The following is a 110400-nucleotide window of genomic DNA, read 5'->3' as shown; positions in this document are numbered from 1 at the left end:
TGAAATGGACGGTCATTGGTGGCCTTTCTTACCTCTCCCCCGAAGGGAGAGGTGAAGAAGAGCTCGGCGCTCATGGCTTCACCCAGACCCATTGCATGATCGGCCGTGCCGGCTTCCAGCCTGTCATGCTGCCGATGGCGTCGGCGCGGTCCACCGAGAGGCGGGTGAGGGTGCCGCCCAGTTCGGCGTGCTTGGTGATCAGGATGGCTTCGAGTTCCAGTGTCACCGCATTGGCGACGAGGCGTCCGTTGGGGCGCAGCGCGGCGATGGCGGCGTCGAGCATGCCGGGATCGGAGCCGCCGCCGCCGACGAAGATGGCATGAGGTGGTTCGAGCCCGGCCAGGGCGGCGGGGGCAGTGCCGATGGCGAGGGTCAGATCAGGCACCCCGAAGGCGGTGGCATTGCGGATGATACGGGCGGCGCGCGGGGGATCGGCTTCCACGGCGACGGCGCGCAGGCTCGGATCGGCCAGCATCCATTCGATGGCGATGGAGCCCGAACCGGCGCCGATATCCCACAGCGTTTCGCCCCGGCGGGGGGCGAGGGCGGAGAGGGTGAGGGCGCGGATTTCGCGCTTAGTGATCTGGCCGTCATGCTCGAACAGGCTGTCGTCGCGGCCGGGGGTGAGCGACAGGATGCGGGCGGTGGGCAGGGCGACAACGCTGATGGCGCAGAGATTGAGCGGGTTGACGCCGGTGAGGGCGAAATTCATGGCGACATTGGTGCGCACGGTTTCATCAGGGCCGCCGAGCGCTTCCAGAACCGTGACGATGGAAATGCCGAAACCGGCTTCGGTGAGCAGCTGGGCGAGGGCTGAAGGGCCGTGTTCATCGGAGGTCAGGGCGAGGATGCGCGCGCCGGGATGAAGATGGGGGCGGATCAGGTCGAGCGGGCGGCCATGCAGCGAGAGGGTGAGCACATCCTGCAGCGGCCAGCCGAGGCGGGCGGCCGCGAGGCTGAAGGACGAGGGATGCGGATGGACCTGCATCTGACTGGCGTCGATATGCCGGGCGAGGGTGACGCCCACGCCATGATGGAACGGATCGCCTGAGGCGAGGACGCAGACCTTGCTTCCGCGCAGGGCGATGACGGGCTCGATGGAAAAGGGCGTGGGCCAGGGACGGGCCGTGCCCACTATGGCGGGGGCGGCCAATTCGAGGTGGCGGGTGCCGCCGAAGACGAATTCGGCATTCGCGATGGCAGCGCGGGCCGCTTCGCCCAGACCGGGGAGACCATCTTCGCCGATCCCGACGATGCTGAGCCAGCTCATGGTTGAACCCTGCAGGACGTGGCGCTGAGCGTTGGCTCCCTCTCCCCTGAGGGGAGAGGTGACTCGTGCTCCACTCAGAGGCGTGCTCACGGTCCACCTCCGATGGAGCGCGGCGAATAGACCAGCGTCGGCAGGCCTTCGCGGGTGATGACGCGGGTTTCGGGCGAGCCGATGATGACGCAGGTGGCCATGTCGGCCCTGGCCGGATCGGCTTCGGCCAGGGTCATGATATCGATGGCTTCGTCGGGCCGGCCGGCGGCGCGGCCGAAGATGACCGGCGTGGTCCAGGGCAGGACTTCACGCAGGATGGTGAAGGCGGTGCCCAGCTGCCAGGGGCGGGCCCTGGAAATGGGATTGTAGAGCGCGATCACCAGCCCGGCTGTGGCGACGGCGCGCAGCCGGGCCTCGATGACGGTCCAGGGCTTGAGATTGTCGGACAGCGAAATGGCGCAGAAATCGTGGCCCAGGGGAGCGCCGGCGCGGGCGGCGACGGCCAGCATGGCAGTGACGCCGGGCACGATGACGAGATCGACGGCGCGCCAGGCGGGCGGGCCGGCTTCGATGGCTTCGCAAATGGCGGCGGCCATGGCGAAGACGCCGGGATCGCCACCCGAGACGACGCAGACCTGTTCGCCCGAGGCAGCAGTGTGCAACGCATCCCTGGCGCGGGCGAGTTCCTCGCGATTGTCCGAGGCGACGCGGCGCTGGTCGCCTCGCAGGGTGAGGCGGTCGAGATAGGGGCCGTAGCCGAAGAACACATGGGCAGCGGCGATGGCGGCCAGGGCTTCGGGCGTGGTCTGGTCGGGATTGCCGGGGCCGGTGCCGACCACTGTCAGTTTGCCCGTCATGGCCTGCCGCTCCAGCCGGGGACCAGTACGATGGCGAAATAGGGGGCGACATCGTCGGCCTTGTCGGCGAGGCGCATGGAATGGCCATTGGCCATGGTGCCACGCTCGACATAGACGGCGCTGTCGAGCCTGCCGGCGGCCTCGATGGCGCGGCGGATCTTGGGCAGGTTGCGGCCCACCTTCATGATGACGGCGCCATCGGTATTGTTGAGGCGGGTGCAGAGATCGACTTCGTCCAGCGTGCCGGGCAGGACCGACAGGATATCGTCGCCCTGCACCAAGGGCAGTCCGGCTTCGGACCAGCAGCCGGACATGGCCGTGATGCCGGGGATGACCGCGGTGTCGTAGCGGGGCGCGAGGCGCACATGGATATGCATGTAGCTGCCATAGAACAGCGGGTCGCCCTCGCTGAGCACGGCGACGTTGCGGCCAGCGTCGAGATGGGCGGCGACGCGCTGGGCGGCCTCTTCGTAGAAGGCGGCGGTCATCGCCTTGTAGTCGTCGTGGCGGCGATCGATCTCGGTGGTGACCGGGTAGCCGAGCTGTTCCTCGATCTGGTTGGTGATGCGGTCGGCCACGATGGCGCGGGCATTGCTGACATTGCCCTGCTTGGCGAACCAGGCGACGACATCGGCGCTTTCGATGGCGCGGACAGCCTTGAGTGTGAGCAGGTCCGGGTCGCCCGGGCCGGTGCCGACGCCTGTCAGTTTGCCCCTCATATGCCCGGCCTCGCCAGGGCATTGAGCGCGGCGGCGGTCATGGCCGAGCCGCCGAGACGGCCGCGGACTATGGCGTAGGGGACGCCGTAGGAATGTTCGGCGAGGGCGGCCTTGGATTCGGCGGCGCCGACGAAGCCGACAGGCATGCCGAGGATGGCGGCGGGCTTGGGCGCGCCGTCGCGCAGCAGTTCAAGCAGGAAGAACAAGGCGGTGGGCGCATTGCCGATGGCGACGACCGAGCCGGCGAGGCGGGGGAGCCAGAGGCGGAGCGCGGCGGCAGAGCGGGTATTGCCGATTTCGGCGGCGATGGTCGCGGTGGCTGGATCGCGCAGGGTGCAGATGACCTCGTTTTGAGCGGGCAGGCGGGCGGCGGTGACGCCGCGGGCAACCATTTCGGCATCGCAGAAGATGGGCGCGCCGGAAGCGAGGGCCGTGCGGGCGGCGGTGACGAAGTTGGGGCCGAACTGGAAATGCTGGGCGGCTTCCACTGAGCCGGCGGCATGGATCATGCGGATGGCGAGTTCGGCTTCATCGGGCGAGAAGGCCGAAAGATCGGCCTCTTCGCGGATGATGGCGAAGGACTGGCGGTAAATCGCGTCGCCGTCCTTGATGTAGTCGTAGTGGTGCATCGTCATCCCTGGCGGTGCGCGGCGGCGGACTCAAGCTGATCCGCGCGCAACAGCGCCTGAGGCGTATCGCCCGCCATGCCGGAGATGACAAGGCCGTAACCGTCCGGCTGGCCCACCAGCGTCACATCGGCGCGGCGTGGATGGGCGCAGCCCTTGGTGCAGCCGGAAACGTGGAGGCTGGTTTCGGGCGCGAGGTAGGGCGCGAGGCGGGCGGCGACAACGCGGGCGGGGATGTGGCCGGAGGCGCAGCCATCGCTGCCGATGCAGGCGCTGATGCGGATGCGGGGATCGTCGGATGCGGTGACGAAGCCGAGGGCGGCGGCTTCGGCGGCGAAGGCGGGGGGAGCGCCGATGGCGAGTAACCCGTGGTGCGGGGCGAGGCGGAACTCGGTGATGCCGTGATGGGTGGCGGCATCGGCCAGCGCGGTGAGCGCGGCATGGTCGCTGCTGCCGAAGGGCAGGGCGATGCCGGTGGCGGTGGTGTCGCGGAGGGGCAGGATGCCGATGGGCGAAATGGATCTGGTGCGATGGGGCGTCGCGGCTGAGCCGGCGAGGTCGGTGGCGCGGGCCGCGAGGCCCAGATCGGCAATCTGGCGCAGATGGCGCAGGGTGATCATCAGCGCATCATTGCGCAGGATCACGTCGCTGCGTCCGCCGACCGAGCAGGCCCACTGGCTGGAACCGATCGCGGTGAGACGAATATCGGCCTTGAGTGCCGTCAGGTTCAGCCGGCCATTGCCATCGACAATGACGGTGACCTTGGGGCCGAGCCGGGCGGATAGCAACGTGGCCGCCGCGCGGATGGAGGCGGCGAGGGGGCGCGGGTCGTCGATCTCGGTCGGATCGTCCCCGGCCAGTGGCGGGGTCTCGACCACGAGGCCGCGTTCGATCTTGACGAGGGCATCGGTGGCGCGGGCGAAGGGGGCAGCGGAAGCGGGGGTGAGGCCGCGGACCTGCAGATTGCCGCGGGCGGTGATTTCGATCAGGCCATTGCCGTGTTCGGCCGCAAGGGCGGCGATCCGCGCAAGCTGAGCGGGCGAGATTCGGCCGCCCTTGATGCGCAGGCGGGCGAGCAGGCCGTCGCCGGTCTGCATCGGCGCGTCGAGTGTCGGACACGCGCCGCGGCGACTTGCTGCGATAGGGAGGACGAGGGCCATGGGGAGGGTTTTAGCGGATTGGGGCGAGTGGGGAAATGGCCCGGATGTCTCATCGACACCTGCCCCTTGATTGGAAAATGCCAAACCTCTCTCACACCGGGAGAAGCGCCAAACCCGAGTGTCCAAAGTAGACCCTAGCCAATTGCAATGGCGAGGGGAGCGGCGATGATGCGGCAACTAATCCTGTAGGTGCAGTTCCCGCAAGATAACGGGCAGGGTCAAGCCGTAGTTGCCTGTCCAGTGGAACATGAAGCCGCTGACATCGCTATTGCCGCGCGATTGGGCAATTCTAGCAACAACAAGCAAGCACCAGAACAGAGCTTCATGACAAAAGCGATATTCCTCGAACTGCGCCTGCATATTCTCAACCAATCCATGGATGATGATTGGGCCACCCGTAACCAAGTTAACTGAGGAGGGTGCCCAACGCGGGTGCATCAGTTCATTCCTCAGACTGGAAAAAGAAAAAATGCGGACGAGCAGCGCTTCCTGTTCCCGCATTTGAGGATCATCTAGGAGCGCGATTAATTCACGGAACTTCTGTGCCAAGGTGCTGCGATTTTGCTCGACTTGGCGCTCAAGGTCCGGTCGTTCACGTTCTTGCGCGCGAAGGTGGAAATAGGTGTTGGCGAATGCTTCAAGCCCTGTCAGGCTCATTAGAAATGCCTGAACACCAAACCCGCGCTTGTCTTTCGCCGTTTCTGCAGTGCGCATCTGATTTAGGTTCGAGTTCGCGAGTTGGAAATAGATCGTGACGATGCTGAAAAGCTGCTCCAGCGTTGCACTGCCATCGTGTTGCACACCATCGCGCATAATACGTTTGACGGTATTGTCGTCATTCAACTCAATCGAAAATTCAGCCATCTTCTCCGTACGCCTCCATATATCAACTCTTGGAAGTCCTCCGGATACGGAGAAGAGAGGGGTACCTCTCGTGCGACTCCATCCCTAACCTCGCTTGCGCAGCAGGTATGTATCCATGATCCAGCCATGCTGTTCCCGTGCGGCCTTGCGGGTCGTCACGATCTCGTCGCGCACATCGCCCAGTCTACCCGCGATGGTGATCTGGTCCGGCGTGCCGAGATAGGCGCCCCAGAAGATGTCGAGGTCGGGATCGGCATGGAGGAAAGCGGCCTGGCCGTCGAGCATGACCACGGTGTCGTCCGTCACGGGGCCGAGCTTGCGGCCGGTGGTGATGTGGACGGGCTGGCCGATGCGGTTTAGCGCGATGCCATGGGCGGCGGTGAGGGCCTGGATGGCCGATATGCCGGGGATGATTTCGATCGTGTGATCGGCGCTCAGGCGCTCGACGATGCGGATGGTCGAATCGTAGAGGCCCGGATCGCCCCAGACGAGGAAGGCCCCGGCGCCATTGTCGGGCACCTGGTCGAGCAGGCCACGGAAGATGGCGGCGAGTGCCGCATGCCAGTCATCGACACCGGCGCTGTAATCGGGGTTGGCGGCATCGCGGCGGGGCACGCCGTAGGTGACCATGCGGCTGGCCGGATTGGTGACGTAGCGGGCGACGATGTCGCGGCGCAGGTCGGCTAGGTCGGCCTTGCCGGCGCCTTTGTCGGGAATGAACAGCCGGTCGGCGCGATTGAGCGCGTTGATGGCCTGCACCGTCAGGTGCTCGGGATTGCCGGTGCCGATGCCCACGATGAGGATGGTTTTCATGCCCGCTTCCTTGCCCTGATGCGGTTGTGTTGACAAGCGCCGCAATCGGCAGTATTCAACTAATTAGTATTATACAAAATGGTTGAATAAATGGCCGACACCTTGAGCACCACGCTCGCTGCCCTTGCCGACCCGACCCGCCGCGCCATCCTGGCCCGGCTGGCGCAGGGCGAGGCCAGCGTCAACGAACTGGCCGAACCCTTCGACATGACGCTGGCCGCCGTTTCCAAGCACATCAAGGTGCTGGAAGGGGCAGGCCTGGTCAGCCGCGGCAGGCAGGCGCAGTGGCGCCCCTGCAAACTGGAGGCCGCGCCGATGCGCGACGTGGCCGCCATGGTCGAGTTCTATCGCAGGTTCTGGGAGCAGAATCTCGATCAGCTCGACGCCTATCTCACCAGACTGCAGACCCCCGAAAACAAGACGAAGAACTGACAGGAGCCGACAGATGAACGCCCAGACATTCCCCAATCCCTTCAAGACCGAACTGCCCGCCGACGAACCCGTCATCATCATGTCGCGCAGCTTCGACGCGCCGCTGGACCTGGTGTGGACGGTGTGGACCCGGAAGGAGCATGTGGCCTATTGGTTCGGCCCGCGCGAAGAAAACGAGGTCGTCGAATATGACGTGCGCACCGGCGGCAAGTGGCGGGTGATCTCGACCATGAGCGACGGCTCGGAAATCGTGTTCTTTGGCACCTATCTCGCCGTGGAGCCCAAGACGATGATCCGCAACACATTCGTCGTCGAAGGCCAGTTCGAGGAAGACGCCCGGTTCTACGAGGAACACCATTTCGAGGAGCGCGACGGCAAGACCTGGTACCGCTCGGTGAGCCGGGTCGATTCCATCGAGTCCCGCGATGCCATTGTGGCGACCGGCATGGAATGGGGCGCCAATGCGAGCATGGTCAAGTTCGACGAGCTGCTGGAGCGGCTGAAGGCGGGGAAGTAGCTCCCCGTTCCGCTGTGTGACTGACCCTCACCCTCATTCCCTCCCCTTGATGGGGACGGAACGAGGGTGGATAGCGGGAGCGACGGCATGAGGGAATACCCTCAATTCATCCCTGTGCGCTCCAGGTAACGGCCCAGATTGTCGAGCAGTATGGCAGTGCCTTCGCGGCGGATTTCGTTGCCGTCGCCGGCAAAGCCATCGAGAAAAGCGCCGTGTTCGGTCATGACGAGGATGGTGTGGTCGCCATCCGGCTTGATCTCGAAGCTGGTGAGAGAGACCGAAATGCGTACGTCGTCCAGGTGCATGTCGTAGCTGTAGATGATGCGCTCGTTGGGCACGATGTCCTGATAGACCGCCCTGAAGCGGTGGACGGCGCCGCCAATGGGACCGCCGACGCTGGTCTCGATGCCGCCAACGCGAAAGTCCATGTGATGCTCGTCCCGGCCCCAGGTTTCGGGCGGGCCGAACCATTTCTGCTTGGCGGTCTCGTCGCTCAACGCCTTGTAGATGCGGGCCGGCGTGGTCTTCCAGCGGCGCTCCAGGGTGAAGCTGCCATGGGTGATGCTGCGATCGGTCACGTCCTGGTCTCCGGTTCGTCGGTTTCGGCGAGGAAATCGCCCAGGCGATCCAGCCGTTTCACCCACATGGTGCGGCGATCATTGATCCATTGTTCGGCAAGGCTGAGCGCATCGGGCTGGATCTGCACGGTGCGGACGCGGCCCACCTTCTGCGAGCTGACGAGGCCCGAATGTTCCAGCGCCTGCAGGTGCTGCACCACGGCGGGCAGCGACATGTCGAAGGGCTTGGCCAGCTCGCTGACCGAGGCGGGGCCACGGCTGAGGCGGTCGATCATGGCGCGGCGCGTCGGATCGGCCAGCGCCTGGAACATGAGGTCGAGATTGGTTGGTTGTTGGTTAAGCATAGAGTTAAGTAACAATATGGGCTGCGGCTGTCAATGCGCTTGACCTTCCCATTGGGGAATCCGGGACAAGGCTCGGGTCAGCAAACCAAGGAGCTTTCCGTCATGAAATCGCTGCTGCTCGCATCCGCGTTGATCATCGCCTTTGGCCTCCCCGCCTGGGCACAGGACCATTCGGGCCACGGCGCCGCCATGGCCGCCGACAGCGCCGCCACCACGGCCTACAAGGCGGCCAATACGCGCATGCATGCCGACATGGATATTGCCTATAGCGGCGACGCCGATGTTGATTTCATCCGCGGCATGATCCCGCATCACCAGGGCGCGGTGGACATGGCGCGCGTGGTGCTGGAACACGGCACCGACCCGGAGGTGAAGGCGCTGGCCGAGGGGGTTATTGCTGCGCAGGAGGAAGAGATTGCCTGGATGAAGGCCTGGTTGGCGAAGAAGGGGTATTGAGCTTCTGCCACGCCCTCGTGGTTCGAGGCTCGCGAAGAGCTCGCACCTCACCATGAGGGCTGCTGGAACACTGTATCATGATGAAATGCGCTTCTTCAGCGTCTCGAACCACGAGGGCGTGCCCCTAATCCCGCCCGAACCGGCTCACCGAATTGCGCACGATCAACTCGGCCCGCAGCAGCACTTCGTTGCGGCGGGGCGGCTTGCCTTCGAGCAAGGCCAGCAGCAGGTCCATGGCCTCTTCGCCGATCTTGAGGCGAGGCTGCTTCATGGTGGTCAGCGACGGGGTGACGAAGCTGGCAAAGGAAATGTCGTCAAAGCCCATCACCGAGAACTGGCGCGGCAGGTCATACTTGCGGGCATTGAGCGAGATGATGACGCCCAAAGCCGTGGCGTCGTTGACGCAGAAGAAGGCGGTGGGCAGCACATCGCGGACGAACATGTGCTCGGTGGCCTGGCGGCCGGATTCGGTGGTGCCGTCGCCGGGCAGGATCAGGCGCGACTCGATGGCAATGCCGGCGCCTTCGAGCGCGGCGCGGTAGCCCTGCTCGCGCAGCTGGTTGACGGCCTTGCCGGTGGAATGGCCGATAAAGGCGATGCGCTTGTGCCCTTGGGAGATGAGGTGTTCGGTGGCGACGCGGGCACCCTCGAAATTGTCGACGCCGACATAGGGCACGTCGCTGTTGCTGACCGGCTCGTTGACCGCCACCATCGGCGGCAGGCGGGACTCGCCGCTATCGCTGCCGAAGCCATAGGGCAGGTGGCCGGTGAAGAGGATCAAGCCATCGGCCTGGTTGGAACTGATGAAGCGCAGATAGTCGGTCTCGCGCGTGGCGTCGTTCTGGGTATTGCCGATCAGCACGCCATAGCCGCGCTTGCTGGCCTCGGTCTCGAGACCGACCAGGATATTGGAAAAGTTCGGGTCGCCCACATCGGGCGCCAGAATCAGGATCATGTTGGAGCGCCGCATACGCAGCGAGCGCGCCATGGCATTGGTGGTGTAGCCGGTGCGGGCGATGGCCTCGTTGACCCGGCGCCGGGTCTCGTCGGCGACCTTGGTCGGTTCATTGATGGCACGGCTGACCGTGGCGATGGATACGCCGGCAAGTGCCGCAACGTCCTCGATCGTGGCCAGTTTCTGGTGCTGCACCTTAGGTTGCGTCCATTTTGGCCATGGCGGCCTGCAAATGACAGTCTTCTGCGCTTCCGGTGCTCACGTGCAGAACGCACGCTGCGCGCCGGTTCTCGAAGACCGCCATTTTCGGCTCGTCCTGACCAAACTGTCTGCGCAACCTAAGCCCCACCCATCTTCTGGCGCCTGCGTTTGCTGCCTGTAGCAGATGCCGCGACGCGCACCAGACCCTCCTGATACGGTTATACCGTTTTCCGTTTGTGTAAACCTTTACATCATTGATGAAAACCTTTACATCCTGGGCCAGGACGAAGAGACGGATGGAAATCCGCTGCGTCCGCGGGAGGGGTATCAGCATGACCAGCGCCGAGGGCACGCCAGCGCCTTCTATCCTGTCAGCCAACAGGATATCCAAGTCGTTCGGCGAGATTCCGGTGCTGTTCAGCGTCGACTTCGACATTCGTCCCGGCGAGGTTCATGCCGTGATCGGCGAGAACGGCGCGGGCAAATCCACCCTCATCAAGATTCTCAGCGGTATCGAGCAGCCGACGTCCGGCTCCATCGGCTATGACGGGCAGACCGTGGTGCTGCCGCCCAACGGCGCTGCCGAAGCCAGGGGCATCGTGCTCATCCACCAGGAACTGAACCTGGCCGAAGACCTCACGGTTTCCCAGTCGATCTTCCTCGGCCGCGAGATCAAGCGCTTCGGCTTTCTCGACCTGCGCGAAATGCGCAAGCGGGCGCATGCCGTGATGGAAATGCTGCATGTGCATGTCGATCCCGATGCGCGCATCAATACGCTGTCGGTCGCCGACAAGCAGATGGTGGAAATTGCCAAGGCCATCAGCCGCGACGCGCGGGTGCTGATCATGGATGAACCGACCGCGGTGCTGTCGGTCGCCGAGACGCAGACGCTGTTCGAGCAGATCCGGCGACTCACGGCGCGCGGCGTGGCGGTGATCTTCATTTCCCACAAGCTCGACGAGATCATGGAACTGGCCGACCGGGTGACGGTGCTGCGCGACGGGCAGTTGATCGCCACCGTCGGCACCGAAGCGCTGACGCCCGATTCCATCGCCCAGATGATGGTGGGGCGCGAACTGTCCAACCTCTATCCGCCCAAGCATGAACCCGATGTCGATGCGCCGGTGGTGCTCGGCGTGCGCAACCTGGTTGCCGCGGGCGTGAAGAATATCTCATTCGACCTGCGCAAGGGCGAAATCCTGGGCTTTGCCGGGTTGATCGGCTCGGGCCGGACGGCGGTGGCCGAGGCGGTGGTGGGGCTGGGCCATCGCAGCAGCGGCGACATCACGCTCGACGGCAAGCCGGTCAATTTCGCCCGCGTCGCCCAGTCGGTCGATGCGGGCCTCGCCTACATGACCAAGGATCGCAAGGGCAAGGGGCTGCTGCTCAATATGGGCCTGCGGCCCAACCTGACGCTGCTCACGCTCAAGAAACATCTCAGGTTTGGCTTCCTCGACGGTTCGAGCGAGGAGCGGGCGCTGGAGCGCGCGACGCGGCGTTTCGACATTAGGGCGCGCGACGCCTCGGTGGCCGTGGGCCGACTTTCGGGCGGCAACCAGCAGAAACTGATGCTGGGCAAGACCATGGAAAGCGAGCCCGACATCATCATCATGGATGAACCGACGCGCGGCATCGATGTCGGCACCAAGCAGCAAATCTATCACATCATCGCGGCGCTGGCGGCCGAGGGGAAATCGATCATCCTCATCTCCTCGGAGATGCAGGAGGTGATCGGCCTCAGCCACCGCGTGGTGGTCATGCGCGAGGGACGCCTGGCGGGCGTGCTGGAAGGCGCCGAGATCACCGAGGCAGAAATCATGCGGTACGCCGCCGGCATCAAGCAGAGTGGACACGATGAGCGCATCAGCGCCTGACATTTCGGTAAAGCCCAAGCGCGCGTTTCGCCTCGATCTCAAGACGGTCGGGCCATTGCTGGCGCTGGCGCTGCTGGTGCTGCTCGGCATCTCGCTCAACGAGAATTTCCTGAGCTACAACAACCTGACCAACGTGCTGGCACGCTCGTCCTTCATCGGCATCATCGCCATCGGGGCCACCTTCGTCATCACGGCCGGCGGGCTCGACCTGTCGGTCGGCTCGATGGCCGCGGTGATTGCCGGCGTCATGATCATGGTGATGAACTGGCTGATCCCCAGCCTCGGCATCGGCTGGAGCGTGGTGATCGCCGGCATGCTGTCGGGCATCCTGCTCGGCGGGGTGGCGGGCGTGTTCAACGGATTGATGATCACGCGCGGCCGCATCGAGGCGTTCATCGTGACGCTGGGCACGATGGGCATTTTCCGTTCGCTGGTGACGTTCCTGGCCAATGGCGGCACGCTGTCGCTCAATTTCAGCGTCGCCGACGTCTACCGGCCGGTCTATTACGATGGGCTGCTGGGCGTGCCCTATCCGATCATCGTCTTCGCGCTGGTGGCCATCGGCGGCGAAATCACCATGCGCTACACCGCATTCGGCCGCTATTGCGCCGCTATCGGCTCCAACGAGCAGGTGGCCCGGTATTCGTCGATCAACGTCGATAACGTGCGGCTGCTGACCTACATCCTGCAGGGCGTGCTGGTCGGGGTGGCCGTGCTGCTCTATGTGCCGCGCCTCGGCTCGGCCTCGAGTACGACGGGCGTGCTGTGGGAACTCGAAGCCATTGCCGGCGTGATCATCGGCGGCACCACGCTCAAGGGCGGCTATGGCCGCATCTGGGGAACCGTGGTCGGCGTGGTGATCCTCGGGCTCATCGGCAACATCCTCAACCTGCAAAGCCTGATCAGCCCCTATCTCAACGGGGCGTTCCAGGGCGTCATCATCATTCTCGCCGTGTTGCTGCAGCGTGGCCGCCGCACATAGCGAACCAGCATTTACATCGCCCGAACACGGGCACTTACGGGAGGACTACAAATGAAACTGGCTAAATCCCTCTTGGCGGCGACGGTTCTCGTCGGCAGCCTGACCGGCGCGACCATCGCGCAGGACAAGGTGACCATCGGCGTCTCCGTGCCGGCGGCCGACCACGGCTGGACCGGCGGCGTGAATTACTTCGCCCAGCAGGCCATCGAACGCCTCAGCGCGACCTATCCGAATGTCGAATTCGTGTTCGCCTCGGCGCCCGACGCGCCCAAGCAGATCGGCGATATCGAAGACATGGTCGCAACGCGCGGCATCGATGCCCTGGTCATCCTGCCCGGCGATCCGGACGCGATGACCTCGGCCATCAAGCAGGTCAAGGATGCCGGCAAGTTCGTCACCGTGGTTGACCGCCAGCTGTCGATCGATGGCGTGGAAAACCTCTACGTGGCCGGCGACAATCCGGGCCTGGGCGCCAACGCCGCCGCCTATTTCAAGGAAGCGCTGCCCGAAGGCGGCAACATCGTCATCCTGCGCGGCCTGCCGATCCCGATCGACCAGCAGCGCTTCGACGGCTTCATGGGCGGCATCGAAGGCACCAACATCACCGTTCTCGATGACGAATTCGCCAACTGGAACCGCGATGACGGCTTCAAGGTGATGCAGGACTTCCTGACCCGCTTCCCCGATATCAAGGGCGTGTGGACGCAGGACGACGACATCTCCCTGGGCGCTATCGAGGCCATCAAGCAGGCCGGCCGCGAGGGCGACATGTTCGTCGTCGGCGGCGCCGGCATGCAGCAGATCCTGCAGGCCGTGAAGGCCGGCGATCCGCTGACCCCGATCGACGTCAGCTACAGCCCGGCCATGATTGCCACGGCCATCGAGCTGACCACGTCGCACTTCACCGGCGGCATCCAGGTTGCCGGCCGCTACATCCTCGACTCGACCGTCATCACGCCGGACAATGTCGATGAATTCCTCGACGCCGACAGCCCGTTCTGATCTCCCAACGACAGACGGAAATGCGAAGGGCGCCCATTGGGCGCCCTTTGTTTTGGGGTGAGGGAAGCCGGGGTGCCACGCCCTCGTGGTTCGAGGCTCGCGAAGGGCTCGCACCTCACCATGAGGGCTACTCTTAGTGAGGTATCCCAGTAGCCCTCATGGTGAGGTGCGCTTCTTCAGCGCCTCGAACCACGAGGGCGTGCCGGTGTCTACGCCGCTTCCGGCGTATACCCAGCCTCCCGGATCGCCGCTTCACCCTTGGCCCGATCCCCGGTGAATTCCACGCGATGCGTATCGAGGCTCACCGAGATATCGGCGCCGGGCAGCGCCTCCTCCAGCGCCTTGCGCACGGTGCCGACGCAGTGGTCGCAAGTCATGTCGTTGACGGTGAGGATGGTCTTGTCGCTCATGTTCAGTGTCCTTTGGTGGTGGGATGCTCGCCGGCCAGGTCGTCGAGTATGGGGCAATCGGGGCGGTTGTCGCCGCCGCAGCAATGGGCCAGGTGCTTGAGGGTTTTCACCATCCCCTGGAGTTCGGCGATCTTGGTCTCCAGCGCTTCGATATGGCTGGTGGCCACTTCTTTCACCTCGGCGCTGGCGCGGGTCTTGTCCTGCCAGAGGCCGAGCAGGGTCGCGGTTTCCTCGACCGAAAAGCCCAGCGTGCGGGCGCGCTTGACGAAGCGGAGGACATGCACCTCGTCCTCGCCATAGACGCGGTAATTGCTGCCGGTGCGCAAAGGCGCGCGGATCAGGCCGATGGATTCGTAATAGCGGATCATCTTGGCCGAGACGCCGGTGGCGTTGGAGGCCTCGCCGATATTCATGGATGGACTCCTTTCACCAGGCGCAGGCGCTGCGCGTTGCCGACCACGAAGACCGAGCTGAGCGCCATGGCGCCGGCACCGATCATCGGATTGAGCAGGATGCCGAAGGCGGGGAACAGCACGCCTGCCGCAACGGGGATCAGCAGCACGTTGTAGCCGAAGGCCCAGAACAGGTTTTCCCAGATGTTCTTCATCGTGGCCCTGGAGACCTTGAGCGCGTTGAGTACGCCCTTGAGGTCGCCGCCGAGCAGGACCACGTCGGCGCTTTCGATGGCCGCATCGGTGCCGGTGCCGACGGCGATGCCGATATCGGCTTCGGCGAGGGCAGGCGCATCGTTGATGCCGTCGCCGACATAGGCGACCGGGCCGAACTGGCGCAGGGCCTTGAGCGTGGCTACCTTGTCGGCGGGCAGCACTTCAGCACGGACTTCGTCGATGCCGAGCTGGCGGGCGATGGCCTGGGCCGTGCGCTGGTTGTCGCCCGAAATCATCGCCGTCTTGAGGCCCATGGTATGCAGGGCGTCGATCACCGCCTTGCTGGACGGCTTGATCGTGTCGGCGACGACGATGGCGGCGGCCAGCTTGCCGTCAATGGCGGCAAAGACCGGAGTCTTGCCCTCATTGGCCAGCCGGTCGATGTCAGCGGCAAAGCCGGAGAAATCGAACGGTCCGAGATGGCGCTGCGAGCCCACCGAGACCGAGTGCCCGTTGACGCTGGCGGAGACGCCATTGCCGGCATGGGACTGGAATTCAGTGACCGCGCCAAGGGCGAGGCCGGCCTTCTCCGCCGCCGTAACGATAGCCGCCGCAATGGGGTGTTCGGACCGGGCTTCGACGGCGGCGACCAGAGCCAGCACCTCGTCATGCGCGAAGCCGTCGGCGAGGACCAGGTCGGTGAGGGCCGGCTTGCCTTCGGTCAGCGTGCCGGTCTTGTCGAAGGCGACCACCCGGGAGTCGCGCAGCTGCTGCAGGGCTTCGCTCTTGCGGAACAGCACGCCCAATTCGGCGGCGCGGCCGGTGCCGACCATGATCGAGGTCGGCGTGGCCAGGCCCATGGCACAGGGGCAGGCGATGATCAGCACGGCCACGGCATTGACGAGGCCGAAGGTGGAGGCGGGTTCGGGACCCCAGATGAGCCAGACCGCGAAAGTGGCGATGGACAGCGCAATCACGGCGGGGACGAACCACAGGGTGATGCGGTCGACCACGCCCTGGATCGGCAGCTTGCCACCCTGGGCTTCCTCGACCATGCGGATGATCTGGGCCAGCATCGTATCGCCGCCGACCTTGGTGGCGCGGAAGCTGAAGCTGCCCGATGTATTGAGCGTGCCGCCGATGACGGTGGCGCCGACGCTCTTGGAGACGGGCAGGGGTTCGCCCGAGATCATGGATTCGTCGATATGGCTGGCGCCCTCGGTGATTTCGCCATCGACGGCGATCTTCTCGCCGGGACGGACCAGGATGATGTCGCCGGCCACGACCTGCTCGATGGGCAGTTCCACCGCCTTGCCGTCGCGCTGCACGCGGGCGGTCTTGGCCTGTTCGCGCACCAGCCGCTGGATGGCCTCGCCGGTGCGGCCCTTGGCCAGGGCCTCGAGCCAGCGCCCGACCAGGATCAGCGTGACGATGACGGCGGCGGCTTCATAATAGATATAGCGTGTGCCTTCGGGCAGCAGTTGCGGCGCGAAAGTTGCGGTGACCGAATAGAGATAGGCCGCGCCCGCGCCGAGGGCGACGAGCGAATTCATCTCCGGCGCGCCCCGCAAAAGGGCAGGAATGCCGATCTTGAAGAAGCGCCAGCCGGGCACGAACAGCACGATGCTGGTGGCGATGAAATAGGCGACCCACAGCACATCCATCGATACGACGGACATGATCCACATGTGGAAGGGCATGTAGAGATGGCCGCCCATTTCGAGCACGAACAGCGGCAGGGTCAGTATGCCGGCAACGAGCACGTCGCGGCGCAGCACGGCGGCGTCCTCGTCATGATGCTGGTGGCCGGAATGATCGTGATGGTGGGTGTGCGGCGTTTCGCTGCCTTGGTAGCCGGCCTTTTCGACGGCCTTGAGCAGGGCGGCGCTATCGCCGCCATGCACGGTGGCGCGCTCGGTGGCCAGGTTGACCGATGCCGATGTGACGCCGGGGACCTTGAGCAGGGACTTCTCCACCCGTGCCACGCAGGAGGCGCAGGTCATGCCGGTGATGTCGATGGAAAGCGGCTTGGAATGGACGTGTTCGTTCATGATGTTTCACCTCGTCCTCAGCCATATAAAGGTTCCAATGATGGGAAGGTCAAGGGGCGGTTGTAAAATGGTGCCACGCCCTCGTGGTTCGAGGCTCGTGAAGAACGCGCACCTCACCATGAGGGCTACTTTTAGCCCGGTGATCCAGTAGCCCTCATGGTGAGGCGGGAGCGCAGCGACCCTCGAACCACGAGGGCGTGGCACATGCGGCAGGATGGCGCTGCGACAGTTCTGCAGCTTAAAGGCTTGGCGGGGCAGGCCTATATCGGGGCTGTCAGGAGACGATATGCCATGCAGCCCGTCCGTAACGACATCCACAATTCCGAACTCCCCTTGCTCTGCCAGAGTTGCGAATCCCGTCACCAGGGGATTTGCGGCGCGCTGAATGAAGCGCAATTGCTGGCCTTGTCGCGGCACACGCGGCGTGTGCATCATGCTGCAGGCGATGAACTGCTGGCCGATGCCGAGCCGATCACCAGCTATGGCAATGTGCTGCGCGGCGTGGTGAAGCTTTCCAAGGTGCTTGAAGATGGCCGCCAGCAAGTGGTGGGACTGCAATTCGCGCCCGACCTGTTGGGACGGCTGTTTGCCAGCGAAAGCCGGGTGACGGCGGAGGCGGCGTCGGATGTCGACCTCTGCATGGTGCCCAAGGCGGCGATGGAAAGACTGGTGCAGGAGAACCCGGCGCTGGAGCATCGCATCATGCTGCAGACCTTGCGCGAACTCGACGAGGCCCGCGACTGGATGGTGACTCTGGGCCGCAAGACCGCCGCCGAGAAGGTGGCGAGTTTTCTTTATCTCATCGCCAGCCATATCGACCCGACGCAGGAAGAGGTGACCAGCTTCGACCTGCCGCTGGGCCGCGCCGATATCGGGGATTTCCTCGGCCTGACCATCGAGACGGTGAGCCGCCAGATGAGCAAGCTCAAGGCCGACGGGGTGATCGAGATCGAGAATTACCGGCACGTATCGGTGCCTGACGTGGCGCGGCTGCGGGTGCGGTGCGGGTAGGCAAGCCCGAGGGTGACGTTCTGTGGGTGTGGTGGCGCTGCTGAGGAGCTAAGCCAACGCCCCGTTCCGCAGCGTCAGCACGCGGTCCATCGTTCCTTCGGGGATTGCGGCGTGGGTGACGACGATCACCGTGCAGTCCTGCGCGGCCTGATGCAGGGTCTCGAAGAAGGCCACTTCCGCCGCGCGATCCAGCCCGGTGGTGGGTTCATCCAGCAGCAGGATCCGGGCCGGCGACAACAGCACGCGCGCGAGGCAGAGGCGGCGGGCCTGGCCGACTGAAACCGTGCGGCCGCCTTCGCCCACCATCGTATCGAGACCGGCGGGCAGGGCGCGGACGAAGTCGGCAATGCCGGCAGCGGTTAGGGCGCTCCAGAGAGCGTCGTCATCGGCGGCAGGACGGGCGATCAGCAGGTTGGCGCGGATGGTGTCGTTGAACAGCGGGCTGTCCTGGCTGAGCAGGGCCATGGCGGCATGCAGGTCGGCTTGCCGCAACAGGGGCAGGGGGACGCCGCCCAGCGTAATGCTGCCGAGCTGGGGATCGGCGAGGCGCAGCAGCAGGGTGAGCAGGGTCGACTTGCCGATGCCGCTGGGGCCGATAATGGCGATGTGTTCGCCTGGAGCCACCGCGAGATCGAGATTATCAAGCACCGGCGGGCCGCCATAGCCGAAGGTGATGTCGGCAAGGGTGATGGTGGTATCGGCGGGGAGATCGGCAGGCGTCGCCGGGTCCATGATTGCGGGCGGGGTGTCGGCAATAGCGATAAGGCGCTCGGCGGCGGCCATGGCGGTGGTGAGCTTGCCGACGCTGCGCACGATGAGGCTGGTGGCCTCGAAACTGCCCGCAATGGCCAGCAACAGGCCAGCCAGGACAGGGCCATCGACGGCGCCGGCGGCCAAGGCATCGAGCCCGAGCCAGAGGGCGCCGACCAGCGCCAATGCGGCGAGGGCCTGTACGGCGAAACCGGCAATTGCGGTGAGCGTCGACAGGTGAGCCCTGGCTTCGGCGAGACGCTGGGCGGTGGTGGCAAAGCCCGCTTGCGCGGTGTCGAGCACGCCAAAGACGGTGAGGTCGGCGTGGCCCTCGATGCCGTCCAGCACGGCGGCTCGGGCATCAGCGGCGCGGCTCACCACGGCGTGACCGGCGCGGCGGCTGGCGAGAACGAGGCCCGGGGGGACCACGAGGACTGCGAAAGCGAAGCAGAACCCATAGAGCCACGCGGCGCCGGGCAAGAACCAGGCGAGCACGCCGGTCAGCACCGCGCCGATAACGAGCGCGGCGGCAACGGGGCCAATGGCGACGAGAAAGGCGGTATCGAGTGCATCGACATCTGCTGTGAGCCGGCTGACCAGGTCGCCATGGCGCAGGCCGCGATCGGCAATCGGCAGGCGGGGAAACAGGCGGGCGAACAGCCAGCCGCGCAACTGCGCGAGCAGGCGCAGGGTGGCGTCGTGGCCGCTGAGGCGCTCGCCATAGCGCGCCAGGATGCGGATGAAGGAAAAGCCGCGCACCAGCGCCGAGGGGGCAAACAGGTTGAAGGCCAGACCGGCCGTGGTGAGCGCGGCCGCGGTGATGAACCAGCCGGACGTACCGAGCAGGGCAATGCCGGCGGCGAGAGCAACCAGCGACAGGACCAGCGCCAGGGCAAAGCCTCGGGCCTGGCTCAGGAACAGGCTGCGGAAGGCGAGGAGCGCTTTCATGCGACACCCTTTCCCTTGCTGGCGGGCAGGGGCGTCGGCAGCAATGTCTCACCGGCAATGCGCCAGGCCCTGTCCATGCGGGCGGCGACGGCAAGCGAATGGGTGGCGATGATGAGGGTGCGGCCGCGAGCATAGAGCTTCAGGTCGTCGAGGACGGCTTGCTCCAGTTCGGGGTCGAGATGGGCAGTGGGCTCATCGAGCAGGATCAGCCCGGCGTCGCGCAGGTAGATGCGGGCCAGGGCGATGCGCTGCACCTGCCCGCCGGAGAGGCCGAGCCCGCCTTCGCCGAGCAGCGTATCGAGGCCATTGGGCAGGGCATCGGCAAAGGCGTCGACATGGGCGCGCTCGGCCGCGCGGCGGATTTCCGCCGCCGTAGCGCCGGGGCGGGCGAGGGCGATATTGTGCGCCATCGAGCCGGCGAAGATACGCGGCTTCTGGCCCAGCATGGTGACGCGAGTGCGCAACCCGGGTTCTGGCCAATCGGCGAGGGGGCGGCGATCGAGGGCGATCATGCCCTCATGGAGGCGCAGCCGGGCCATGGCTTCGAGCAAGGTGGATTTGCCGATGCCGCTGGGGCCGAGCAGGGCGATGTGTTCGCCGGGGGCGACGGCAAGATCGGCATTGGCGAGGATGATGCGGGCGGCATCGGGGGTGCGCAGGGTGAGGCCTGTGACAGCAAGGCCGAGGGGGCCACGCTCTTCACCTCGCCCTTTGGGGGAGAGGTCGGCCCGCAGGGCCGGGTGAGGGGGCCTTTGCGGCGCATTGGGCGAAGGGAAGGCCCCCTCACCCGCCGGCTTCGCCGTCGACCTCTCCCCCGAAGGGAGAGGTGAAGAGAGTTGGGCTTCGATCTCGCCGATGGCGGATTTGGCGGCGGCGCGGTCGTGGTAATGCGCGGCGAGCAGGCGCAGGGGATTGTAGACCTCGGGAGCCATCAGCAGGAGGAAGAGGCCGAGTTCGAGGGTCAGCGGCGTGGTGCGCAGATGGAGGTAGTCGATGAAGGTCAGCCCGACATAGAGCGCGATGCCCGCGACGCCGAGGGCGGCGAAGAATTCAAGCACGGCCGAGGACAGGAAGGCGATGCGCAGCACAAGCATGATGCGGCCGCGCAGCTCGTCGCTGGCGGCGATGATGCCCGATGTTTCGGCCTCGGCCCGGCCGAACAGCTTGAGGGTGACGAGACCCCGCAGCCGGTCGGAAAAGCGTCCGGTGAGGAGGCTGAGGGCCCGCGCCTGCCGGTTGGTGGCGATCTGGGCGCCCCAGCCGGCCAGCGCCATGAAGACGGGGATCAGCGGCGCGGTGACGAGGAACAGCAGGCCGGCCAGCCAGTCGAGCGGCAGGATGATGGCGCCGAAGGCGACGGGCAGCACGGTGGCGCCGATCATGGCGGGCAGGTAGCGGGCAAAGAACCCATCGAGCGCTTCGACCTGGTCGACGATGGCGGCCGAGGCGGCGCCCGATTGCGGCTGTTCGGCGGCGCGGGGCGAGCGGGCCAGCAGGTGGGAGAACAAAGCGGTGCGGAGGTGGCGTTTGATGGCCTCGGCGGCCTCGGTTCCGGCGCGATCACCGATAGCGGCAAGGGCGGCTCGGACGAGGAGCAGGGCGAGGATGAGGGCAATGGCGGGGGTGAGGGTATCGAGGGAGGCGCCGGTTTCGATGGCGCCACCGAGCACGGCTGCGAGAGTCCATGCCTGCCAGACGAGGAGGGCCCCGGCGAGCAATGGAGCGCCGATGGCGAGCCACAACCATGTGCCGCCGTGATGGCGGAGGCCGGAGAGAGCGTTGTGGCGGTCGGTTTCGGTAGCGGCCAAAGTAGACCTCATGGTGAGCCTGCCGAGCCACTGACGCGGGACGATTGCGGCATGACCTCGTGGTTCGACGGGCTCACCGTGAGGTCTGTTGGCACATTGCACCATAGCGAAACATCGCGGCCCACCCTTGATCTGAATCAAGGCATGGGCAAGTCTCCGCAGGCATAGAGTGCGCAGTGACGGCGCCGACTCGGGCGCTGCCGGGCATAGAGGCAGTATCGCCATGATCGACATGACTGTTGTCGAACTTTCGCGGTGGCAATTCGCCGCCACCGCCATGTATCACTTCATCTTCGTGCCGCTGACCATCGGCCTTTCCGTGATGATGGCCATCATGGAAAGCGTCTATGTGATGACCGGGCGCGACGTGTGGCGCAAGGCGACCCTGTTCTGGGGCACCTTGTTCGGCGTCAATTTCGCCATGGGCGTGGCCACCGGCATCGTCATGGAATTCCAGTTCGGCATGAACTGGAGCTATTACAGCCACTATGTGGGCGACGTGTTCGGCGCGCCGCTGGCCATCGAGGGGCTGATGGCCTTTTTCCTCGAAGCCACCTTTATCGGGCTGTTCTTCTTCGGCTGGGACCGCTTGAGCAAGGTGGGCCACCTGGCCGTGACCTGGCTGGTGGCGCTGGGCGCCAATTTCTCGGCGCTGTGGATCCTGATCGCCAATGGCTGGATGCAGAATCCGGTGGGCGCCAAGTTCAACCCCGACACGATGCGCATGGAAGTCACCGACTTCGTGGCCGTGCTGTTCAATCCGGTGGCGCAGGCCAAGTTCGTGCATACGGTCAGCGCCGGCTATGTCTGCGGCGCGGTGTTCATCTTCGCCGTTTCCTGCTTCTTCCTGGTGCGTGGCAAGCATGTGGAACTGGCCAAGCGCTCCATGGTGGTCGCGGCCAGCTTCGGCCTAGCCTCGGCTCTGTCGGTCGTCGTGCTGGGCGACGAGAGCGGCTATATCGCGACCGAGCACCAGAAGATGAAGATCGCGGCCATGGAGGCCAGCTATCACACCGAGCCGGCGCCCGCGCCGTGGACGATCTTCGCGCTTCCCGGCGCCGATGGCGGCGCCCCGAGCTTTTCCATCCAGGTGCCCTGGGTGGGTGGCCTCATTACCACGCGCTCGCTCAACGAGGAACTGCCGGGCATCGACGAACTGGTCGAGCATGCGCAGACGCGCATCCGCTCGGGCATGATCGCCTATGATGCGCTGCAAGCCATCCGCGCCGACGGGAGTAATGCCGAGGCGCGCGCCGTGTTCGACGAACACTGGGCCGACCTGGGCTATGGCCTGCTGCTGAAGCGCTATCGCGAGGATGTGGGCAATGCGACGGACCAGGAAATCGCGCAGGCCGCGGCCGATACCGTGCCCGGCGTGTGGCCGCTGTTCTGGACCTTCCGCATCATGATGGGGCTGGGTTTCTTCTTCATCGGCTTTTTCGCGCTGTGGTTCTATCGCGCCTCGCGCGGCTGGCTCGAGACCAACAAGCCGCTGCTGTGGTTCAGCTTCTTCCTGTTGCCGCTGCCCTGGATCGCCATCGAAAGCGGCTGGTTCATCGCCGAATTCGGGCGGCAACCCTGGGTGGTGGAAGGCGTGCTGCCCACCTTCTATGCCGCATCGGGCCTCCATTTCTGGGACCTGGTCATCTCGCTGGGCTTCTTCGTGACGCTCTACTCGATCCTCTTCGTCGTCATGATCTTCCTCATGGTCAAGATCATCAAGGCGGGGCCGCAGGACAAGCTCTTCACCTCAGCCGACGATGACGAGGATTTCGTCGTTGCCGGGCTGCCAGCCACGCCAGCCAACAAGGAACTCGGATCATGAGCACCATTCCGCTCGACTACGAAACGCTGCGCCTCGTCTGGTGGCTGCTGCTGGGCGTGCTGCTGATCGGCTTCGCCGTCATGGGCGGGCGCGACCTGGGCGTGGGTGCGCTGCTGCCCTTTGCCGCCCGCACCGACGCCGAGCGCCGCGTACTGCTGAACCTGGTGGGGCCCACCTGGGAGGGCAACCAGGTGTGGCTGGTGCTGGGGGGCGGGGCCATCTTCGCGGCCTTTCCGCCGCTCTATGCGGTGAGCTTTTCCGGCTTCTACCTGGCGATGATCGTGATCCTGCTGGCGCTGATCCTGCGGCCGGTAGGCTTCAAGTTCCGTGGCAAGGTCAAGGATGCCAGGTGGCGCGCCGTCTGGGACTGGGCCTTGTTCGTCGGCGGTTTCGTGCCGTCGCTGATCCTGGGCGTGGCGGTGGGCAATGTGCTGCTCGGCGCGCCATTCCATCTCGATGACTCGATGCGCGCCTTCTACACCGGCAACTTCTTCATGCTGCTGATGCCCTTCGCGCTGCTGTGCGGGCTGGTGAGCCTGGGTATGATGGTGACGCAGGGGGCGGCGGTGATCGCCGGGCGCACCACCGGGCCGCTGGCCGCGCGGGCGCGGACCTATGGCACGATTGCCGGGCTGGCGACGATCGTCCTCTTCGCGCTGGGCGGGTTGTGGATCGCCTTCGGTATCGATGGCTACGCCATTACCAGCCCCGTCGACGGCAACGCCGCGATCAACCCGCTGGCCAAGAGCGTGGACCTGGTGCGGGGCGGCTGGCTCGCCAATTACGGGCTCTATCCGTGGATGATCGCCGCGCCGGTGCTGGGCTTTGCCGGGCTGGCGGGGGCCGTGATCGGACTGCAGGCGCGGCTGCGGCTGCCGACCTTGCTGGCATCGAGCCTTGCCATCTTTGGCATCGTCTCGACGGCGGGCCTGTCGCTGTTCCCGTTTCTGCTGCCGTCCTCGACCGTGCCCGAGGCCAGCCTGACGCTGTGGGACGCGTCATCGAGCCAGCTGACGCTGTTCGTCATGCTGCTGGTGACCTGCTTCTTCCTGCCGATCATCCTGGCCTACACCGCCTTCGTGTTCCGGGTGATGCGCGGCACGGTCTCGACGCAGTCACTCGAAAAGAACCCCAACGCCTACTAGGAGACATCTATGTGGTATTTCTCGTGGATCCTCGGCCTGGGGCTGGCCTGTTCCTTCGCCATTCTCAACGCCATGTGGTTTGAAATGCGCGAAGACCGGCGCATTGCACGCGAGGCGGGCCGGGAACCGATTCAGCGCTAGCCTAGATGGGCGCTTGGCGCATGGCTGTTTGCAGATGGTCAAAAATTGGTAAAAGCTGTCCTTGTGCCGGCTTTGCTGAAATTACGGTGCAGTTTCAGAGCGTTATGGCGAGATATTGAGCGCTTGTTCGCGTGCCGGCTGAAGCGGATATGAACGGGTTGCCGCTTTTGTTTGCACTGGGTGCATAACGGATGTGCAAAGAGTCCATCTTCTAATCACGACTGATCGACTATAGATATTGGTCATCAAAACGAAGGGGAACCGAAATGAACATCCGTCAGCGCCTTGCACAGTTTGCTCAGTATCAGCGCACCATGCGCGAACTCAGCGCCCTCGATCAGCGTCAGCTGAACGACCTCGGCATCACCAAGGGCGATATTAAGAACATCGCTCGCGGCGCCCTGGCCCGCTAATACCGGTCCAAGCCGACCAATCAGACTTAGATGAAGGCGTCCATCCGGGCGCCTTTTGTCTTTTCTGCGGGTGCATCGATCTTTGGGCGATGACGGCCTGCAAATGCCAGAGGTCTGCGCTTCCGGTGCTCACGTACTTGAACGTACGCTGCGCTCCGGTTCTCGCCCTCCGGCATTTTCGACTCGTCCTCGCCCGAAGCTCAATACACCCGTCGTGCTCATGTCCGGCCTGGCTGGGTCAATCCGTGATCGTGAACCGGGTTACGCTGCCCGGCGTGATGGTCATGCGTTCATAGGCCTCGCCCCCGCCGAATTCGCCGCCGCCGACATCCCAGCAGCCCGCCGAAAGGGTGAAGCTGCGGGCGTCGCCGGGCGCGATCGAGTCGCCGTCGGACAGGCGATTGAAGCCGTGGGTGAAATTGTTGCAGTCCGAAATCACGATGGCATCGAGATAGCCGTAGGAGCCGTTGGCGACGATCAACGTGCCCGTCGCTTCGCCCGGCCGGATCAGGTCGCCACCGGTCACGCTGCATCCGGCCAGTGCGGCGGCGGCGATTGCCGCGATGCCGGCTGCCAAAAACTTGTTCATGAAAATGTCCCTCCAAGGATGGAGCGGACCTTATGGCCTGTGGGGCACGGTGCTATCCCCGAACAGGGGTGGTCAGCGAATGAGATCGGCCGCCTTGCCGCCCAAAGCCGCGACCAGATCGTCCGGTTTCATGCGGATCTGCAGTCCGCGCTGGCCGCCATTGAGGAACACTTCGTCTTCCAGCGTCGCCAGTTCCTCGACCGCCGTCGGCACCGGTTTCTTCTGCCCGAACGGGCTGATGCCGCCCACCTTGTAGCCGGTCAGCCGCTCGGCATCCGATGGTTTCATCATATGGGCCGACTTGCCGCCAAAGGCCGCGGCGAGCTTTTTCATGTTCACTTCCTCGTCCGACGGGACGACGACGCAGACCGGCTTGCCGTCCACCTCTGCCATCAGCGTCTTGAGCACGATGGAGGGCGGAACCCCCATGGCCTCGGCGGCCTGCAACCCGACCCGGTCGGCATCAGGGTCGTAGTCATAGGTCGCGGTGGCGAAGGCGATGCCGGCTTTGGTGAGGGCCAGCGTGGCGGGCGTGGTCTTGGACATGACGTTTCTGAAGAATGAGGCGCACCTTGAACTCTACCACTGTGTCATTCCCGCGAAAGCGGGAATCCCCCTCACATCGCAAGGGAGATTCCCGCTTTCGCGGGAACGACGTGGTGAGGACTACCGCTGGCGCTTGCCATCATGCCCTTCGCTGACCCCGATATCGCGCAGCAGATGCGGCGAGGAATGGATCAGGTCGATCGTGGTCCGGCGGCGGCGATGGGCGGCGCCGAACGGGAGCGGCTTGCTCCAGCGGGGCAGGTGAAAGGTGGCAATTAACGGCCTGGCAATGGCATTCATGGCTACAAGCAGCCTTATGAGGCTGCCTCCTGCTTCATATCTCATGTCCCTAAAATGACTGGCAGGAGGCCGGAATTCCAACTAAAGCTCAATACCGGTGCATAAGGAGATTTGATCCATGGCCGCCTTGCCGCCATTGACGGCCGTGCGCGCCTTCGAGGCTGTGGCGCGGCATCTGAGCTTTACCAGGGCCGCCGAGGAACTCGGCATGACCCAGGCGGCGGTGAGCTACCAGATCAGGATTCTGGAGGAGCGTGTCGGCGCGCCGCTGTTCCTGCGCAAGCCCCGGCAGATTGCACTGAGCGAGACCGGCGCGCGGCTGGCGCCCGATGTGGGCAACGCCTTCGACATGCTGCGCGACGCCTTTGCCGACTCGCGCGGCCAGATCGACGGCATGCTGCGCATTAGCTCGGTGCCCACCTTCGCCAGCCATTGGCTGGCCGCCAATATCGGGCTGTTCCAGCTCGCCAATCCCGAAATAGCGGTGCGGGTCGAGAGTTCGGCGCATCTGGTGGATTTCGGCGCCGAGGAGTTCGACGTTGGCATCCGGGCGACCAGCAAGCCGCAGGAGGGCATGGTCTGGCATCTGCTGCTCAAGGCCGAATTTGCCCCGATGATGAGCCCGAAGCTGATCGAGGATTACGAGGTGCGCGAGCCGGCCGACCTGCTGCGGGTGCCGCAGATCACCCCGGACGATCCCTGGCTGTGCACCTGGCTCGAACTGGCTGGCCTGACCATGCCCGCTGCGGCGAACCGGCCATTCAGCCGGCTGGGCTCGCAGACCCTGGAGGTCGCCGCGGCCATTGCCGGGCGCGGCCTGGCCATGGTGACGCCGGCTTTCTACAGCGACGAAGTCGCCAGCGGCCGGCTGGTGCAGCCCTTCGACATTCTGGGCTGGGACGGGCATGGCTATTACCTGACCTATCCCGAAGCGCGGCGCAATTCGCCCAAGATCAAGGCCTTTCGCGACTGGATCGTGCCGGCGACGGCAGGGCTGCGGACGCGGCAGGGCTAGAATATCGCCCGATCCCGCGCCACGATCTCGGCGAGGAAATCGGCCACCAGCGCCACCCGGCTTATGGCGCGCAGGTCTTCATGAACAACGGTCCAATAGCTGCGGATCAGCGTATGGTCAGGCAGGACCGGCACAAGCCCGGTATCCCGTCCAGCCATGAAGGCGTGGAGAATGCCGATGCCGGCGCCGGCACGGACAGCTTCGGTCTGGCCCATGGCGGACGAGACGGCCAGCGAGGAATGCCAGCCCTTGAGGAATTCGGCCGTGTAGTCGAGCGAGGCCGTATAGAGCAGGTCTTCGACATAGCCGACGAGGCGGTGGGTCGCGAGATCGGCAAGGCTGGCGGGGGTGCCATTGCGGTCGAGATAGTTTTGCGCGGCGTAGAGGCCGAGGCGATAATCGGTGAGTTTACGGGCGACCAGCCGGCCTTCGCGCGGGCGCTCCAGCGTCACGGCGATATCGGCCTCGCGGCGCGAAAGCGAGAAGGCGCGGGGGACGGGGACAAGTTCGATGCGCAGGCCGGGATGGCGCTCGGTAAGTTCGCCCAGGCGCGGGGCGAGGAAGGCGACGCCGAAGCCATCAGGGGCGCCAACGCGAACGGTGCCGTCGATCAGACTATCGGCACCGGCGGATTCACTGGCGGCCAGCATGGCGCTTTCCATGGCTTCGGCATGGACCAGGAAACGCTCGCCGCTGGGGGATAGGTCGGAACCATTGGTGCGGCGGGTAAAGAGCGTGCTGCCGAGCGCGGTTTCGAGCGCGGTGAGGCGGCGGGCGACGGTGGCGTGATTGAGATTGAGACTGCGGGCGGCGCCGAGAATCTGGCCGGATCGGGCGACGGCGAGGAAGATGCGGATATCATCCCAGTTCATTGAAGTTGCTCCACATTTCCCTTGCGGAAGGCGCTTGTTACCGACGCAAGGCTTCCAGCCACGGTGTCATTCCGGCGCAGGCCGGAATCCATCTTGAGAAAGTACAGCTCCCTCTGAACGCGGATAGACCTCAGGATGGATCCCGGCCTGCGCCGGGATGACATCGCGCAAGCCGATGTTCAGGAGCAGACTATAATTTCTGCACAACAGATGCGAAATCTATCGTGTTGAACATCTGAATTTATAGCGCGATGAGGATATCCAAACAAGGAGAGCCTCATGCGCACCATTGGCCATTTCATCGACGGCGTCGAAACGACAGGTTCCAGCACGCAGTTCCAGGATGTGTTCAACCCCGCCACGGGCGAGGTGCAGGCGCGCGTGGCTCTGGCGACGGAGGCCGATCTCGATGCGGCCGTCGCTTCGGCCGCCGCGGCGCAGCCGGCCTGGGCCGCGACCAATCCCCAAAGACGCGCAAGAGTGTTCTTCAACTATGTGGCTTTGCTCAACCAGCATATGGACGAACTGGCCGAATTGCTGAGTGCCGAACATGGCAAGACCTTCGATGATGCCAAGGGTGACGTGCTGCGCGGGCTGGAAGTGGCGGAATTTGTCGCCGGCGCCCCTCATCTGCTCAAGGGAGCGTACACCGAGGGGGCAGGGCCGGGGATAGATATGTATTCCATGCGCCAGCCCGTGGGCATCGGCGCGGGGATAACCCCGTTCAACTTCCCAGCCATGATCCCGCTCTGGATGCTGTCGCCTGCCATTGCCTCGGGCAATGCCTTCATCCTCAAGCCCTCCGAGCGCGACCCCTCCGTGCCGGTACGGCTGGCACAGCTGGCCATCGAGGCCGGCCTGCCCAAGGGCGTGCTCAACGTGGTGCAGGGCGGCAAGGCGGTGGTCGACGGCATCCTGGAACACGAGGCGATTGCCGCCGTGTCCTTTGTCGGCTCGACCCCGATTGCCCGCTATGTCTACGCCACGGCGGCGGCAAGTGGTAAGCGCGTGCAAGCCTTTGGCGGGGCCAAGAACCACATGATCATCATGCCCGATGCCGACATGGAAAAGGCCGCCGATGCGCTGATGGGATCAGGTTACGGCGCCGCGGGCGAGCGCTGCATGGCGGTTTCGGTGGCGGTGCCGGTGGGCGATGCCACGGCCGACAAGATCATCGCTGCGCTCCGTCCGCGCATCGATGCGCTGAAGGTGGGACCGGCGACGGACCGCGCTTCGGAAATGGGGCCGCTGATCACCGCGGCGGCCAAGGAACGGGTGCTTGGGCTGGTGGACAAGGGCGTCGAGCAGGGCGCCAAGCTGGTGGTCGATGGGCGGGATTTCTCGCTGCAGGGCTATGAGGATGGCTTCTTTGTCGGGCCCTGCCTGTTCGATCATGTGACCACGGATATGGACATTTACACCGAAGAAATCTTCGGGCCGGTTCTGTCGGTGGTGCGCGCGAAGAACTATGAGGAAGCCCTTGAGCTGCCATCGAAAAATCCCTACGGCAACGGCGTGGCCATCTTCACCCGCGATGGCGATGCGGCGCGCGATTTCGCTTCGCGGGTCAATGTCGGCATGGTGGGGGTGAACGTGCCGGTGCCGGTGCCGGTGGCCTATCACAGCTTTGGCGGCTGGAAGGCCAGTTCGTTCGGGGATTTGAACCAGTATGGCACGGATTCCATGCAGTTCTGGACCAAGGTGAAGACGGTCACCACGCGCTGGCCGAGCGGCATCAAGGATGGGGCGGAGTTCCAGTTTCCGACGATGAAGTAGCGTTAGCGAAGGGGCGCTAATGTTAGCGGACTGTTGGCATTGAGCGGGTGGATGCGTGATTGAGCGGTTTCCTTCTCCCCTCGTGGGAGAAGGTGCCCGAAGGGCGGATGAGGGGGGTGCCTCCACAAGCATCGAACTCGCGGAGAGAACCCCTCACCCGGTTCTTCCGCTGAACGCGGAAGAACCACCCTCTCCCACAAGGGGCGAGGGTGACGACTGCAAGTGCTGTGATCAAACGTAAGGCCCGGTGATTGCTCACCGGGCCTCTTTATTTCCAGCGCGGGGAGGTGCGTCGGAAATTCCTTAGACGATACCGCTGGAGCCAGCCGCGACTTCGGGGCGGATTTCGGCGACCTTCTGGCGATAGCCGCTGGCGCGGTAGGTGGCCAGCAGATCGATGGCGCCGCCCTGTTCCATGCGGGCCATGGCCAGGATCGGTTCGACATCGGTGCGATAGGCCAGGCGCAGGGCTTGAGTGGCGGCGAGGGCGTCGTTGCCTTCCTGTGCCGCCTTGAGGGTGGCGCGGTCGACCACGAGGGCCTGGGCATAGGCGCGCTGCACATCGGCGGCCGACAGCATCAAGGACTCGATGGGGTCGGTGACATTGTGCGACTGATCGAGCATGTGGGCCGGGCGAAAAGCCGGGTCGCGGCTTTCGGCATCCACCAGCTCGTTGAAGACCAGGAACAGGCGGAACGGATCGATGGAGCCGGCGTCGAGATCGTCGTCGCCGTATTTGCTGTCGTTGAAATGGAAGCCGCCGAGTTTGCCGAACTGGGCGAGGCGGGCGACGATCATCTCGATATTGACGTTGGGCGCGTGGTGTCCGAGATCGACCAGGCAATAGGCCTTGTCGCCGAGTTCTTTCGCGATGAGGTAATTGGTGCCCCAATCCTGCACCACGGTCGAATAGAAGGCCGGCTCATACATCTTGTGTTCGGTATAGATGCGCCAGTCATCGGGCAGGGCGGCGTAGATGGCTTTCATCGAATCCAGGTAATGCTCGAACTGCCGGGTGAAATTGACCTGGCCGGGGAAGTTGGAGCCGTCGCCGATCCAGACAGTGAGAGCCTTGGAGCCGATGGTCTGGCCGATTTCGATACATTCCAGATTATGCTCGATGGCCTGGCTGCGCGTGGCGGCGTCGGCGGCCGAGAGCGAGCCGAACTTGTAGCTCTGGAGCTGGCCGGCGGCGTCGGCGAAGGTGTTGGAATTCATGGCGTCGAAGCCGAGATTGAAGCGGCTGGCGGCCTGCTTCAGCCGGTTCGGATCGGCCTTGTCCCACGGGATATGCAGCGAGACGGTGTTGGTCGCCTGCGTCAGCTGGGCGATGACGGCGCAATCCTCGATCTTGTCGAAGATGTCGCGCGGCTCGCCCTTGCCGGGGAAGCGGGCAAAACGCGTGCCGCCGGTGCCGACGCCCCAGGAGGGCACGGCGACGGAAAAGGCGGCGACCCTGGTCTTGATGGCGTCGATATCGACGCCGCGGCGATCGAGACGTTCGCCGAGCGTGTCATAGTCGACACGGAGATCGGCCATGCGCCTGGCGTTTTCGGCTTCGATGGTGGATTGGTCGATGATTGAATCGGTCATGCTTTCCTCCCGGAGAAAGAGACCCCTCATCCGCCCTTCGGGCACCTTCTCCCTCAAGGGGAGAAGGGAGGCTCCGTGGTCGGGCTGGGCTCTGAGCCAACCCTCTCCCCTTGAGGGAGAGGGTGGATCGGCCGCAGGCCGAGACGGGTGAGGGGTTCCTTCTTCCCTTTCTTACCGCGTAAAGCTCTGCGCGTTGCCCGCGTCGACGTTGATGATGTTGCCGGTGGATTTGGCCGAGGCGTCCGAGGCGAAGAAGTAGATGGCTTCGGCAATGTCCTCTGGGAAGACCGAGCGCTTGAGCATGGAGCGCTCGCGATACATGTCCTCGAGACCCTCCTTGTCGGTCTTGTAGGTCGAGGCGCGCTGCTCGAGCCATTCGCCGGCCCAGATCTTGGAGCCGCGCAACACGGCGTCGGGATTGACCACATTGACGCGGATTTGTTCACCCGCGCCTTCAAGGGCAAGGCACCGGGCAAGGTGGATTTCGGCGGCCTTGGCGGTGCAATAGGCCGAGGCATTGGGGGAAGCGGCGAGGCCGTTCTTACTGGCAACGAAGACGACATTGCCGCCGATCTTCTGCGCGCGGAACAGGCGGAAGGCTTCGCGGCTGACGAGGAAATAGCCGGTGCTGAGGATATCCATGTTCTTGTTCCACAGCTCGAGCGAGGTCTCCTCGATCGGGGCGGAGGAGGCGATGCCGGCATTGGAGACGAGAATATCGAGGCCGCCGAATTCGACCACGGCTTCGGCAAAGCCGGCGATGACCACGGCTTCCTGGGTGACGTTGAGTTTCACCGGGCGGACGAAATCCTTGCCGAACACGGCGCCAAGTTCGTCATTGGCGGCCGCCAGCGCATTCTCGTCGATATCGGCGAGGACGACGCAGGCGCCTTCGCGGAGCAGGCGGACGGCGGTGGCCTTGCCGATGCCACCGGCGCCGCCGGTGACCAGCGCGATCTTGCCGGCTAGCGATTTCGGCTTGGGCATGCGGGCCAGCTTGGCCTCTTCGAGCAGCCAATATTCGATGTCGAAGGCTTCCTGCTCGGGCAGGCCGACATAGGTGGAAACGGTCGAGGCGCCGCGCATCACATTGATGGCGTTGACGTAGAACTCGCCGGAAATGCGGGCCGTCGCCTTGTCCTTGGCGAAGGTGAACATGCCGACGCCGGGCATCAGGTAGACCACGGCATTGGGGTCGCGTACGGCGGGGGAATTATCGTGTTTGCAGCGGTCGTAATAGGCCTGGTAATCGACGCGATAGGCGGCGATCTGGTCGGCGAGACCGGATATGACGGCGTCGATATCGGGGTTGGCGGGATCGAAATCGATCACCAGCGGCCTGATCTTGGTGCGCAGGAAGTGGTCGGGGCAGGAGGTGCCCAAGGCTGCCAGCGGACGCAGGTTGTTGGAATTGACGAATTCGAGGACGGCGGCGGAGTCGTCGAAATGGCCGAGCTTGTGGCTGTCTTCGGAGATGAAGCCGCGGATGCGTGGCATCAGGCGCGCGGCGATGGCGCGGCGCTGATCTGACGGCAGGGACTTGACGGCCTCACCGCCGAAAATGGTCTTGCCCTCGGTCTCCTTCTCGAACCAGGCGATGGCCTGGTTGATGATGTGAATCGTGGTTTCGTAGCACTGTTTCGGGGTGTCGCCCCAGGTGAAGAGGCCGTGCGATTCCAGAACGACGCCCTTGGCCTCCGGGTTTTCCTCGCAGAACTTGCCCAGCCACAGGCCCAGCTCGAAGCCCGGCTTCTTCCACGGCAGCCAGCCGATGGCATCGCCGAAGATTTGCTGTGTCAGTTCCCTGGAATTCTTGCTGGCCGCGATGGCGATGATCGCATCCGGGTGCATGTGATCGACGAAAGGCCGGTTCACATAAGCATGCAGCGGGGTGTCGATGGAGGCGGCGCGCGGGTTGAGGTTGAAGGTGGCGTGGGGCAGGTAGCCCACCATTTCATCCTCGAATTCGACCCCGCGATAGAGACCCTTCAGCGCGCGCAGCTTGTCCATATAGAGGGTTGAAAAGCCGTCGAGCTTGATCGAGGCGCTGTCGCCGCCCGAGCCCTTGACCCAGAGCACTTCGACTTGCTCGCCGGTCAGCGGGTCCTGCTGCATGATCTTGGAGGAGGTGTTGCCGCCACCGTAATTGGTGACGCGCTTGTCCGAGCCGAGCAGGTTGGAGCGATAGACGAGGCGCTCGGGCTCGCTCATGGCGGCGGCCTTCGCATCGTCCCAGAGGTTCGCGAGGCGCTTGGGCGCTGATGTGGACATGAGGCTCCTCCAAAGAGCTTGGGCAAGTGACGGTGTTGGCCGGACATGGCCACAGAATCCGGAAGGCTGTCAATCAGAAACGATCATAAATGATCACGGATCGGTGCATATGATCGGACATGGCGTTTTGATGATTGACACTGACCGGAAATGATGGAAGCAAATGGAGCAGGGAGAAGTCATTTGCACGAAACCGAACGTCATCGCGTCATATTGGCCGCCGTGCAGTCGCGCCCCGTCGCGACCGTGGCGGACCTGTGCGAGGTCACCGGCTCGTCGGAAGCGACGATCCGCCGGGACATCGCGGCTTTGCATGTGCAGGGGCAGTTGCGCCGGGTGCGTGGCGGGGCCGAGGCATTGACGCCGCCGGCGCAGGGCGGGCTGATGGGGCGACCCTTCTCGGTCAACGAAACGCTCAATATCGCGCAGAAGCGCGCCATCGCCCGCATGGCCGCCGAGATGTGCAATGACGGCGAGCCCATCATCATCAACGGCGGCACGACAACCTACCAGATGGTGCATCACCTGACCGGCAAACGGCTCTCGGTGTTCACCAACAGCTTCGGCATTGCCGAATTCCTGATCCACAATTCGCGCAATTCGGTCGTCATTCCCGGCGGCACGATCTATCGCGAGCAGAATGTCATCCTCTCGCCCTTTGGCGGCGTGGTGGCATCGCATTTCTACGCCAAGCGCATGTTCATCGGCTGCCAGGGCATCGGCGCCCATGGCCTGATGGAGGCCGACCCGATGGTCGTGCAGTCCGAACTGGCCCTGATCGGGCAGGCCGATGAGCTGATCGTGCTGGCGGATTCATCGAAGTTTTCGGGGAGATCGAGCCTGATCCTGTGCGGGCTCGACCGAATTGCCGCCGTCATCACCGACAGCGGCATCCGCGACGAAGACCGACAAATGCTGGAAACGGCAGGCGTGCGGCTCCTCGTGGCGGAAACCAGCGCTCAAGGGGACCAGAAAACGGTCGCCTGAGACAAAGACTGCCAAAGACCAGAACATCCCAGGGAGGGATTCCGTATGAAACTCTTGAAGATTTTGGCTACCACCACGGCCGTCGCCGTGCTGCTCGCCGCCCCGGCCTATGCCCAGACCCGCATCGCACTGGTGGTGAAGTCGCTCGGCAACGGCTTCTTCGACGCCGCCAACAAGGGCGCCCAGGAAGCGGCCGCTGAACTGGGTGACGTCGAAGTCATCTATACCGGCCCGACCGCCGCCACGGCCGAAGCCCAGATCGAAGTCGTCAACTCGCTGATCGCCCAGCAGGTCGATGCCATCGCCATCTCGGCCAACGATCCCGACGCGCTGGTTCCGGCCCTGCAGAAGGCCATGGAGCGCGGCATCAAGGTGATTAGCTGGGACTCGGGCGTTGCCCCCGAAGGCCGCCAGCTGCACCTCAACCCGTCCGACATCGGCCTGATCGGCGAGACCATCATCAAGCTGGCCGCCGACTACCTGCCCGAAGGCGGCGACGTGGCGATCCTGTCGGCCGCATCGACCGCGACCAACCAGAATGCCTGGATCGAGGCCGCCAAGGCCGTGATCCCCGAGAAGTTCCCCAACATCAACCTCGTCTCGGTGGTCTATGGCGACGATGACTCGGTGAAGTCGACCGACGAAGCCAAGGGCCTGATCGCGTCCTATCCCGATCTCAAGGCCATCATCGCCCCGACCACGGTCGGCGTCGTGGCGGCTGCGCAGGTGGTGACCGACCAGGGCCTGATCGGCAAGATCAACGTGACCGGCCTGGCTTTGCCGAGCGAGTTCAAGCAGTTCATCGACAATGGCGCGAGCCAGGCCGTGGCACTGTGGAACCCGATCGACCTGGGCTATGCCGCCGTCATGCTGGCCAATGACCTGGTCGAAGGCGGGGAAGCCGCCCCCGGCGCAACCCTGTCGATGGGCCGCATGGGCGAATTGACGCTGGACGACACCAACTCGGGCGCCATGGCGCCTCCGTTCACCTTCGACAAGTCCAACATCGAAGAGTTTTCGAAGATCTACTGATCTTTCTCACCTCTCCCCTGAGGGGAGAGATCGACCCGAAGGGTCGGGTGAGTGGTTCGGTGGTGGGTGGCACTCGATGCCCTCACAACCTCTGAACCCCTCACCCTAACCCTAACCCTCTCCCCTCAGGGGAGAGGGGACCGATCGAGTTCCGGAGCTCGGCCTATGACAAGCGGAACACCTACATCTATGACCGACCCCATCCTTACCCTCAGAGGCATATCCAAGAGTTTTCCCGGCGTGCGGGCGCTCAATGATGTGTCGTTGGAGCTTTATGCCGGCGAGGTCACCGCGCTGATCGGGGAGAACGGGGCGGGCAAATCGACTTTGGTCAAGGTGATGACCGGGATTTACCAGCCCGATGCGGGAGAAATCCGCGTGGCGGGGCAGGTGGTGAGCCTGCCGACGGCCCATTCGGCTTCGGCGGCGGGGATTACGGCGATCCATCAGGAGACGGTGCTGTTCGACGAGCTGACCGTGGCCGAGAATATCTATCTGGGTCACGCGCCGACCAATCGGCTGGGGCTGATCGACTGGCGCAAGATGCGGACCGAGGCGCAGGCGACGCTCGATTCCATGGCGGCCGATATCGACGCAGGCATCAAGCTCAAGGAACTGGGCATTGCCAAGAAACACCTGGTGGCGGTGGCGCGGGCGCTCAGTATCGACGCGCAGGTCGTCATCATGGACGAGCCGACCGCCGCGCTGAGCCAGAAGGAAATCGAGGAGCTTTACGTGCTCATCGACCTGCTCAAGCAGGATGGCAAGGCGATCCTGTTCATCAGCCATAAGTTCGATGAGATTTATCGCATCGCCGACCGCTTCACCGTGTTCCGCGATGGCGAGCAGGTGGGCAAAGGCTTCATCAGGGACACCAGCCAGAGCCAGGTGGTGCAGATGATGGTCGGCCGCTCGGTCGATCACATTTTCCCCGCGCGCAATGCCGCGATCGGCGATGTGGTGCTGGAGGCAAAGGGGCTGAGCCACCCGACCGAATTCGATGATGTGTCCTTTGCCGTGCGCAAGGGCGAAATACTGGGCTTTTATGGGCTGGTCGGGGCCGGGCGCAGCGAGGTGATGCAGGCAGTGTTCGGCCTGACGCAGACCTCCGGCGGCACGCTGACACTGGAGGGCAGGGCCATTGCGCCGAAATCGCCCGCCGATGCGGTGGAAGCGGGGATCGTCTATGTGCCCGAGGAGCGCGGCAAGCAGGGGGTGATTACCGGCGAGCCGATTTTCAAGAATGTCTCGTTGCCTTCGCTGGGCAAGACCAGCAAATCGGGCTTTTTGCGCCTGGCGGAAGAGTTTGCGTTGGCGCGGACCTATACCGAACGGTTGGACCTGCGGGCGTCGTCGCTGAGCCAGGATGTCTCGACCCTGTCGGGCGGCAACCAGCAGAAGGTGGTGATCGCCAAATGGCTGGCGACCCTGCCGAAAGTGATCATTCTGGATGAACCGACCAAGGGCATCGATATCGGCTCCAAGGCGGCGGTGCATGAATTCATGGGGGAACTGGTGGCGCAGGGGCTGAGCGTGATCATGGTCTCTTCGGAACTGCCCGAAGTGCTCGGCATGAGCGACCGGATCGTGGTGATGCGCGAGGGGCGGGTGATCGATACGCTCGAGAATACCGACCTCAAGCCGGAAGTGCTGGTGCGGCTGGCGGCGGGTATTGCCGAGGAGCAGGCGGCATGAACCGGCTGTTGAAGCACCGTGAAATCTTCCTGGTTCTGGCGATCCTGCTCGTGCTTGTCCTGGTGACGGCACGCTTTCCGCGCTTTGCCCAGCCGGGCAACCTGCTGACCATCTTCAATGACACGTCGATTTTGATGATGTTGGCCTTGGGGCAGATGGCGGTCATCCTGACGCGGTCCATCGACCTGTCGATGGCGTCCAACCTGGCGCTGACCGGGATGGTCGTGGCCATGACCAATGCGGCCTTTCCGGGCGTGCCGATCCCGCTGCTGATGGCGGGATGCGTCGGAGTGGGCGCGGCTTTGGGCGCCTTCAACGGCGTGCTGGTGTGGAAGCTCAATATTCCGCCCATCGTGGTGACTTTGGGCACGCTGACCATTTTTCGCGGGCTGGTTTTCGTGATTTCCGCTGGCGCCTGGGTCAATGCGGCGCAGATGAGCCCCGATTTCATCGGGCTGCAGCGCGCTGCATTTCTCGGCCTGCCGCTGCTGAGCTGGTTCGCCATCGTGGTGGCCGCGCTGTTCTGGGTGCTGATGACGCGGACGCCGCTGGGGCGGGCGCTCTATGCCATCGGCGTCAACCCGACGGCGTCGGTCTATACCGGCATCGATGTCGGGCGCACCAAGTTCTATGCCTTCGTCATTTCGGGGGCGGTAGCGGGGCTGTGCGGGTATTTGTGGATTTCGCGCTATGTGATCGCCTCGGTGGAAGTGGCCGGCGGCTATGAGCTGACCATCATCGCCGCCTGCGTCATCGGGGGCGTGTCGATTGCCGGGGGCATCGGCAGCGTGGTGGGTGTGTTGCTGGGGGCGGTATTCCTCGGGGTGATAAATAACGCGCTGCCGGTGATCAATATTTCGCCCTTCTGGCAAATGGCCATTTCGGGCACGGCGATCCTGCTCGCCGTGGTGCTCAATGCGCGCGGCGAGCGGCGCAAGGGGCGGGTGATCCTGAAGACGGCGGAGAGTGTGTGATGGAGTGGCGATATGGTGGCACGCCCTCGTGGTTCGAGGCTCGCAAAGAGCTCGCGCCTCACCATGAGGGCTACTTTGAAACCGAGCTCCCAGTAGCCCTCATGGTGAGGCGGGAGCGCAGCGACCCTCGAACCACGAGGGCGTGGCACGACGCATGTCTTCCGGACTTCTGCTCATGACCGATACATCCCTCCACCGCTCTCTTCCCAACCGCCTCGACAATCCATTCCGCTCAGCCGTGCTGAGCTGGGAGAGCCTGCTGGTGCTCGTGGCCTTGGGGATTTTCATCCTCAATTCCTTTGCCTCGCCCTATTTCCTCAATGCCTGGAGCCTTTCCGACCTCACCTTCAATTTCACCGAAAAGGCGCTGATCGCGCTGGCCATGGCGCTGCTGATCATTTCGGGGGAGATCGACCTGTCGGTGGCGGCGATCATCGCGCTGGCCTCGACCATGATGGGGCTGGCGCTGCAATATGGCGCCGATACGCCGGTGCTGGTCATGGTCGGGATCGGGGTGGGCATTGCCTGCGGGGCGTTCAACGGGTTTCTGGTGACGGGGCTCAAGCTGCCGTCCATTGTCGTCACCATCGGCACGATGAGCCTGTTTCGCGGCATTGCCTTCATCGTTTTGGGTGACCAGAGCTTCAAGGGCTATCCCAAGAGTTTTGCCTGGCTCGGGCAGGGCTACGTGTATTGGGTGATCTCGTTCGAGCTGGTGCTGTTCCTGCTCTGCGCCGTCATTTACTGGGTGCTGCTGCACCGCACCAATTTCGGCCGGCGCATCTTCGCTATCGGCAATAATGACGTGGCGGCGCGGTTCTCCGGCGTGCGGGTGGACCGCATCAAGTTCATCCTGTTCTGCCTGACCGGGCTGATGAGCGGCCTCGCCGCCGTGCTGTTGACGGCGCGGCTAGGGTCGACGCGGCCGTCGATTGCCGAGGGGTTCGAGCTGGAGGCCATTACCATGGTGGTGCTGGGCGGGGTGTCGATCCTGGGCGGGGCCGGTTCCATCCTCGGCGTGGTGCTGGCGGCCGTCATCGTGGGGCTGGTGACCTTCGGGCTGGGGCTGCTCAACGTGCCGGGTATCGTCATGACCATTTTCACCGGCTCGCTGCTGATCGTGGTGATCGCGCTGCCCATCCTGTTCCGCATGTGGAGGCAGCGCGCATGATCAGGGATGGTGGCTACGAAAAACACGCCTTCAAGATGCAGCTCAACCCCGGCATGGCAGCGGAATACAAGAAGCGCCACGACGAGATTTTCCCCGAGCTGGTGGACCTGTTGCATGCGGCGGGGGTGAAGGATTATTCGATCCATCTCGATGAAGAGACGGGCATCCTGTTCGGGGTGCTGTGGCGGCGGGTTGACCATGGGATGGCGGACTTGCCGACTACCGGGGTGATGCAGCGCTGGTGGGCGCATATGGCCGATGTGATGGCCACGAATGAGAAGAACGAGCCGGTGTCCACCGATCTCGTTCCGATGTTCTGGATGAAGTGAGGCATGCCCTCGCGGTTCGAGGGTCGCTGCGCTTCTTCGGCGCCTCGAACCACGAGGGCGTGGCACTCTCAACTGGCCAAAATCTTTCCCAATCGGTCCAGCCGCGCGATCCATAGGCGTTTGCGGGTTTGGAGGATGGTCCAGAGCAGCTTGGCCATGGGTGGTCCCATTAGTTAGGTTTTTGCTTTAGTAATCCCGATCCGGTGGGACCTCAATACTTAAGTTATCACCTTACTGTGTGGCCATGGCCGTATTCGGGCGAACCGAGATTTTCGCCTCCAACAGCGCTATGATGTGGGATGGTCCAGGGTCGATGCAAACAAAACCGCATGGCCAGTTCATTATCTGGGATATAGCGTGGCCATCATGAATGAACTGGCGATGACAGTGCGAGGCGCGCCCATCACCCTTAGCGGTCAGCCGCTGAGCTTCTCCGACATGGCCCGGATCGGCGCTCGCAAGGTGCGGCTACTGGCTGACCCTGCCGCGCTGAAGCGCGTGGCCGAGGCGCGTGAAGTGGTCGAAGAGGCCATGGCCAACGACCAGCCGGTCTATGGCTCCACCACCGGGGTCGGCGCCATGAAGGATGTCGAATGGTCGCCCGACCAGCTCGATGCCTTCAATATGGGGCTGGTGCGGGCGCATCATTTCGGCACCGGCGATGCCTTTTCGAGCGAGATCGTGCGCATCGCCATGGCCATTCGCGTCAACATGGCGCTGACCGGCCGGGTGGGCTGCACCACCGACCTGGTGGAGGCCTATCTGGCGCTGCTCTCGGCCGATGTGGTGCCGGTGGTGCGGCGCACCGGCTCGATCGGCTGCGCCGATATCGGATTGATGGGGCAGATCGGCGCCGTGCTGACCGGGGCCGGCGAGGCCATGTTTGACGGCCGCCGCCAATCGGCCGGCGACGCATTGGCCGCGGCCGGGCTCAAGGCGTTCCGCCTCGCCCCGCGCGACAGCCTCGCCTCGATTTCCACCAACGCCGTGGGCTATGCCGCCGCCGCCAGCGCTATCCGCGAAGCGGCCGGGGCGGTGCGCGTCATGCTGGCGACGGGGCTGACTACGGCCGGGGCGCTGGGCGCCTCGCGCGATCCGTGGAAGGCGGTGGCCCATGTCGGCACCGAGCGCGAAGCCGGCATCGGCGCCTGGCTCTATTTCAACGCCAAGGGCTGGGACTGGCCCAATGCCACCCATATCCAGGACCCGCTGAGCCTGCGCATGATGAGCCAGGTCTTTGCCACCGGCTTCGAGACGCTGGTGGCGGCGGGCAAGATCCTGCTGGCCGCGACCGGGCGGACCGACGACAACCCCGTGGTGGCGGGTGGACAGGTGCTGACCTCGGGGGGCTCGCTGCCGCTCGATGTCACCGTGTTCCTGCAGACCGCGCAACTGGGCCTGGCCCATATCGCGCGCAATTCGTTCAACCGCTGCGTGCTGCTCGGCAATGGCGGGCGGCGCGGCCTGCCGGTGAACCTGGTTCCGCCCGGCGCCATCGCCACCGGCTTCGGGCCGATCATCAAGCTGGCGGGGGAACTGTTCGCCCGCGTCCTCACCATGACCAACGCCATCTCGGCCAATTCCATGGTCGTGGCCGGGGGCATAGAGGACGAAGCAGCGTTCCTGCCGCTGGTGGTGGAGCGGCTGGAGCGCCAGGTGCTGGCTTTGCGGCGCCTCGCGGCGCTCGAAGCCATGCTGGCGGCGCAGGCGATGGACATATCCGGCGATGCACCGGGCAATGTGCCAGGCATCATTTACGCGCTGGTGCGCCAGCATGCTGACACATACTGGCAGGATCGGCCTTTATCGGCCGAGGTCGAAGCCGTCGAACAGGCCCTGGCCTCCGATGGGCTGATGAACGAACTAATTTCCCATTCAACGATTATGGAGTTGGACGAGTTTTTCGCGCTGGGCCCGGTTGCCTAGTATCTGGAGCCTCGCCCAATTCCGCTAACTGGTTAGGCTAGGGACAGCCGGGCTTGGAGCCCGGAGAAAACGGAGAAACCAATGCGCCTCACTTCAACGCTGCTGACCGCCGTGGCCGCGCTCGCCATTTCGATGACCGCCGCAAACGCCCAGGTGGTCGTCTCCTCCAAGATCGACACCGAGGGTGGCGTTCTGGGCAACATCATCAAGCAGGTGCTCGAAGCCAACGATATCGCCGTCACCGACCGCATCCAGCTCGGCGGCACGCCGATCGTGCGCGAAGCCATCACTGCGGGCGAAATCGACATCTATCCGGAATATACCGGCAATGCCGCCTTCTTCTTCGAAAAGGCCGATGATCCGCTGTGGAACAACGCCGCCTCGGCCTATGCCGAAGCGGCCAAGCTCGACTTCGAAGCCAACAAGATCGTCTGGCTGACTCCGTCGCCGGCCAACAATACCTGGGCCGTCGCCATCCGCAACGATGTGGCCGAGGCCAACAATCTCAACACGTTCAGCGAATTCGGCGCCTGGGTTGCCGGCGGTGGCGAAGTCAAGCTCGCGGCCTCGGCGGAGTTCGTGAACTCGCCGGCGGCTCTGCCGAAATTCCAGGAAGTCTATGGCTTCACGCTCTCGCCCGACCAGCTCATCACCCTGTCGGGTGGCGACACGGCGGCCACCATTGCCGCCGCCGCCCAGCAGACCAACGGCGTCAATGCCGCCATGGTCTATGGCACCGATGGTGGCATCGCCCCCTCGGGCCTCAAGGTGCTCGAGGACGACAAGGGCGTGCAGCCGGTCTACCAGCCTGCCCCGATCATCCGCGAGGAAGTGCTGGCGGAATATCCGCAGATCGAGGAACTGCTCAAGCCGGTGTTCGAGGGCCTGACGCTGGAAGTGCTGCAGGAACTTAATGGCCGCGTGCAGGTGGGCGGTGAGGCGGCGGCTGCCGTGGCGACCGACTACCTGACCCAGGGCGGGTTTTTGAACTGAGTGAATGGGGTGGCGTTCATCGTACCGCCACCCCAACTGTCCGTGCATATCCACGACGTCATTCCCGCGAAAGCGGGAATCCCCCTTGCCTGAGCACCGATAAGAGGGAGATTCCCGCTTTCACGGGAATGACGCGGTGGGGGGGTATGAAGCGCGTTCCTCGCGAAGCCAGCGACCGACACCGGAGCCAGCATGAGCATCGCCGACACCACCGCCATCACAACCCGACCGGCCTGGCTGGCGCTCGACAAGCTGGGGGTGCTGATCGCGCTGATTGCGGCTGTGGGGGCGGCCTTGCCGTTTGCGCTGTTTCGCGCCAATCGCATCGTGGTGGGGGAGGCGCGGAGCCTCTTCGATGCGCTGCCGGGTCTTCCGTCGGGCTTTCTGATCGGCATGCTGCTGGTGGGGTTCGTCGTCGCGCTGCTGCGCTTTCCGGTTATCGCCAAGCTGGTCGCCGGGTTTCTGGTGCTGGCGGTATTGTTCGTATTCATCGGCTGGTCGGCCAGCTACCTGACGCCGGAGGGCGACACTTTTGCCCGCGTTTCGCCCGGGGCCGGCTTCTGGCTGCTGGTCTTTGCCTTTGCGCTGCTGGTGACCGACGCGCTGACAAGGCTGCGGCTCAGGCCGCTGGTGCGGGTCGGCATTTTGCTGGCCGTGGCGCTTGCGGTGGCTGCCCTGCTGTGGAGCGGCGGCTGGAACGACCTCTCCATTCTCAAGGAATATGCCAATCGTGCCGCCGCCTTCTGGGCCGAGGCGCGGACGCATCTGGCGCTGGCCTTCGGCTCGGTGGCGATTGCCACCGTGGTCGGCGTGCCGGTGGGCATTCTCTGCTACAAGGTGAAGCCGCTGCGGGCGGCGGTGCTGAACGTGCTCAACATCGTCCAGACCATTCCGTCCATCGCGCTGTTCGGGCTGTTGATTGCGCCCTTGGCCTGGGTAGCGGCCAACGTGCCGGGGGCGTCGGCTATCGGCATTTCGGGCATCGGGGTAGCGCCGGCCATGGTGGCACTCTTCGCCTATTCGCTGCTGCCCATCGTTTCCAACACCGTGGTCGGACTGCAGAGCGTTTCGCCTGCGGCTGTCGATGCCGCCAAGGGCATGGGCATGACCTGGTGGCAGCGCCTGATGCAGGTGGAGCTGCCGCTGGCCTTTCCGGTCATTCTCACCGGCATCCGCATCGTGCTGGTGCAGAATATCGGGCTGGCCACCATCGCCGCGCTGATCGGTGGCGGCGGCTTCGGCGTCTTCGTGTTCCAGGGCATCGGGCAGACGGCGATGGACCTGGTGCTGCTCGGGGCGGTGCCGACCGTGGCTTTGGCTTTTGCGGCTGCCGTGGTGCTGGACGCTGCGGTGGAAATGACGAGCCGGGGAGGGCGGTCATGAGCGCGGTGACCCCCACCCTCATTCCCTCCATATGGAGTGGAGCAGACGTCACCTCTCCCCTGAGGGGAGAGGTCGACCCGAAGGGTCGGGTGAGGGGTTCAGCGCTGCGTACGGCACTGTTCTCTTCATCAGCACTGAACCCCTCACCCCACCCTCTCCCCTCAGGGGAGAGGGAGCCCACGCTCAGCGGGCCTGATTTCTCGCCGCAACCACTGGAGTTCGGTGCGCCATGATCGAAATCGACGACATCACCAAGAGCTATAACGGGACTGTCGTGGTCGACCATGTGACCCTCACCATCGAGCCGCGCAGCATCTGCGTGGTGGTCGGCACGTCGGGCTCGGGCAAGACCACGCTGATGCGGATGATCAACAAGCTGGTGGAGCCGAGTTCGGGCCATATCCGTATCGATGGCGAGGATATTGCCGGCATTCCGGCCTATGAGCTGCGGCGGCGCATCGGCTATGCCATCCAGGGGCATGGCCTGTTTCCGCACCGCACTGTGGGGCAGAATGTGGCGACGGTGCCCAAGCTGCTCGGCTGGGACAAGAAGAAGATCGCCGACCGGGTCGATGAGCTGCTGAGCCTGTTTCAGCTCGATCCGGCCGAATTCCGCGACCGCCTGCCGCATGAGCTGAGCGGCGGCCAGCAGCAGCGCGTCGGCGTGGCGCGGGCGCTGGCGGCCTCGCCAAACATATTGCTGATGGACGAGCCCTATGGCGCGCTCGACCCGGTGATCCGCGCCAAGGCGCAGGAGGATTTGCTGTCCATCCAGCGCAAGATGGGCACCACAGTCGTATTGGTGACCCATGACATGGAGGAGGCCATCCATCTCGGCGACACCATTGCCGTCATGGATAAGGGCAAGCTGCTGCAATGCGCCAAGCCCGCCGAGATCATCGCCAATCCGGCGACGCCCTTCGTGGCCGAACTGATCGGCACCAGCGAAAGGCCGTTCCGGCTGCTGTCGCTCGCCAGGGTGGCCGATCATATCGAGGCGGGCGAGGGAGCCGGGGAGCCGATCGAGGCCAGCGCTTCGCTGCGCGATGCCTATGCCGAATTGCTGTGGTCGGGACGACCGGCTCTGCCGGTGCGGCGCGACGGGCAGGTGGTGGGGCAGGTGACGCTGGAGGCGTTGTCGCGGCTGGCGGCGAGGCCGCAATGACCATCGGGAATGTCATCAGGCTGGCGGCCTTGATCGTGCTGCTGGCCCTGCTGGTGAGGCCGGAGTTGTTCTCGGGCTTTTTCACGCTGTTCACCAAGAACAACCAGCCGGCCATCTACAACCAAGGCAATCTGCTCGACATTACGCTGAACCATCTCGCCATCGTGCTGGCAGCGACAGTGGCATCCATGATCATCGCGGTGGGGCTCGCCATTATCGTGACGCGGCCGTTCGGGGCGGAATTCCTGCCGCTGTCGCGGAGCTTGGCCAATATCGGGCAGACCTTCCCCCCGGTGGCGGTGTTGGCGCTGGCCGTGCCCATGCTGGGCTTCGGCACGGCGCCGACTTTGGTAGCCCTGTTCCTTTATGGGCTGCTACCGATTTTCGAAAATACGCTGACCGGGCTGACCAACCTGCCGCCTGCCGTGACCGACGCGGCCAAGGGCGTCGGCATGACCGGCTGGCAAAGGCTGGTGAAGGTCGAACTGCCGCTGGCTTTGCCGGTGATCCTGGCCGGGGTAAGGCTCTCGGTGGTGATTTCGCTGGCCACGGCGACGATCGGCTCCACCGTGGCGGCGCGGACGCTGGGCGAGGTGATCATTGCCGGGCTGCTATCGAGCAATACGGCATTTGTGTTGCAGGGGGGGCTGATCGTCGGCGTGCTTGCGGTGCTGATCTATGATGCGCTCTCGGCGCTGGAGCGGTGGCTGATGGCGCGGACCGGACAATTGGGGAGGGCGGCGGCTTGAATTCTTTCTTCTTTCCTTCTCCCCTTGAGGGAGAAGGTGCCCGAAGGGCGGATGAGGGGTTGCCGCGCTATCTACAAGCATTGAAGCATGGGCACGCGCAGAACCCCTCACCCGGTTTTCCGCTGGACGCGGAAAACCCCCCTCTCCCTCAAGGGGAGAGGGGCGATCCGGTGGGTTTGGAGAGGTAAGAGAACATGTCCGATTTCGATCTAGTCCTGTCCGGTACGGTGGTGCTGCCTGATCTGGTGGTGGAAAATGGCTACGTCGCCGTGCGCGATGGCCGGATCGTCCATGTGGGGGAGGGCGTCGCCCCGCATGCGCATGAGCGGCACGAGCTGGGCAATGCCCTGATCCTGCCCGGCGCCATCGATGCGCAGACCCATTCGCTGAGCCAGAAGGATCAGGAGGATTTCATCTGGTCGACGCGCTCGGCGGCGGCGGGCGGCGTCACCACTATTGTCGACATGCCCTATGACGAGGGGAACCTGGTCTGTTCGGCCGAAGCGGTGCGGATCAAGGTGGCGCATGCCGAGAAGCAGGCGCGAGTGGATTTTGCGCTCTATGGCACGATCAACCCGGAAGAGGGGGCGAGCCGGATTGCGGAGCAGGCCGAAGCGGGTGTCGCGGCGTTCAAATTCTCCACCTTCGGGACGGACCCGGTGCGGTTTCCGCGTATTCCGCCGGCTTTGCTGGAGGAATGCTTTGCGGCGGTGGCGAAAACCGGGCTGACGGCGGGCGTGCATAACGAGGACGACGAAATGGTCCGCGCGGCCATGGCCAAGGTCAAGGCGGCAGGGATTACCGACTGGCGGGCGCATGGCATGAGCCGGCCGCCGCTGACCGAATTGCTGGCGAGCCTGCAAATCTACGAGACGGGGGCGCAGACCGGGTGTCCGGCGCATGTGGTGCATTGCTCGCTGGGGCGGGGCTATGAAATTGCGCGCAGTTACCGCGACCAGGGCTATGCCGCGACGATCGAGGCCTGCATTCACTATCTCACGCTGGATGAAGAAAACGACGTGGCGCGGCTGGGCGGCAAGGCCAAGATCAATCCGCCGATCCGCCCGCGCGTGGAGGTGGAAAAGCTCTGGGAGCATGTGCGGGCCGGCAATGTCACGCTGGTCTCGACCGACCATGTGAGCTGGTCGGAAAACCGCAAGACCAATCCGGACATGCTGGCCAATGCGTCGGGCGTGCCGGGGCTGGAGGTCATGGTGCCGCTGTTCGTCATGGGGGCGCTGAAGCGGGGCATTCCGCTGACCTGGGCGGCCAGGCTGATGGCGGAGAACCCCGCCAGGCACTTCCGGCTGGCGCGAAAGGGGGCGCTGACGGCAGGGAAGGATGCCGATATCGCGGTGCTGTTCCCCCGGCCCATGCGCTACGACGCGGCGGCGAGCGGGCACAATGTGGTGGGTTGGTCGCCCTATAACGGGATCGAACTGCCGTGGACGGTGGGGCTGACCTATCTGCGCGGGCGGCAGGTGTTTGATGGAACGGCGGTGGCGGAGCCGGGGGTGGGGCGGTTTGTGCGGCCGGAGGTGGGGAATTGAGAAGCACCCCCACCCTCATTCCCTCCCCACAAGGGCAGGGCAATCGTCTATGGAATGGGGCACCGGCTCAATCAGTCCCATTGAGCGTGGGCTCCCTCTCCCCTGAGGGGAGAGGGCGGGGTGAGGGGTTCAGTGCTGGTGAAGTGCACGGTGCCCGACGCGGCGCTGAACCCCTCACCCGACGCTTCGCGCCGACCTCTCCCCTCAGGGGAGAGGTGACTGCTGCTCCACTCCCTATCCGATGGCCGAATAGCTGGATCAAGGTCGGGGGTATGGGAGGTACGATGTCCGGGGATATCTTGTCATGATCCCAAACTCCCCCATAAGCACCGACCGCATTGCCGCCGATATCGACGCTTTGGCCGCCATCACCGAGCCCGGCCGGCCCTATACGCGGCGGGCCTTCACCCCGCTCTTTATCGAGGGCCGCAAATGGCTGGAAAAGGCCATGCGGGATGCTGGCGCGGTGACGCGGGTGGATGCGGCGGGCAACCTGATCGGCACCATCCCGGGCAAGCGCCCGGAGCTGGGTTCCATCATGCTGGGCAGCCACTCGGACACGGTGCCCGATGGCGGGCGGTTCGATGGCATCGCCGGGGTGGTGGTGGCGCTGGAAGTGGCGCGGGCCTTGCGGGACCAAGGGGTGGTACTGGAGCATACGCTGGAAGTGGTGGATTTCCTGGCCGAGGAAGTGTCGATCTTCGGCGTGTCCTGCATCGGCAGCCGCGGCATGAGCGGCACGCGGCCGGCGGAGTGGCTGGCGCGGGAAAGTGACGGGCTGACGCTGGAGCAGGGTCTTTTGCAGGTCGGCGGCGATGCGCGCCTGCCGGCGCAGCGCGACGATATCAAGGCGTTCCTCGAACTGCATATCGAGCAGGGGCCCGTATTGCAGAACGAGAAGCTGGACGTTGGCGTGGTGACGGCGATTGCCGGGATCACGCGGATCGAGATTATCGTGGAGGGCCGGGCCGACCATGCCGGGACGACGCCGATGGGGTCGCGCCAGGATGCGCTGACCACGGCGGCGTGGATCGCGCTGGGCGTCGAGGAACTGGGCAAGGCTTTGGCCAGTGGTGCGGCGCATTTCGCGGCCACAGTGGGCGAATTCGAGATGACGCCCAATGCCGCCAATGTGGTGCCGGCGCGAGTGCGCATGCTGATCGACGCGCGGGCCGAATTGCGCGAGGACATGGAGCGGTTTGTCGATGAGCTCGGCAGGGGTGTCGCCGCGATTGCCGAGAAGACGGGCGTTAAGGTCTCGGTGCCGCGCCTGGTTTCGGACAACCAGCCGGCGCCGTGCGACGCCGGGCTGCTCGATGTGCTCGATGCTGCCTGCGAAACGGCGGGGGCGCGGCACCGGCGCATGGCTTCTGGCGCGGGGCATGACACGGCGTGGATGGCGCGGATCACCAGGGCGGCGATGATCTTCGTGCCCTGCAAGGATGGACGCAGCCATTCGGCGGACGAATTCGCCACGAGTGAAGATATCGCGCTGGGCGCGGCGGTCCTGCTGGACGCCGTGAAGGCGCTGGACGTGACATTGCAGGAGATGGACTGATGGGGCGCATTCTGACCGAAAAGGACGTGGAAGCGGCGGTGCGCGGCGGCTCGGTCTATGCGGCGGGCGGCGGCGGCTGGGCCGACCATGGCCGCATGCTGGGCACGGCGGCGGTGCGCATCGGCCAGCCGGAACTGGTGAGCATCGAGGAACTGGACGAGGACGACTGGGTGGCGACGGCTGCCGCCATCGGCGCGCCGGCCTCGACCACGCCCTGGGAAATGCGCGGGGTCGACTATATCAAGGCCGTGCAATTGCTGCAGGACGCGCTGGGCGAGAAGCTGAGCGGGCTGATGGTGGGGCAGAATGGCAAGTCGTCCACGCTCAATGGCTGGCTGCCTTCGGCGGCGCTCGGGCTGAAGGTGGTGGATGCGGTGGGCGATATCCGCGCCCATCCGACCGGGGACATGGGCAGCATCGGCATGGCCGGTTCGCCCGAGCAGATGATCCAGACGGCGGTGGGCGGCAACCGGGAGGAGAACCGTTATATCGAGCTGGTGACGCGCGGGGCGACGGCCAAGGTGTCGCCGATTTTGCGCACGGCGGCGGATATGTCGGGCGGCTTCATCGCCTCATGCCGCAATCCGCTGCGGGCCAGCTATGTGAAGCAGCATGCGGCTTTGGGCGGCATTTCGCTGGCGTTGAAGCTGGGCGAGGCGATGATCGCAGCCGAAGGCAAGGGGCCAGACAAGATGATCGACGCCATCGTGGAGACCACGGGCGGGACCATCCTCACCAAGGGGTACATTACCGACATCGACGTGACCTATACCAAGGAAGCCTTCGATATCGGCACGGTGACCATCGGCGAGGGCGACAAGGCGACCACGCTCCACGTGATGAACGAATATATGGCGGTGGAGGATGCCGGCGGCGCGCGGCTGGCGACGTTCCCCGATGTGCTGACGACGCTGGATGCGGCGGGGCAGGCGCTGTCGGTGGGGCAATTGGGGCGCGGCATGTATGTGTTCGTGCTGCATGTGCCCAAGACGATTATTCCGCTGAGTTCGAGCGTGCTGGACCCGGCGGTTTATCCGTTTGTGGAAGAGCGGATGGGGATCGCGCTGGCGAAATATGCGCTGGAGGGCGCTTAGCCACGGAACACCTCTCCCTTGGGGGAGAGGTCGACTTGCGAAGCAAGGCGGGTGAGGGGGCCTTCCCCTCGCACCGAATCCAGAAAAGGCCCCCTCACCCGGCGCTGCGCGCCGACCTCTCCCCCAAAGGGAGAGGTGAAGAAAGAACGAGGTAGACCATGCCCACACCCAATCCCCGCCATCCCAATTTCCCGATCCCCGGCGGACCGGAACTGCGCGCCAAGGGGTGGCGGCAGGAGGCCCTGCTGCGGCTGCTGGAGAATGTGCTGGCTGTGGGCGAGAACCCGGATGAGCTGGTGGTCTATGCCGCACTCGGCAAGGCGGCGCGGAACTGGGCGGCGCATAAGGGGATCGTTGCAGCACTGTTGCGCATGGATGAAGACCAGACGCTGGTGATCCAGTCGGGCAAGCCGATCGGGCTGCTCAAGACGCATGCCAAGGCGCCGCTGGTGATCATGGCCAATTGCAACATCGTGGGGCAATGGGCCAAGGCCGAGGTGTTCTATGAACTGGAGAAGAAGGGGCTGATCTGCTGGGGCGGGCTGACGGCCGGGGCGTGGCAGTATATCGGCTCGCAGGGCGTGATCCAGGGAACCTATGAGATTTTCATGCGCATCGCGGAGAACCGCTTCGACGGCTCGCTGGCCGGAAGGTTCATTCTCACCGCCGGGCTGGGCGGCATGGGCGGGGCGCAGCCGCTAGCTGGGCGCATGGCGGGGGCGGCGATCCTGTGCGTCGATATCGACGCGGAGCGGGCCAGGAAGCGGCAGGAGATCGGCTATCTGGAGGAGATCGCACCGAACCTCGATATGGCTCTGGCGATGATCGACAAGGCGGTGGCGGAGAAGCGGGCGACGTCGATCGGGCTGGTTGGCAATGCGGCCGAGATTTATCCCGAGATCAACAGGCGCGGCATCGTGCCCGATATCGTGACCGACCAGACCTCGGCGCATGACCTGGTCTATGGCTACGTGCCCAAGGGGATGAGCCTGGACGAGGTCAGGCGCCTGCGGGTCGAGGGACCGGGGCAGTTGATGGCGGCAAGCCGGGCTTCCATTGCCGACCATGTGCGGGCCATGCTGGCGTTTCAGCAGGCGGGCGCGGAAGTGTTCGACAACGGCAACCTGATCCGTACCCAGGCCAAAGCGGGCGGGGTGGAGAACGCCTTCGATATCAAGATTTTCACCGAGGCCTATCTCAGGCCGCTGTTCGCGCGGGCTATCGGGCCGTTCCGCTGGATGGCGCTATCGGGCGACCCCGAGGACATCAGCAAGATCGACGACAAGCTGCTGGAAATGTTCCCGGACAACCGGATCGTCACCAACTGGATCAGGCTGGCGCGGCAGCATGTGCCCTTCGAGGGCTTGCCGGCACGCATTGCCTGGCTGGGGCATGGCGAGCGGACGGCCTTGGCGCGGGCGGTCAATGCCATGGTGGCCGATGGGACTTTGGCCGGGCCGGTGGCCTTCAGCCGCGACCATCTCGATGCCGGGGCCATGGCCCATCCCAATATCATGACCGAGCGGATGAAGGATGGCTCGGACGCCATTGCCGACTGGCCGATCCTCGATGCCATGTTGCTGTGTTCGTCCATGGCCGACCTGGTGGTGGTGCATTCGGGTGGCGGTGGCTATGCGGGCTACATGACGTCGGCGGGGGTGACTGTGGTGGCCGATGGCACGCCTGAGGGCGATGAGCGGCTGGCGCATGCGCTGACCAATGATACCGCGCTGGGCGTGATGCGTTATGCCGATGCGGGGTATGACGAGAGTTTCGAGGAGATCGCGGCCAAGGGGATTGGGCATATCGCGGTGGGGTAGGGGTTCCGCGCGTGTGGCTTACCCCCGTCCATGGCGTGGAGCCGAGTCACCTCTCCCCTGAGGGGAGAGGTCGACCCGAAGGGTCGGGTGAGGGGTTCAATGTTGCGGTTGGCACCGTGCCCTTCACCGGCACTGAACCCCTCACCCTCCCTCTCCCCTCAGGGGAGAGGGAGCCTGCGTTCGATGGCGATGTGAAGAGTTAGCCTTACCCCTCAAGCCCCGGATGCCGCGGCTTGCGGCGGTCGGGAAACAACGGGATGACGTTGTCGGTGATGCGGCGGGTCGGAACCGGATGCGGTGTCGGCAGGAGCGCGCGGTTGCGGCGGTCGGGACCGCGATAGCCGCCGAGCACGCCGATGACGCTGCGGCTGCGCAGGCGGGCCTGGATGCGCTGCAGCAGGTGGCGCGGCGACATCGGCTTGATGATGACTTCGTCGATGCCGGCGCTGATAGCCTGGTGGCGCATCGGCGGCGTGACAGTGCGCGTCAAGGCGATGACTGGCACATCCTGGCTGATCAGGTCGTTGTTGAGACGAATGGCTTCGACCATTTCATAGGCCGGGCGGCCCTCGCGGTCGAAATCGCAGACCAGCATGTCGAGCGGGGCGATGCGCATATAGGCGATGAGTTCGATATCGCTCTCGAACTGGCGCACCCGCAGATGTGAGTCGCCAGCCACCACCATCGCCAGCAGCGATGACAGCGCAGTATTGGCCGCGATGATGGCAACGACCTTGGTCGGCTCGGACACTGGTTTTCCCCAATAGTAAACAGACCGTTACCATGGGGAAATGTTCGGAAGAAGGGGCGGGTTCCGGAAATGGCTAATGGCTGGGGGAAAAGGGGATGGGAGAATGAGAAAAGCCCGCCGGAGGGGCGGGCTTGGACGGTTTCACAAACTCGGTGTCATCCCGGCCTTGAGCCGGGATCCATCCTGAGATGCATGATCGAACCAGCTTGCGGCTGTGGCGCGATCTCGGGATGGGCCCCGGCTCAAGGCCGGGGTGACACCGTGGGTGGGGCGGAATGGTGCCCCTAAGCCGTGGCTTCGTCGAACATCAGTTCCACGTGGTCCCAGTTCACCAGGTTGTCGAACCAGGCTTCGAGGTATTTCGGGCGGGCGTTGCGATAGTCGATGTAATAGGAGTGTTCCCACACATCGACGCCCAGGATCGGGTGGCCGCCATGCACCAGCGGCGACTCGCCGTTCGGAGTCTTGGTGACTTCCAGCTTGCCATTCTTGACGGCGAGCCACGCCCAGCCGGAACCGAACTGGGTGGTGCCGGCGGCGATGAAATCGGCGCGGAACTTGTCAAAGCCCCCGAGGTCGGAATCGATGGCTGCCTGCAGCTTGCCCGGCAGCTTGTTGCCGCCGCCATTGGGCTTCATCCAGTTCCAGAAATGGACGTGGTTGTAGTGCTGGCCGGCATTGTTGAAGAGGCCGGCATTCTTGCCGTAGCTCTCCTTGACGATGTCCTCGAGCGGCAGGATTTCCAGCCCCGAGCCTTCCAGCAGCTTTTCGCCATTGGTCACGTAAGCCTGGTGGTGCTTGTCGTGATGGAATTCGAGCGTTTCCTTGGACATGTAGGGGCCAAGCGCATCATAGGCGTAGGGCAGGGGCGGCAGGGTGAACTTCGTGGACATTATGGCCTCCGATTTTGGGATAGACGCTGAGGAATTCGGCACTGGTATAGGCCGATTGTGACGACACAACAATCAGTTGGAACCGAACGTTCCTTCCAATCCGACCGCATTGAGCGCAAACGCATAACACTCGGCGGTTTCCTTGAGGCGGTCGAAGCGCCCCGAGGCGCCGCCATGGCCGGCCCCCATATTGGTCTTGAGGTATAATGGCGCATTGCCGGTCTTGGTTGCGCGGAGCTTGGCCACCCACTTGGCCGGCTCCCAATAGGTGACGCGCGGATCGGTGAGCCCGGCCAGGGCGAAGATGGGTGGATAGTCCTTTGCCGCGACCTGTTCATAGGGGGCATAGGCGGCGATGCGGGCATAGTCTTCGGCCGAGGCCAGGGGATTGCCCCATTCGGGCCATTCGGGCGGGGTGAGCGGCAGGGTTTCGTCGAGCATGGTATTGAGCACGTCCACGAACGGCACCTGGGCGATGATGCCGCCCCAGAGATCGGGGCGCAGATTGGCGATGGCGCCCATCAGCATGCCGCCGGCCGAGCCGCCCTGCGCCACGATGCGGGACTTTGAGGTGTAGCCCTTGTCGACCAGCATTTCGGCCGCGGCGATGAAATCGGTGAAGGTGTTGGTCTTGTGCTCGCGGCGGCCCTGCACGTACCAGCGATAGCCCTTTTCCATGCCGCCACGGATATGGGCGGTGGCGTGGACGAAGCCGCGATCGACCAGCGACAAAGCCGAGATAGAGAAGGACGAGGGCATGGACATGCCATAGGCGCCATAGCCGTAGAGCAGGGCCGGGGCCGAGCCATCGAGCTTGGTGCCCTTGCGATAGAGCACGGTCACCGGGACCTGTTCGCCATCAAGGGCGGTGGCGAAAAGGCGGCGGGTTTCGTAATCGGCGGGATTGTGGCCAGAGGGCACCTCCTGCTCCTTGAGCAGGGTACGGGCGCCGGTTTGCAGATCCATGTCATAGGTGCGCGACGGGGTGGTCGGCGAGGAATAGGTGAGGCGGAAGACCGAGGTGTCGAATTCATAGCCCACCGACATGCCGAGGGAATAGGCCTCTTCGTCGAACTTGACGGTCTCTTCCTTGCCGGTGCGCAGGTCGCGAACGACTATGCGCGGCAGGCCCTCGAAGCGTTCGAGGCGCAGCAGGTGGTTGCGGATGACGATGGTGTCGAGGATCAGCACGCCCTGCTGGTGGGGGACGAGATCGGTCCAGTTTTCCGCGCCCGGATTGTCCACCGGGGCGACCATGACCTTGAAGTCCTCGGCGCCATCGGCATTGGTGCGGATATAGAGCAGGCCCTCGCGCTCATCGATGTCATATTCACGATCGGTAAGGCGCGGGGCGACGAGGCGGGGCTCGCCGCCGGCTTCGGCATCGATCAGCCAGCATTCGGACGTCTGGTGGTCGTGGGCATCGATGACGATGAACTTGTCCGAAAGCGTGCGGCCGACGCCGACGAAGAAGCCGGGGTCTTTTTCTTCGAAAATGATGGGGTCATTGGCCTGGTCAGTGCCCATGGTGTGGAGGCGGATGCGGTAGGGGCGGTGGTTGTCGTCATATTCGGTGTAGTAGATCGCGCTGGAATCGTTGCTCCAGACATAGGAGCCGGCGGTTTCGCGGATGACTTCGGCGCTGTCCTTGCCGGTATCGAGGTCGCGGATGACGATGTCGTAATATTCCGAGCCGGCGCGGTCGGCGGCCCAGGCAAGGTAGCGGTGGCCGCGGTCATGCTCGGCGCCGGCAAAGCCGAAATAGCCGTCCCCGGCTTCTTCATTGCAGTCGAGCAGCACGGTTTCGGGGCCGCCGTCGCGCGCGGTGCGGACGATGAGGGGATACTGCTTGCCCTCCAACATGCGCGAATTATAGGCGAAGGGCCCGTCGGGCGAGGCAATGCCGCTGTCGTCCTCTTTGATGCGGCCGCGGATTTCCTTGTAGATCGTCTCGCGCAGCTTTTCGGTGCGCGTGCCGAATTCGGCCTCGTAGAAGCTGTTCTCGGCGTCGAGATAGGCGCGGATTTCGGCGGCCAGCGTCTCGGGTTTCTGCATCACCTCCTGCCAGTTGTCCGCCCGCAGCCAATCGTACGGGTCGTCGCGCTGGATAGTGTGGAAGGTCACGACATGCGACTTCCTGGCGGCAACGGGGGCGGTGGGCTTGGTCATGGCGGAGTTCCGTAAGGCAGGCTCTTTCACATAGGACGGTGCGGGAGGGATGGGAAGGGGCACCTCTCCCCCGAAGGGAGAGGTGAAGAGGGCTTCCATCCCCATAAGTGGGGAGGAGGAGCCGGAGAGCTGGGATAAAGCCCTGTTTTGACTTGTCGCGGGGGGATCATTCGCTAAGGTCTTGCGCGAACCGGCCACAAGAGTCGGATCGGGGGAGTATTGCCTGTGGGGTTCGGAATGGACGCGAGCATAGCGCTGGTGGCGATTGCGCCATTTGTTGCCGCTTTGCTGGCGCCCTTCATTCATCGCCTTGCCCGGCCCTATGCCGGCTGGGTGCTGGCACTGGTGCCGGGTGGAATATTCCTGTTTCTGCTGACGCTGATCGAGCCCGTCGTCGCTGGCGGCACCGTATCGGCCAGCATTGGCTGGGTGCCGGCCTATGGGCTCGAACTGTCCTTCCTGGTCGACGGGCTGAGCCTGACCTTCGCGCTGACCATTTCGGGCATCGGCACGCTGATCGTGCTCTATTCCGGCGCTTATCTCAAAACCCATCCGCATCTCGGGCGGTTCCTCGGCTTCCTGCTGGCCTTCATGGGGGCGATGCTGGGGCTGGTGCTGGCCGACAACATGCTGGCTCTGTTCATGTTCTGGGAGCTGACCTCGGTCACGTCCTTCCTGCTGATCGGCTTCGATCATACGCGGCAGGCGGCGCGCCGGGGCGCCATCCAGGCGCTGGTCATCACCAATATCGGCGGCATGGCCCTGCTGGTCGGCGCCATTGTCGTCCATCACCTCACGGGGAGCTGGGAGCTGAGCGCGCTGGGCGGTGAAGTGCGCGGCAGTGGACTTTACGGGCTGGTGCTGGGCCTGTTCCTCGTGGCGGCCTTCACCAAATCGGCGCAGGTGCCGCTGCATTTCTGGCTGCCCAATGCCATGGAGGCGCCGACGCCGGTTTCGGCGTTCCTGCATTCGGCAACCATGGTGCAGGGCGGGGTGTACCTGCTGGCCCGCACCACGCCCTGGCTGGGCGGCACCGAGGCCTGGACATGGATACTGGTCTGCTTCGGCGGCGCGACCCTGCTCTGGGGCGGCCTCGGCGCGCTCCGGCAGAACGATCTCAAGCAGATGCTGGCGCAGACCACCTTGGCCTCGCTGGGGCTTTCGGTGCTGCTGATCGGGTTGGGAACCGAGGCGGCCATTGCGGCCATGCTGCTCTATTTCGTGGCCCATGCCTTCTACAAGGCGGGCCTGTTCATGGTGGTCGGCGCCATCGACCACGAGGCGGGCACGCGCGACATCACCATCCTGGGCGGGCTGGCCGACCGGATGCCGGTGACCTTCATCGGCGCCGCCATGGCGAGCCTCGCCATGATCGGGCTGCCGCTGACCCTGGGATATTTTGCCAAGGAAGAGATGTATCTGGGCCTGATGCACTGGCAGTGGTCCGATATGGCCGTGCTGCTGGTGCTGCTGGCGGGCAATGCCATGCTGGCCGGCGTGGCCATGCTGGTCCTGGTCAGGCCGTTCCTCGGCCCCGTGCTGCCGACGCCGAAACTGGCGCATGAGGCGCCCATCGCCATGCTGGCGGGGCCTGTCGTGCTGGGCGCCGCGAGTATCGTTGCCTCGGTGATGACCGACTGGCTGGGCCATACCCTGGTCGAGCCTGGGGCGGCGGCCATTCTTGGCGAGGCGGTCAGCAGTCACCTGACGCTGGCCATCAATCCGGCGAGCCCGCTGCTGTGGCTGTCGATCGCCACCTGGGCGCTGGGCTATCTGGTCTACCGGCAGGCCGCGGCCATGCGCACGCTGCTGCGGCGCTTCGGGGCCGGCCTCGGCTGGACGGCGGACACTGTGTTCGATGCGGTCATGTTCGGCCTGATCCGCTTCTCCGGTGCGGTGACCCGGCTGCTGCATCACGGCCGGCTGGAAATCTACCTGGCGACGGTATTTGTCGGGCTGGCGCTGGCACTCATCGTGCCACTCGGGGTCTTCAACGGCTATGGTGCGCTGTTGCCCAATGCCGATTTGGGCAACTGGTCGGCCAAGCTGAGCTGGCCGCAATTGCAGCCCTATGAATGGGGCGTGATCGCGCTGGCGCTGATCGGCCTGGGCGCCGTGCTGCTGGCGACCAACCGGCTGGTGGCCATTTTGGCACTGGGCATCCAGGGGACGGCCGTGGCGCTGATCTTCCTGATGTTCGGGGCGCCCGACCTGGCCTTCACCCAGTTCATGGTGGAAGTGCTCTCGGTGGTGATCCTGGCGCTGGTAATGACGCGGCTGCGGCTCGACGAGCTCGACCAGCGGCCGCTGGAAGACCTGGCGCGCGACGGCACATTGGCGCTGGTCTGCGGCGTTGGGGTCAGCCTGCTGCTGATGGTGGTGCTGTCAGGGACGCTCGATACGCGGCTGTCGGACCTGTTCACCGCCACCAGCGTTCCGATTGCCCATGGGCACAATATCGTCAACGTGATCCTGGTCGACTATCGCGGCTTTGATACGCTGGGTGAAATCTCGGTGGTCATGGCGGCCGGCATCGCCATCATGGCGCTGCTGCGGCGGCGGGCCAAGCCGGCGGTGCCGGCGGCCCCCGCGCCACGGCGCCGGCGGAAGGCGGCACCATGAACTCATTGATCTTCCGCACCATTGCGCCGCTGATCGTCGCGGTCATGCTCGTCTTTTCGGTCTATGTCTGCCTGCGTGGCCACAACGAACCGGGCGGCGGCTTCATCGGCGGGCTGATCGCGGCCTCGGCCATGGCCATACTGGGCATGTCGAGCGGCGCCGCAGAGGCACGGCGCGCCTTGCGCATCGATCCTCTGGCCATTGCCGGGTTCGGCGTGTTCATCGCCGGCTTCTCGGGGCTGCTGTCGCTGTTCACCGGCTCGCCCTTCATGACCAGCATCTGGCTCTATCTCGAACTGGGGCAGACCAGCGTTCCCCTGTCGACGCCGATGGTCTTCGATATCGGGGTATATTGCGTGGTTTTCGGCACGATTTCGGCCGTGGCGCTGGCGCTCGAAGGCGGCGAGGAGGAGCCCTGATGGACTATGTGCTGGCCGGGCTTGTCGGGTGTTTCGTGGCGCTGGGCGTCTACCTGCTGCTGTCGCGCTCGGTCATCCGCATGCTGATCGGCATGACCATCCTGGGCAATGGGGTGAACCTGCTGATTTTCACTGCCGGGCGGCTGACGCGGGAAATCGCGCCCATCGTTCCGGCCGGGCTCGAACAACCGGACGGGCCCATCGCCAATCCGCTGCCGCAGGCGCTGATCCTCACGGCCATCGTCATCGGCTTTGCCATGTTCAGCTTCCTCCTGGTGCTGGCCTTCCGCGCCTATCAGAGCCTCGATGCCGACAATACCGACACCATGCGCGTGGCCGAACCGGTCAACGAGCCCAACCCGCCGCTGAGCTACTGACATGGTAGAATTGCCCCCAGCAATGATCGAGACCCTGACATCAGCATCCGACTGGGTGGTGGTACTGCCGCTGGTGCTGTGCCTGATGGGTGCTGCCGCCACGCTGATGCTGCGCAAATCGGGCGGGTTGACCTTCATCTTCGCCGTGCTGATCGTCTGTGCCGTTATCGCCTGCGAGGTGACCTTGCTGCTGCGCGTGCTCGACAGCGGGCCGTTGAGCATGACCATGGGCAAGTGGCTGCCGCCCTTCGGCATCAGCTTTGCCGCCGACATCTTCGGGGCCGGCTTTGCGCTGACGGCGGCGGTGGTGACGCTGGCGGTGCTGGTCTATGCCCAGGGCGAGCGCGGCGCCGAGGATGGGCGCGACGGCTTCCACTCCATGGTGCTGCTGTTGCTGGCCGGCGTCACCGGCTCCTTCCTCACCGGGGACCTGTTCAATCTCTATGTGTGGTTCGAGGTGATGCTGATCGCGTCCTTCGGGCTCATCGTGCTGGGCGGTCGTCCGGCGCAGCTCGATGGCGCGGTGAAATACGGGTTCCTCAATTTCCTCGCCACGACCTTCTTCCTGCTGGCGCTCGGCCTGCTCTACGGCCTGCTCGGCACGCTCAACATGGCCGACATAATGCGGGTGGCGCCATCGGCGAACCCGGCGGCGATGGCAGGCGTGGCGGCCTTGCTGCTGCTGGCTTTCGGCATGAAAGCCGCCGCTTTTCCGGTGAATGCCTGGCTGCCTGCCGCCTATCATACGCCCCCGGCCGTGGTTTCGGCGCTGTTTGCCGGATTGCTGACCAAGGTGGGCATCTACGCCATGATGCGCGCGCTGGTGGTGCTGTTGCCGGCTAGCCGCGACCTGCTCGAGCCGGTGCTGGTGGCCGTCGCATTGGCGACGCTGCTGGTCGCGCCGCTGGGGGCCATTGCCGAAACCAATCTGCGCCGCGCCATCGGCTTCCTCGTCATCGGTGGCGTCGGTTCGGTGCTGGTGGGTATCGCCGTGCCGTCGCTGGCCGGGGTGAGCGGGGCGGGGCTCTACATCTTCCACGCTATCCTGACCATGACCGCGCTCTACCTGGTCGCCGGCCTCATCGAGAGCCGGACCGGGCAGACCGACTCCCGGCATATGGGCGGCCTCTATGCGGCGAGCACGCCGCTGTCGGTGCTGTTTTTCGTATTGGTACTGGCCACGGCCGGCGTGCCGCCCTTCCTCGGTTTCTGGCCCAAGCTGCTGCTGCTGCAGGCGGGCCTGGGCGAAGGAAGCTGGGTGGGCAGCCTTGTGGCCGTGGCGCTGGTGGTCAATGCGGTGCTGACGCTGATCGCCGGGTCGCGGCTCTGGGCGCATATCTTCTGGCGGGCGGCACCGGAAGGCGTGGTGGCGCCTGCGCCTGCGCCGTCGCATCGCGGCGCCTGGCTGCGCCTGGGGGCCACCGGCGCGCTGGTGGCCATCGTTGTTGCGGCCGGGCTGTGGCCCAATGGCCTGTTCGAGGCACTGCGTTTCGGCGCCCCGGACCTGCTCGATCCGTCCCGCTATGTCGCCGCCATCGGCCTGGCAGGAGGGGCGCCATGAACCCGGCAATGACCGTCGTCGTGCTGGCCCTGATCTGGGCCGCCATCACCGGCACCTTCAGCGGCCTCAACCTGCTGCTCGGCGGCGCCATCGGTATCCTGGCAGTGCTGCTGCTGCGGCATAATCTCGGCCCGCCGCGCCGCTTCCGCCAGCTGCGTAATATAGCTTCGCTGGCCGTGCTGTTTCTCTACGAGCTTGGCGCCAGCGCCGTGCGTGTGGCCATCGTGGTGCTGACGCCGGATCTCAAATCGGCGCTGCAGCCGGCCATCATCGCCTTTCCGCTGACCGTCAAATCCGACGCCGAGATCACGCTATTGGCCAATCTCATCACGCTGACGCCGGGCACGCTGAGCGTGGATGTGAGCGAGGATCGCAGCCTGCTCTATGTCCACGCCCTGGCCTTCGGCACGCGCGAGGGGCTGATCGCCGACATTGCGGGGGGCTTCGAAGCCAAGGTGCGGGAGGTCTATTCATGAGCGCCGCCGACATCCTCTCCTGGTCGACGCTGATCGCCCTGATCATCCTGGGGCTGGCGCTGCTGATCTCGGTGATCCGCATCATCATCGGGCCGACGCTGGGCGACCGGGTACTGGCACTGGATCTGATGACGGTCATCGCCATGGGCCTGGTCGGCACCATAGCCGTTCGTACCGGGCTGATGCTCTATCTCGATATCGCCATAGCGCTGGCGCTGCTGGGGTTCCTGGCGACCGTCGCTTTGGCGCGCTACATCCTGTCCCGCGCCGCAACCCCGCCGGATGACGCGCCATGATCGTCGATATTGTCACCTATGCCGGTTGCCTGCTGCTGCTGCTGGGCGCGCTGTTCAGCCTGGTCGCCGCCATCGGCGTCGTCCGTCTGCCGGACCTTTTCACCCGCATGCACGCCGCGTCCAAGGCGGGTGCCGTGGGTGGCGGGCTGGTGCTTCTGGCAGTTGCTTTGCTGTGTTTCGACGTTGGTGTGGCCATGCGAGCAATAGTTGGTGTTGTATTCCTTTTGCTCACAACACCTGTCTCAGCCCATCTCCTTGCAAAAGCAAGTTATCGCACCAGTGATCAATTGCACCTGAACATGGTCGTTGATGAACTTAAGTCTAAAACCGGCCAAAATCATCGCGCATGATTGCCGGTATTGGTAACATGTTAATTGCGTCATATTGGGTTGCGGATGGCAATAAACAGTCATAGGAATGAATCATGGCTGTGACTGCCCCTCTGTCGCGGTCCAATAAGAATAATGGAAGGTTGAAATATGAGTGACACCGCCGGCTCGGCGACCGGTTACGAGCACGACTTGATCGAGCTCAGTACCGAAATCGTCTCAGCCTATGTGAGCCACAACTCCGTGAGCGTGACCGATCTGCCCAAGCTGATTGCTGACGTCCATGGGGCCTTGCGGGCTCTTCAGACCAACGAAGTCCAGGTTCCTGTCGAGGAACTCAAGCCTGCCGTGCCGGTCCGCAAGTCCGTTGCTGCCGACTACATCATCTGCCTCGAAGACGGCAAGAAGTTCAAGTCGCTGAAGCGCCACCTGCGTACCCACTACAATCTCTCGCCCGAAGAATACCGCGAGAAGTGGGGCCTGCCGGCCGACTACCCGATGGTTGCGCCGAACTATTCGGCAACGCGCTCCAAGCTGGCCAAGGATAATGGCCTGGGTCGCAAGGCCGCCTGACGCAAACACTCCGCTAAGAAACGTCGCGTCCGAACCCTTGGACCCCGGCGAGAACGAAGCTTCAAACGGTCGCCCGACGGGCGGCCGTTTGAATTTGTGGGCGCACTTATCCCCACGGGCTTTACTCATCGCAATATCTAGGAATTAATTCCTTGCTTGCGATGAGGCCCACCCATGTATGACTCACTTTCATCCATCCAGCCCGCGGTACCCGCCCCCCGGCGGGGTACGGCGCGATGCGTCTGTGACGATGTGATCGCTCTGGTCGCACGTCAAAAAAACGTGCCGATCCGCATGCTTACTCACAGAAGCCGCAGCCGGTTGCCGGTGGCTCGGGCGCGGCAATTGGCCATGTACCTGTCTCACGTCATGCTCGGCCGCAGCCTGATGGAAATCGGCGAGGCCTTCGGCAGGGATAGGACAACTGTCTCATATGCCTGCGCGCTGATCGAAGATATGCGCGACGATCCCGTCTTCGACGATGAAGTGATGCAATTCGAGCGCCAGATCGAGGCGGCCATGACCGGGATGGAGGCCATGAGCCATGCCGCCTAGCACAGGCGAAGACGACGTTCTCAGCCGGCTCGGCGCCAGCCGGGATGCAAAGGCGCCGGCCTTTCTTGGCCCCCACCACCTGCTGGCGGCCGAGCGGCTCGAGCAGCTGATCCGGCGGGCCCAACTCGCGCCCCGGGTGACCATGTCATATAATCCGGCCGCCGTCGGGGGCGGGGGCCGGTCGGCCAATGGCGTGGAAACTGCCTCGCAGGGCGCGGCCGACGCCCGGCTCCGGCTCAGCCGCCTGGCCGCGCTGCTGCCCGCCGATTGCTGGGGCGTATTGTTCGATGTCTGCGGCCTGGGCAAGGGCCTGCAAGTGGTGGAAACCGAGCGGCGCTGGCCCCGGCGCAGCGCCAAGCTGGTACTGCGCATCGGCCTCGACCAACTGGCAAGCCAGTTCGGGCTTCGCGAGCAGGCGATAGGCGCCGAACAGGGCAAGACGCGCGGCTGGCTGGAGGCGCGCCTGCCGCTGATCGCGGAGGCGGAGTTTTAACTACATACTGAACGATAATAATCGGCCCCCGATGGCGCATGGTAGAACAGGCCATGCGCCAGAAGTTCATCACCATCCAGTACCTGCGCGGGTTTGCGGCCATGCTGGTGCTGGCTTCGCATGCACTGCTTTATCCATTGGTGGAAGACAATCTCAGCTTCGGCCGGCTGGGCTGGCTCGGGGTCATCCTGTTCTTCGTGATATCGGGCTTCATCATGGTTGCGGTGACCGGGGAGGGGCGGTTTTCCGCGCCGGCCTTCCTGCGCCGCCGCTTCATCCGCATCGTGCCGATGTATTGGGGCGCTACGCTCCTTGCGGCCGCCCTGGCGCTAGTGGCGCCGCAAATGTTCAAGACCACGGTCTACGATACCGGCCAGTTGCTGCTGTCGCTGCTGTTCGTGCCGTTCTACAATCCGGTCAGCCACGGCATCCATCCGCTCTATAAGCTCGGCTGGACGCTGAATTATGAAGTCTTCTTCTATTTCTGCTTTGCGCTGCTGGCCTTTCTCGGCGCGCAATCGCGCGTCTTCTGGCTGACGGCGGCTTTCACGGCGCTTGCCGTGCTGGGGGCGCTGCTGCAACCCGAACCGGCCATTGCCCAGTTCTATACGAGCTTCATGCCGCTGGCTTTCTGTGCCGGCGCCTGGCTGGGGCTGGCGACCTTGCAGGGCCGCCTGAGCGGCCTGTCGGCCGGCGCGGTCTGCGTGGCGCTGATCCTGGGGCTTGCCGGGCTGGTGGAGGGCTTTGTCTTCGGCGAGGGCCTGGTCGAGGACGCCTTTGCCTTTATCGGCCTCGTCGCATTTGCCTCTTCACTGGTGCTGCTCGCCGTGCGCTTCGAGCGCCGGCTGCCGCGCGTGGCCTTGCTCGAACATATCGGGGATGCGTCCTATTCGATCTACCTCGTCCATATCTACGAGGTGGCCGTGTTGTCCGGGCTGGTGTTCAAGCTGCTGGATCCGACCAATCTGTGGGCCGACTATCTCGTGGCGGCGGTGTCGATCATCGGCGGCACGGTGGCCGGCCTGTTGCTCTATCGCTTCGTCGAGCAGCCGCTGCTGCGGTTCTGCAATGCCGCCCTGGGCCGGCGAACCGAAGTGGCGCCGGCACCGGCCGAATAGCTCAGCTCAGCGCCCGGCCTTCGGCGCGGATGCGATTGACCATGGCCACCAGGCCATTGGAGCGCTGCATGCCCAGATGCTCGCTGAGGCCCACCTTCCTGAACCAGTCGATGGCATCGGTTTCGGCGATCTCGGTGGCCGGGCGACCCGAATAGAGCGCTATGAGCACCGCCACCAGGCCCTTGGTGATGATGGCATCGGACTGGCCGCGGAAGTGCATGACGGGCGCCCCGGCGGAACGGTCGACACTCGATACCAGCCAGACATTGGACACGCAGCCCTTGACCTTGTTTTCGGCGGTCTTGTCGGTCTCCGGCATGTCGGGCAAAGCCTGTCCGAGCTCGATGACGTAGTTCAGCCGATCTTCCCAGTCGTCGAGGAAGGATAGGTTTTCGGCAATATCCTGGAAGGCCTGATTTTCGCTCATGGCCGATTATCTAGTCAAAGCCGGCCGCCATTACCAGAGCCGCCTTGGCGGCGGCTCCGGTGCGGTCGGGTTCACGCCAGGGCGGCGTGGCGTTGGGTGACGGAACGGGCGAACTGGTGGACCATGCCCTGGTACTGCCGGGCACGGCGCACCCGCGAGCGCTTGATGTCGGTCTTGCGCGGCAGCGGGAATTCGGCGCTGCGATAGAGCGCGGCGAGGCTGTCGCCGGCAAAGGTCGCGTCGCCGATCCGGAGCATGGCGCCGTGCAGGCTCACCGGCGCGGCCTCTTCAAAGGCGAAGCGGATGGCCTGGGCGGCGGTGGCAAAGAAGCGGCCACCCTGCGCCATGGCAGTGTGGCGATCGCTGCCGAGATAAAGCTCGGCGCGAGCGTGGTAGTCTTGAAATGTCATTGGTGTCTCTTTGGCCCGGGCTCTGCCGCAGGGCCTTGTCTATGCCGCGGCCGATGGCCTGCGGCGGCCGAGCCCGCCAGTGGCGGGCCCGGCGCAGTCTTACTTGAGAAGCGTCAGGTTCGCGGCCGAAGCCTTGCCGTCACGACCGGTCTCGAGCTCATAGGTGACCTTGTCACCTTCATAGAGCCCGGCGAGGCCGGAGCGTTCGACGGCGGAGACATGGACGAAAGCGTCCTTGCTGCCGTCTTCGGGCGAGATGAAGCCGAAACCTTTGGTGGAATTGAAGAATTTTACGGTGCCGTTAATCATGGCAATATCTTTCGTATCGTGCCCCAGCCAGTTGGCCGGAAAGCATCATTGCCGCCCGACACATGCCGGACAGGTCTAAACGCTCTCAAAAACAGGGGGTACGAAGACCGGGCGAGCCGCGATCAGATAGCCATGTAGCTCAAACGTATGCAGCATATATAGACGCGCAACGTGTCGATAGCAAGGCCGTGGCCTCTGCGCAGGAAAAAGCCGCAAGCACGGGGCAGCGTGCTTGCGGCTGAGGCCAGGGATCGCTGGAGTGCGTCGCTTGGGGAAGTGACGCGATCCCTGGGGTCTATACCGGGGCCCGGGGCAGGGCTCCCGCTATCCCGCCCAATCCGGCCGGGGCCGGGGTATGGGGGCCGGACCATGGGTCGGCGACTCATGCATGGGTGTACCGACGGGCGGGGAAGACTGGAGCGCCGCGGCGATGACCGCCTTGCCGCCGACGCATTGGAAACTGTCGCATTCGATAGCCTGGATCTGTTCGGCAATGACCTGCTGGCCGGCCGCCATCGCCTGCGCCGACATGGCCTGGGCGTCGACGAAATCGACGCCGGGCTTGATCACCATATAGGCGACAGTCAGCCAGAAAACGGAGCGAACGACCAGGAACATTGGCTTCTTCCAGACTCTCGGCAGGCCGCGATTGGCCTGCATCGCCGACACTAGGGCAGCCCTGTTAAGCGCCGCTGGGACATTTCCCTAAAATTTTAGACAAATGCGTCCGACCGTTTCGATGCGGCGCAACGCCTTGTTTACGCTAACCCGAGAAAGGATCGCGCCCGACCGCATGCAAGCCTTTGCCGGCCATGAGATTTAAGTTCGCCTTTAGCTCTTGGCGGGCAGGGTGGCAGCAACAAGACCTGACCCCGCTCAGGCCCAATTGGTGCTCCAGGCATCCATGACTGCTGGCGTCGTGATAGTGAGTAATGCGTATGCGTAGCCTGTTCTCTTTCGGCGCAAGCAAAGAGATGTCCCTGGCCGTTGCCGGCTCCGGCCATCGCCCGGAAATGCTGCGCCGCAAGACGCTTGCCAACAATTCGCGCCTGCTGATCCTGTTCAGCGCCCTGGCCATGCCCCTTGCCGTCTATGGCCTGGTGACCGGCTCGGCCTTTCCCTTCGCCGTGGCCGCGCTGGGCCTGGCCGGCGGCATGATCACGCTCTCGTTGCATCAGCGCCGGCTGTTCGAGGAAGCCGCTGCCGGGCAGGTGTGCACAATGCTGATCCTGGGCTGCCTGCTCACCTTGGCCGATGGCCAACTGGGCGATGCGGGCCTTGCCATTGCCGTCATGGCCCCAGTGTTGGCCTCGCTGGTGGGCCGCAAGCGTTTGCGGCAACAGAGCTGGGCCCTGCTGGCCGGGGTGATCGCGCTTGCCGGCACAGCCGCGGCCTTCGGCATACCGGCCATTCCGGTTGCGCCGGGGACGCTCATGGCAACGGCCATGGCGACATTCGTCATCATCGCCGGCATCGTCGTTCACACCTCCAACCGGATCAACGCCGCCTATGAGGTCTATGACAAGGCCCAGATTACCGCCTATCGCCACCTGATCGAGCATGTGCAGGACGGGGTCGTCCGCTTTTCCAGCGATGGCGAAATCCTCCTGGCCTCGCGCTCGTCCGAGCAGCTTTTCGGCTGCCGCCGCTATGAATTGTCCGGCGGCGGGCTGGGGGAGCGGCTGCATGTGCTGGACCGGCCGGCCTATCTCACCGCTTTTGCCGACGCCAACCAGGGCGGCAAGTCGCGCATCATCGAAGTCAGGATGCGCCAGGACGATCCGCGCGCCATGACCAGCGTGCCGCGTTTCATCTGGGTCGAAATCAGCCTTTCCCCGGTACAGGACGCCGACAATACCGGGTTGCGGTACGAAGTGGTGGCGCTGTTCCGCGACATTACCGGCCGCAAGGACAATGAAATCGCCATGGCCGAGGCCCGCCGCATCGCCGAGGAGGCCTCGGACGCCAAGTCGCGTTTCCTCGCCACCATCGGGCACGAATTGCGCACGCCGCTCAATGCCGTGGTCGGATTCTCCGAAATGATGACGTCGGGCATTGGCGGCGAGCTTTCGACCACCCATCGCGAATATGCGGGCCTGATCCACCAGAGCGGCAAGCATCTGCTCGAAGTGGTGCGCATGTTGCTCGACATGTCCAAGATCGAAGCGGGCAAGTTCGAACTGCAGACCGAGCCCTTCATGGTCGAGGACATGGTGGAGCCCTGCTTCAGCATGGTCGAGGCCATGGCGAGCAAGCAGCAGGTGACGCTGGTCACCGATATCGCCGGTCCGCTGCCCCTGCTGGTGGCCGATGAACGCGCCTGCCGGCAAATCCTGCTCAACCTGTTGTCCAACGCCATCAAGTTCAGCCATCCCGGCGGCCGGGTAACGGTGAGCCTCAAGCGGCAGGGCCAGAGCCTCAATCTGTCGGTCACCGACCACGGCGTCGGCATGGCACCCGCAGCGCTGAGCCGAATCGGCGAACCGTTCTTCCAGGTACAGGACGGGCTGGCACGCCGCTATGAGGGGACGGGCCTGGGCCTCTCCATCGTCAAGGGCCTGGTCGATCTGCACCAGGGCACTTTGCGGGCCATGTCCGAAATTGGGGCAGGGACAGTGGTGACTGTTTTGCTGCCTATAAACGGTCCAGCAATAAAGACCGAAGAAACTGCATCGGTCACACCACTCCGCAAAGAGCCAGCCGCCGCTCCTGTTCATTCATGGCAAGACGAAAAAAGAAAAGCGCAATGACGGCAACCACTTTCACCCGCCTGCCTCTGCTGGCGGGCAGCGCCGTTGCGACCTCGCTGGGTCGTGCCGGCCTCTGGACGATGTCCCGCTACATGCGCGCGCCGCTGGCTTCCACCGGCATGCTGGCGCTGGTGACGCTGACCGCGCTGGCGGCCAGCAATGCCCTGTATTTCCAGACCGCCCGGCACCCCGCGCCCTTCTTCGCCCCGGCCGTGGATGTGCCGGTGGCGCAGCCGCAGGTGGCGCCCGAGCCGATGCCGGCGCCGGTGCGCGAGACGGCCGTGGTCCCCGCTCCCGTTACGCAGGAAACGACGGGTAGTGTCGCGGTCGTGCCGCCGGCGGTTCCCGCGGCGCCTGTCGGCAATACCGATGCTTTCGCGGTGCAGAAGAAGCTGACCGAACTGGGCCTGTTCAACGGCACGGTCGATGGCTTTTACGGGCCGATGACCGCCAATGCGATTCGCGCCTTCGAGCAGCGCAACGGCCTCGAGCCGACCGGCGCCCTGACGCCTGATATGATCGACGCCATTCTGCGCGCCGATGCCGCGGGCATGGTACCGGTGGCCCGGCCGGCAGCCGTTGTGGTGCAGCCGGTCGTCCGGCCGCAGGCCGTTGTCCAGCCGGCGCCGCAGCCCGATCGCGTCGTGGCACGCCTGCCGGAGCTGTCGCCGGTCGACCAGGCGGTCGACACGATCGGCAATGCGGCGGCCCAGACCATCGATTCCATCGTCGCCGCCGTCGATGGCGGCCGCACCATGCCGGCCGCGCCTGCGGTCAAACCCATTCCGGCCTTGCCGCTGGTGCAGCAGATGCCGGCCCCGGTGCAGGTGGCTTCGCTCGAGCCGATGGCGCCGCCGCGGCCGGTAACGGCGGTGCAGTCCGAGCCTGTCCCCGACCAGACGCTGGCCGCAACGCCGACCCTGGCCCCGGCCAACAATGTGCAACTGGTCAGCCAGATCCAGTCGGGACTGGCGAGCCTGGGCTTTTATCACGGCTCGATCGATGGCCATCCGGGCGATGCGACGGCCAGGGCTATCCGGGAGTTTGAAAACTTCCACAGCTACCGGGTGACCGGACAGGTCAATCCCGACCTGGTGGGGCTGTTGCGGCAGGCCGGCGCGGCGATCTAAGCTGTCGCCATGACCAGCTCGATCTTCCCGATTCCGACATGAGGGCGCTGCGCAGCGATCTATGGTGCGGAGTTTTTGTCAGGCGCCATAATGACTTGGGTAATATGTGCGTGGTGTCCCGCCGGGGCGACCCGATTGCCGGACAAGTGTTCATCGAGGTGGATCATCTCGATGGTACGCGCTCGCTGTTCACGCCCGCTCCCATGGTCAGCCGCCAGGACGATGCAAGCCTGGTGTTCCAGCGCCGTTTCAACCATGTCGAACCGCCCAAGGTGACGGAGCGCATCGCTCAGGAGGTCGACTTTGACCCCGATCTATGGGTGCTGAGCCTGGATCTGCGCGGGGATGAGCTGGGGATCGAGGTGGTTGGGTAGGCGCTCTTTACCTCTCCCTTCGGGGGAGAGGTAAGGGAGCCTTTACCCCGCGCGGCGGGCGCCGATGCGGGCCAGGGCCTCGATGGCCTGGTCGACCACCGGATTGTGCGCCGGAGCCAGCGTGTTGGACGGGGCCCGGCGTGCGGTTGCCACGAAGGGCTTGTATTCGGGCTTGTTGAGTTCGAGCAGGTTCACCTCGCCGCGCCAGGCACCCATCAGGTAAGCCATTGATTCCGGTGTAACATTGCCGAAGAGGGTGGCGAAGTCGGCCAGCGCGCGGGAGCGCTCGCTGTCGTGGCTGGTGGCGTGGATGAGAACCTTGAGCCCGTCATAGGCCGAGCAGCCAAAGGCGCGCAGGATGACGAAGAGCGAGGCGCCGGTCACGTCATGGGCGATCTGGCCGCAGCGCACTTCGTCGAGGCCGGTGATCTGCGACAGCAGGCGGGTGACCTCGGGGCGGCGGTTCTCGGAGAACAGCTTCATCAGCGCCTTGGTCAGTTCCTGATTGGCGACGGTGAGCTGCTCGATGGTCTTGCTGATCGGCGCCTTGGGCGTTTCGCGATGGGCGAAAGCCTGGATGACCTTGACGCGATCGACATCGGAGAGATCGAAGAAAGCCGGGGCGAGAAGCGCCGCGTCGAAATCGTCGCGCTTGGCCAGCGACTCGGCGACCATGTGGTCCATCTGCGCCGAACGGGCCAGGGCGCTGAGATAGGCGCCGCGCGGCACGATTGATGTGTTGGAGGCCAAGGCCCGGTAAACCTTGCGCGAATTCATCTGGAACAGCTTGGCCAAGACGACATTGGTGAGGTCGGCGCGGGCCGCGATGGTGGCGGCGCCCGGCACGTCATAGCGGGCGACGATGTCGAGCATGGTCGGCTCGGAAAGGTCCGTGGCGCCGGCGAGGAACTGGTTGAGGTCTTCCCCGATATTGTCGACGACCAGCTGTTCGAGGGCAGGGGACAGCATTTCGGCGCGGCCCAGGATGGCGGCGCCCTTGGCGCGGGCCTGCGGGCCGGCAATGGGGAACAGGCGCCCGGCCAGGGCTTCGAACTGTTCCATTTCGGGAGGGGTTGGCTTGCCGCGCCGCGCATAGGCGTCGCAGGCGGCGATCAGCAGGGTGTTCGTACGGTCGACGCCGCCTGTCTCGATGAGCAGTTGAAACGTCTCGTAGGGCTGAAAACCAAGCATATCTGAGGGACCGTCTATCCGGAATCGCATCACATTCGATGCGCATTCACTCTTGCCGCCAATTCGTTAGCAGACTGTTAACCTTGACGATCTCTTAATGCGGACATGAGCGGTCAGTGCGAGGGGCGTCGCGCGACTGATTTGCAACGCGAAACCGTGGCCTCCAATGGGAATGGGGGAGCGATCAACCGGAGGACAGCTTGGGAAAGCTCGTCAAATTCGATCAACGGCCGAAAGCCGACAAAGGCGCGGCAAGCAAGCCCGGCAACGCCCAGATCCTGATTTTTACCGGGGTGCGTTATGAGCGCGGGACGTCGCAGCCGCCGAACAAGAGGCTCGATCCTACGCGGCCGAAGCGCAAGCGTGGATAAATTCTTTCGCCTGGCCGGCGCACTGGCCCTGGCCGCGCTGCTGGCCGGCTGCGTGGCGCGACCCGTCGGCGATTTCGGCCGCGCCGCGCCAAGCTGGACCCACGATACGGCCATGCCAGCGGCTGGTGATTTCATCGCCGCCAATCGCAACGAGCCGGTTTCCAGCTTCAACAAGACCGACCAGGAAGAGGAGATGCATGACCGCGTCTGGCGCTTCCTCGTCGCACCTCATGCCAAGGACTGGCAATTCGACAGCGCCGTGGAGCTGCAGCGCACCCGCATCGTGCGGCCGCGGGACGAGAGCTTCACCATCGAGCGCTATTACAACTGGCTGAAGCGCACCGACTACCAATCCTCGCGCACGCGCTATGCGACGGTGGGCAGCCATGTGAGCGCCGATACCGACACGCTGCCGACGACATTCGCCGCCATCTGCAAGGTGATCGAGATCGACCGGCAGCGGGCTGCTGCCTATGACGGGCTCGGCCATGATCTGCCGCCTCGCCTCGCCCAGGAAGTCGCAGCGCGGAAATATGAGAATGACGCCTTCATCGACTGGTTCGTGCGGGCGCTGAACTATCGCTATTCGAGCTATGACTATGCGCTCGATAACCTCTTGGTCGAAACGCCGCATGAGCAGTCGCTGGCGGTGGACGAGGCCCTGCGGCGCATGGCGGTCTTCGTGAACCGCGCCAATCGCCGCGATTTCTGTGCGTCGCCGGGTGGGCATCCGGGTGGGGGCGGCGGTGTCGTCATACCGTCACGCTTCCAGAATATCGGCGACACCGAGATCGTGCTGCCGAAATAGAGCGGACGACCGACGAGATGGATGACGCCGTATTGGTGGCAATGAACGGGACGCGATGACGAACGGATCAGCCACTGCAGGCGATTCACGCCAGGCCGGCGGCTCGGCCGGCGAGGTGTTTCTTGCCTTTCTCAAGCTTGGGCTGACCTCGTTCGGGGGACCTATCGCCCATCTCGGCTATTTTCGCGACGAGATCGTGGTGCGGCGGCGCTGGCTGGGCGAGGCCGAATATGCGGACCTGGTGGCCCTGTGCCAGTTCCTGCCGGGACCGGCATCGAGCCAGGTCGGCTTCGCGCTCGGGCTCTATCGCGCCGGGCCGCTGGGAGCGCTGGCCGCCTGGGCGGCCTTCACCCTGCCGTCGGCCGCCCTGTTGGTGGCTTTCGCGCTGGGGGCGGCGGCGCTGGACGGACCCCTGGCGCAGGGCGTGCTGCATGGCTTGAAACTGGTGGCCGTCGCCGTGGTGGCGCAGGCCGTGCGGGGCATGGCGCAAAGCCTGACCCCGGACCGGCAGCGGGCAGCCATTGCCGTCGGCGCCGTAGCGGCGACCATCGTGCTGGCCGGGGCGGTGGGGCAGGTGGCGGCGATCGTGCTGGGTGGGCTGGCCGGGCTGGTATTCTGCCGCAATGGCGCAATGGCGGCGCCGGCAGCAACGCGCTTTCCGGTGCGCCAGGCGGCGGGCGTGGCCTGCCTGGGGCTCTTTGCGGCATTGCTTGTCGGCCTGCCGATTATCGCGGCGGCGACAGACGCGCATGGGCTCGACCTGTTCGACGCCTTCTATCGCGCCGGATCGCTGGTGTTTGGTGGCGGCCATGTGGTGCTGCCGCTGCTCGATGCCGAAACCACGGCCAGCGGCTGGGTGAGCAAAGATGCGTTTCTGGCCGGTTATGGTGCGGCGCAGGCGGTGCCCGGCCCACTGTTTACTTTCGCGGCCTATCTCGGCGCCATCAGCAGCGGCATAGCCGGCGCCGCCATCGCCTTGGTGGCGATCTTCCTGCCCGGCTTGCTGCTGCTGGTCGGGGCGCTGCCCTTCTGGGATAGCCTGCGGCGGCTGCCGCTGGCGCAGGCCGGAATGCGTGGCGCCAATGCCGCGGTGGTGGGGATTCTGGGCGCGGCGCTCTACGATCCGGTCTGGACCAGCGCCGTGCTGGGGCCGGTGGATTTCGCGCTGGCGCTGGCGGGGTTCGTCGCGCTGGTGTCATGGAAAGCACCGCCCTGGATGGTGGTGCTGGCGCTGGCTGTGGCGGGTGGGGCGCTGAGCATGTTTGCCGGCTGAGAGACTCAGCCCCGCGTGCCGCACTCGACTTCGGACAATTCCTGCTCGAAGCGCTGCCGCATGGCCTGGTGGGGCGGGGCGAGGCGGACGAGGATGAGGAGCTGGTCGCTGGTGGATTCGACCACGAGCAGGCCCTCGGCGATATCGAGCTGCTGCTGGGCCAGCAGGCGCGTCTGGGCGGCGTTGAAAATGCCCAACTCTAGCGTCTGGCCGATGCCGTCGCGATTGGTGGTCGAATAGGTGACGATGCCGGAGGGATTGAACAGGGCGACCGACCAGAAGGCTTCCGGCAGCACGCCGCTGACATAGGCCGGTCCCTTGCTCAGGTCGACCCGGCAGAGGCCATAGGCCAGGGCCGGATCGAGACCGAGCGGGTTGGGATCGCCGGCCGCGATCGGCGGCAGGATGACCATGCGGTTGTCGGCATCGAGTGCCGCGACGCGGCTCCATACCGACTGCTCGGCCAAAGCCGGCAGGGTGAGGATGACCACGATGTGAATGATGCCGCCCAGCACCACGCCGCCCAGCAACCAGAGCAGGAAGCGGATCATGCGCAATCCCCCCTGATGATCGACGGCATGGAAGCATCGCTGGAAAAGCCGGAAAAGGCGGCGGTGTCGTAAAGGGTGAGCACCAGCTTGAAGGGGCCGTCACCGGCCAGTTCCAGCCAGTTGAGCGGCAAGAGGCGCGTGCCGACATTGACGATGATGGAGCCGTCTTCGGCGCGGGCAATATCGCTGCTGCGCATGACCGGGGCCACATCGGGCGCGGCGACATTGATGCCGGTCTCATCCTGGGCGGCGAGCGTCCAGAAGGTGGCGAGCGGGGTATTGCCGTCGATGCGATAGGCGCAGTCGCGCGTCAGCGGCGCACCGTCGCTGTCGGTGGTGGCGGTGAATTGCAGGCCTTCGGACTGGCCGAGCTCGAAAGCGGCGGTGCGGGCGAGATGGCCGCGCGTATAGGGATTGGGCGCATTGGCGCCGACATCGGGCCAGGCGGCCCATGGCCCCACCTGCGCCACGCCGAACAGGCGCCCATCGGTGAGCGCGTAGTAACTGAGGCCGAACCCGACGCCCAGCGCTACGGCGATCATCACCAGGAGATAGAAGACGAAGCGCACGGTTCAGCGGCTCGGAAAGGCATTGGACGGCATGGGCGGCGAGACCTGCGCGCGGAGTGGCTGGAGTGGTTGTAGCAAGGGGGGCAGGGCGGCGGAAGGGGCGGCGTGGCTTGCAGACATCAGGCTGGCTGTGAAATGTATCAATATTGGCGGAGGGGGATTATGTCTGCAGCAAAGACCGAACAGGTTAAATTGACGGCGGCCTTGTTGAACTCATTGTCGTCCGGGACAATCTTGGCCGCCATGGTGGCGCCTTATGTCGGAATCGGCATGGGCACGCTAACGACGACGACCGATCTTCTAAACCTCACCGGATTATCAGGTTTTGGTTTTGCCCTTGGGGTTGTGTTACACTTGATCGCAAGGCGCGCTTTGCAGCGACTGGAGGACTGAAATGACCAGCGTAATATTCTGGCTTTGGGCTCCGACCATTCTTGTTGCGGTTGCCGGACTGGGCCTCTACCTGACGCGACGTGACAACCTGCATCCCGGCGAATAGAGGCCGATACTCGCGGCCGCTTCAAGCAACCGATGATACCTCGCGCGTGATCGTGACCCTTTCGGTCATTGTGCGCTCCTCCAATCACAGACGCGATGTAGTCAATAACTACAGCCCCTGCGTGCCTGCCGACACGCTGGCCTGATGGCCTGCTGGTGTCGCTGTTTCCAGGGCTGCCGCGAAACGTCCAGCCAGGTCGGCCAGCTTGCGGGCGGCGGCGGGGGTCAGGTTGGGTGGGCGCTGGATGATCTCTTCTTCGAGCGCGGGATCGGCCGCGGCGACCACCGTCGGTTCGGGCACGAAATCGACGCCGAAGACCGGCAGGATTTCGATATTGGTATGGGCATAGGCCATGAATTTCTGCCAGGCGATGGCCGGCAGGCTGCCCCCCGTGAGATTGTTGGTGGCGTGATAGTCGTCATTGCCCATCCACACCGCTGCCACATAATTGCCGGTGAAGCCGCAGAACCAGGCGTCGCGATAGGACGAGGTGGTGCCCGACTTGCCGAGCACGGGCACGCCCTCGATGCGGGCGCGGGTGCCGGTGCCCCCGGTGACGACGCCGCGCAGCATGGAATTCATGTTGGCGACGGTGGTGTCGCTGAGCACGCGCTCGCGCGGGGCATCGGGATCGGCTTCGTAAACCAGGTCGCCATTGAGCGTGGTCATGCGGGTGATGCCGAAGCCAGGCGTCTTGTAGCCGTGATTGGCCAGCACGGCATAGGACGAGGTCATGTCCAGGACCGAAACCGAGGCAACGCCGAGCGCCAGCGAGCGCGTGACCGGGTAATCGGCCTGCAGGCCCATGCGATGGCTGAGCGCGGCAATGGGCTCGCGGCCCGTCTTGATGGACAGGGTGACAGGCACGGTGTTGAGCGATTGGGCGAAGGCGCTGGCCAGGGTTACCGTGCCCTTGTAGTTGCGGCCGTAATTGACCGGGCACCAATCGCCGATGCAGACCGGGCGGTCGGTGATGAGATCGGCCGGGGTCAGGCCGAGCTGCTCGAAGGCTTCCGAATAGACGAAAATCTTGTAGGCCGAGCCCGGCTGGCGGGTGGAGACGATGGCGCGGTTGAACTGGCTTTTGGCATAGTCGGTGCCCCCCACCATGGCGCGGATGGCCCCCTGGGTATCGGTGACCACCATGGCGGCCTGGCTGACGTCGTATTGCTCGCCCTGTTCGAGAAGGGTCGAGACCACCGCCTCTTCGGCATATTTCTGCAGCGTGGTGTCGATCGTGGTGCGGACGACGAAATTGTTGGAAGCGTGGTTATGTGTCTCGATCAGGGTCTTGGACTGCTCGAAGGCCCAGTCGAGGAAGTAGTTGGGCGAGTTGGCATCTTCGGCGCGGCTGATCGGGGTGGCCGGATGGCGCCGGGCCGCGGTGACCTGGCCTTCCGTGAGGAAGCCGGCGGCCACCATGTTGGAGAGGACCAGATTGGCGCGGCCGCGCGCCGCGGCCAGGTCGACATGGGGCGCATAGCGGGTGGGGGCCTTGAACAGGCCCGACAGCATGGCGGCTTCGGCCAGGTTGATGTCCTGCACCTTCTTGCCGAAATAGTAGTCGGCGGCGGCCACCACGCCGAAATTGCCCCCGCCCATATAGGCGCGGTCGAAATAGAGCTTGAGAATCTGGTCCTTGGAATAGTGCCATTCGAGCCAGACGGCGAGGAAGGCCTCGATGATCTTGCGTTCGAGCGTGCGCTCGGAGGAGAGGAACAGGTTCTTGGCGAGCTGCTGGGTGATCGAGGAGCCGCCCTGGGTGGAATTGTCGCCGGCCGCATTGCTCATCAGCGCCCGCAGGGTGCCGACCACGTCGATGCCGAAATGGTCGTAGAAGCGGCGATCCTCGGTGGCGAGGGTGGCCTTGAGCAGGTAGTCGGGCATGTCGTCGAGGGCGACGGAATCGTCGGAACGGATGCCGCGACGGCCGATCTCGGTGCCGAAACGGTCGAGGAAGACGACCGAATAATCCTCGGCCTTGTTGAACTCACCCGAGGCAGTGCTGTCGAAGGCGGGAAGGGCCAGGGCGGTCATCAGCACGCAGCCTATGGCGAAGAAGGACAGGCCGTCGCTGACCAGTTCCACGAACAGCCGCTTGAAGCCGGCGACATGGAAGATGCTCATGAAATCCTGGAAGCGGGTATAGCCGCGGCCCATGGCCTGCCAGAACTCGTAGAGCGAGGAATCCAGCCACGCATCGGCGGCAAGCATGCCGCCCGATTTCTTGCGCTTTTCCTTGGTATAGAACGGATCCTGCACCAAAATCCCCGGAGTTCGGTTTCACGGACTGTTGTCCGCAACCCGCGATCAACGCAACATTATCGCTGGAATATGATTGCGCTCCGTCGCCGACAAGAGCAAACCGGCAACAGGCTTAGCAGAGCTGGGTTAAGATGGCCTTCTGGGACGAAAAAACGCTGGACGAGATGACGGATGCGGAGTGGGAAGCCCTCTGCGACGGCTGCGGCCGCTGCTGCCTGATCAAGCTCGAGGACGAGGATAGCGGGCTGCTGATCACCTCGGACGTGCGCTGCCAGCTGCTCGATGGCGATAGCTGCGCCTGCACCGATTATCCCGGCCGGCAGGCCAAGGTGCCCGACTGCATCAAGCTGACGCCGCAGAACGTCACCGAGATCAAGTGGATCCCCACCACCTGCGCCTATCGCCGCATTGCCGAGGGCAAGGGGCTGGCCTGGTGGCACCCGCTGGTCTCGGGCGATCCGCAGACGGTGGTCGATGTCGGCGTTTCGGCCCGCGGCCGGACCTTCGCCGAACAGGACATTGCGCCCGATGAGTGGGAAGAGCACGCGGTGGACTGGCCCGAATGGGAGCCGCCGGAGGCGCTTTAGCTGCGTGTCCCTGCTTGATCCCCTACGTATTTACACCTCGTTAACCATGTTGTGGCCTGATCCCGCACAGCGCGAGCCTAGGATGGGCGATAACCATGACCGACACCGCGATTGCCAAAGACCAGAGCGAGCCGTTCTGGACCCGTGTCCGGGCGGCTTTGGGCGCGTTGCGACCGGCGCGGCAGGAGCGGGTGCCGGCCTATGGCCAGGCCGCCATCGCGCGCTCCATCGGCATGAAGCCCAAGCTGGGCATACGGATCGAGGATGAGCTGGCGCAGGGCTGGAGCCATGCGGCGGCGCGGCATGTGTCGCTGAGCCTGCTGGTCATCGAGATCGACCGCTTTGCCGACTATTTTACCGCCTATGGCAAAGCCGAGGCCGATCAGTGCCTGCTTGCGGTGATGCAGGCGATCACCGGGGCGCTGCCGCGCGAGGGCGACAGCTGCCTGCGGCTGGGCGCCGCCAGCTTCGTCATCGTGCTGCCCGACATGCCGGCGCTGATGGCGCGCGCCACCGCCGGCAAGATTGCCGACGCCATGCGCCGGCTGGCCATGCCGCACAAGGAAAGCCATGCTGGCATGGTGACGCTGAGCATGGGCCTGGCAGTGACCAATCCGCGCGGCGGCTATGAACGGAAATTCTTCGAGGCAGCCGCCGAGGCGCTGAAGAAGGCCCAGCGCAGGGGCATGGGCCATATGCAGGGCGTGGATCTGCGGCCGGCGCTGGAGCGCAAGCGCCGGGCGGCCTGAGGGTCGACTAGCGGAGAGAACGCCTCACCCGTATTTTCTTCCGGACGAGGAAATTACCGCCCTCTCGCGCAAGGGGGGCGGGGTGGCTCCACTCTTGTTGCGGGCGCCGGCCGGGTTGCCAACGAGGAACTGAGCCCTTAAGAGAGCCGTCCCTTTGCGCCGCCCAGCGCTGTCCCAAAATGGATGGCATGCCATGACCCTTGTTTGCGGCCTCGACTTCGGCACGTCCAATTCCACCATTGCGCGGCGCGACAGCGGTGGCGTGCCGCAATTGCTCAAGCTGGAGGACGGGCGCGAGACCATTCCCAGCGTGATCTTTTTCGGCTTCGAGGATGACAGCGTGCATTTCGGCCGGCAGGCGGTGGCCGAATATGTGACCGGCGCCGACGGAAGGCTGATGCGTTCGCTCAAGAGCGTGCTGGGCACCAGCCTGATCGGCGACACGACGCGGGTCAAGGCGCGCAGCTATGGCTTTATCGACATTCTGGGTATTTTCATCGCCGAGCTGAAGCGGCGGGCCGAGGCGGAACTGGGCGGCGCGGTGGACACGGTGGTCTGCGGCCGTCCGGTGCATTTCGTCGATGACGACCCGGTGGCGGACGCGGCAGCGCAGGGGCAACTGGAAGGCGCTTTGCGGGCGCAGGGATTCAGGCATGTCGACTTCCAGTTCGAGCCGATCGCGGCGGCGCTGGATTATGAGCGGCAGGTGACGCGCGAGCGGCTTGCGCTGATCGTCGACCTGGGCGGCGGCACTTCGGACTTCTCGGTGGTGCGGGTGTCGCCCGAGCGGGCGCGCGCGGTGGACCGGGCCGGCGATATCCTGGCGACGGCGGGCGTGCATGTCGGCGGCACCGATTTCGACCGGCTGCTGTCCATGGGCAAGGTGATGCCCGAACTGGGGCTGGGCACCATGACGCTGGACGGCAAGCGGCATTTGCCGGTGGCGCCCTATTACGACCTTTCCACCTGGCACCGCATCAACCGGCTCTATACGGCCAAGACCCTGCGCGACCTGCGCGGCACGCAGCGCGAGGCGCAGGCGCCCGAGCGGGTGGCGATGATGGTGGAACTGATCGAGGATCGGCTGGGGCACCGGCTGGTGGGGGCGGTGGAGGCGGCCAAGATCGCGCTATCGGATGCCGAAGCGGCGGATTTCGCCTTTCCGGTGCGCGACAGGCGGATCGAGACCACCATTGCTATCGACGACCTGACCAGGGCGCTGCAGGCATCGGTTCGCCGCATCGAGGACACCATTGCCGAGGCGTTGCGGCGGGCCGGGGTGGGGGCAGGGGCCATCGACAGCCTGATCCTGACAGGGGGCTCGACGCAGGTGCCGGCCATTGCCAACCGGCTGCGGGCGCTGTTTCCGGCGGCAGAGCTGGTGCGAACGGACGTGCTGGGCAGCGTGGGGCTGGGGCTGGCGATGGACGCGGCACGGAAGTTCGGGTGAGGGGTTCAGCGTTGTGGTGGGCCTCGTGCTCTTCACCGGCGCTGAACCCCTCACCCCACCCTCTCCCCTGAGGGGAGAGGGAGCCTACGCTCGGTGAAAATGCGGGAAGGCTCTTTCGTCCATATGCGATAGCCCTCCCCACCTGCATGAACCCAATCTGAACACCCGGTTCGCACCGGGTTCAGTGGGGCGGTGGCAAATCCTCGGGCAACCAATCCAATCCATCACGCCGTGGCGCCCCGACGGGCTGGCCTTGGCGATACCGTCGAGGAAACGACCATGACCATTGCAAAAACCATCGCTGCCGCCGCGCTCGTGCTCTGTGCTGCGGCGCCCGCTTTCGCCCAGGATCTGACCCCGGTCGGCACCTGGCAGACCACGACGGGCGAGTCGCGTTATGCCGTGAGCTATTGCGGCGACGGCACCGAACTTTGCGCCAAGCTGACCTGGCTGCGACAGGACGCCAAGACCCCGGAAAACCTGGCGCTGCTGAACCAGTATGTGGTGCAGGGCGCGCAGGCGACCGCCGAAAACAAATGGCGCGGCACCGTCAAATATGATGGCCACACGGTTTCCGGCTCGGTGACGCTGGTCGATGCAGGCAAGCTGAGCCTGCGCGGCTGCCAGCTGATCGCCTGCCAGAAAGTGGATTTCGTGCGGATTTGATTTTTTTGGCGATAGCCGGCGTTGAAGGCCCCGTTGCGCTGCAGCGGGGCCTTTGTTGCTTGCCCGTGAGGTCGCAGTCGTCTCCCTCTCCTTGCGTGGAGGGTGGCTCCGGTGGCCGGGGTGGGAAAGGAACTTATCCATCTTATCCCCGCGTGACGGTGATCCTGTATAGTTCAGGCATGGTCACGAAATTGGGTCACGAAGCGGAGCCGAGGGCTCCGATCCGCTGGGAAATCATCCGGGCGGAATATGAGGGGCGCCACTTCCTGCCCGCCGTCATCTGCGAGCGCCACGGCATCACGTCGGCGCAATTGCGCTATCGGCGGGAAGTCGAGGGGTGGCTGAGCATGAAGGCCCGTGTGGTGCGCCGGGAAGACCTGGTGGCGCGGATGCTCAAGGTTCTCGACAAACAGATAAGACGACTGGAGGCGGCGGTGGACGAACCGATCGACAAGCAGGCCAATGTGCTGAGCATACAGGCCAAGACACTCGACAAGCTGATCGAGATGGGGGCGGCGCAACCCAATGTGGAGCCGCCGACCGGGAAGGACATGACCGACCTGCGCAACAAGCTGGCCAAGCGCATTGAGCAATATCGCAATCGCTGAACCGGAAGGCCCCCTGTTCGTCGATCAGCTGAAGCTGACCCCGCAAGAGGTTGCCGACCGCGTAAACGATGCGGAGGCCGTGTATTTCGACTGGAATTCATGGGCGCTCGACAAGCAGCGGCCGCCGGAGGGCGACTGGACCACCTGGCTGCTGCTGGGCGGTCGCGGCTCGGGCAAGACGCGGGCCGGGGCCGAATGGGTGCGGAGCCTGGCGGCGCAGGAAATCGGGCCGATCGCCCTGGTGGGTGAGACGATGACGGAAGCCATTTCGATCATGGTGCGCGGGGAGAGCGGCATATTGAATGTCTGCTCCGAAAAGGAGCGGCCCATGCTGCGGGGGCAGCGGCTGATCTGGCCCAATGGGGTCGAGGCCGCCGTGATGTCGGCATCGGACCCCGACCGGTTCCGCGGGCCGCAATTCGCGGCGGCCTGGTGCGATGAGGTCGCGAAATGGCCGCATGGCGAAGACGCCTGGGACCAGCTGCAATTCGGCCTGCGCCTGGGCGAGCGGCCGCGGCAGATGGCGACGACGACGCCGAGGCCGACCCGGCTGCTGAAGCGCCTGCTGGCGGACCCGCATACGGTCGTGACGCAGATGGCGACCGTGGAGAACAAGGCGCAACTGGCGCCGCAGTTTCTCGAGGCGGTCGTGGCGCGCTATCGCAGCACGGTGCTGGGGCGGCAGGAGCTGGATGGGGAACTGATCGAGGACCTGCCCGGTGCGCTGTGGCAGCGCGGCATGTTCCGGCGCTTCGAGGGCGGCGATATCGGGCGCATCGTCGTGGCGGTCGATCCGCCGGTGACGGGCAATGCGGGGTCGGATGCCTGCGGCATCGTGGTGGCGGGACGGATCGGCGAGGGCGTGGCGGTGCTGCAGGATTGTACGCTGAGCCAGGCGCGGCCGCTCGACTGGGCGCGGCGGGCGGTGGCGGCTTACCACGGCCATGATGCCGATTGCCTCGTGGTGGAAGTGAACCAGGGCGGCGACATGGTGCCGGCTGTCATCGCACAGATCGATGCCGATGTGCCGGTGCGCATGGTGCGGGCCAGCCGGGGCAAATGGAGCCGGGCCGAGCCGGTGGCGGCGCTCTATGCCCGCGGGCTGGTGCGCCATGCCGAAGGGCTGACGGCCCTGGAAGACGAAATGTGCACGTTCAGGGTGGACGGATTGAGCGACGGCCATTCGCCCGACCACGTGGATGCGCTGGTCTGGGCGGTGACGGAATTGCTGCTGAACGAGTCAAGGCCGCAGATAAGGGGGCTTTAAGTCCGGGGTCAGTCGTCTCCCTCCCCACAAGGAGGAGGGTGGTCGACGTCAGCGCGAAACAGGATTTTGACAACATGCCGAACTGGATCAGCCGCCTTCTGGGCGGGCAGATGAACACGCCTGCGGAACGGAAGTCGTTTGGCGGGCATAGCGTGCTGAGCCTCAATCAATTGGGGGCGGCGAATTGGAGCAATCGGGGTTTTGCGAGCCTGGTAAACCAGGGCTTTGCGCGCAATCCGGTGGTTTATCGCTGCGTGCGGCTGATTGCCGAGGCGGCCAATCGGGTGCCGCTGGTGGTGAGCGAGGGTGGCCAAAGGGTGGATGAGCATCCGCTGGCGGCGCTGCTGGCGCGGCCCAATGGGCGGCAATCGGGCGGGGAAATGCTCGAGGCGGTCTATGCCTATCTGCAGACGGCGGGCAATGCCTATCTGCAGGCGGGGGTGGTCGATGGCGAGGTCAAGGGGCTGTTCTGCCTCAGGCCGGACCGCATGAAGGTGGTGGCCGGGGCGGATGGCTGGCCACAAGCCTATGACTATACGGCCGGCGGGCGGACCATGCGGCTGCGGCAGGATGCCGGGCCGGTGCCGGCGGTGCTGCATATGGCGCTGTTTCATCCGCTGGACGACCATTATGGCATGGCGCCGCTGGAGGCGGCGCAGACCAGCCTCGATATTCACAATGCCGCCGGCACCTGGAACAAGGCCTTGCTCGACAATGCGGCGCGGCCCTCGGGCGCGCTGGTCTATTCGGCGGGCGGGCAGAGCCTGCGGGCCGACCAGTTCGAGCGGCTGAAGGAGGAGCTGGAAGCCAATTTTTCCGGCGCCGCCAATGCCGGGCGGCCGATGCTGCTGGAGGGCGGGCTGGACTGGAAGACCATTGCGCTCTCGCCGCGCGACATGGATTTCATCGAGGCCAAGCATGCCGCGGCGCGCGATATCGCGCTGGCCTTCGGCGTGCCGCCCATGCTGCTGGGCATTCCGGGCGACAATACCTATGCCAACCTGGCCGAAGCCAACCGGGCTTTGTGGCGGCAGACGCTGATCCCGCTGGTGGTGCGGGTGGCGGATGAACTGAGCAACTGGCTGTCGCCGGGCTTCGGCGGGGCGGTGGTGAGCCCCGATTTCGACGGCGTGGAAGCGCTGGCCGAGGACCGGGCAGCCCTGTGGAGCCGGGTGGGCGGCGCGGATTTCCTCACCGACGCGGAGAAGCGGGCGATGCTGGGGATCGGGGAGCGCTGACCAATGACGCGGCCCATACGTTCAATACTGCGGGCGATTGCTGCCGTTCGGTTTGCGACCCTGGAGATCAAATTCGATCTGCTGCTTCGAGCATTGGAGCGGCGCTATCGACCCGACCAGCCGAGAGCGCCGAAAGGCACGCCGGAGGGCGGGCAGTGGATCGACGACCTGTTCAGCGCCAGCCAGCAGGCACTGACGGCGACAGAACACATTCGGGTGGCGGCCGGACCAAAGTGCGACGGGTTTTCCAGTGGCTGTCAGCTTGGCGGCAGTTTTGGTACAACCGGAATGTACCGTATTTTTGGCAAGACGCTGTGTCGGAGTTGCGCTCTTAAGATACTGGGGATTGAGAACCTGCCCCACATTGAGCAGCAAGAGACTCTGGGCCGCTTCGACTCGATGGGACAGAAATGATGTCTAGGCAACAGGCACTTTCAGCTATCGCTGTTGGGGACTTGATTTATGGCATTCGGGAGGATGGCCGGCCCGACTTATTGCTGGTTTACAGCGCCGACATCACCGGGTTTCTGGCCCGGAACGTGCCCAACCAAACGACGTTCAGGTTTGGGCGCGACGGCGAAGGACGTAGGATTGAAGACGGTCGGGGTTGCACGATCGTCTCCACCGCCAAGTTGCCCCCCGATCTGCACGAGGTTGCGATTGGTTTGGACCGACGGATGGGATCCAAACCTGAATATCCCGACTCCAGAGTCACAGAAGACGAAATCCGCCTGGTATTGACCCACGACGAGTTTTTCGAGGCGCGCTTGCTGCCAGGAATGGAGGGTCTTGTGCGCAGAGCTCAGAAGCTGCGCGGGGTCGAGAAAATCCTGATGGTGAACTGGGACCCCGCCCATGCGCGGGATAACCCACCCTTTCCGAACCAATACCACGATAGCATACCGGCATTGGTGGACCTACTGGGGAGGGCACCTTCGCAGAACGATGTGGCGCGATTTCTGACCGACCTTGCGTCCCAGCATCTAAGGTCGGCCAATGTGATCGAGCGAACCGATGCCGCCGCCGCCAGCTTGTTGCGGCTTCGTGAAACCTGGACCTGACAAAGGATGTTGTTGCGCATCACCAACATCTCCATATCGGATCGTGCCGCTGAAGTGCTGGACAGGTTGAGGGTAATGTTTCGACCCCAGGAACCGGGCGATGTGTTCGCACTGGCATACATGTCGAGCTTCACCGAAGCCGACGGGACGACTGTGAATGGATTCAGGCCGGGATATACAGTTCATTCCCTCGCGCCTGAGGGATTGGCCAGTTCGTATGTGCTGGCGCAGCCGGCCGGGGCACCTCAGTTCTATTTCATGCCGAAGTTCGACTGGAGCGCGGATGAGCAGTATCTCATCGACCTGGCCAGCGAGAGGTTTGAAATATTTTCGATAGCGCCAGCAAAAAACGTTTAGCAAGCGCACCGCACGCCCTCCGGGGCAGACCCGGGACTTACAGCGACCCAACACTCAGCAAGTGAAACGCCCTCGGGTCAAGCCCGAGGGTGACGATCCAGTTTGAGGAGATTTCACCATGGACGAGCTGACCAGAACCGTCATCGAGCGGGGTGATCTCGCACACCTTGCGCTGTTCCTGTGGGCGAGTGGCGCCAGTGCGCTTCTCGTGTGGGCTTTGCGCGAGATGGCCAAGGTGAATCAGCACTTCAACGACTTCGTGCAGGAGATCGCAAGTTTGAATCGGCTTTTCAGGAAGGATGACTAAGCCCATGGCGAACAAGCAGAATCGGGAGAATGCGCAGCAGACCTTCCGCCAATTTGCCTGGAACCTGGCGGGTACGCTGGCCAGCGCCAAGGGCGGGCAGAGGCCGGCGGTTCGGCCATCGGGGAAGCGCTGATGGCGGGTATTCCCATCGACGCCGAGGGACGGTTTTCCGGCTATGCCAGCATTTTCAACCGGCTCGACAGCGGCGGCGACATCGTCATGCCGGGGGCGTTCAGCAAGAGCCTCGGCAAAAGGCGGTACCGCATAAGGCTGCTGTTCCAGCATGACCCCAAGGAGCCAGTCGGCACCTGGGAGGCCATTCGCGAAGATGCCAATGGCCTTTTTGTTGCGGGGCGGCTGGTGCCCGGCGTGCCGCGGGCCGATGCGCTCAAACGGCTGATCGGGAACGGGGCGCTGGATGGCCTGTCCATCGGCTTCCGCACGGTGCGGGCCACCCGCGAAAGCGGGCACCGCAAGCTGTGGCAGATCGACCTGTTCGAAATCTCGATCGTGACCTTTCCCATGATGGAGGACGCGCTGATTGCGCCCTCCGCATATTCGACCGGCGCCGCCATAGTGGCCGCCACCAACACCATCCGCAACCGATAAGGACAGAAACGCATGGACATGACCAGTGACGGGCTTGAAACCAAGGCCGGCGCAGGGAGCGACGTTGGCGCGCTCTTTGCGGAATTTTCGCGCGCCTTCGAGGAATTCAAGGCCACCAACGACCAGCGCCTCAAGGAGATCGAGAAGCGCGGCGCGGCCGATGGGCTGATCGAGGGCAAGATCGAGCGGCTGAATGCCGTGCTCGACGGCCAGAAGGCGGCGATGGACCGCGCGCTGGTGGAACGCGCCCGCCCGCTGCTGGACGGCAAGGCCGCCCAGGACGACGGCGAATACAAGCACGCCTTTTCTGCCTATGTGAAACGCGGCGAGGAAAAGGCGCTGTCGGTGGGCGTCAATGCCGATGGCGGCTATGTGGTGCCTGTCGAGACCGAAACGGAGATCACCCGGCTGATGACGGCGGTATCGCCGATCCGCGCCATATCAGGCGTGCGGCAGGTGTCGGGTTCGGTCTACAAACGACCGGTCTCGGTGAGCGGCCCGGCCACCGGCTGGGTGGGCGAAACGGCTGCGCGCCCGACCACCAATTCGCAGACGCTGGCCGAGCTCAGCTATCCGACCACCGAGCTCTATGCCATGCCGGCAGCCACCTCGGCCTTTCTCGACGATGCGGCGGTGGATGTGGGCCAGTGGATTGCCGACGAGGTCAACGCGGCCTTCGCGGCGCAGGAAACCACGGCTTTCGTCACCGGCAACGGCACCAACAAGCCGACCGGGTTCCTGGCGGTGACCACGGTGGCCGAGAGCAGCTGGGAATGGGGCAAGCTGGGCTATGTCGCCACCGGCCTGGCCGGTGCCCTGCCGGTCAGCAATGCCAGCGACGTGCTGATCGACCTGGTCTATGCGCTCAAGGCCGGCTATCGCCAGAATGCGAGCTGGGTGATGAACCGCAAGGTGCAGGGCGCCTTGCGCAAGCTCAAGGATGCCGACGGCAACTATCTGTGGCAGCCGGCGCTGACGGCGGACGGCAAGGCACGGTTCATGGGCTTCGACCTGGTCGAGGCCGAAGACATGCCCAATATCGCGGCCAATTCGCTGTCGGTGGCGTTCGGCGATTTCCGCCGGGGTTACCTGATCGTGGATCGCCAGGGCGTGAGCGTGCTGCGCGACCCGTTCAGCAGCAAGCCCTATGTGCTGTTTTATACGACGAAGAGGGTCGGCGGGGGTATCGCGGATTATGACGCGATCAAGCTGCTGAAATTCGCCGCTTCGTAGGACTGTGATCCCGGCCAGCTAGAGTGAAGCCCCTGCGCTCCGGTGCTCGGAGCTCCACTCTATCTGACTCAGGCTGACGGCCCTTCCTTCGGCCGCGTCGTGCCCTCCTGACCTGCAACTATCACATCCACGGTGTCACCCCGGCGAAGGCCGGGGTCCATCCTGAGGTGGAGCAACACGCCGCGAGGTCGAGCCACCTTGCGGCTGTGGCGCGATCTCGAGATGGATCCCGGCCTTCGCCGGGATGACATCGGGGGTGGTGGGGGCGCGGTATGCCCGACCTCGTGGTTCGAGGCTCGCGAAGAGCTCGCACCTCACCATGAGGTCTCACGGAACGCAGAGTCGGAAGTAGCCCTCATGGTGAGGTGCGCTTCTTCAGCGCCTCGAACCACGAGGGCGTGCCACCAAAACCAAAAGGCAAAAACATGACTTCCTATCTTCTCGCGGGGCCCGCGGAGGAGCCGGTTTCGCTTGCCGAGGCCAAGGCGTTTCTCAAGGTCGACGACACGGCCGAGGACGGGCTGATCGCCACGCTGATCGGGGCGGCGCGGCTGCATGTCGAGGGCGTGACGGGACGGGCGCTGCTGGCGCAGAGCTGGCGCGTGGTGCTCGACGACTGGCCGGCGGACCGCGTGGTGAAGCTGCCGGTGACGCCATTCATGGCGGTGACGGAAATCAATGCCTATGACGCGGACGGGGCGGCGCATGAGGTGCCGCTGGCGCAGTTCCTGAGCGATCCCGACCGGTTGCTGCTGCCGGCCGATGTGGCGGGGATGCCGGTTTTGCGCGAGCGGCAGGGGATCGAAGTCGACTATGTCGCCGGCTTCGGGACGGAGCCGGAGGATGTGCCGGCCGATATGCGCCAGGCATTGCTGGCACTGGTCGGCTATTGGTTCGAGCATCGCGACGCGGTGATCGTGGCCGGATCGGGCGCGGTGGTGCCATCGGGCTTCGATCGCCTGGTGGCCGGCTACAAGCGGGTGCGGCTGTGAGCGAGCGCGTGCCACCGGTCGGCACAATGACCGACCGCATACAGCTCAAGCGCCGGGAAATGACCGGCGAGGCCGAGGGCGGGCATGTGGCTTTGTTCGTGCCGGTGACGAGCCTGTGGGCGCGGGTGCGCAGCCTGACCGGAAGGCAGGGCACGAGTGCCGATGGGCGGGCGGTGGAAATTTCTCACTCGGTCGTCGTGCGGTTTCGCAATGATGTGAAGCCGGGCGACCGCATGATCTATCGCGGGCGGAACCTCGATGTGGTGAGCGCCGCCGACCTCAACGGGCGGCGGGCTTACCTGAGCTGCACCTGCAGCGAAACCAGTTTCACGGGGTAGGGCGGTGCATCCGATCAGTCAGTTGCAGGGGGCGCTGGTGGGCGCGCTCAAGGATGATGCGGCGCTGGTGGCGCTGGTCGGGCCGGATGGCGTGTTCGACGCCGCGCCCAATGGCCGGCCGGCGCCCTATGTGGTGATCGCGCGGCACGACATGATCCAGCGCGATGGCGACGCGGCGCCGGGGCAGGAGCATCGGCTGCTGCTGCATTGCTGGGGTGACCAGCCCAGCCGCAAGCGGGCGCTGGACATGGCCGAGCGCGTGGTAGCGGTGGCGATGGATTTTGCCGCGGCAGGGATCACGGTGACGCATCGCCAGCATGTGCGGACGGAGACGGTGATCGACAAGGATACCGGGCTGGCGCGGGCGGCGGTGGGATTGCGGTTTATGAGCGAACTTCCCTTCTCCCCTTGAGGGAGAAGGTGCCCCGAAGGGGCGGATGAGGGGTTGGTTCCACGAGTATTGGACTCGTGGAGAGAACCCCTCACCCTCGAAAATCCTCTGAACGAGGATTTTCTATCCCTCTCCCTCAAGGGGAGAGGGAGATCCGGTGGATTGTGGAAACTTCGGAGATCAAACATGGCCGCTCAGAGCGGGAAGAATATGCTGCTCAAGCTCGACCAGACGGGGTCGGGGAGCTTTCTCACGGTGGCGGGGTTGCGGACGCGGGCGCTGGCGTTCAATGCCGCGACCGTGGACACCACCGACCAGGACAGCGCCGGGCGCTGGCGGGAATTGCTGGCCGGCGGCGGAGTGAAGCGGGCCTCGGTGAGCGGGGCGGGCGTGTTCAAGGACACGAGTTCGGACGCACAGGTGCGCAGCCTGTTCTTTGCCGGGACGATCCGCAACTGGCAGCTGATCATTCCCGATTTCGGCACGGTGGCCGGACCGTTCCAGATCGTGGCGCTGGAATTCGCGGCGGATCATGCCGGGGAAGTGACGTTCGACCTGGCGCTGGAAAGCGCCGGCGAAGTGACGTTTGCGGCAATTTAAGGTTATGCGCCGGCGGCGGTGCCTTCGCCTTCCTCCCCCTTGAGGGGAGGGAATGAGGGTGGGGGTGGTTCTGTGGTCCACTGATGGACCCCCACCCCCGACCCCTCCCCTCAAGGGGGAGGGCAGGCAGACTTCAAGATCGGGAAATCAACTCATGGCCATTCCGCAACGCGGTGAAATCGACGCTGTTATCGGCGGGGAGACCCGCACGCTGTGCCTGACGCTGGGGGCGCTGGCCGAGCTGGAGGCGCGGTTGCAGGCGGGGGATCTGGTGGGGCTGGCCGAACGGTTTTCCAGCGGCCGGGTTTCGGCGCGGGATCTGACCGCGATCCTGGGGGCCGGGCTGCGCGGCGGGGGCAATGCGATAACCGATGACGACCTGGCGCGGTTCAGCATCGAGGGCGGGCTGAAGGGCGCGGCGGAGATTGCGGCGCGGCTGCTGCGGGCGACATTCGGGGAAGCGGCATGACGCCGTTTCCCTGGGAGGCGGCGATGCGTTTCGGGCTGGGCGTGCTGCAACTGCCGCCGCGGGACTTCTGGCGCATGACGCCGCGCGAGCTGGCCGCGGCCTGGGGCGCGGTGATCGGGGACCGCGGGCCGCTGGGGCGCGATGACCTCAATGGATTGATGGAGCGTTTTCCCGATGGCAGATGAGCTTTTTCCCGACGGTTTTCGCGATGAGCTGGACAGCGTGTCCGTCGAACTGGAGCGCATCGAGCACCTGGCGGATGGCGTGGCGCGCTCGATCAGCAGCGGATTTCGTGGGGCGCTGCTGGAGGGGAAGTCGCTGAAATCGGTGCTGGGCGATATTGCGCGCAGCTTTGCCGATATCGCGCTCAAGGCCGCCTTCAAGCCGCTGGGTGACCTGGTCGGCGGGTTGGTGGGGAATCTGTTTGCCGGAACCAATCCGGCGCTCGGCACGGTGACACCCTTCGCCAAGGGCGGGGTGATCGCGACGCCGAGCTACTTTCCGCTGGGCACGGGGCAGGGCCTGGCGGGGGAAGCGGGGCCGGAGGCGATCATGCCTCTGGCCCGCGGCCCCGATGGCAGGCTGGGCGTGGCCGGTGGCGGCGGGGCCGTGCAGGTGACGTTCAACGTGACGGCCAATGACGCACGGAGCTTTGCGGCGAGCGAGGCGGAACTGAGCGCGATGCTGCTGCGGGCGGTGAGGCGCGGGACGCGGGGGAGCTGAGGCTTCTTCGACAGGCCGGCTTATTCTTCTCCCCGTCGGGGAGAAGGTGGCGCGCAGCGCCGGATGAGGGGGCCGGTCGTGGTCGCTGATGGATTCCCCCTCACCCGTCTCGGCCTTTGGCCGATCCACCCTCTCCCCGACGGGGAGAGGAAAAGAAGGGAGACTTCTCATGGCTTTTCATCCCATCCGCTTTCCGCTCGATGTCGCGCTCGGGGCGCGGGGCGGGCCGGAGCGTAAGACCGATGTCGTGACGCTGGCCTCCGGGCGCGAGCAGCGCAATGGGCGATGGGCGCATTCAAGGCGGCGCTACAATGCCGGCTATGGGGTGAAATCGCGGGCGGATATGGCGGCGGTGCTGGCGTTTTTCGAGGAGAGGCGCGGCCGGCTGCATGGGTTTTTGTGGCGGGATGGGCTGGATTTTTCCAGCGGCGGCGCGGTGCCGGCGGCGCTGGACCAGGTCATCGGCACCGGCGATGGCAGCAGGACCGCGTTTCAGCTGAGCAAGCGCTATGGCGCGGCGTTCGATCCCTATCTGCGGCCGATCACTCGGCCGGTTGCGGGGAGCGTGAAGGTGGCGGTGGCGGGCGTGGAACTGGCTGGCGGCTGGGCGGTGGAACTGACGACGGGCGTCGTGACGTTCACCGTGGCGCCGGACGATGGGGCCGATGTGACGGCGGGGTTTCTGTTCGACGTGCCGGTGCGCTTCGATACCGACCGGCTGGATGTGGAACTGACCAGTTTCGACGGGGCCGATGCGCCGAGCATTCCGCTGGTGGAGATCTTGCCGTGAGAACACTCGATATCGGCCTCGCAGCGCATGTGGCGCAGGGCGAGACGACGCTGGCCACCTGCTGGAAGCTGGTGCGCGGCGATGGCGTGGTGCTGGGTTTTACCGACCATGACCGGACGCTGAATTTTGGCGGCGTGGATTTCGTGCCTGCGCATGGGCTGGATGGCGGCGAAGTGCCGGCGCGGCTGGGGGCGCAGGTGGAGACATCGGAGGTGCTGGGCGTGCTGACCGCAGAGGCGATCGCCGAGGACGATATCCTGCTCGGGCGCTATGACGGGGCACTGGTGGAGACCTGGCGGGTCAACTGGGCCGATGTGAGCCAGCGGGTGAAGTTGCGCAGCGACACGATCGGCGAAATCATTCGTGAAGACAATGTGTTCCGGGCGGAACTTCGTTCGGCGAAACAGGGGCTGAATGCCACGCGCGGGCGGATTTACCAGGGACTGTGCGACGCCGTGGTGGGCGATGCGCGGTGCGGGGTGGACCTGGCGGATGTGGCCTATCGCGGCTTTGCCACGGTGACGGCGGTGGATGACGACCATCGCGTCGTGGTGGCGGGGTTGGGTGGGTTCGAGAAGGGCTGGTTCGGCTTCGGCAGCGCCGAATGGACGGACGGACAGCGGAGCGGGCTGCGCGATGGGGTGGTGAGCCATCAGCGCGCGGCCGATGGCGATGTGCTGGGTTTTGGCGTGGCGGTGGGGCAGTGGGTGACGGTCGGCGATACGCTTGAAGTGACGGCGGGATGCGACCGGCGTTTTGCCAGCTGCAGGGACAAATTCGCCAATGCGGTCAATTTTCGCGGCTTTCCGCATATTCCGGGCAGCGATTTCGTGCTGCGCCATCCGCGCAGTGGCGACGCGCTGGACGGGCGGGCGGTGGTGAAATGAGCGGCGGCGAGGTGGTCGCGGCGGCGCGGGAATTTCTCGGCACGCCCTATCGGCACCAGGCATCGCGGGCTGGGGCAGGATGTGACTGCCTGGGGCTGTTGCGCGGCGTGTGGCGGGCGCTCCATGGTGCCGAGCCCATGGCGATGCCGGCCTATCGCGCGGATATGCGCGACCCAACCCATGCCGGCGCGCTGCGGCAGGCGGCGGAGACGCTGCTGGTGGCAGAGACCGGGCCGATGGAGGCGGGCCAGGTGGTGCTGTTCCGGCTCGGCGGCATGGTCGAGGCCAAGCATTGCGGGATTTTGGTGGGGCCTCAGCGGTTCATCCATGCGCAGGAGCGGCTGGGTGTGGTCGAGGCGAATTTGACGGAAGCCTGGGCGCGGCGGGTATCGGCGCGGTTCCGGTTTCCTCTTACCTCTCCCTGGGGGGAGAGGTCGCTGCGCAGCAGCGGGTGAGGGGGCCTTCCCCTCGCTCCATACCCAGAAAAGGCCCCCTCACCCGACCCAAGGGGGTCGACCTCTCCCCCAAAGGGAGAGGTGAAGAGGTGGCGACTTCAAAGGATATATTCACATGGCCACTCTCGCGCTTTCGCTTGCCGGGCAATTTGTTGGCGGCTTCGTGGGCGGGCCGCTGGGCGCGACCGTGGGGCGGGCGCTGGGAGCGCTGGCGGGCAGCGCGGTGGACGGGCTGCTGTTTGGCGACAAGAGCACGCCCGTTGGCAACGACATCAGGCTGCAGGGATCGAGCGAAGGCGGGGCGGTGCCGCGGCTTTATGGCTGGAGCCGGCTATCGGGCAACATCATCTGGGCTCGGGAGCTGGAACTGCTGGCGGCGCACAATGCCGGGGCCAAGGGTTTTGGGCAGGGGCCGGACGAGGACGTGGTCGGCGCCAGCTTTGCCGTGGCCTTTTGCGAGGGCGAGGTGCAGCGGCTGGGGCGCATCTGGGCGGATGGGCAATTGCTCGATACCGAGGGCCTGACGCTGCGCTTCTATCGCGGCACCGAGGACCAACTGCCCGATGGACTGATCGAGGCGACGCAAGGGGTGGCGCCCGGATATCGCGGCCTTTGCTATCTGGTGGTCGAGCAATTGCCGCTCAACCGGTTCGGCAACCGCATTCCGCACCTGTCGGTGGAACTGTGCCGGGTGGTGGGGGACCTGGAGCCGGGCATTCGCGCGGTGACTGTCATCCCCGGAGCGACGGAATTCGGCTATGACCCGGCGCCGCGGGTCCGCATGGCCGGGCCGGGGCAGACCCTGGGTGAGAATACCCATGTGTCGGCCACGGTGAGCGACTGGACGGCATCGATCGACGAGCTGGTGGCCCTGTGCCCCAATCTCGAGCATGTGGCGCTGGTCGTGGCCTGGTTCGGCGATGACCTGCGCTGCGGGCATTGCGCCATCGGGCCGCGTGTGGAGGCGGCGGAACGGACGGTGCTGGGCGCCGCGTGGAGCGTGGCCGGGCTGGGGCGCGGCGACGTGCCTGTCGTATCGAGCCACGGTGGCGGCGCGGCTTATGGCGGCACGCCATCGGATAGCTCGGTGCTGGCGGCGATTGCCGACCTCAAGGCGCGCGGGCTGGGCGTAACGCTCTATCCCATGGTGATGATGGACATTGCCGGTGGGAACGGCCTGCCCGACCCCTATGGGGGGAGCGGGCAGGCAGCTTACCCCTGGCGCGGGCGGATCACCTGCCATCCGGCGCCGGGGCAGCCGGGCTCGCCCGACCAGACGGCGGCAGCGGCGGCGCAGGTGGCCACGTTTGCTGCGGCCTATCGGCAGATGGCGCTGCATTATGCCGGGCTGGCCGTGGCGGCGGGCGGCGTCGATACGCTGATCATCGGCTCGGAAATGGTCGGACTGACCACGGTGCGCGGGGCGGGGAACAGCTTTCCCTTCGTATCGGAGCTGGTGACGCTGGCCGCTGACGTGCGGGCGGTGGTCGGCAGTGGGACGACGCTGACCTACGCGGCGGATTGGAGCGAATATTCGGGCTATCAGCCCGGCGGCGGCGAGAAATTCTTTCACCTCGATCCGCTCTGGGCCTCGCCCAATATCGACGCTGTCGGCATCGACAATTACACGCCGCTGGCCGATTGGCGGGACGGGCATGGGCATGCCGATGCCGCGCTGTCGGCGGACGGCTATGACCTCGACTATCTCAAGGGCAATGTCGCGGGCGGCGAGGGGTATGACTGGTTCTATGCCAGCGATGCCGATCGGGCGGCCCAGGCAAGGACGCCGATCACCGATGGGGCCTATGGCGAGCCATGGGTGTGGCGGTTCAAGGATATCCGCAGCTGGTGGAGCCAGGCGCACCATGACCGGCCGGGCGGGGTGCGCAACGGGTTTCCCACGGCCTGGGCGCCAGGTTCGAAGCCGGTGGTCTTTACCGAGCTGGGCTGTGGCGCGGTCGACAAGGGCGCGAACCAGCCCAATATTTTCGGCGATCCCAAGAGCGCCGAAAGCGGGCGGCCGTATTTTTCGGCGGGCACCCCCGATCCGCTGATCCAGCGGCAGGTATTGCGGGCGCATCAGGCATGGTGGGGCGATGCGGCCAACAATCCGGCCGGCATGGTCGATATGGACCGGATGTATCTGTGGACCTGGGATGCGCGGCCCTATCCGGCCTTTCCCGCGCTGACCGAGGTGTGGGCCGACGGCCCCAACCATCGCAACGGACACTGGCTGACCGGGCGGCTGGGCGGCATGGCCAGCGACGAGCTGGCCGAGGCCATAGCGGCAGATCATGGCGTGGAACTGAGCGCCGAACCGGCGGCGCCCCTGGTGGGCGGACTGGTGCTGGGCACGGCAACCACGGCGCGCGAGGCGCTGGAGCCGCTGCTGGCGTCGACAGGGCTGAGCCTGCGCAACGGCGTGGATGGGCTGCATCTGGGCATGGGCCGCCGCGCCGAGGCGGTGGCGCTTGATGCCGATGAACTGGCGGTGGGGGAGGGTGCGGTTCTGGCGCGCCGGCGCGGCGATCCGGCCGAGACGCCGGGACGGCTGGCGCTGACCTATCTCGACCGTGAGCGCGATTATCTGACCGGTACGGTAACGGCGCTGAATGGCGGCACAGGACCGCTTATGGGCGAGACGAGCGCGATGACGCTCGACGGCTCGGGGGCACGGCTGGCGGCGGAGCGGATGCTCGATGGCCACAGCATGCAGCGCGAGGTGCTCGATTTCAGCCTGCCGCCTGCGGCGCTGGCGCTGGAACCGGGCGACGTGATCGAGATCGGCGGGCTGGCCGAGGGGCCGTTCGAGATCGGCGAAATCCGCGATGGATTGATGCGGAAAGTGACGGCGAGGACCTTGCCTGCGGGCAGGGCCATCGCGACGGATATCGATCGGCCGCTGGCCTCGGCTGGCGGGGCGCAGACGCGCTCGCTGCCCGTGGTGACGGTGGCGCAGCTGCCGCCGCTCCCGGGCGATGTGACACGCTCGCGGCTGGTGGTGGCTGCCTATGCGCAGCCCTGGCCGGGCAATGTGCAACTGGTGGATGACACGACCGGCGCGGTGGTCGCGACCCTGCCGCGGCGCGGGGTGCTGGGGACGGTGGCGACGCCATTGTTGCCGGGGCCAGTGGCGGTCTGGGACGAAAGCAATGTGGTGGAAGTGACGCTGCTGGCCGGACATCTGGCCTCGGCCGAGCCACTGGCCGCCTTGTCGGGCAGCAACCGGCTGGCGGTGGAGAGTGATGACGGCAGCTGGGAGGCGATCGGTTTTGCCGAGGCCGAACTGGTATCGGCGGGGCGCTATCGCCTGAGCCGGCTTTTGCGCGGGCTCGAGGGGACGGAGGCCGGCACGGCCAGTGTCGGCAGGCGGGTGCTGGTGCTCGATACGCGGACGGTGACGCTGCCGGTCGAGCCGGGGCTGCTGGGCGAGGCGCGGGATCTTCGCGTCTATGCCGGAGCTGCCGATATCGCGGGCACGAGCCTGGTGGTGGAGACCGATCCAGCGCCGGCCCTGCCGCTGGCGCCGGTGCATCTGCGGGCGGTGCGCGACGGCAGCGGCGATATCGGCTTGCGCTGGGTGCGGCGCAGCCGGGCCGATGGCGATGGCTGGGGCGTGGTCGACAGTCCGCTGGAGCATGTGCCCGAGCGTTATCGGCTGACGATTCTCGATGGCGCGACGGCTTTGCGCGTGGTGGAAACCAGCCTGCCCTCGGCGAGCTATTCGAGCGCCGAGCAGCTGGCCGATTTCGGCGCGCCGCCGGATTCATTCGATTTCACGGTGGCGCAACTGAGCGCGGTGCTGGGCGAAGGCCATGCCGCAGAGGGGGAATTTCATGGCTAGAAGCCGTTTCGATATCTGCCTCGACGAAGTGTTGCGACAGGAGGGCGGCTATGCCGACCATCCGGCCGACCCCGGCGGGGCCACCAATATGGGCATCACCCACAAGACGCTGGCGCGCTGGCGCATGGTCTCGCCGTGGTGGAAGCTGCCCAAGAGCGCGGTGATGGACCTGCAAAGGCCCGAGGCGGCGAAGATCTATCGGGCAAGCTACTGGGATCGCAGCCATGCCGGGCAATTGCCTGCCGGGCTCGACCTGGCGCTGTTCGACTACGCGGTCAATTCCGGTCCCGACCGCGCCATACGCACCTTGCAGGCCGAACTCGACGTGGCGGCCGACGGGCAGGTGGGGCCGCTGACGCTCGGGGCGGTGGAAACCTATGCCAACCGCAAGGGGCTCGGCGCATTGATCGGCGCGCTCTGCGACCGGCGCCTGGCCTTCCTCAATCGCCTGCCGACCTTTGCCACTTTCGGCAAGGGCTGGACCGCCCGCGTGGCAGCGGTGCGGGCGGCTGCGCTCGACGCTGCCGGAACGTCGGCGGCGCCTTCGACAAACCTTCAAACCTGGAGAATTCTCATGGACATCCTCATCGGCTACCGGACCTATATCGTCGCCATTTTCATGCTGGTGGCGGGCTTGGCGCAAATGCTCGGCCTCGACCTGCCTGCACTGGATGGCAGCTCGGCGGGGCACCTCATCATGGAAGCGCTGGCTGTGCTGTTCCTGCGCAAGGGGCTGAAGGGGGATTTGGGGAAGGTGTGAGGGCGTACCGCGCGTGGGAGGCCCGCTCAGTTTCATGCCTTGTTCAGATGTCTTGTCCTACCGATATATTCGTGCTTGAACTCGCCGCAGTTAGGAGCCAGCATGAAAAAGCTTCTGGTCAATGCCGAGTGGGACGACGAGGCGTCTGTCTGGGTCGCCACAAGCGACGACATTCCGGGCCTTGTCACCGAGGCTGCGACCCTTGATGAACTGCTGGAACGCGTTCTGGCCGTCGCGCCAGAACTGCTGGAGGACAATGCCCACCTCATTGCGGATGCCGGCCATCCCGGCGAACTCATTGACGTGTGTATCCAGTCCCAGTTCCGTCTCGATGGGGCTCGTGCGCATTAATGGGTCAGGGCTTCTACCGGCAGATCGTAGAGGCCCTGAAAGCCGCCGGTTGCGAGTATCGCCGCCAAGGCAAGGGCGACCATGAGATATGGTATAGCCCAATCACAAGCCGTACATTCACGGTGGACAAGGGCACGCTGTCCCGCCATACCGCTAATGCTGTGATGAAGCAGGCGGGAGTAGACATTCACTTCTGAATGCTACGAAAAGGCGAAGATTCGGCATTCCTGCCTCATTCATGTCCCATTCAGCAACAGCGTCCTAAGTTGCCGGCATGAAAACCTTGACCCCCAAATTGCTTGCTTCGATCGCCGTCGCGTTGATGGTCGGGCTGGCTGCGGCCAGTCCGGCGCAGGCGCAGGCTTGCCTCGACAAGTTGCAAATCCAGGAAGCGGTGTCGTCCGGCCAGATCATGTCGGTTTATGACGTGCTGGCTTCGGCCGGTGTCGATGGCAGCGCAGAAATCCTTTCCGTTCAGGTATGTGACGAAGGCGGCAGGCTCGTCTATATTATCGGCGTACTGACTCCCGAGGGGGAAGCGCAGAACCTGGTTCTGGGCGCGCAGTAACGCATAGACGCATCCGGGGGCCTGCAATGCGTATTCTTGTTGTCGAAGACGATATCAATCTCAACCGGCAGCTCAAGGAAGCGCTGACCGAGGCCGGCTATGCGGTCGACGTGGCCTTCGATGGCGAGGAAGGACACTTCCTCGGCGATACCGAACCCTATGACGCCATCGTGCTCGATATCGGCCTGCCGCAGATGGACGGGCTCTCGGTGCTCGAAGAATGGCGCCGCGCCGGCAAGACGACGCCGGTGCTGCTGCTGACGGCGCGCGACCGCTGGAGCGACAAGGTGCAGGGGATCGACGCCGGTGCCGACGACTATGTCGCCAAGCCGTTTCATATGGAAGAAGTGCTGGCGCGCATTCGGGCGCTGGTGCGGCGCGCGGCCGGGCTGGCCTCCAACGAGATCGTGGCCGGCGCGGTGCGGCTCGATGCCCGCTCGGGCAAGGTGACGGTCGATGGCCAGTCGGTGAAGCTAACCAGCCACGAATTGCGGCTTTTGAGCTATCTCATGCATCACAAGGGCAAGGTCATCTCGCGGACCGAGCTGACCGAGCACCTCTACGACCAGGATTTCGACCGCGACAGCAATACGATCGAAGTGTTTGTCGGCCGCCTGCGCAAGAAGCTGCCGGAGGATTGCATCCAGACGGTGCGCGGGCTGGGCTACCAGATCGCTGAGGACTAGGCCTTCATGGGGCAAGTGCACTGGCACGGAAGGCGCCGCTTCGCCACCTCTCCCTTCGGGGGAGAGGTCGACCCGTCTTCGGGTCGGGTGAGGGGGCCTTCCCAACGCACCTCACCTAGCAAAGGCCCTCTCACCCGGCCTTCGGCCGACCTCTCCCCCAAAGGGAGAGGTGAAGAGTGAGAAAGGGCTCTATCGCAGCTTCGTTGTTCTGGTTGTCAGCGGGGTGGCTCATCTTGGCGCTGGTGGCCACCGGCTTTCTGCTGACCGATCTCTATTCGCGGGCGCTCGATACCTCGCTGTCGGAAACGCTCGAGTTCCATGTCGAGAGCCTGGCCGGGGCGCTGCTGGAGGCGGGGGATCCCTCGAGCGCCGATATTGCGCTCAGCGATCCGCGCTTCGACCGGCCGCGCTCGGGCTGGTACTGGGCCATCCGCGATGCCGACGGCACGCTCTACAATCTCTCGACTTCGGTGGTGGGCATCGACCTGCCCGACATGTCCGGCGCGGCCGATGCACGGGGCCGCCGCACGGCCGTCATGGACGACGTGTTCGGCACACGCATGCGCGTGGTGGAACGTGCGGTGACGCTGGCGCCGACCACCTATCAGATCGTGGTCACCGGCAATCTCAGCGAAATTCTCGAACTGGTGGGCGATTTCCGCGGGCAGGCTTTCATCGTGCTCGGCGCGGTGGGGGTGATGCTGGCGATCATGAGCGCCATCGTGGCGCGCTTCGCCATGCGACCCATCGACCGGCTGAGCGCCGCCATCGAAAGCGTGCGCGAGGGCGAGAGCGTCGCCGTGACCGGCACCTATCCTCGCGAAATCGCGCCGCTGGCCGAGGAGGTCAACGAATTGCTGCGCTCCAACGCCCAGATCATCGAGCGGGCGCGCAACCAGGTGGGCAACCTCGCCCATGGGCTCAAGACTCCTATCGCCGTGCTGCGCAACGAGGCCGCGGCCCGCAAGGGCGCGCTGGCCGATGTGGTGGTCGCCGAGAGCGAGAAAATGAGCACCATGGTCGCGACCTATCTGGAGCGCGCCCGGTTGGCGGCCCGGACCTCGGTGGTTGGCAAGAAGGCCGACCCCACCATGATCATGCTGCGGCTGACGCGGGTGATGCGCAAGATCAACCCCGACTGCACCATCGCTTTCCAGCGTCCCGACGCTTCGTTGCCGTGGTTCCGCGGCGACGAGGCCGATCTTGAGGAAATGGCGGGCAACCTGCTCGACAATGCCTGCAAATGGTCCAAGGGGCAGGTGGGGGTGCGGCTCGATGCCGAACGCAGCGACACCGGCACCATGCTGCTGATCCGCATCGACGACAACGGCCCCGGCCTTTCCGAGGAAGACGCCCAGAAAGTGTTGCGCCGCGGTGTCAGGCTGGACGAGAAAACGCCGGGCAGCGGGCTGGGGCTCGATATCGTAAAGGAACTGGTGGATGTCTATGGTGGGAGCCTGGCGCTCAAGCGTTCGGCGCTGGGCGGGCTGCTGGTGGAACTGCGGCTACCGACGGCACGCCTTGGCGCCATGGCCAGACCAAACGCAACCTGACGCACTTTCGCCGCATTACGACAACAAGAGCCATTACAACGACCACGAGATATTGCACATGAACCGCATCGCCCTATTCGCCGCGCCGCTGCTTGCTTTGACCCTGGCCGGCTGTGCCAGTACCGGTCCGACCCAGGTGGCGCAGGCCCCGGTGGTGATGGCGCCCGTAACGCCGCAGCCGCTGGTGGCGACGCCGGCACAGACGACCCAGCAGGCCTTGCTGACCACCAGCGTCGCCAATGGCTTCGTCGATCCGGCCGCGCTGGCGATCATGACGGCCAAGGATTCGGCCGAGGCCAACAGCGCCCAGTTCTATGCCTTGCAGTTCGGCCGCCCCGGTGCGCCGCGCCAGTGGGCCGGCGACAAGGGCACGACCGGTACGGTGGCAGTGGGGCCCTATGTCCGCGTCAACAATCTCGATTGCCGCGACTTCACCCACACCGTCAAAGCCAATGGCCAGGACTATGTGAAAAAGGGCACCGCCTGCCGCGAGCAGAACGGCAACTGGGCCGTGGTGCAGGGCGCCGCCTAAGAAAGGTTCCCGGATTCCAGCCGGCCCAGGATAAAGGTCGCGACCTTTCCGGATAAGGATTGTTTACCAACGCGCTATAGGGTTTGGGACGAACTCGTTTTCCAAACCCTCTGCGTCGATGTCTCAAGCCGCCAACCACAGTGAATTGCCGGCCTCTGCCGCGCCCCGCCGGGCGGGCCGGGCCGCTGGCCGTCCGTTTGCCGGCGTCATCGATGTGATCCTGGTGCAGGATCCGGTGCCGTTTTCCTTTGCCGGCTCGGTTTCGCGCGCGCATGCCGAGGCTGGCTGGACCTGGGTCTACCGCGATCTCTGCCCCGACCTGATCTCGGCCGATGGCATCGCCAACGGCAATTTCCTGGCCAAAGACCTCGAAGTCGTACTGCCTGACGTGCTGACCCGCATGAAGGACGCGCTGGCCGCGGCCGCTAAGGATCAGGAAAAGGACCGGCGGCTGCGCGCCGCCCTCGGCAGTACCGAGGCCCGCGATGCCCTGCCGGCCATCATGATGGCCTTGCGCAGCCGGGCCTTGCTGGCCAAGGCGCAGGCTTTCGGCAAGGCCGTCAACGCCATAGGCGAAGACGGCGCGCTCGGCGTGGCGCTGCAATCCATGCCTCTGCAGGACCCGGCGCTGGCTTCGCTGCTGTTTCATGCCGCCCTTGGGCAAATCGCCAATCCGACGCGGCTTATCACCACCATCATCAAGCTTTCGGGCAATGCCACAGAGGTTGCCGTGATTCGCATGGGCTTCAGCCCGGTGATCGACGCCATCCTGGCGCATGCGCAGAACCAGATTCATATTTTGCAGCCGATGGGCGCCTTTGCCGATATCGACCTCGTCTGCCGCAGCCTCGAGCGCTTCCACCGGCTGGTGCGGTCGCTGGGCGGCTATATTGAATTTGCCCGCGGCAGCCGCTGGGCCATGGTGTTGTCGGCCATCACCAAGCAGGTATCGGACCGTATCGAGCCGCGCTTGCGCGACGTGGTCGCCGACATCAATCAGGCCATGCGCCGCGGCCGCGAAGGCAGCGACCGGCTCGACAATGACCGGATCCTCGCCGCCATCAATGGCGTCTACCTGCTGGCGACCATCCGCGAATGCCGCGACTCGCTGGCGCTGAACGCTTTGTTCGAGCAGGCCTGGAGCCAGACGGGCCAGGCGCTGGAAGTCCATCTGCAGCGTAATCTCGATTTGATCCGGCAGCATCCGGCCGATCCGGTGATCGGTGCCCGGCTCGATGCCGGCATCAAGATGGCCGAAGTCCGCTTCAATCCCGAATATGCCGAAACGCTGAAGCGCGCCCGCGCCGCTGCCGAGCGCCGCAGCTAGGCCCGGTAAGGTTCCACCAGCCTGATGCCGACGGCCCGGCCTGGTTCGTGCACGCTGGCGGTCTGGCCGGCGCTGCCCGCCACGAGGGCGACCGCCTTGCCATTGACGATCCGGACCACGACGCCGATGGCCTTGAGCGGATCGGTCGTATCGGCATTGGCATGGATCAGCGCGCCGACATCGAGCATTCGCGCGTCGTCGGGCACGACCAGCCAGAGCGCCGCGCCGGCATAGCGTGCGGCCAGATAGGATGGCGGCAAGGGCAGGGGGCTGGCTAAGCGCCGGCTTTCATCGTCCTGGTCGCTCTCGATTGCCACCATGGCGACGCGCTCCTGCGCCACGATGCCGGCGCTGGCCGCAGGGATGGCGCCCAGTTGCACACCGGCGGCGATATCGGCGATATCAAGCGGCTGCGGCGTATCGGCGAGGGACCATCCGGGCGGCCTCGGTGCGAAGGGCAACCAGGCTGGCCAGCGCGACGCGACGCGGCGCGGGCGCTGGATGTGGCGCCAGCCACCATCGAGAAAGACGGGCTGGGACGCCTCGTCGGGCTCGTCGCCCACCCAAGCGGGGGCATCGGGCGTCTCGTAGATCGGATCGATCAGCCGGTCCTCGACCAGCCGCCGCTGGCGGCCGAGCAATACATCGACGGCATCGCTGCCGCTGGCGAGGCAGGCGCTGCGGCTCACCCAACCGGCGGCACTGCCGGCCAGGACCGTTCCCGCCGGGCCGCCGCGCCCTTCGAGGCGCGTCCCGCCCGCATTCCACGCGCTTTCCCCGCCGGCCATGTGCCACAATGTCAGGTCCGGCTGCCAGCCGCCGCAGACCACCAGCCGGTCGACCGTCAATGGCGGCTCGGCGCGCGAAAAGCCATCCATCGACAATTTCGGCATGGCCACGATGCCATTGCCCCGGATCGCCGGCGCGGCCGACGCGACGATGGTCCCTGCTGCCAGGGTGATGCCATAGGCCTTGGAGAATTCGATGAAACGCGACTGCGGATGCGGCCGTGAGTCCAAGATGCGCGGCACGGTGATGCCGGCATCGGTGACCAGCATGGCCAGCCGGTAAGCCGGGCTGCTGCTGGTGGCGACGAGGGCCGACCAGCCCGGCCACAGCCCGTAAAGCTGCGCGAGTTCGAACGCATCGAGCGCGCCGATGACGCCGGGCAGGCGGTTGCCCGGAAACAGCGGCAGGCGCTCCAGCGCCCCGGTGGCCAGCACGATATGGGGCGCATGTATGTCGATGACCCGCCCGGTTGGCGTGCCGCCGGGCATTTCGACATGATGCAGCCGCACCGCGCCCGGACGCAGGGCGAAGGCTTCGGCCGCGGTCAGCACGGTGATGGCGTCTGACTTGGCGATGGCGGCAACGAGGCGCGCAATGGCCGCGTCGGGCGTTTCCTCGCCTTCCTGCGTGCCGAACAGGCGGGCCTTGCCGCCCAGCAGCGGCGCGGCCTCGGCCAGAACCACGCGCAGGCCGCGCCTGGCACCGGCCAGGGCAGCTGAAAGGCCGGCAACGCCGCCCCCGATCACGACCAGATCGGCCTCGGGGCCCGGCGCCGCCGGCATGCCCAGCCAGGGCCGCGCCAGCGCATCGGGGCGGTCGAGGTCGATATCGAGCGAGCGGCCGCCGCGCCGCAGCAGGCGCGCAAGGATATTGCCCCCGAGCTTTTGTGCGGTGGTGAGATAGTCGGCGCCGTCAGTGGCGAGCGTCCGTTCCATCGGCAGGGCGCGCTGATGATCGCCCGCCAATGCCGCGAAGGTAATGGCCGGGGCATGCCGCGCCGAGAGCGCCAGCGCCGCCCCGTCGCGCCGTCCCGCGGCATCGATGCCCGAGGCCAGCGCGGCGCTGAGCACGGTATCGCCGGCAAAGCCGGAAACGATCCGGCCATCCAGCCGGAATTGCAGCGGGCGGTTCCGATCTATGGCGCTGCCCTGCAGATGGTGCTGATGCGCGATGCCGAGGCGGCCGGGCTGGCTTGTCATGCGGCCCATCCATATTCGGCGACGGGCGATGCTGCCGCCTTGCGGTCCACCAGCCGCGCGCCGAGCCAGGCGCTTTCGGCGGGATCGGCCATGCCGCAAAGCCAGCGCGCGATGGCCGGCGCCAGAAAGGCACCGCTGGGGCCGAGGCCCGCCAATATGTCGGGTCCGCTGCCGCGTAGCCGGCCCACGGCCGGCGCGGCATCCGAGGTAGCCAGCGCCTCGTAGCTTGATTGGCCCGCCTGCCGGAATTCGCGCTCCCTGCCCAGCAAGGTTCCAAGCGCCGCGGCGAAGGGGTCGATGGCGCCCGGTCCGATGGCGGCGATGCCGCGCCCGGCCTGCTGCACCAGCGTCAGGCCGGTATCGAGCCGGTGCATTACCGATGCGGCGATGGGGCGTGTCGGTTCGGTAAAGATCGTGCTCGTCACGCGGCGGGTGAGCAGAGCGGGCCATAGCGAAGCAGGGACATGGTCGATGACAGCGGCATCGTCGGCCAGCACGGCCTGGCCGATCTCGATGCGGTCCTCGCCGCTTGCCAGTTCCGCGCTGCCATCGCTGCGCACCGTCAGCGTCTCGTCCTCGCGGCAGCGGCGCACCCCTTGCAGGTCCAGCCATCGATCGAGGCCGGCTTCCAGCGTCGGCCGATGCAGCAGCACCGCATCGCGCAGTAGCAGACCACTGCGACCGGGACCGATGGCGCTGGCCGGCACCAGTTCGGCCGCATGGCCGAAGGCCAGCGCCATGTGGCGAATATGGGCCAGGGCCTCCTTGCCAGCAGGAGTTTCGGAAAAGAAGATCGGATCGACGCGCGACCAGGCGCCGCGTCCGCCGATGCGCGACAGCAGCTTCAGCGCTTCGGGCAGGCCGGCCTTGAGCAGGGCCCAGCTTTCTGGGCGGGTGATTGGGGCGACCGACAGGTCGATGGCGCGCGGCAGGCGGTAGCCCGACTGGCTCTCGCCGGAAAACACCACGCTTTTGCCATGCGCTGACGCCAGCAATCCTGCGACCAGCCGCGCAAGGGGCGTCGATCCGATAATGACAAAATCGACACGGGTCTCACTCATGCGGCAATGCGCGCCTGTGGCAATGCGTCCGCCCCACGATCTCGTGTTTTGGTGGTTTTTCGCCACATTGGGCTTATAGATGGCCTCATCTTGCCGCGTACCGGCGTTATGCGTCCAGGCCCCATGCTTTTCTGGTTCATCGCCATCGCTGTTACCGCCATTGCATGCGCTGCACTTTTTTACGCAGCGGGCCAGCATGCGGTCAACGCGGCAGTCCCCGAATTGGACGATGCCAACAGCCATTTTCGCCTCGTGCTGGCAGGGATCGACGCCGACGTCGCTGCCGGCAAGCTGGGCGAGCCCGAGGCGATAGCGGCGCGGGGCGAGCTGGCGCGCGAAATCCTGCGTCTCAAGGCCGAGGCCGGCCGAGCCACCGCCACCCCGCATGGTCTTGGCCAAGCGCCGCTGCTGGCAGGCCTGGCCGGCGTTGCCGTGCTGGCGCTGGGGCTTTATGCAGTGCTGGGCAGCCCGGACCTGCCGAGCCAGCCGCTGGCCGGCCGCAGCGACGCCGCGGCCCAGCAGATCGACCTCGAAACCGCCATTGCCCGCATCGAGGCACAGCTCACCGCCAATCCCGACGATTTGCGCGGCTGGACCGTCATCGCCCCGGCCTATCTCGAAATGGGCCGCTATGCCGATGCGGCGCGCGCCTATCGCCGGATGATGGAACTGGGCGAGCCGACGGCGGACCTGCAGACCAGCCTCGCCGAAGCGCTGATGCTGGGCGCTGATGGGGCCGGTTCGGCAGAAGCCATGGACCTGTTGCGGGCCGCGGCGGCATCGGACCCCAATCATGTGCTGTCGCGGCTCTATATCGCCGCCGAACTCACCCGCGCCGGGGATTATCCTGCCGCCGCGGAGGCCTGGCAGGCGGCGCTGGCTCTGTCCAAGGGCGACGAGCCCTGGCTGCCGGCGGCGCAGCAGGGACTTGCCGTGGCCCAGAATGGCGGCGTTGCGCCGGCCAATGCGCAGGAATCCGAGATGATCGGCCAGATGGTCGGCGGCCTGGCCGAGCGGCTCGACACCCAGGGCGGCAGCATCGAGGAATGGACGCAGCTCGTGCGCGCCTATCTGGTGCTGGACGATACCGGCAGCGCGCAGGCGGCCTATGACGATGCCGTGGCGGCCTATCCGCAGGCTTTCGACCGGGGCGATCTCGACACGCTGGCGCTGGGCGCCGGCCTCACCCTCAACGGAGCGCAGCCATGACCATGCCATCAGCCATCCGCAAGCAGGGCTGGTCGCGCAAGCAGAAGCGGCTCGCCGTCATTGCCGGCCTCGCCGTGGTGGTCGCGCTGGCGACGACCTTGGTGCTGGTGGCTTTGCGCGACCAGATCGTCTTCTTCTATTCGCCATCAGACATCGCCGCCCGCGAGGTTGCCGTGGGCACGCCGATCCGCCTGGGCGGGCTGGTCAAGGATGGCTCGTGGGTCCGCCAGGGGCAGGACAACAGCTTTACCGTCACCGATGGGGCCAGGGATATCGCCGCGCGCTATACCGGCATCCTGCCCGACCTGTTCCGCGAAGGGCAGGGGGTGGTGGCCGAGGGAAGCCTGGGGCCGGACGGCACGTTCATGGCCACCAATGTCCTGGCCAAGCATGACGAGAATTATATCCCCAAAGAGGTCGTGGACGCGCTGAAAGCCAGCGGCGAATGGCGGCCGGAATGAGCATCGAACTCGGCCATTTCGCCCTTATCCTCGCCTTTGCCATTGCCGCGGTTTCGGCGGTGGGCGGCTTTGCCTTCTGGCGGTCGGGGCAGCGCATCGCGCTGGTGCTGAGCCAGGGTGCGGTGCTGCAGTTCATCCTCGTCGCGGTTGCCTTTGCGGCGCTGATCCAGGCCTTCGTCAGCTCCGATTTCAGCCTGCTGCTGGCGGCCAACAATTCGCATTCGCTCAAGCCCCTGATCTTCAAGATTTCGGGCGTCTGGGGCAATCACGAGGGCTCGATGGTCCTCTGGATTTTCATCCTCGTGGCCTTCGGGGCCATGGTCGCCACCTTCGGCCGCCGGCTGCCCAATGACCTGCTGGCGCTGGTGCTGGCGACGCAGAGCCTGCTGACGGCGGCCTTTGCCGGCTTCACCATCTTCACCTCGAACCCCTTTGCCCGGCTCATTCCGGCGCCGCTTGAAGGCAACGATCTCAATCCGGTGCTGCAGGATATCGGCCTCGCCATCCATCCGCCGCTGCTTTACGCGGGCTATGTCGGCTTCTCGATCTGTTTCTCCTTTGCCATCGCTGCTTTGGTCTCGGGGCGTATCGACCAGGCCTGGGCGCGTTGGGTGCGGCCCTGGACCATGCTGAGCTGGACCTTCCTCACGCTGGGCATCGCCATGGGCTCCTACTGGGCCTATTACGAGCTCGGCTGGGGCGGCTGGTGGTTCTGGGACCCGGTGGAAAATGCCAGCTTCATGCCGTGGTTGGCCGGCACGGCTTTGCTCCATTCGGCGCTGGTGATGGAAAAGCGCAATGCGCTGAAAATCTGGACGATCTTCCTCTCAATCATCACCTTTTCCCTGTCACTGCTCGGCACCTTCCTGGTGCGGTCGGGCATCCTGACCTCGGTCCATACCTTTGCCAGCGATCCGACGCGCGGGCTGGTCATCCTGACGCTTTTGGCGCTGGTCATCGGCGGCGCCTTCGCGCTCTTTGCCTTCCGCGCCTCGACATTGCGGCAAGGCGGGCTGTTTGCGCCGGTCAGTCGCGAGGGCGCGCTGATCCTCAACAACCTGTTCCTGGCCACATCGGTCGGCGCGGTGCTGGTCGGCACGCTTTATCCGCTGCTGCTCGACGCACTGGCCGGCACCACCATTTCGGTCGGCGCGCCCTTCTTCAATCTCACCTTCGGCACGCTGATGGCGCCGCTGCTGCTGGTGCTCCCTTTCGGACCACTGCTGGCCTGGAAGCGCGCCGATATCGTCGGTGCGGCGCAAAGGCTGATCGGCGCAGCCGCCCTGGCGCTGTTTGCCACTATTCTGATTTCCGCGCTTAGCGGCATCACCATTTCGCTTGCCCCGCTCGGCCTGCTGCTCGGCTTCTGGGTGGCGTTCGGCGCCATCGCCGAACTGGTCGACCGCAGCAAGCTCGGCCGCATCCCGCTGGCCGAAAGCGGCCGCAGGCTGATCGGCTTGCCGCGCTCGGCCTGGTCCACCGCCATCGCCCATTTCGGCATCGGCATCACCGTGCTCGGCATCGTCGCCACCTCGGCCTGGGAGACCGAACGGGTCACCACGCTCAATCCGGGCGAAAGCACCGAACTGTCCGGCTATAACATCGCCTTCGACAGCTTCGAGGCCGTGCAGGGGCCGAACTACCTCTCCGACGAGGGCCGTTTCACTGTCACCGCGCCCGATGGCAGCACGCGCCAGATGCTGGCCGACCGCCGGACCTATGTGGCATCAGGCATGCCGACCACCGAAGCGGCCATCGAGACCTATGGCTTCTCCCAGCTCTATCTCCAGCTCGGCGAGCCGCTGGACGAGACCCATGTCGTCCGCATCTGGCACAAGCCCTACATCACCCTGATCTGGCTGGGCGCCATCCTCATGGCCTGCGCTGGGCTTTTGTCGCTCACCGATCGCAAACTGCGGGTTGGCGCGCCGCGCCGCGCCAAATCCGCGCCGCAGGCCGCCGAATGATCTGGCTCCGCGCGCTCCTGCTGGCCCTTTGCCTCGTGACGCCAGTCATGGCGCTGAGCCCGGACGAAGTGCTTGATGACCCGGTATTGGAGCAACGGGCCCGCGATATTTCGGCGGGCCTCAGATGCCTCGTGTGCCAGAACCAGTCCATCGACGACAGCGATGCGGACCTGGCGAAAGACCTGCGCGTGCTGGTGCGCGAGCGGCTGTTGGCGGGGGACAGCGACGAGGCGGTGCGGCAATATCTGGTGGATCGCTACGGCGAATATGTGCTGCTCAATCCGCGGGTGAACAGCCACACCATCCTGCTGTGGATTGCGGCGCCTGGACTGTTGCTGATTGGGTTGGGCACGCTGTTGGTGGTCGGCCGCAGACGCCGGGCGGTAGAGGCTGGGTTGAGCGCGGAAGAACAGGCGGCGCTGGAAGAGTTGGAGTAGGCATTCTGCCACGCCCTCGTGGTTCGAGGCTCGCGAAGAGCTCGCACCTCACCATGAGGCTACTGGAACGCCGAGCTATAAGTAGCCCTTGTATTAGCGCTTTGTGGTTAGCTCGTGCCATCCTTTTGGATGCCGCGATCTGGATGGCGACCCAGATCGCGGCTGCGGTGTCGGATCGATT

At 65.1% G+C, this 110400-nt stretch carries 118 protein-coding genes (1 of these 118 only partly in view); 83 read left to right on the top strand and 35 right to left on the bottom strand.

Annotation, left to right across the window (positions count from 1 at the left end; translation table 11 throughout):
- From cobM to cobF, 8 genes are all read right to left on the bottom strand, one after another.
- A protein-coding gene (cobM, locus tag ASD04_RS04550; RefSeq protein ID WP_056253208.1) for a precorrin-4 C(11)-methyltransferase crosses the window boundary here: on the bottom strand, positions 1-16 show its 5' portion. Its footprint begins 743 nt before the window's first position; only the first 16 of its 759 coding nucleotides appear in the window; it begins with the start codon at positions 14-16; its stop codon lies beyond the left edge, outside the window.
- A gap of 54 nt (positions 17-70) precedes the next feature.
- Entirely contained in the window at positions 71-1270 is a 1200-nt protein-coding gene (locus tag ASD04_RS04545) for a bifunctional cobalt-precorrin-7 (C(5))-methyltransferase/cobalt-precorrin-6B (C(15))-methyltransferase (protein ID WP_056253205.1), read from the bottom strand.
- An 86-nt stretch (positions 1271-1356) separates the two neighbouring features.
- Positions 1357-2118, bottom strand: coding sequence for a precorrin-3B C(17)-methyltransferase (locus ASD04_RS04540; protein WP_056253202.1), 762 nt, complete (start codon positions 2116-2118; stop codon positions 1357-1359).
- A complete protein-coding gene (locus ASD04_RS04535) occupies positions 2115-2837 on the bottom strand; it encodes a precorrin-2 C(20)-methyltransferase (RefSeq protein WP_056253199.1) in 723 nt (240 codons plus the stop codon). Before ASD04_RS04535 ends, ASD04_RS04540 begins: the two co-directional genes overlap by 4 nt.
- Positions 2834-3466, bottom strand: coding sequence for a precorrin-8X methylmutase (locus tag ASD04_RS04530; protein ID WP_056253196.1), 633 nt, complete (start codon positions 3464-3466; stop codon positions 2834-2836). The genes ASD04_RS04535 and ASD04_RS04530 overlap by 4 nt, the downstream gene beginning before the upstream one ends.
- 2 nt (positions 3467-3468) lie before the next feature.
- Entirely contained in the window at positions 3469-4623 is a 1155-nt protein-coding gene (gene cobG / locus ASD04_RS04525) for a precorrin-3B synthase (protein WP_082530993.1), read from the bottom strand.
- A gap of 177 nt (positions 4624-4800) precedes the next feature.
- Positions 4801-5487, bottom strand: a complete 687-nt coding sequence (locus ASD04_RS04520) for a hypothetical protein (RefSeq protein WP_056253189.1) — start codon at positions 5485-5487, stop codon at positions 4801-4803.
- A gap of 84 nt (positions 5488-5571) precedes the next feature.
- Positions 5572-6300: a precorrin-6A synthase (deacetylating) gene (gene cobF, locus ASD04_RS04515; protein ID WP_056253186.1), complete on the bottom strand. Its 729-nt coding sequence runs from the start codon at positions 6298-6300 to the stop codon at positions 5572-5574.
- A gap of 90 nt (positions 6301-6390) precedes the next feature.
- On the opposite strand from cobF, the gene ASD04_RS04510 reads away from it, so the two are divergent.
- Together ASD04_RS04510 and ASD04_RS04505 are read left to right on the top strand one after the other, a co-directional pair.
- Positions 6391-6732 (top strand): metalloregulator ArsR/SmtB family transcription factor, encoded by a 342-nt coding sequence (locus ASD04_RS04510; protein ID WP_056253182.1) that lies wholly within the window; start codon positions 6391-6393, stop codon positions 6730-6732.
- Between the two features lie 13 nt (positions 6733-6745).
- Positions 6746-7249, top strand: a complete 504-nt coding sequence (locus ASD04_RS04505) for an SRPBCC domain-containing protein (protein WP_056253180.1) — start codon at positions 6746-6748, stop codon at positions 7247-7249.
- Between the two features lie 101 nt (positions 7250-7350).
- On the opposite strand, the gene ASD04_RS04500 is transcribed toward ASD04_RS04505, so the two are convergent.
- Both ASD04_RS04500 and ASD04_RS04495 read right to left on the bottom strand, forming a co-directional pair.
- Entirely contained in the window at positions 7351-7827 is a 477-nt protein-coding gene (locus ASD04_RS04500) for an SRPBCC family protein (RefSeq protein ID WP_056253177.1), read from the bottom strand.
- A complete protein-coding gene (locus ASD04_RS04495; RefSeq protein WP_056253174.1) occupies positions 7824-8171 on the bottom strand; it encodes a metalloregulator ArsR/SmtB family transcription factor in 348 nt (115 codons plus the stop codon). Before ASD04_RS04495 ends, ASD04_RS04500 begins: the two co-directional genes overlap by 4 nt.
- A gap of 102 nt (positions 8172-8273) precedes the next feature.
- On the opposite strand from ASD04_RS04495, the gene ASD04_RS04490 reads away from it, so the two are divergent.
- The gene (locus ASD04_RS04490) at positions 8274-8627 is read left to right on the top strand and encodes a DUF305 domain-containing protein (protein ID WP_056253171.1); all 354 of its coding nucleotides are present in this window, start codon (positions 8274-8276) and stop codon (positions 8625-8627) included.
- Between the two features lie 124 nt (positions 8628-8751).
- Here the strand turns inward: ASD04_RS04490 and ASD04_RS04485 are convergent, their stop codons facing one another.
- Positions 8752-9777, bottom strand: a complete 1026-nt coding sequence (locus ASD04_RS04485; protein ID WP_056253167.1) for a LacI family DNA-binding transcriptional regulator — start codon at positions 9775-9777, stop codon at positions 8752-8754.
- Positions 9778-10115: 338 nt separating this feature from the next.
- On the opposite strand from ASD04_RS04485, the gene ASD04_RS04475 reads away from it, so the two are divergent.
- The 3 genes from ASD04_RS04475 to ASD04_RS04465 are packed head-to-tail and all read left to right on the top strand — an operon-like array spanning position 10116 to position 13641.
- The gene (locus ASD04_RS04475; protein WP_056253161.1) at positions 10116-11657 is read left to right on the top strand and encodes a sugar ABC transporter ATP-binding protein; all 1542 of its coding nucleotides are present in this window, start codon (positions 10116-10118) and stop codon (positions 11655-11657) included.
- Positions 11638-12639, top strand: coding sequence for an ABC transporter permease (locus tag ASD04_RS04470; RefSeq protein ID WP_056253158.1), 1002 nt, complete (start codon positions 11638-11640; stop codon positions 12637-12639). The genes ASD04_RS04475 and ASD04_RS04470 overlap by 20 nt, the downstream gene beginning before the upstream one ends.
- 51 nt (positions 12640-12690) lie before the next feature.
- Entirely contained in the window at positions 12691-13641 is a 951-nt protein-coding gene (locus tag ASD04_RS04465) for a substrate-binding domain-containing protein (protein ID WP_200940228.1), read from the top strand.
- Between the two features lie 209 nt (positions 13642-13850).
- Here ASD04_RS04465 and ASD04_RS04460 read toward each other — a convergent pair whose 3' ends face one another.
- Genes ASD04_RS04460 through ASD04_RS04450 form a run of 3 tightly spaced genes read right to left on the bottom strand, consistent with a single transcriptional unit; the run spans position 13851 to position 16710 of the window.
- Positions 13851-14051: a heavy-metal-associated domain-containing protein gene (locus ASD04_RS04460; protein WP_056253155.1), complete on the bottom strand. Its 201-nt coding sequence runs from the start codon at positions 14049-14051 to the stop codon at positions 13851-13853.
- 2 nt (positions 14052-14053) lie between these two features.
- On the bottom strand, positions 14054-14464 hold the full coding sequence (gene cueR, locus ASD04_RS04455; protein WP_056253151.1) for a Cu(I)-responsive transcriptional regulator: 411 nt from the start codon (positions 14462-14464) through the stop codon (positions 14054-14056).
- Positions 14461-16710, bottom strand: coding sequence for a heavy metal translocating P-type ATPase (locus tag ASD04_RS04450; protein ID WP_056253148.1), 2250 nt, complete (start codon positions 16708-16710; stop codon positions 14461-14463). The genes cueR and ASD04_RS04450 overlap by 4 nt, the downstream gene beginning before the upstream one ends.
- Positions 16711-17001: 291 nt before the next feature.
- On the opposite strand from ASD04_RS04450, the gene ASD04_RS04445 reads away from it, so the two are divergent.
- Positions 17002-17721, top strand: coding sequence for a Crp/Fnr family transcriptional regulator (locus ASD04_RS04445; protein WP_056253145.1), 720 nt, complete (start codon positions 17002-17004; stop codon positions 17719-17721).
- A 48-nt stretch (positions 17722-17769) separates the two neighbouring features.
- Here the strand turns inward: ASD04_RS04445 and cydC are convergent, their stop codons facing one another.
- Together cydC and cydD are read right to left on the bottom strand one after the other, a co-directional pair.
- Positions 17770-19419, bottom strand: a complete 1650-nt coding sequence (gene cydC, locus ASD04_RS04440) for a thiol reductant ABC exporter subunit CydC (protein WP_056253143.1) — start codon at positions 19417-19419, stop codon at positions 17770-17772.
- Positions 19416-21239, bottom strand: a complete 1824-nt coding sequence (gene cydD, locus ASD04_RS04435; RefSeq protein ID WP_082530992.1) for a thiol reductant ABC exporter subunit CydD — start codon at positions 21237-21239, stop codon at positions 19416-19418. The genes cydC and cydD overlap by 4 nt, the downstream gene beginning before the upstream one ends.
- 211 nt (positions 21240-21450) lie before the next feature.
- On the opposite strand from cydD, the gene ASD04_RS04430 reads away from it, so the two are divergent.
- From ASD04_RS04430 to ASD04_RS19045, 4 genes are all read left to right on the top strand, one after another.
- Positions 21451-23052, top strand: a complete 1602-nt coding sequence (locus ASD04_RS04430; protein ID WP_082530991.1) for a cytochrome ubiquinol oxidase subunit I — start codon at positions 21451-21453, stop codon at positions 23050-23052.
- On the top strand, positions 23049-24197 hold the full coding sequence (cydB, locus tag ASD04_RS04425; RefSeq protein ID WP_056253141.1) for a cytochrome d ubiquinol oxidase subunit II: 1149 nt from the start codon (positions 23049-23051) through the stop codon (positions 24195-24197). Before ASD04_RS04430 ends, cydB begins: the two co-directional genes overlap by 4 nt.
- A 9-nt stretch (positions 24198-24206) precedes the next feature.
- Positions 24207-24338, top strand: a complete 132-nt coding sequence (gene cydX, locus ASD04_RS19050; protein ID WP_082530990.1) for a cytochrome bd-I oxidase subunit CydX — start codon at positions 24207-24209, stop codon at positions 24336-24338.
- Between the two features lie 266 nt (positions 24339-24604).
- Positions 24605-24751 carry a DUF1127 domain-containing protein gene (locus tag ASD04_RS19045; protein ID WP_082530989.1) on the top strand — a complete coding sequence of 49 codons (147 nt, stop codon included), beginning with the start codon at positions 24605-24607 and terminating at the stop codon, positions 24749-24751.
- A gap of 238 nt (positions 24752-24989) precedes the next feature.
- On the opposite strand, the gene ASD04_RS04420 is transcribed toward ASD04_RS19045, so the two are convergent.
- The 3 genes from ASD04_RS04420 to ASD04_RS04410 form a co-directional block, all read right to left on the bottom strand.
- Positions 24990-25340 carry a hypothetical protein gene (locus tag ASD04_RS04420; RefSeq protein ID WP_056253138.1) on the bottom strand — a complete coding sequence of 117 codons (351 nt, stop codon included), beginning with the start codon at positions 25338-25340 and terminating at the stop codon, positions 24990-24992.
- 72 nt (positions 25341-25412) lie between these two features.
- Positions 25413-25886, bottom strand: a complete 474-nt coding sequence (ybaK, locus tag ASD04_RS04415; protein ID WP_056253135.1) for a Cys-tRNA(Pro) deacylase — start codon at positions 25884-25886, stop codon at positions 25413-25415.
- 120 nt (positions 25887-26006) lie between these two features.
- Positions 26007-26186 carry a hypothetical protein gene (locus tag ASD04_RS04410; protein WP_056253133.1) on the bottom strand — a complete coding sequence of 60 codons (180 nt, stop codon included), beginning with the start codon at positions 26184-26186 and terminating at the stop codon, positions 26007-26009.
- Positions 26187-26304: 118 nt separating this feature from the next.
- Here ASD04_RS04410 and ASD04_RS04405 point away from each other — a divergent pair, with 118 nt between their 5' ends.
- Positions 26305-27201, top strand: a complete 897-nt coding sequence (locus tag ASD04_RS04405) for a LysR substrate-binding domain-containing protein (protein ID WP_056253131.1) — start codon at positions 26305-26307, stop codon at positions 27199-27201.
- On the opposite strand, the gene ASD04_RS04400 is transcribed toward ASD04_RS04405, so the two are convergent.
- Complete coding sequence (locus ASD04_RS04400; protein WP_056253128.1) at positions 27198-28073, bottom strand: LysR family transcriptional regulator; 876 nt, start codon at positions 28071-28073, stop codon at positions 27198-27200. The two genes, ASD04_RS04405 and ASD04_RS04400, sit on opposite strands and share 4 nt — an antisense overlap.
- A 279-nt stretch (positions 28074-28352) precedes the next feature.
- Here ASD04_RS04400 and ASD04_RS04395 point away from each other — a divergent pair, with 279 nt between their 5' ends.
- Positions 28353-29849 carry a CoA-acylating methylmalonate-semialdehyde dehydrogenase gene (locus tag ASD04_RS04395; RefSeq protein WP_056253126.1) on the top strand — a complete coding sequence of 499 codons (1497 nt, stop codon included), beginning with the start codon at positions 28353-28355 and terminating at the stop codon, positions 29847-29849.
- A gap of 303 nt (positions 29850-30152) precedes the next feature.
- On the opposite strand, the gene rhaI is transcribed toward ASD04_RS04395, so the two are convergent.
- The gene (gene rhaI, locus ASD04_RS04390; RefSeq protein ID WP_056253123.1) at positions 30153-31442 is read right to left on the bottom strand and encodes an L-rhamnose catabolism isomerase; all 1290 of its coding nucleotides are present in this window, start codon (positions 31440-31442) and stop codon (positions 30153-30155) included.
- Positions 31443-31613: 171 nt separating this feature from the next.
- Positions 31614-33713: a bifunctional rhamnulose-1-phosphate aldolase/short-chain dehydrogenase gene (locus tag ASD04_RS04385; RefSeq protein ID WP_056253121.1), complete on the bottom strand. Its 2100-nt coding sequence runs from the start codon at positions 33711-33713 to the stop codon at positions 31614-31616.
- Between the two features lie 183 nt (positions 33714-33896).
- Between ASD04_RS04385 and ASD04_RS04380 the strand changes: the two genes are divergently transcribed.
- From ASD04_RS04380 to ASD04_RS04305, 15 genes are all read left to right on the top strand, one after another.
- On the top strand, positions 33897-34700 hold the full coding sequence (locus ASD04_RS04380) for a DeoR/GlpR family DNA-binding transcription regulator (RefSeq protein ID WP_056253118.1): 804 nt from the start codon (positions 33897-33899) through the stop codon (positions 34698-34700).
- A 45-nt stretch (positions 34701-34745) separates the two neighbouring features.
- Positions 34746-35732: a rhamnose ABC transporter substrate-binding protein gene (rhaS, locus tag ASD04_RS04375; RefSeq protein WP_056253115.1), complete on the top strand. Its 987-nt coding sequence runs from the start codon at positions 34746-34748 to the stop codon at positions 35730-35732.
- Between the two features lie 189 nt (positions 35733-35921).
- The gene (locus ASD04_RS04370) at positions 35922-37427 is read left to right on the top strand and encodes a sugar ABC transporter ATP-binding protein (RefSeq protein ID WP_244488246.1); all 1506 of its coding nucleotides are present in this window, start codon (positions 35922-35924) and stop codon (positions 37425-37427) included.
- Positions 37424-38401 carry an ABC transporter permease gene (locus ASD04_RS04365; RefSeq protein WP_056253111.1) on the top strand — a complete coding sequence of 326 codons (978 nt, stop codon included), beginning with the start codon at positions 37424-37426 and terminating at the stop codon, positions 38399-38401. The genes ASD04_RS04370 and ASD04_RS04365 overlap by 4 nt, the downstream gene beginning before the upstream one ends.
- 175 nt (positions 38402-38576) lie before the next feature.
- A complete protein-coding gene (locus tag ASD04_RS04355) occupies positions 38577-39572 on the top strand; it encodes an ABC transporter permease (RefSeq protein ID WP_056253103.1) in 996 nt (331 codons plus the stop codon).
- Positions 39569-39901 carry an L-rhamnose mutarotase gene (rhaM, locus tag ASD04_RS04350; RefSeq protein ID WP_056253099.1) on the top strand — a complete coding sequence of 111 codons (333 nt, stop codon included), beginning with the start codon at positions 39569-39571 and terminating at the stop codon, positions 39899-39901. Before ASD04_RS04355 ends, rhaM begins: the two co-directional genes overlap by 4 nt.
- Positions 39902-40267: 366 nt before the next feature.
- A complete protein-coding gene (locus ASD04_RS04345) occupies positions 40268-41827 on the top strand; it encodes an aromatic amino acid lyase (RefSeq protein WP_244488248.1) in 1560 nt (519 codons plus the stop codon).
- Between the two features lie 81 nt (positions 41828-41908).
- Positions 41909-42820, top strand: a complete 912-nt coding sequence (locus ASD04_RS04340; RefSeq protein ID WP_056253097.1) for an ABC transporter substrate-binding protein — start codon at positions 41909-41911, stop codon at positions 42818-42820.
- 192 nt (positions 42821-43012) lie between these two features.
- Positions 43013-44203: an ABC transporter permease gene (locus ASD04_RS04335; protein WP_056253095.1), complete on the top strand. Its 1191-nt coding sequence runs from the start codon at positions 43013-43015 to the stop codon at positions 44201-44203.
- Between the two features lie 229 nt (positions 44204-44432).
- The gene (locus ASD04_RS04330; protein ID WP_056253092.1) at positions 44433-45368 is read left to right on the top strand and encodes an ABC transporter ATP-binding protein; all 936 of its coding nucleotides are present in this window, start codon (positions 44433-44435) and stop codon (positions 45366-45368) included.
- A complete protein-coding gene (locus ASD04_RS04325) occupies positions 45365-46117 on the top strand; it encodes an ABC transporter permease (RefSeq protein WP_056253090.1) in 753 nt (250 codons plus the stop codon). Before ASD04_RS04330 ends, ASD04_RS04325 begins: the two co-directional genes overlap by 4 nt.
- Before the next feature lie 194 nt (positions 46118-46311).
- A complete protein-coding gene (locus ASD04_RS04320) occupies positions 46312-47667 on the top strand; it encodes an amidohydrolase family protein (protein ID WP_056253087.1) in 1356 nt (451 codons plus the stop codon).
- A 304-nt stretch (positions 47668-47971) separates the two neighbouring features.
- Complete coding sequence (locus ASD04_RS04315) at positions 47972-49225, top strand: Zn-dependent hydrolase (RefSeq protein ID WP_056253084.1); 1254 nt, start codon at positions 47972-47974, stop codon at positions 49223-49225.
- The gene (locus ASD04_RS04310; RefSeq protein WP_056253082.1) at positions 49225-50319 is read left to right on the top strand and encodes a DUF917 domain-containing protein; all 1095 of its coding nucleotides are present in this window, start codon (positions 49225-49227) and stop codon (positions 50317-50319) included. Before ASD04_RS04315 ends, ASD04_RS04310 begins: the two co-directional genes overlap by 1 nt.
- 158 nt (positions 50320-50477) lie before the next feature.
- Positions 50478-52139, top strand: a complete 1662-nt coding sequence (locus ASD04_RS04305) for a urocanate hydratase (RefSeq protein ID WP_056253079.1) — start codon at positions 50478-50480, stop codon at positions 52137-52139.
- A gap of 205 nt (positions 52140-52344) precedes the next feature.
- On the opposite strand, the gene ASD04_RS04300 is transcribed toward ASD04_RS04305, so the two are convergent.
- The 3 genes from ASD04_RS04300 to ASD04_RS04290 form a co-directional block, all read right to left on the bottom strand.
- Positions 52345-52890 (bottom strand): response regulator, encoded by a 546-nt coding sequence (locus ASD04_RS04300; RefSeq protein WP_056253076.1) that lies wholly within the window; start codon positions 52888-52890, stop codon positions 52345-52347.
- A gap of 284 nt (positions 52891-53174) precedes the next feature.
- The gene (locus tag ASD04_RS04295) at positions 53175-53783 is read right to left on the bottom strand and encodes a superoxide dismutase (protein ID WP_056253073.1); all 609 of its coding nucleotides are present in this window, start codon (positions 53781-53783) and stop codon (positions 53175-53177) included.
- Between the two features lie 72 nt (positions 53784-53855).
- Positions 53856-55952 (bottom strand): S9 family peptidase, encoded by a 2097-nt coding sequence (locus tag ASD04_RS04290; RefSeq protein ID WP_056253070.1) that lies wholly within the window; start codon positions 55950-55952, stop codon positions 53856-53858.
- 237 nt (positions 55953-56189) lie between these two features.
- Here ASD04_RS04290 and mbhE point away from each other — a divergent pair, with 237 nt between their 5' ends.
- The 11 genes from mbhE (at position 56190) to ASD04_RS04235 (ending at position 64771) form a co-directional block, all read left to right on the top strand.
- Complete coding sequence (mbhE, locus tag ASD04_RS04285) at positions 56190-58574, top strand: hydrogen gas-evolving membrane-bound hydrogenase subunit E (protein WP_056253066.1); 2385 nt, start codon at positions 56190-56192, stop codon at positions 58572-58574.
- Positions 58571-58993 carry an MnhB domain-containing protein gene (locus ASD04_RS04280; RefSeq protein WP_056253063.1) on the top strand — a complete coding sequence of 141 codons (423 nt, stop codon included), beginning with the start codon at positions 58571-58573 and terminating at the stop codon, positions 58991-58993. Before mbhE ends, ASD04_RS04280 begins: the two co-directional genes overlap by 4 nt.
- Entirely contained in the window at positions 58993-59370 is a 378-nt protein-coding gene (locus ASD04_RS04275) for a Na+/H+ antiporter subunit C (RefSeq protein WP_056253060.1), read from the top strand. The genes ASD04_RS04280 and ASD04_RS04275 overlap by 1 nt, the downstream gene beginning before the upstream one ends.
- Before the next feature lie 22 nt (positions 59371-59392).
- Positions 59393-60931, top strand: coding sequence for a proton-conducting transporter membrane subunit (locus ASD04_RS04270; RefSeq protein ID WP_056253057.1), 1539 nt, complete (start codon positions 59393-59395; stop codon positions 60929-60931).
- Positions 60928-61407, top strand: coding sequence for a Na+/H+ antiporter subunit E (locus ASD04_RS04265; RefSeq protein ID WP_056253054.1), 480 nt, complete (start codon positions 60928-60930; stop codon positions 61405-61407). Before ASD04_RS04270 ends, ASD04_RS04265 begins: the two co-directional genes overlap by 4 nt.
- Complete coding sequence (locus ASD04_RS04260; protein ID WP_056253051.1) at positions 61404-61703, top strand: cation:proton antiporter; 300 nt, start codon at positions 61404-61406, stop codon at positions 61701-61703. The genes ASD04_RS04265 and ASD04_RS04260 overlap by 4 nt, the downstream gene beginning before the upstream one ends.
- Complete coding sequence (gene mnhG, locus ASD04_RS04255) at positions 61700-62053, top strand: monovalent cation/H(+) antiporter subunit G (RefSeq protein ID WP_056253049.1); 354 nt, start codon at positions 61700-61702, stop codon at positions 62051-62053. The genes ASD04_RS04260 and mnhG overlap by 4 nt, the downstream gene beginning before the upstream one ends.
- A gap of 129 nt (positions 62054-62182) precedes the next feature.
- The gene (locus ASD04_RS04250; RefSeq protein WP_056253044.1) at positions 62183-62605 is read left to right on the top strand and encodes a MucR family transcriptional regulator; all 423 of its coding nucleotides are present in this window, start codon (positions 62183-62185) and stop codon (positions 62603-62605) included.
- Between the two features lie 174 nt (positions 62606-62779).
- Positions 62780-63160: a helix-turn-helix domain-containing protein gene (locus ASD04_RS04245; RefSeq protein ID WP_082530987.1), complete on the top strand. Its 381-nt coding sequence runs from the start codon at positions 62780-62782 to the stop codon at positions 63158-63160.
- On the top strand, positions 63150-63653 hold the full coding sequence (locus ASD04_RS04240) for a DUF6456 domain-containing protein (RefSeq protein ID WP_056253042.1): 504 nt from the start codon (positions 63150-63152) through the stop codon (positions 63651-63653). Before ASD04_RS04245 ends, ASD04_RS04240 begins: the two co-directional genes overlap by 11 nt.
- 53 nt (positions 63654-63706) lie before the next feature.
- Positions 63707-64771, top strand: a complete 1065-nt coding sequence (locus tag ASD04_RS04235; protein WP_162245102.1) for an acyltransferase — start codon at positions 63707-63709, stop codon at positions 64769-64771.
- 1 nt (position 64772) lies between these two features.
- On the opposite strand, the gene ASD04_RS04230 is transcribed toward ASD04_RS04235, so the two are convergent.
- From ASD04_RS04230 to ASD04_RS04215, 4 genes are all read right to left on the bottom strand, one after another.
- Entirely contained in the window at positions 64773-65198 is a 426-nt protein-coding gene (locus ASD04_RS04230) for a SufE family protein (protein WP_056253036.1), read from the bottom strand.
- A gap of 71 nt (positions 65199-65269) precedes the next feature.
- Positions 65270-65608, bottom strand: a complete 339-nt coding sequence (locus ASD04_RS04225; RefSeq protein ID WP_056253034.1) for a hypothetical protein — start codon at positions 65606-65608, stop codon at positions 65270-65272.
- Between the two features lie 99 nt (positions 65609-65707).
- Positions 65708-65917 (bottom strand): cold-shock protein, encoded by a 210-nt coding sequence (locus ASD04_RS04220; RefSeq protein WP_056253032.1) that lies wholly within the window; start codon positions 65915-65917, stop codon positions 65708-65710.
- 324 nt (positions 65918-66241) lie between these two features.
- Positions 66242-66535 (bottom strand): hypothetical protein, encoded by a 294-nt coding sequence (locus ASD04_RS04215; RefSeq protein WP_056253027.1) that lies wholly within the window; start codon positions 66533-66535, stop codon positions 66242-66244.
- A gap of 356 nt (positions 66536-66891) precedes the next feature.
- Between ASD04_RS04215 and ASD04_RS04210 the strand changes: the two genes are divergently transcribed.
- From ASD04_RS04210 to ASD04_RS04200, 3 genes are read left to right on the top strand one after another with little or no spacing between them, the layout of a single operon-like run.
- Positions 66892-68667: a PAS domain-containing sensor histidine kinase gene (locus ASD04_RS04210; protein WP_162245101.1), complete on the top strand. Its 1776-nt coding sequence runs from the start codon at positions 66892-66894 to the stop codon at positions 68665-68667.
- Positions 68664-69797: a peptidoglycan-binding protein gene (locus ASD04_RS04205; RefSeq protein WP_056253022.1), complete on the top strand. Its 1134-nt coding sequence runs from the start codon at positions 68664-68666 to the stop codon at positions 69795-69797. The genes ASD04_RS04210 and ASD04_RS04205 overlap by 4 nt, the downstream gene beginning before the upstream one ends.
- 38 nt (positions 69798-69835) lie before the next feature.
- A complete protein-coding gene (locus ASD04_RS04200) occupies positions 69836-70171 on the top strand; it encodes a DUF1491 family protein (RefSeq protein ID WP_082530984.1) in 336 nt (111 codons plus the stop codon).
- A 42-nt stretch (positions 70172-70213) separates the two neighbouring features.
- On the opposite strand, the gene ASD04_RS04195 is transcribed toward ASD04_RS04200, so the two are convergent.
- Positions 70214-71362: a DUF2336 domain-containing protein gene (locus ASD04_RS04195; protein ID WP_056253016.1), complete on the bottom strand. Its 1149-nt coding sequence runs from the start codon at positions 71360-71362 to the stop codon at positions 70214-70216.
- A gap of 200 nt (positions 71363-71562) precedes the next feature.
- Between ASD04_RS04195 and ASD04_RS19310 the strand changes: the two genes are divergently transcribed.
- Genes ASD04_RS19310 through chrA form a run of 3 tightly spaced genes read left to right on the top strand, consistent with a single transcriptional unit; the run spans position 71563 to position 73814 of the window.
- The gene (locus ASD04_RS19310; RefSeq protein WP_156461112.1) at positions 71563-71733 is read left to right on the top strand and encodes a hypothetical protein; all 171 of its coding nucleotides are present in this window, start codon (positions 71563-71565) and stop codon (positions 71731-71733) included.
- Positions 71726-72541: a hypothetical protein gene (locus ASD04_RS04190; RefSeq protein WP_056253013.1), complete on the top strand. Its 816-nt coding sequence runs from the start codon at positions 71726-71728 to the stop codon at positions 72539-72541. The genes ASD04_RS19310 and ASD04_RS04190 overlap by 8 nt, the downstream gene beginning before the upstream one ends.
- A gap of 55 nt (positions 72542-72596) precedes the next feature.
- Complete coding sequence (gene chrA / locus ASD04_RS04185) at positions 72597-73814, top strand: chromate efflux transporter (RefSeq protein ID WP_056253011.1); 1218 nt, start codon at positions 72597-72599, stop codon at positions 73812-73814.
- Positions 73815-73819: 5 nt separating this feature from the next.
- Here chrA and ASD04_RS04180 read toward each other — a convergent pair whose 3' ends face one another.
- Together ASD04_RS04180 and ASD04_RS04175 are read right to left on the bottom strand one after the other, a co-directional pair.
- Positions 73820-74365, bottom strand: a complete 546-nt coding sequence (locus tag ASD04_RS04180; RefSeq protein WP_056253008.1) for a hypothetical protein — start codon at positions 74363-74365, stop codon at positions 73820-73822.
- Entirely contained in the window at positions 74362-74934 is a 573-nt protein-coding gene (locus ASD04_RS04175) for a DUF1214 domain-containing protein (RefSeq protein ID WP_056253004.1), read from the bottom strand. Before ASD04_RS04175 ends, ASD04_RS04180 begins: the two co-directional genes overlap by 4 nt.
- A 162-nt stretch (positions 74935-75096) precedes the next feature.
- On the opposite strand from ASD04_RS04175, the gene ASD04_RS04170 reads away from it, so the two are divergent.
- Positions 75097-75327 (top strand): hypothetical protein, encoded by a 231-nt coding sequence (locus ASD04_RS04170; RefSeq protein WP_056253001.1) that lies wholly within the window; start codon positions 75097-75099, stop codon positions 75325-75327.
- Positions 75328-75541: 214 nt separating this feature from the next.
- On the opposite strand, the gene ASD04_RS04165 is transcribed toward ASD04_RS04170, so the two are convergent.
- A complete protein-coding gene (locus ASD04_RS04165; RefSeq protein ID WP_082530997.1) occupies positions 75542-77695 on the bottom strand; it encodes a PBP1A family penicillin-binding protein in 2154 nt (717 codons plus the stop codon).
- Between the two features lie 134 nt (positions 77696-77829).
- Here ASD04_RS04165 and ASD04_RS04160 point away from each other — a divergent pair, with 134 nt between their 5' ends.
- From ASD04_RS04160 to ASD04_RS04005, 33 genes are all read left to right on the top strand, one after another.
- Positions 77830-78285, top strand: a complete 456-nt coding sequence (locus ASD04_RS04160) for a YcgN family cysteine cluster protein (protein ID WP_056252996.1) — start codon at positions 77830-77832, stop codon at positions 78283-78285.
- A 95-nt stretch (positions 78286-78380) separates the two neighbouring features.
- Positions 78381-79034: a diguanylate cyclase gene (locus ASD04_RS04155; RefSeq protein WP_056252993.1), complete on the top strand. Its 654-nt coding sequence runs from the start codon at positions 78381-78383 to the stop codon at positions 79032-79034.
- A 193-nt stretch (positions 79035-79227) separates the two neighbouring features.
- On the top strand, positions 79228-80484 hold the full coding sequence (locus ASD04_RS04150) for an Hsp70 family protein (RefSeq protein ID WP_056252990.1): 1257 nt from the start codon (positions 79228-79230) through the stop codon (positions 80482-80484).
- A 279-nt stretch (positions 80485-80763) separates the two neighbouring features.
- The gene (locus ASD04_RS04145) at positions 80764-81150 is read left to right on the top strand and encodes a DUF2147 domain-containing protein (protein WP_056252989.1); all 387 of its coding nucleotides are present in this window, start codon (positions 80764-80766) and stop codon (positions 81148-81150) included.
- A gap of 179 nt (positions 81151-81329) precedes the next feature.
- On the top strand, positions 81330-81758 hold the full coding sequence (locus ASD04_RS04140; RefSeq protein ID WP_156461111.1) for a hypothetical protein: 429 nt from the start codon (positions 81330-81332) through the stop codon (positions 81756-81758).
- 79 nt (positions 81759-81837) lie between these two features.
- Entirely contained in the window at positions 81838-83025 is a 1188-nt protein-coding gene (locus tag ASD04_RS04135; RefSeq protein ID WP_200940229.1) for a terminase family protein, read from the top strand.
- Between the two features lie 74 nt (positions 83026-83099).
- Positions 83100-84263 (top strand): phage portal protein, encoded by a 1164-nt coding sequence (locus ASD04_RS04130; RefSeq protein WP_056253273.1) that lies wholly within the window; start codon positions 83100-83102, stop codon positions 84261-84263.
- A 3-nt stretch (positions 84264-84266) separates the two neighbouring features.
- Entirely contained in the window at positions 84267-84677 is a 411-nt protein-coding gene (locus ASD04_RS04125; RefSeq protein WP_056252983.1) for a hypothetical protein, read from the top strand.
- Positions 84674-85324: a hypothetical protein gene (locus ASD04_RS04120; RefSeq protein WP_156461110.1), complete on the top strand. Its 651-nt coding sequence runs from the start codon at positions 84674-84676 to the stop codon at positions 85322-85324. Before ASD04_RS04125 ends, ASD04_RS04120 begins: the two co-directional genes overlap by 4 nt.
- A gap of 6 nt (positions 85325-85330) precedes the next feature.
- Complete coding sequence (locus ASD04_RS04115; protein ID WP_056252977.1) at positions 85331-85681, top strand: hypothetical protein; 351 nt, start codon at positions 85331-85333, stop codon at positions 85679-85681.
- Between the two features lie 118 nt (positions 85682-85799).
- Positions 85800-85988: a hypothetical protein gene (locus tag ASD04_RS04110; RefSeq protein WP_056252975.1), complete on the top strand. Its 189-nt coding sequence runs from the start codon at positions 85800-85802 to the stop codon at positions 85986-85988.
- A gap of 4 nt (positions 85989-85992) precedes the next feature.
- Positions 85993-86121, top strand: coding sequence for a hypothetical protein (locus tag ASD04_RS19945; RefSeq protein ID WP_280137660.1), 129 nt, complete (start codon positions 85993-85995; stop codon positions 86119-86121).
- A complete protein-coding gene (locus tag ASD04_RS04105; RefSeq protein ID WP_056252973.1) occupies positions 86121-86597 on the top strand; it encodes an HK97 family phage prohead protease in 477 nt (158 codons plus the stop codon). The genes ASD04_RS19945 and ASD04_RS04105 overlap by 1 nt, the downstream gene beginning before the upstream one ends.
- Positions 86598-86609: 12 nt before the next feature.
- A complete protein-coding gene (locus ASD04_RS04100; protein WP_056252969.1) occupies positions 86610-87830 on the top strand; it encodes a phage major capsid protein in 1221 nt (406 codons plus the stop codon).
- 425 nt (positions 87831-88255) lie between these two features.
- Positions 88256-88822, top strand: a complete 567-nt coding sequence (locus tag ASD04_RS04095) for a phage head-tail connector protein (RefSeq protein ID WP_056252966.1) — start codon at positions 88256-88258, stop codon at positions 88820-88822.
- Positions 88823-88848: 26 nt separating this feature from the next.
- The gene (locus tag ASD04_RS04090) at positions 88849-89160 is read left to right on the top strand and encodes a phage head closure protein (protein ID WP_056252961.1); all 312 of its coding nucleotides are present in this window, start codon (positions 88849-88851) and stop codon (positions 89158-89160) included.
- Positions 89161-89164: 4 nt separating this feature from the next.
- Positions 89165-89572: a DUF3168 domain-containing protein gene (locus ASD04_RS04085; protein WP_082530982.1), complete on the top strand. Its 408-nt coding sequence runs from the start codon at positions 89165-89167 to the stop codon at positions 89570-89572.
- Between the two features lie 165 nt (positions 89573-89737).
- On the top strand, positions 89738-90151 hold the full coding sequence (locus ASD04_RS04080; RefSeq protein WP_056252954.1) for a phage major tail protein, TP901-1 family: 414 nt from the start codon (positions 89738-89740) through the stop codon (positions 90149-90151).
- Positions 90152-90305: 154 nt separating this feature from the next.
- Positions 90306-90620 (top strand): gene transfer agent family protein, encoded by a 315-nt coding sequence (locus ASD04_RS04075; protein WP_056252951.1) that lies wholly within the window; start codon positions 90306-90308, stop codon positions 90618-90620.
- Complete coding sequence (locus ASD04_RS04070; RefSeq protein ID WP_056252950.1) at positions 90617-90805, top strand: rcc01693 family protein; 189 nt, start codon at positions 90617-90619, stop codon at positions 90803-90805. The genes ASD04_RS04075 and ASD04_RS04070 overlap by 4 nt, the downstream gene beginning before the upstream one ends.
- Positions 90795-91343 (top strand): phage tail tape measure protein, encoded by a 549-nt coding sequence (locus ASD04_RS04065; RefSeq protein ID WP_056252947.1) that lies wholly within the window; start codon positions 90795-90797, stop codon positions 91341-91343. Before ASD04_RS04070 ends, ASD04_RS04065 begins: the two co-directional genes overlap by 11 nt.
- A gap of 169 nt (positions 91344-91512) precedes the next feature.
- A complete protein-coding gene (locus ASD04_RS04060) occupies positions 91513-92133 on the top strand; it encodes a DUF2460 domain-containing protein (protein WP_056252945.1) in 621 nt (206 codons plus the stop codon).
- Positions 92130-93020, top strand: coding sequence for a DUF2163 domain-containing protein (locus ASD04_RS04055; RefSeq protein WP_056252942.1), 891 nt, complete (start codon positions 92130-92132; stop codon positions 93018-93020). The genes ASD04_RS04060 and ASD04_RS04055 overlap by 4 nt, the downstream gene beginning before the upstream one ends.
- Positions 93017-93475: an NlpC/P60 family protein gene (locus ASD04_RS04050; protein WP_056252940.1), complete on the top strand. Its 459-nt coding sequence runs from the start codon at positions 93017-93019 to the stop codon at positions 93473-93475. The genes ASD04_RS04055 and ASD04_RS04050 overlap by 4 nt, the downstream gene beginning before the upstream one ends.
- 115 nt (positions 93476-93590) lie before the next feature.
- The gene (locus ASD04_RS04045; RefSeq protein WP_056252937.1) at positions 93591-97319 is read left to right on the top strand and encodes a glycoside hydrolase/phage tail family protein; all 3729 of its coding nucleotides are present in this window, start codon (positions 93591-93593) and stop codon (positions 97317-97319) included.
- Positions 97312-98079: a glycosyl hydrolase 108 family protein gene (locus tag ASD04_RS04040; RefSeq protein ID WP_056252934.1), complete on the top strand. Its 768-nt coding sequence runs from the start codon at positions 97312-97314 to the stop codon at positions 98077-98079. The genes ASD04_RS04045 and ASD04_RS04040 overlap by 8 nt, the downstream gene beginning before the upstream one ends.
- Before the next feature lie 102 nt (positions 98080-98181).
- Positions 98182-98430 (top strand): DUF1902 domain-containing protein, encoded by a 249-nt coding sequence (locus ASD04_RS04035; RefSeq protein ID WP_056252931.1) that lies wholly within the window; start codon positions 98182-98184, stop codon positions 98428-98430.
- Positions 98430-98627, top strand: a complete 198-nt coding sequence (locus ASD04_RS04030) for a type II toxin-antitoxin system HicA family toxin (protein ID WP_056252927.1) — start codon at positions 98430-98432, stop codon at positions 98625-98627. Before ASD04_RS04035 ends, ASD04_RS04030 begins: the two co-directional genes overlap by 1 nt.
- A 77-nt stretch (positions 98628-98704) precedes the next feature.
- Positions 98705-98998 (top strand): hypothetical protein, encoded by a 294-nt coding sequence (locus ASD04_RS04025; protein ID WP_056252924.1) that lies wholly within the window; start codon positions 98705-98707, stop codon positions 98996-98998.
- 26 nt (positions 98999-99024) lie between these two features.
- Positions 99025-99684 carry a response regulator transcription factor gene (locus tag ASD04_RS04020; protein ID WP_056252920.1) on the top strand — a complete coding sequence of 220 codons (660 nt, stop codon included), beginning with the start codon at positions 99025-99027 and terminating at the stop codon, positions 99682-99684.
- 242 nt (positions 99685-99926) lie between these two features.
- A complete protein-coding gene (locus tag ASD04_RS04015) occupies positions 99927-101237 on the top strand; it encodes a HAMP domain-containing sensor histidine kinase (RefSeq protein ID WP_244488247.1) in 1311 nt (436 codons plus the stop codon).
- 58 nt (positions 101238-101295) lie between these two features.
- Positions 101296-101769, top strand: a complete 474-nt coding sequence (locus ASD04_RS04010) for a hypothetical protein (protein ID WP_056252916.1) — start codon at positions 101296-101298, stop codon at positions 101767-101769.
- A gap of 118 nt (positions 101770-101887) precedes the next feature.
- Positions 101888-103096: a hypothetical protein gene (locus ASD04_RS04005; protein WP_056252913.1), complete on the top strand. Its 1209-nt coding sequence runs from the start codon at positions 101888-101890 to the stop codon at positions 103094-103096.
- Here the strand turns inward: ASD04_RS04005 and ASD04_RS04000 are convergent.
- The gene (locus ASD04_RS04000) at positions 103093-105084 is read right to left on the bottom strand and encodes an FAD-dependent oxidoreductase (protein WP_162245100.1); all 1992 of its coding nucleotides are present in this window, start codon (positions 105082-105084) and stop codon (positions 103093-103095) included. The genes ASD04_RS04005 and ASD04_RS04000 overlap by 4 nt on opposite strands.
- On the bottom strand, positions 105081-106145 hold the full coding sequence (locus ASD04_RS19575; RefSeq protein ID WP_056252908.1) for a hypothetical protein: 1065 nt from the start codon (positions 106143-106145) through the stop codon (positions 105081-105083). Before ASD04_RS19575 ends, ASD04_RS04000 begins: the two co-directional genes overlap by 4 nt.
- Positions 106146-106268: 123 nt before the next feature.
- Between ASD04_RS19575 and ccmI the strand changes: the two genes are divergently transcribed.
- Genes ccmI through ASD04_RS03975 form a run of 4 tightly spaced genes read left to right on the top strand, consistent with a single transcriptional unit; the run spans position 106269 to position 110219 of the window.
- Positions 106269-107354: a c-type cytochrome biogenesis protein CcmI gene (gene ccmI / locus ASD04_RS03990; RefSeq protein WP_056252905.1), complete on the top strand. Its 1086-nt coding sequence runs from the start codon at positions 106269-106271 to the stop codon at positions 107352-107354.
- Complete coding sequence (ccmE, locus tag ASD04_RS03985) at positions 107351-107815, top strand: cytochrome c maturation protein CcmE (RefSeq protein WP_082530978.1); 465 nt, start codon at positions 107351-107353, stop codon at positions 107813-107815. The genes ccmI and ccmE overlap by 4 nt, the downstream gene beginning before the upstream one ends.
- The gene (locus tag ASD04_RS03980) at positions 107812-109782 is read left to right on the top strand and encodes a heme lyase CcmF/NrfE family subunit (protein WP_056253268.1); all 1971 of its coding nucleotides are present in this window, start codon (positions 107812-107814) and stop codon (positions 109780-109782) included. The genes ccmE and ASD04_RS03980 overlap by 4 nt, the downstream gene beginning before the upstream one ends.
- Positions 109779-110219: a cytochrome c-type biogenesis protein gene (locus ASD04_RS03975; RefSeq protein WP_056252902.1), complete on the top strand. Its 441-nt coding sequence runs from the start codon at positions 109779-109781 to the stop codon at positions 110217-110219. Before ASD04_RS03980 ends, ASD04_RS03975 begins: the two co-directional genes overlap by 4 nt.
- The last annotated feature ends 181 nt before the right edge of the window (positions 110220-110400 follow it).

It is taken from the genome of Devosia sp. Root436 (assembly GCF_001426345.1).
In the GTDB taxonomy this organism is placed as follows: Bacteria; Pseudomonadota; Alphaproteobacteria; order Rhizobiales; family Devosiaceae; genus Devosia.
The sequence above is the reverse complement of the archived record's forward strand: the minus strand, read 5'-3'. Positions and strand labels throughout refer to the sequence as shown.

What these genes read in the sequence shown, in the direction of transcription:
- cydD (WP_082530992.1), bottom strand. Translation starts at nt 21,239, where the DNA reads ATGAGGTCTACTTTGGCCGCTACCGAAACCGACCGCCACAACGCTCTC.
- ASD04_RS04310 (WP_056253082.1), top strand. Translation starts at nt 49,225, where the DNA reads ATGGGGCGCATTCTGACCGAAAAGGACGTGGAAGCGGCGGTGCGCGGC.
- ASD04_RS04340 (WP_056253097.1), top strand. Translation starts at nt 41,909, where the DNA reads ATGCGCCTCACTTCAACGCTGCTGACCGCCGTGGCCGCGCTCGCCATT.
- ASD04_RS04030 (WP_056252927.1), top strand. Translation starts at nt 98,430, where the DNA reads ATGGGTCAGGGCTTCTACCGGCAGATCGTAGAGGCCCTGAAAGCCGCC.
- ASD04_RS04270 (WP_056253057.1), top strand. Translation starts at nt 59,393, where the DNA reads ATGATCGAGACCCTGACATCAGCATCCGACTGGGTGGTGGTACTGCCG.
- ASD04_RS04470 (WP_056253158.1), top strand. Translation starts at nt 11,638, where the DNA reads ATGAGCGCATCAGCGCCTGACATTTCGGTAAAGCCCAAGCGCGCGTTT.
- ASD04_RS19575 (WP_056252908.1), bottom strand. Translation starts at nt 106,145, where the DNA reads ATGAGTGAGACCCGTGTCGATTTTGTCATTATCGGATCGACGCCCCTT.
- ASD04_RS04150 (WP_056252990.1), top strand. Translation starts at nt 79,228, where the DNA reads ATGACCCTTGTTTGCGGCCTCGACTTCGGCACGTCCAATTCCACCATT.
- rhaI (WP_056253123.1), bottom strand. Translation starts at nt 31,442, where the DNA reads ATGACCGATTCAATCATCGACCAATCCACCATCGAAGCCGAAAACGCC.
- ASD04_RS04250 (WP_056253044.1), top strand. Translation starts at nt 62,183, where the DNA reads ATGAGTGACACCGCCGGCTCGGCGACCGGTTACGAGCACGACTTGATC.
- ASD04_RS04075 (WP_056252951.1), top strand. Translation starts at nt 90,306, where the DNA reads ATGGCCATTCCGCAACGCGGTGAAATCGACGCTGTTATCGGCGGGGAG.
- ASD04_RS04160 (WP_056252996.1), top strand. Translation starts at nt 77,830, where the DNA reads ATGGCCTTCTGGGACGAAAAAACGCTGGACGAGATGACGGATGCGGAG.
- ASD04_RS04445 (WP_056253145.1), top strand. Translation starts at nt 17,002, where the DNA reads ATGCAGCCCGTCCGTAACGACATCCACAATTCCGAACTCCCCTTGCTC.
- ASD04_RS04325 (WP_056253090.1), top strand. Translation starts at nt 45,365, where the DNA reads ATGACCATCGGGAATGTCATCAGGCTGGCGGCCTTGATCGTGCTGCTG.
- ccmI (WP_056252905.1), top strand. Translation starts at nt 106,269, where the DNA reads ATGCTTTTCTGGTTCATCGCCATCGCTGTTACCGCCATTGCATGCGCT.
- ASD04_RS04230 (WP_056253036.1), bottom strand. Translation starts at nt 65,198, where the DNA reads ATGAGCGAAAATCAGGCCTTCCAGGATATTGCCGAAAACCTATCCTTC.
- ASD04_RS04540 (WP_056253202.1), bottom strand. Translation starts at nt 2,118, where the DNA reads ATGACGGGCAAACTGACAGTGGTCGGCACCGGCCCCGGCAATCCCGAC.
- ASD04_RS04265 (WP_056253054.1), top strand. Translation starts at nt 60,928, where the DNA reads ATGAACCCGGCAATGACCGTCGTCGTGCTGGCCCTGATCTGGGCCGCC.
- ASD04_RS04320 (WP_056253087.1), top strand. Translation starts at nt 46,312, where the DNA reads ATGTCCGATTTCGATCTAGTCCTGTCCGGTACGGTGGTGCTGCCTGAT.
- ASD04_RS04010 (WP_056252916.1), top strand. Translation starts at nt 101,296, where the DNA reads ATGAACCGCATCGCCCTATTCGCCGCGCCGCTGCTTGCTTTGACCCTG.
- ASD04_RS04450 (WP_056253148.1), bottom strand. Translation starts at nt 16,710, where the DNA reads ATGAACGAACACGTCCATTCCAAGCCGCTTTCCATCGACATCACCGGC.
- ASD04_RS04335 (WP_056253095.1), top strand. Translation starts at nt 43,013, where the DNA reads ATGAGCATCGCCGACACCACCGCCATCACAACCCGACCGGCCTGGCTG.
- ASD04_RS04130 (WP_056253273.1), top strand. Translation starts at nt 83,100, where the DNA reads ATGCCGAACTGGATCAGCCGCCTTCTGGGCGGGCAGATGAACACGCCT.
- ASD04_RS04100 (WP_056252969.1), top strand. Translation starts at nt 86,610, where the DNA reads ATGGACATGACCAGTGACGGGCTTGAAACCAAGGCCGGCGCAGGGAGC.
- ASD04_RS04025 (WP_056252924.1), top strand. Translation starts at nt 98,705, where the DNA reads ATGAAAACCTTGACCCCCAAATTGCTTGCTTCGATCGCCGTCGCGTTG.
- rhaM (WP_056253099.1), top strand. Translation starts at nt 39,569, where the DNA reads ATGATCAGGGATGGTGGCTACGAAAAACACGCCTTCAAGATGCAGCTC.
- ASD04_RS04065 (WP_056252947.1), top strand. Translation starts at nt 90,795, where the DNA reads ATGGCAGATGAGCTTTTTCCCGACGGTTTTCGCGATGAGCTGGACAGC.
- cueR (WP_056253151.1), bottom strand. Translation starts at nt 14,464, where the DNA reads ATGAATATCGGCGAGGCCTCCAACGCCACCGGCGTCTCGGCCAAGATG.
- ASD04_RS04215 (WP_056253027.1), bottom strand. Translation starts at nt 66,535, where the DNA reads ATGTTCCTGGTCGTTCGCTCCGTTTTCTGGCTGACTGTCGCCTATATG.
- ASD04_RS04545 (WP_056253205.1), bottom strand. Translation starts at nt 1,270, where the DNA reads ATGAGCTGGCTCAGCATCGTCGGGATCGGCGAAGATGGTCTCCCCGGT.
- ASD04_RS04475 (WP_056253161.1), top strand. Translation starts at nt 10,116, where the DNA reads ATGACCAGCGCCGAGGGCACGCCAGCGCCTTCTATCCTGTCAGCCAAC.
- chrA (WP_056253011.1), top strand. Translation starts at nt 72,597, where the DNA reads ATGACGAACGGATCAGCCACTGCAGGCGATTCACGCCAGGCCGGCGGC.
- ASD04_RS04225 (WP_056253034.1), bottom strand. Translation starts at nt 65,608, where the DNA reads ATGACATTTCAAGACTACCACGCTCGCGCCGAGCTTTATCTCGGCAGC.
- ASD04_RS04140 (WP_156461111.1), top strand. Translation starts at nt 81,330, where the DNA reads ATGGTCACGAAATTGGGTCACGAAGCGGAGCCGAGGGCTCCGATCCGC.
- ASD04_RS04020 (WP_056252920.1), top strand. Translation starts at nt 99,025, where the DNA reads ATGCGTATTCTTGTTGTCGAAGACGATATCAATCTCAACCGGCAGCTC.
- ASD04_RS04240 (WP_056253042.1), top strand. Translation starts at nt 63,150, where the DNA reads ATGCCGCCTAGCACAGGCGAAGACGACGTTCTCAGCCGGCTCGGCGCC.
- ASD04_RS04060 (WP_056252945.1), top strand. Translation starts at nt 91,513, where the DNA reads ATGGCTTTTCATCCCATCCGCTTTCCGCTCGATGTCGCGCTCGGGGCG.
- ASD04_RS04080 (WP_056252954.1), top strand. Translation starts at nt 89,738, where the DNA reads ATGGCCGCTCAGAGCGGGAAGAATATGCTGCTCAAGCTCGACCAGACG.
- ASD04_RS04070 (WP_056252950.1), top strand. Translation starts at nt 90,617, where the DNA reads ATGACGCCGTTTCCCTGGGAGGCGGCGATGCGTTTCGGGCTGGGCGTG.
- ASD04_RS04050 (WP_056252940.1), top strand. Translation starts at nt 93,017, where the DNA reads ATGAGCGGCGGCGAGGTGGTCGCGGCGGCGCGGGAATTTCTCGGCACG.
- ASD04_RS04035 (WP_056252931.1), top strand. Translation starts at nt 98,182, where the DNA reads ATGAAAAAGCTTCTGGTCAATGCCGAGTGGGACGACGAGGCGTCTGTC.
- ASD04_RS04195 (WP_056253016.1), bottom strand. Translation starts at nt 71,362, where the DNA reads ATGCTTGGTTTTCAGCCCTACGAGACGTTTCAACTGCTCATCGAGACA.
- ASD04_RS04370 (WP_244488246.1), top strand. Translation starts at nt 35,922, where the DNA reads ATGACCGACCCCATCCTTACCCTCAGAGGCATATCCAAGAGTTTTCCC.
- ASD04_RS04520 (WP_056253189.1), bottom strand. Translation starts at nt 5,487, where the DNA reads ATGGCTGAATTTTCGATTGAGTTGAATGACGACAATACCGTCAAACGT.
- ASD04_RS04505 (WP_056253180.1), top strand. Translation starts at nt 6,746, where the DNA reads ATGAACGCCCAGACATTCCCCAATCCCTTCAAGACCGAACTGCCCGCC.
- ASD04_RS04530 (WP_056253196.1), bottom strand. Translation starts at nt 3,466, where the DNA reads ATGCACCACTACGACTACATCAAGGACGGCGACGCGATTTACCGCCAG.
- ASD04_RS04460 (WP_056253155.1), bottom strand. Translation starts at nt 14,051, where the DNA reads ATGAGCGACAAGACCATCCTCACCGTCAACGACATGACTTGCGACCAC.
- ASD04_RS04125 (WP_056252983.1), top strand. Translation starts at nt 84,267, where the DNA reads ATGACGCGGCCCATACGTTCAATACTGCGGGCGATTGCTGCCGTTCGG.
- ASD04_RS04355 (WP_056253103.1), top strand. Translation starts at nt 38,577, where the DNA reads ATGACCGATACATCCCTCCACCGCTCTCTTCCCAACCGCCTCGACAAT.
- ccmE (WP_082530978.1), top strand. Translation starts at nt 107,351, where the DNA reads ATGACCATGCCATCAGCCATCCGCAAGCAGGGCTGGTCGCGCAAGCAG.
- ASD04_RS04465 (WP_200940228.1), top strand. Translation starts at nt 12,691, where the DNA reads ATGAAACTGGCTAAATCCCTCTTGGCGGCGACGGTTCTCGTCGGCAGC.
- ASD04_RS04115 (WP_056252977.1), top strand. Translation starts at nt 85,331, where the DNA reads ATGTTGTTGCGCATCACCAACATCTCCATATCGGATCGTGCCGCTGAA.
- ASD04_RS04105 (WP_056252973.1), top strand. Translation starts at nt 86,121, where the DNA reads ATGGCGGGTATTCCCATCGACGCCGAGGGACGGTTTTCCGGCTATGCC.
- cydX (WP_082530990.1), top strand. Translation starts at nt 24,207, where the DNA reads ATGTGGTATTTCTCGTGGATCCTCGGCCTGGGGCTGGCCTGTTCCTTC.
- ASD04_RS04180 (WP_056253008.1), bottom strand. Translation starts at nt 74,365, where the DNA reads ATGATCCGCTTCCTGCTCTGGTTGCTGGGCGGCGTGGTGCTGGGCGGC.
- ASD04_RS04410 (WP_056253133.1), bottom strand. Translation starts at nt 26,186, where the DNA reads ATGAATGCCATTGCCAGGCCGTTAATTGCCACCTTTCACCTGCCCCGC.
- ASD04_RS04345 (WP_244488248.1), top strand. Translation starts at nt 40,268, where the DNA reads ATGAATGAACTGGCGATGACAGTGCGAGGCGCGCCCATCACCCTTAGC.
- ASD04_RS04245 (WP_082530987.1), top strand. Translation starts at nt 62,780, where the DNA reads ATGTATGACTCACTTTCATCCATCCAGCCCGCGGTACCCGCCCCCCGG.
- ASD04_RS04295 (WP_056253073.1), bottom strand. Translation starts at nt 53,783, where the DNA reads ATGTCCACGAAGTTCACCCTGCCGCCCCTGCCCTACGCCTATGATGCG.
- cobG (WP_082530993.1), bottom strand. Translation starts at nt 4,623, where the DNA reads ATGGCCCTCGTCCTCCCTATCGCAGCAAGTCGCCGCGGCGCGTGTCCG.
- cydB (WP_056253141.1), top strand. Translation starts at nt 23,049, where the DNA reads ATGAGCACCATTCCGCTCGACTACGAAACGCTGCGCCTCGTCTGGTGG.
- ASD04_RS04385 (WP_056253121.1), bottom strand. Translation starts at nt 33,713, where the DNA reads ATGTCCACATCAGCGCCCAAGCGCCTCGCGAACCTCTGGGACGATGCG.
- ASD04_RS04275 (WP_056253060.1), top strand. Translation starts at nt 58,993, where the DNA reads ATGGACTATGTGCTGGCCGGGCTTGTCGGGTGTTTCGTGGCGCTGGGC.
- ASD04_RS04420 (WP_056253138.1), bottom strand. Translation starts at nt 25,340, where the DNA reads ATGAACAAGTTTTTGGCAGCCGGCATCGCGGCAATCGCCGCCGCCGCA.
- ASD04_RS04430 (WP_082530991.1), top strand. Translation starts at nt 21,451, where the DNA reads ATGATCGACATGACTGTTGTCGAACTTTCGCGGTGGCAATTCGCCGCC.
- ASD04_RS04365 (WP_056253111.1), top strand. Translation starts at nt 37,424, where the DNA reads ATGAACCGGCTGTTGAAGCACCGTGAAATCTTCCTGGTTCTGGCGATC.
- mnhG (WP_056253049.1), top strand. Translation starts at nt 61,700, where the DNA reads ATGATCGTCGATATTGTCACCTATGCCGGTTGCCTGCTGCTGCTGCTG.
- ASD04_RS04005 (WP_056252913.1), top strand. Translation starts at nt 101,888, where the DNA reads ATGTCTCAAGCCGCCAACCACAGTGAATTGCCGGCCTCTGCCGCGCCC.
- ASD04_RS04170 (WP_056253001.1), top strand. Translation starts at nt 75,097, where the DNA reads ATGTCTGCAGCAAAGACCGAACAGGTTAAATTGACGGCGGCCTTGTTG.
- ASD04_RS04155 (WP_056252993.1), top strand. Translation starts at nt 78,381, where the DNA reads ATGACCGACACCGCGATTGCCAAAGACCAGAGCGAGCCGTTCTGGACC.
- ASD04_RS04330 (WP_056253092.1), top strand. Translation starts at nt 44,433, where the DNA reads ATGATCGAAATCGACGACATCACCAAGAGCTATAACGGGACTGTCGTG.
- ASD04_RS04220 (WP_056253032.1), bottom strand. Translation starts at nt 65,917, where the DNA reads ATGATTAACGGCACCGTAAAATTCTTCAATTCCACCAAAGGTTTCGGC.
- ASD04_RS04040 (WP_056252934.1), top strand. Translation starts at nt 97,312, where the DNA reads ATGGCTAGAAGCCGTTTCGATATCTGCCTCGACGAAGTGTTGCGACAG.
- ASD04_RS04290 (WP_056253070.1), bottom strand. Translation starts at nt 55,952, where the DNA reads ATGACCAAGCCCACCGCCCCCGTTGCCGCCAGGAAGTCGCATGTCGTG.
- rhaS (WP_056253115.1), top strand. Translation starts at nt 34,746, where the DNA reads ATGAAACTCTTGAAGATTTTGGCTACCACCACGGCCGTCGCCGTGCTG.
- ASD04_RS04280 (WP_056253063.1), top strand. Translation starts at nt 58,571, where the DNA reads ATGAACTCATTGATCTTCCGCACCATTGCGCCGCTGATCGTCGCGGTC.
- ASD04_RS04495 (WP_056253174.1), bottom strand. Translation starts at nt 8,171, where the DNA reads ATGCTTAACCAACAACCAACCAATCTCGACCTCATGTTCCAGGCGCTG.
- ybaK (WP_056253135.1), bottom strand. Translation starts at nt 25,886, where the DNA reads ATGTCCAAGACCACGCCCGCCACGCTGGCCCTCACCAAAGCCGGCATC.
- ASD04_RS03980 (WP_056253268.1), top strand. Translation starts at nt 107,812, where the DNA reads ATGAGCATCGAACTCGGCCATTTCGCCCTTATCCTCGCCTTTGCCATT.
- ASD04_RS04315 (WP_056253084.1), top strand. Translation starts at nt 47,972, where the DNA reads ATGATCCCAAACTCCCCCATAAGCACCGACCGCATTGCCGCCGATATC.
- mbhE (WP_056253066.1), top strand. Translation starts at nt 56,190, where the DNA reads ATGGACGCGAGCATAGCGCTGGTGGCGATTGCGCCATTTGTTGCCGCT.
- ASD04_RS04490 (WP_056253171.1), top strand. Translation starts at nt 8,274, where the DNA reads ATGAAATCGCTGCTGCTCGCATCCGCGTTGATCATCGCCTTTGGCCTC.
- cydC (WP_056253143.1), bottom strand. Translation starts at nt 19,419, where the DNA reads ATGAAAGCGCTCCTCGCCTTCCGCAGCCTGTTCCTGAGCCAGGCCCGA.
- ASD04_RS04535 (WP_056253199.1), bottom strand. Translation starts at nt 2,837, where the DNA reads ATGAGGGGCAAACTGACAGGCGTCGGCACCGGCCCGGGCGACCCGGAC.
- ASD04_RS04205 (WP_056253022.1), top strand. Translation starts at nt 68,664, where the DNA reads ATGACGGCAACCACTTTCACCCGCCTGCCTCTGCTGGCGGGCAGCGCC.
- ASD04_RS04305 (WP_056253079.1), top strand. Translation starts at nt 50,478, where the DNA reads ATGCCCACACCCAATCCCCGCCATCCCAATTTCCCGATCCCCGGCGGA.
- ASD04_RS04510 (WP_056253182.1), top strand. Translation starts at nt 6,391, where the DNA reads ATGGCCGACACCTTGAGCACCACGCTCGCTGCCCTTGCCGACCCGACC.
- ASD04_RS04405 (WP_056253131.1), top strand. Translation starts at nt 26,305, where the DNA reads ATGGCCGCCTTGCCGCCATTGACGGCCGTGCGCGCCTTCGAGGCTGTG.
- ASD04_RS04000 (WP_162245100.1), bottom strand. Translation starts at nt 105,084, where the DNA reads ATGACAAGCCAGCCCGGCCGCCTCGGCATCGCGCATCAGCACCATCTG.
- ASD04_RS04090 (WP_056252961.1), top strand. Translation starts at nt 88,849, where the DNA reads ATGACCGACCGCATACAGCTCAAGCGCCGGGAAATGACCGGCGAGGCC.
- ASD04_RS19945 (WP_280137660.1), top strand. Translation starts at nt 85,993, where the DNA reads ATGGCGAACAAGCAGAATCGGGAGAATGCGCAGCAGACCTTCCGCCAA.
- ASD04_RS04210 (WP_162245101.1), top strand. Translation starts at nt 66,892, where the DNA reads ATGTCCCTGGCCGTTGCCGGCTCCGGCCATCGCCCGGAAATGCTGCGC.
- cobF (WP_056253186.1), bottom strand. Translation starts at nt 6,300, where the DNA reads ATGAAAACCATCCTCATCGTGGGCATCGGCACCGGCAATCCCGAGCAC.
- ASD04_RS04045 (WP_056252937.1), top strand. Translation starts at nt 93,591, where the DNA reads ATGGCCACTCTCGCGCTTTCGCTTGCCGGGCAATTTGTTGGCGGCTTC.
- ASD04_RS04400 (WP_056253128.1), bottom strand. Translation starts at nt 28,073, where the DNA reads ATGAACTGGGATGATATCCGCATCTTCCTCGCCGTCGCCCGATCCGGC.
- ASD04_RS04095 (WP_056252966.1), top strand. Translation starts at nt 88,256, where the DNA reads ATGACTTCCTATCTTCTCGCGGGGCCCGCGGAGGAGCCGGTTTCGCTT.
- ASD04_RS03975 (WP_056252902.1), top strand. Translation starts at nt 109,779, where the DNA reads ATGATCTGGCTCCGCGCGCTCCTGCTGGCCCTTTGCCTCGTGACGCCA.
- ASD04_RS04110 (WP_056252975.1), top strand. Translation starts at nt 85,800, where the DNA reads ATGGACGAGCTGACCAGAACCGTCATCGAGCGGGGTGATCTCGCACAC.
- ASD04_RS04120 (WP_156461110.1), top strand. Translation starts at nt 84,674, where the DNA reads ATGATGTCTAGGCAACAGGCACTTTCAGCTATCGCTGTTGGGGACTTG.
- ASD04_RS04260 (WP_056253051.1), top strand. Translation starts at nt 61,404, where the DNA reads ATGAGCGCCGCCGACATCCTCTCCTGGTCGACGCTGATCGCCCTGATC.
- ASD04_RS04200 (WP_082530984.1), top strand. Translation starts at nt 69,836, where the DNA reads ATGAGGGCGCTGCGCAGCGATCTATGGTGCGGAGTTTTTGTCAGGCGC.
- ASD04_RS19045 (WP_082530989.1), top strand. Translation starts at nt 24,605, where the DNA reads ATGAACATCCGTCAGCGCCTTGCACAGTTTGCTCAGTATCAGCGCACC.
- ASD04_RS04395 (WP_056253126.1), top strand. Translation starts at nt 28,353, where the DNA reads ATGCGCACCATTGGCCATTTCATCGACGGCGTCGAAACGACAGGTTCC.
- ASD04_RS04235 (WP_162245102.1), top strand. Translation starts at nt 63,707, where the DNA reads ATGCGCCAGAAGTTCATCACCATCCAGTACCTGCGCGGGTTTGCGGCC.
- ASD04_RS04145 (WP_056252989.1), top strand. Translation starts at nt 80,764, where the DNA reads ATGACCATTGCAAAAACCATCGCTGCCGCCGCGCTCGTGCTCTGTGCT.